The organism is Micromonospora coriariae, assembly GCF_900091455.1.
GTDB lineage: Bacteria > Actinomycetota > Actinomycetes > Mycobacteriales > Micromonosporaceae > Micromonospora > Micromonospora coriariae.
Map to the genome: position 1 here is coordinate 3,358,726 of NZ_LT607412.1, position 111,518 is coordinate 3,470,243.

Below are 111,518 nucleotides of genomic sequence, written 5' to 3' on the forward strand. Positions count from 1 at the left end.
CTTCGTCGCCAAGGCCGGCGTCTTCGCCGCCGCGTTCTGGATCTGGTTGCTGGTCCTGGTGCTCCGCACCGACACGGCGACCGGCGCGCACGTCCTCGCCGCCACCGGTGCGATCACCACCACGTTGGTGGGGGTGGTGCTCGGCGTTCGGATGGCGTTGCAGCGGAACGCCGCCGTCCGGCACGCGGAGATGAAGAAGCTGCTGGTCGACATCTCCTGGAACGCTTTCGCCGCGGCCGGCAACGCCGAGAGCGCGGGCACGGTGGTGCCGTTCCCGGTCGGCCCGGCCGACAGCGAGCGGGCCGCCCAGCGAGCGGGCAGCGACCGCGTGTCGGCCTTCGACCGTGGTCCTGGCGAGCGCAGAGGCGGGCGGGACCGCGGCAGCAACGGCGACCGCCGGCGCTAGGCGGCGGGCGGCTCGTCGGCGGCCAGCAGGGTCTCCAGCCGGGGCGTGACCCGCCACTGGTCCACCAGCTCGCGGTACTCCGCGCGCTGCGGCGCGGTGGCCCCGGTGTCGGTACGGCGGGCCCGGATCAGCAGGTTGCGCGGGGTGTGCTGCGAGTCCACGAACTCCACCACCTCGGCCCGGTACCCGTGCACCCGCAACAACCCGGCCCGCAGCGCGTCGGTGAGCACGTCGGCGAAACGCTCCCGCAGGATGCCCTGTCGGGTCAGCAGCTCGTACGGGGCCGGAGTGGGCTGGGCGCGTAGCTGTTTCGCCAGGTCGTGGTGGCAGCAGGGCGCGGCCAGCACCCAGCGGGCCTGCCAGCGCACCGCGCGGGCCAGCGCCTCGTCGGTGGCGGTGTCGCAGGCGTGCAGCGCCAGCACCAGATCCGGTGCGGGGTCGACGACAGCGTCCGCGATCGTGCCGGCCACGAAGCTGACCCGGTCGGCCCAGCCCAGTCGCTGTGCCAGCTCGGTGTTGCGCCGCCGCTGGTCCTCCCGGACGTCCACGCCGATCAGCTCGACGTCGAGCCCCCGGCCGGACAGGTAGCGGTACGCGGCGAAGGTCAGGTACGCGTTGCCGCAGCCCAGGTCGACCACCCGCAGCGGACCGGTCAGCTCGTCCGGCAGGGTCGCCGCCAGGGCCCGCAGGAACGCGTCCACCTGGCGGCGCTTGGCCGCCGAGCCGCCGATCTCGGTGAAGATCTCATCGCCCGGGTCCAGCAGGTACTCCTTGGCCCGGTCGTTCCCGCCGGGTGGCGCGACCGGCCGGGCTGGCGCGGCGGCCCGGTGCACCTGCGCCTCGCCGGACTTCGTCACCCGGAGCTGGAGCGTCGCGTCCGTCGTCTCCACGTGCCAGTTGCCGAACGGCTCGGCCAGCAGTTCGTCGACCGCCGCGGCGGTCTCCGGGCCGGGGGTGACGTTGCGGGTGTACGGGCGGGCGCCGTCGGAGGTGGCGATCTGGAGGCGGGGCCCGGCCTTGAGGGTCACCGGCCGCAACTCGGCCCGGACCACCGTCGGACGGCGGCCACGGCGGCGCCCGGCGGCGACCGCCCGGGTCAGCGCGGGATCGAGCAGCAGTGCCCTGACCTGGGCCAGGGCGGCGTCCAGTGGTTCCGGCATCGTTCCATCTTCTGACGGTGGGGTGGGAAGGGAACATCCCCCGTACCGCGCGGGGCGGTCCGGGGGATGTCGGGTGTCGCTGTGCGTCAGTCCGCGGTGGCCTCGGCCGGCGCACCCGCGCCGGAACCGCCACCACGGCGACGCCGACGGCGGCGCGGCTTCGACGGCTCACCGTCGGTCCCGGCCACCGGCTCGGCCGGGGTCGCGTCGGCGGAGATCACCGCGGTCGGCTCGCCCGCGATCGCCTCGCCGGCCCGGCGGCGACGCCGACGGCGGGGGGTACGCGTGCTCTCCTCGTCGGAGGCGGCGTTGTCCGCGGGTGCCTCGGCGGCCGGCGTGCCGGCGTCGGTGCGGTCCCGCCGGCCGTCGCCGCGACCGCGGCGCTCGCCCCGGCCGTCGCCGCGGCTCTCGCCACGTCGGGAGCCCCGACCGCCGCTGTCACCGCGTCGGGAGCGCGTGCCGCCCAGGTCTTCCTCGACCTCGGCGGACAGCCCGGCCCGGGTCCGTTCGGCGGTGGGCAGCGTGCCGGTGACCTCGGTGGGGATGTGCAGGTCGGTGTAGAGGTGCGGGGACGTGTGGTACGTCTCCGGCGGCTCCGGCATCTCCAGACCGAGGGTCTTGTCGATGATCCGCCAGCGGGGCATGTCGTCCCAGTCGACGAAGGTCACCGCGACACCGGTCGCCCCGGCCCGGCCGGTGCGGCCGATCCGGTGGGTGTAGGTGTCCTGGTCTTCCGGGCAGTCGTAGTTGATGACGTGGGTGACGCCGGTGACGTCGAGCCCGCGGGCCGCCACGTCGGTGGCGACCAGAATGTCGATCTTGCCCGCCCGGAACGCCCGCAGCGCCCGCTCGCGGGCACCCTGGCCGAGGTCACCGTGCACCGCGGCGACCGCGAACCCGCGGAAGTCGAGGTCCTCGGCGACCCGGTCGGCGGCCCGCTTGGTGCGCGTGAAGATCATGGTCAGCCCGCGACCCTCGGCCTGGAGGATGCGCGCCACCACCTCGACCTTGTTCATCGAGTGGGTGCGGTAGACAAGCTGCTCGGTCTGCGGCGATGGCCCGGTCTCGGCGGTGTGCCCGGCGTGGATCGTCATCGGCTGGCGCAGGAAGCGCCGGGACAGGGTGACGATCGGGTCGGGCATGGTGGCCGAGAAGAGCATCGTCTGCCGGTCTTCCGGCAGCATCGCGAGGATCTTCTCGACGTCGTCGAGGAAGCCCAGGTCGAGCATCCGGTCGGCCTCGTCGAGGACGAGGGCGTGCACCCGGTCCAGCCGCAGGTGCTTCTGCTTCTGCAGGTCCATCAGTCGGCCCGGCGTGCCGACCAGGATCTCGACGCCCTTGCGGAGCGCCTCGATCTGCGGCTCGTACGCCACGCCGCCGTAGATCGGCAGCACCCGGACGCCCCGCGTACGGCCGGCGGCGGCCAGGTCCTTGGCGACCTGGATGCCCAGCTCGCGGGTGGGGACGACGACCAGTGCCTGCGGCACGCCGTCGCTGCCCTCGCCCGGCGCGAAGACCCGGTCCAGCAGCGGTACGCCGAAGCCGAGGGTCTTGCCGGTGCCGGTGGGGGCCTGACCGATCAGGTCGACGCCGCGCAGCGCGATCGGGATCGCGTACTCCTGGATCGCGAAGGCGCGGGTGATGCCGGCCGCGGCCAGCGCCTCGACGGTCTCGTCGCGGGCGCCGAGTGCGGCGAAGGTGGGGGCCTCCGGTCGAACCGGGGCGGTGGGGGCCAGTTCCTGGCCGTCCATCAGATCTTGAGTCAATTCGCTCATGTGGATGTGGGGGTGCCCTCTCGTGGGTGCGCCCCGTCATGTCCTCAGGGCGCGTTCGGTATGACGCGGGCCACACGGTCGGGGGCAGACTGCCGAGCCGGACCGGGCCGCACGCGCGCCGCAGGCTGAGCTTCGATCAGATCGGCGCCCACGGCAACTGCTCTATGCTACCTGAACAGGCATACCCCCGTCCCGATTCCCGGCCGGGGTGCGCCCAGGCGGGGCCACCGAATGTGACCTGTGCCACATCGATCCGGCGCGGGGTCGTGCCACGCGCGGGGCACCCGCGCGGCGGCGACGGGCGGTAGCCTGCGCTCGTGTCCGCGCCGACCACCCCCGGTCCCGCCGTCGCCGACCTGCTGGGCCTGGTCGCCTTCGGTGAGTTGCTCGCCTTCGAGCGGATGGCCGGCGACGCCCGGCTCGCGCCCGATCTGCACCGCCGCGCCGCGCTGAGCGAGATGGCCGCCGCCGAGATCGCCAACTACCGCCGGCTCGCCGACCGGCTCACCGCGCTGGGCGTGCCGCCGGAAGACGCGATGGCGCCCTACCTGACCGCCCTGCAGGCGTACCACGACTCGACCGAGCCACGGGACTGGGCGGAGGTGGTGACCAAGGCGTACGTCGGTGACGCCATCACCGACGACTTCCTCCGCGAGATCGCCGACGCGTTGGACGAGCCCGACCGGGCCCTGGTGCTGGACGTGCTGCACGACTCCCGGTACGCGGAGTTCGCCGCCGCGGAGATCCGGGTGGCCGTCGCCGCCGACCCCCGGGTGGCCGGCCGGCTCTCCATGTGGGCCCGGCGGCTGGTCGGCGAGGCGCTCTCCCAGGCCGGCCGCGTCGCCGCCGAGCGGGCCGCGCTCACCGCGTTGATCGCGCAGGGCGACCGGGTCGACGTGCCGGGGCTGTTCCGGCGGCTCACCGCCGCGCACACCGCGCGGATGGCCGCCGTCGGGCTGAACAACTGATCACCCGGACCACCGGGTGCGGGGCCGGCCCGCGGCAGGTGGGCCGACGCCGACCTGCCGCGATGGCCGGACCGGTCAGCGGACGGTGAAACCGACCGCTCGGGGGGACGCCTCGGCGATCTCGACGTAGGCGACCTTCTCGATCGGAACGATGACCCGCCGGCCCTTCTCGTCGGTCAGGGAGAGCGTGCCGCCGTTGCCGGCGAAGGCGTCGGTCACGATCTGCTCGATCTCGGCCGGCGACTGCGCGCTGTCCAGAACCAGCTCGCGCGGCGCGTACTGCACGCCGATCTTGACCTCCACTATGCCTCCTCAACTGGGGCGAAAGAACCGCCCTGCGAAGGCTATCCGATCACGGGGGCGGTGGTCAGGCTGACTCACCTTGCAGCGGGAAGCTCGCGATGCCCCGCCAGGACAGCGCCGCCACCAACGCCTCGGCCTCGGCCTTCGGCACCTGGCGACCGCCGGCCAGCCAGAACTGCGCGGCCGTCTCCGCCGCGCCGACCAGCCCGGAGGCCAGCAGCTCGGCGTGCGCCCGGCTCACCCCGGTGTCCGAGATGATGGTGTCGGTGATCGCCGCGATGCAGCCCTGCTCGACCCGCTCGACCCGCTGCCGCACCGCCGGATCGTTGCGCAGGTCCGATTCGAAGACGAGGCGGAACGCCTCGCTCTCGTGGTCGACGAAGTCGAAGTACGCCCGAACCGACGCGCTGACCCGCTCCTTGTTGTCGCTGGTGCCGCGCATCGCGTCGTGCACCTTTGCGACGATGGCGTCGCAGTGCGTGTCCAGCAGGGCCAGGTAGAGATCCATCTTTCCCGGGAAGTGCTGATAGAGCACCGGCTTGGAGACCCCCGCCCGCTCGGCGATGTCGTCCATCGCCGCGGCGTGGTAGCCCTGCGCGACGAACACCTCCTGCGCCGCCGCGAGCAGCTGCTTACGGCGCGCCGAACGGGGCAGGCGGGTGGGCCGGCCGGCGGTCTGTGCACCGTTCCCCACAGCGGTCATGGGATCCTCCGAGTTCTCCGTACGAGCCGGCATTTTCCCCCCAGACCGGGCGTGGCCCGTGAACCCCGTTGTGGAAATGGCCCGCCGCTGTAACTTATCGCCACTGTCACCACACGGTAGCCTCAGCGGGGGCGACCAAGGAGCGCGCGGTGAGTGAAACAGGGCAACCCGGAGCCGCCACCCCGGGAGAGCACGGTGACGGAGCGGGTCAGCACGACGACCCGGGCCGCTCCGGCAGCGGGTGGGCGCCCCCGTCGGGCGGGTGGTCCCGGGCCGCGGAGCACGAGGATGCCCGGGAACAGACGGCGCGCTGGCAGCCCGAGGCCGCCTCCGGTTGGCGTACGTCCTCCACCCGGCACGGCGACCTGCCAGCACCCCTGGCCGGGCTGCCCGGCGCCACCGAGCCGCCCGCCCGGGTCAATGGCCACCACGCCAACGGCGTCCGCCACGCGGGTGCCGAGGCCAACGGCGTCCACCATCCGGGCGCCGAATCGCCGGCTGGTCGACCGGCGCCGGTGAGCGCTCCGCCTGGGTCGACCGCCGAGGACCGGCGCGACCCGGCCAGCGACCGCCTGGTGGTGCCCGCCCAGCGTCCGGCGCCGCCGCAGGAGCATGGGTCCGGCGAGCCGGACAGCGGCCCGGCCCGACACTCCACGGTCGACCCCGCCGCCGGCCACAGCGCCCGCTGGGCCGACCCCGGCCTGCCCACCTCCGCGCCACCCGGCGTCCAGGTGCCACCCGTCGGCACCGCCGCCTCGGGCTTCGAGGTCCCGCCCGGCTTCCGCGCACCCACCGCCGAGCGGCCGTCCGCCGACGAACCGCCAGCCGCGCCGCGCGGCTGGCGCGACCCGCTCGCGCCGCAGGCATCGAGTGAGCCGGGGCGCACCCCCGACCGGGCCGCCGGGCACGCCGACGATGCCGAGTCGGGGCGCGCCGCCCAGGGCCCCGGGGCCGGGGACGCACCCCGGGCGGGGGAGTCGCCGGCCATCGAACCGGACTGGTCCGGGCCGAGCTGGAACCGCCCGAGCTGGGGCAGCGGCTGGGCACCGCCCTGGTCCCGACAGGATGGCGAGCCTGCCTCCCGGTCGACCCCTGGCGATCCCGCGCCCGGCTGGGTCGCCGAGCCGAACGTGCCGTACGAGCCGGCACGCGTCGAGCCGACCCGCCCGTACGAGCCGGTGCGCGCCGATCCGCCCCGCGGGCACGACGTCGCCCGGGATGAACCTGAGCAGGTGGCATCCCCGGAGCCCGCCTCGGCGGCGGGCACGGCTGTGCCGGCCGAGGGTCCCTCGTGGGCCGGTGGACGACCGGCGATGTTCCCCACCGGCACCCCGCCGGAGTCGTCCCAGGTCGAGCCGGCGGATCGCCCATCCTGGGCCGGCGGTCGTCCCGCCCCGACCAGCGGCCCACCGGCCGACCGGCCCTCCTGGGCCAGTTCCGCGCCGACCAGTGCCCCCCGCGTCGAGCCAGCCAGCGCCTCGCGGGCCGACCGGCCCTCCCCGGCCGGTGGATCGGACCCGGCGCCCACCAGCGCCCCGCCGGCACGTCCGTCCTGGGCGGGTTCGGCCCCGACCAGCGCTCCACCGGCCGTCCGGCCCTCCTGGGCCGGTGGACCGGAGCCGGCGCCGACGAGCGCTCCGCCGGCCGTCCGACCCTCCTGGGCCGGCGAACCGGCGCCCACCAGCGCATCCCCGGGCGACCGGCCGTCCTGGTCCGGCCCGCCGCCGACCGACCCGCCGCCGCCGCCCGAGGCCCCTCCGGCGCCGACCGGACCACCTCCGGCGCCGCCCGTCGCGCCCCCGGCACCGGCCGGGCCGGCGCTGGCGGCGGAGCGACCCTCCTGGACCGGCCGGTCTCCGGCCACTCCGGCGAGCGAGCCGCGGACCGATCGGGCCGACTGGTCCGAGGGACGCCTCCCCGCGGCCCCGGTCGAGCGCCCGTCCTGGCCGGCCAGTCGGTCGGCGAGCCCGCCCCGGGCCAACGACGCGGGGGAGCCGTCCGGCCCGGCCCGGCCCGAAACCCGATCGGCCGCGCCGTTCCGGCTCCGGCCGGAGACCCCCGAGCCGTCCCGCGCGGCTCCGGCGGCCACCGGCCCGTCACCCGCCGCTACCGCACCGACCCCGACCGGTTCCGTCCCGGCCCCCGCGACGAGCGGGTCCGGGCGCAGCGACCGGCCCTCAGCCGCGCCCGCCCCGACGAGCGCCCCTCCCTACGCGGCTCGCCGATCCGCGCCCGATCCCGCGTCGCCGGCCGACCCGGCGGACGGCGCTCGGCTGCCGGACCAGACGTCGGCGGTGCTGCCGCAGCGCGTCCCTGCGGAACCGGACGTGCCCGTCGTGCCGGAGCCGCCAGCCGTGGAGCCACCCGCCGAAACCCCGGAACTCGCCCGCATCGCCACCCACCTACGCCGTGACGACGAGCCCGCGCCCCTGCGCGAGCGCCCGGAGGGGTTCGACGTCAACGCCATCCTGGACGCCGTCCGGGAGGTCGCCGGTGTGCGGGACGCCGCCCTGCGCCGTACCCCGGCGGGGGCGCACAGCCTCCGTCTCGACCTGGCCGACGGCGCCGACCCGGCCGAGGTGAGCCGGCAGGTGGCACGGCTGCTCCAGGACCGGATGGGGCTGGCAGCCGCCCCGCAGAACCTGCCCGGCCTGCCCACCACGCCGCCCCCGCCGGTCCGCCGCCGGGCGGCCGAGCCCCGGTCCGCCGAACCCCGGTCGGCCGAGCCCCGGTCCGCCGAGCCCCGGTCCGCCGAGCGGCGTGCTCCGGAGCCCCGGTCCGCCGAGCCGCGCGACGCCGGTGTGGAACCGCGTACCGGCGAGGTACGGGCCACCGGATCGGCTGCGGCCGGTCGAGGCGAGGCCACGCCAGCGGGCTCTGAACAGCAGGTGGGAGCGGACGGTTCGCGCCGCCGCCGGGCGAGCGCCCCGCACCGGGGTCGGGCCACCGTGGAGGAGCCGGGATCGGTCTCGGCCGCTCCCGCCGGTGCGGCAACCGGCAGTCCGGCGACGCTCGGCACGTCGTACTCCGGTGGTCAGGTGACCACCACGGAGTCCGCGCCGTCCCGGCCGCTGGACACCGGCGGCACGCCGGGGCCGCGGGTGGTGATCGACCACGTGCAGGTCAGCACCTTCGGTCTGGACGCCAACGTCGAGGTACGGCTGCTGGCCGGCGGTGAGAGCGCCGCCGGTCACGCCACCGGCCCGGCGGTGGACGGCTACGTCCTGCGGCTCTGCGCGGTGGCCGCGGCCGCCGCCGTGGACGAGTTGCTGCGCGGCGCGGAGAACGCCGAGCGGGGGCGCTGCTTCGTGGAGCACGCGGCGGTGGTGCCGTTCGGCAACTGCGAGGTGGCCACCGTGGTGGTGTTGCTGGTCTGCGAGGGCTGGGTCGAGCAGCTCGCCGGCTCGGCCCTGGTCGCCGGCGATCCGCGACAGGCGGTGGTCCGGGCGACGCTGGCAGCGGTGAACCGTCGGCTGGAGGCGCTGCTGTCCTGAGTGGTCCGGGGCAGACTGGAACGATGAAGCCCGCCACTCTCTGGCCGGACCATCTCCTACCCGAGGGCCGGGTCCCACCGCCGTGGCCGGGTCGGGAGGTCCGCCTCGACGGCTCGGTCACGTACGTGCGGGAGACCCCCGCCACCGCCACTGGCGCGCAGCCGGCGTTGTACGTGCACGGCCTGGGCGGCTCGTCGCAGAACTGGACGGACCTGGCCGGCCTGCTCGCCGATCGCCTGGAGGGCCAGGCCATCGACCTGCCCGGCTTCGGCCGCAGCGAGCCGGGCCTCCGCTACACAGTGCCGGCCTTCGCCGATCTGGTCGTCCGCTGGATCGAGCACTCCGGTCGGGGTCCGGTGCACCTGTTCGGCAACTCGCTGGGCGGGGCGGTCGTGGTCCAGGTGGCCGGGCTGCGCCCCGACCTGGTCCGCACCCTCACCCTGATCTCTCCGGCGCTGCCGTTCCTGAATTTCCGCCGCTCGTTGCAGGGGCGGCTGCTGCCGGTGCTGGCCATACCCGGTGGGGAACGGTTGGTCGCCCGGCGACTCACCCAGCTCGCTCCGGAGGTGATGGCCGAGCAGGTGCTGGAGGCGTGCGTCGCCGACCTCAGCCGGATCTGCGCCCAGCGCCGGGCCGAGGCGTTGGAGGAGATCCGGGTGCGCTACGAGGCGGAGCACTACGCCGCCGCGTACGTCCGGACGTTCCGCGGGCTGGTCTCCAGCTTCCTGCGGGCGTACCTGCCGGGGTCGGGCTCGCTGTGGCGGCTCGCCCGGGCGGTGCGCGCGCCGACCCTGGTGGTGGGCGGTCGGCGGGACCGGCTCGTCGACGTGCGGGTCGCGCCGCAGACCGCCCGGGCCATCCCGGACAGCCGGCTGCTGATGCTCGACGGCGTCGGCCACGTGGCGCAGCTGGAGGTGCCTCGGCTGGTCGCTCGGGCGGTGGTCGGCCTCCTCGCCGAAACGGAGGAGACCGCCACGCGGCCTGATCTGGCAGGCTGAGCCGGATGCGCACGTCCTCCCGCCGCCCCGGTCGCCGTCAGCGACGACTCGCACTGCTCGCCCAGCTGGTGGCGGTCCTGCTGGCCATCGGGGCGGTGGTGACGGTGATCGCCGAAGGGCCGGGCGGGCATCCTGGCGCCGACCGGCTGGCCGCGGACGAGATCACCGGGCCGCCACCACTGGTGGCCGCACCGTTGCCGCCGTCGGCCGACCCGTCGCCGTCCGGGTCGCCGGTCGCCCCGTCGAGTGCACCCCCGGTGCTGCGGCTGTCCGGGGCAGTGCCGACCGCCGGCACCGGTCGGTTCGGCTACGACGATCGCACCGGGCCGGTGCTGGGCCGCGCGGGTGAGTTGCGGCGCTACCGGGTGGCGGTCGAATCGGGCAGTGCTGAGGACCCGGTCGCGTTCGGGCAGGCGGTGCAGACGGCACTCGCCGGGCCGGGGAGCTGGGTCGACAGCGGCCGGCTGAGGTTGCAGCAGGTGCCGGGGGGTGCGGCCCGTGACTTCACCGTCTACCTGGCCACCGCTCGCACGGCGGGCCGGATGTGCGCTGACGGCGGTGTGGACATCCGGGTCGGCGGCCGGCCGTACACCTCCTGCCGCGCGCCCGGCAAGGTGATCATCAACCTGGATCGGTGGCGGCTGTCCGTGCCGCACTACGTCGCGGCCCGCGTGCCGCTGGCGGTCTACCGGACGTACGTGGTCAACCACGAGGTGGGCCATCAGCTCGGGCACCGGCACGAGCGCTGCCCGGGCGCCGGTCGGCCGGCCCCGGTGATGATGCAGCAGACCCTCTTCCTGAACGGGTGCCGGGTCAATCCGTGGCCGTACCTCGAGGGTCGCCGCTACACCGGCCCGGCGCTCTGACCGGCTGGTCCGACGCGGCCGAATGACCGCCGCCATCAGGCGTCTTGCGTCAATCGCCGCAAAGGGGGGGAAATGCCCGATTAATCTGGCAGGCTGGACGTCATGACGTCGTCGTCCCCTTACGGCCCGCCTCGGCCGCCCGGGCCGTCCGGCCGCTCGGCGTACCGGGCTTCGGACGCGCGACCCGCGCTGGCCCGGATGCGCCGACGACGTCGTCGCAGCCTGCTTTTCGGCCTGCTCCTGCTCGCCGTGGCCGCCGCCGGAGTGACGTTGACCCGGGGCGGCGAACCGCCGGCCGAGGCGCCACCCGTCACCCACGGCCGGATGGGTCATGGCGGCGGGGTGGGTGCCCACCCGGCGCCAACCAGCTACCCGTCCGTCGGCGCGGGACGGTTCACGGCGGCCGACGGCGAGACCGCGGTGCGCGGCGAGGACGGGCCGCTGCGCCGTTACCGGGTCGCTGTCGAACGGGGCACCGGCCAGGACGCCGACGCCTTCGCCGCCACTGTGGACGAGGTGCTGGCCGACCCGCGCAGCTGGATCGCCTCCGGGGAACTGCGGGTGCAGCGGGTGGCCGACGCCGGTGCCGCCGACTTCACCATCTACCTGGCCACCCCGGTCACGTCGGAGCGGATGTGCGCCGAGGGTGGGCTGACCACCGAGCGCTACACCTCCTGCCGGCTGCCCGGTCAGGTCATCATCAACCTGGCCCGCTGGCTGGAGGCGGTGCCCGATTACGGCGCCCCGCTGGAGACGTACCGGACCTACGTGATCAACCACGAGGTCGGCCACGAGTTCGGCGAGGAGCACGAGGCCTGTCCGGGCCACGGCGAGCCCGCGCCGGTGATGCAGCAGCAGACGTACGGCCTGGAGGGCTGCCTCGCCAACGCCTGGCCCTATCTCGACGGTCGTCGTTACGCGGGGGACATCGTCCCCTGATCGACCCGGTCGTCGGTTATTCCCGGTCCCGCATCGCGGGCCACGTGTCCTCCCTCATGGCCGAGCAGGCCGCCGGCGAGCAACAATGGCGCGGTTCACACCGCCGATCCCGGGGAGTCCACCGTGTCGTTGCCCCCGCTCGTCGAGCCCGCCGCCGAGCTGACAGTTGACGAGATCCGCCGCTACTCCCGCCACCTGATCATTCCGGACGTCGGCGTGACCGGGCAGAAGCGGTTGAAGAACGCCCGGGTGCTCTGTGTCGGCGCCGGTGGCCTCGGTTCGCCCGCCCTGCTGTACCTCGCCGCGGCCGGGGTCGGCACGCTCGGCATCATCGACTTCGACACCGTCGACGAGTCCAACCTCCAGCGCCAGGTCATCCACGGCGTCTCCGACGTCGGCCGGTCCAAGGCCGAGTCCGCCGCCGCGTCGATCCGCGAGATCAACCCGCTGGTCAACGTGGAGATCCACAACACCGCGCTGGACCGGGACAACGTCCGCGAGATCTTCGCCCGGTACGACCTGATCGTCGACGGCACCGACAACTTCGCCACCCGGTACATGGTCAACGACGCGGCGGTGCTGCTCGGCAAGCCGTACGTCTGGGGCTCGATCTACCGCTTCGACGGCCAGGCGTCGGTGTTCTGGGCCGAGCACGGCCCCTGCTACCGGTGCCTCTACCCGGAGCCGCCGCCGCCCGGCATGGTTCCGTCCTGCGCCGAGGGTGGCGTGCTCGGTGTTCTCTGCGCGTCGATCGGCTCCATCCAGGTGAACGAGGCGATCAAGCTGCTCACCGGCATCGGTGAGCCGCTGGTCGGCCGGCTGATGGTCTACGACGCGCTGGAGATGGAATACCGCAAGATCAAGGTTCGCAAGGACCCGAACTGCGCGCTCTGCGGCGAGAACCCCACGGTCACCGACCTGCTGGAGGACTACGAGGACTTCTGCGGCGCGGTCTCCGAGGAGGCCCAGGAGGCGACTGTCGACTCGACCATCACCGCGCTGGAGCTCAAGGAGTGGCAGGACGCCGGCAAGGACATCTTCCTGGTCGACGTCCGGGAACCGGCCGAGTACGAGATCGTCCGGATCCCCGGCGCCACCCTGATCCCCAAGGGCGACATCATCTCCGGTGAGGCGCTGGCCCAGCTCCCGCAGGACCGGCAGATCGTGCTGCACTGCAAGTCCGGCGTCCGCTCGGCGGAGGCGCTCGCCGCGCTCAAGGCGGCCGGGTTCCGCGACGCCGTGCACGTGCAGGGCGGCGTGCTCTCCTGGATCAAGCAGATCGACCCCGCGCTGCCCGCGTACTGACCGGCCGGGCCGGGGCGGCCGACACCGCCGCCCCGGCCTCCGCGCAGCGCGACCGGCCCCGTGGGCCGGGATGCGCCGGCGAACCGACACTGGCGGCTCCAAGCGGCCCTGGGTCCGCAGCGACGCAGCCATCCCCGGCTGGCCGATTCCCCGAGGCGGTGTCGCGTCTGCGCAGGTAGCGTCTCCGCCGTGGTCGACTTGGATGCCGCGATCGGGTTCGTCGTGGCGCACGGGGACGCGGTGGAGCGTGCCCGCCTCTCCTGGCTGCGCAACGGCACACCGGTGCCCGCCGAGCTGCTGGAGACGGCCGAGGTCGGCCAGGCACCCGACGGCGGCTGGCCGGCGACCTGGGGCGGCGAGATCGCCTCCATCGACGCCACCTGCTTCCGGCTCGCCGAGCTGGACGACCTGGGCGCGCTCGGTCGTCCCGCCGCCCGCCGGGCACTGGACTGGCTCGCCTCACGCCAGCAGGCCGACGGCGGGTGGGACGAGGACCCGACGCTGGCCGGTTCGGCTCCGGAGTGGGCCCGCCCCGGCGACCCGGAGGCAGGGCTGTTCCTCACCGCCAACGCCGGCTTCTGGCTCACCGTGGCCGGCCTGGACGCCCGTGCCGCGGGTCCGCTCGATCACCGGGTCGGAGGGGCGTACGCGGGGGTGGTGCAGGCGGCCGCACACTCGCTCGCCGTGCGGCTGCGTCCGGACGGGAGCTGGCCGTCCTTCCTCGCCGCCGGCTGGCTGAGCGCGGCCGTGCTGCACCGGCAGGACATGTTCCAGGAGTCCGCGCGGATCCAGGTGGTGCTCGCCGAGCGGATGCCCACGATGTCCCCGGGGGACGTGGCCTGGCTGGCGGCCACGCTGCGCCGGGTCGGCATCGATCCGCAGGACTGGATCATGGTCCGGGCCCTGCGCCGCCTGGCCGAGACCCAGCGCAGCGACGGCGGCTGGGAGAGCGACGACGGGCACCAGTTCGACGTGCACTCCACGTTGTCCGCCATCCGGGCCTGCCGGCCGGCGATCGGCTGAGGCTCCGGCCCTAACGCAGGTGCCCGTTCCCGGTGACCACGTACTTGGTGCTGGTCAGCTCGGGCAGGCCCATCGGGCCCCGGGCGTGCAGCTTCTGCGTCGAGATGCCGATCTCCGCGCCGAAGCCGAACTCGCCCCCGTCGGTGAACCGGGTCGAGGCGTTCACCATCACCGCCGCCGCGTCCACCCGGGCCACGAACTCGCGGGCCGCGCTCGCCGAGTCGGTGAGGATCGCCTCGGTGTGCCCGGTGCCGTACCGCCGGATGTGCGCGACCGCCGCGTCGAGCGAGTCGACGACCGCGACGGAGATGTCCGCCGAGAGGTACTCGGTGGCGTAGTCCTCCTCGGTGGCCGGAACCACGGCGGCGGAGTACGTGGCCACCTCGGGTGAGCCGTGCACGGTCACCCCCGCCTCGGCGAACGCGGCGAGCACCGGCGGCAGGAACGCGTCGGCGACGCCCGCGTGCACCAGCAGCGACTCGGCGGTGTTGCAGGTGGAGAGTCGCTGGGTCTTGGCGTTCAGCGTCACCGCGACGGCCTGCGCCACGTCGGCGGCGGCATCGACGTAGACGTGGCAGTTGCCCACCCCCGTCTCGATCACCGGCACAGTCGACTCCTCGACAACGGTGCGGATCAGCGACGCGCCGCCACGCGGGATCAGCACGTCGACCAGCCCACGGGCGCGCATCAGCTCCTTGACCGACTCGCGGGAGCTGGCGTCGAGCAACTGCACCGCGTCGGCCGGCAACCCGGCCCCGGCGACCGCGTCGCGCAGCACCGCGACGAGCGCGGCGTTGGAGTGCGCGGCCGACGACGACCCGCGCAGCAGCGCCGCGTTGCCGGACTTCAGGCAGATCCCGGCCGCGTCCACTGTCACGTTGGGGCGCGCCTCGTAGATGATGCCGACCACCCCGAACGGCACCCGGATCTGGCGCAGCTCCAGCCCGTTGGGCAGGGTCGAGCCGCGGACCACCTCGCCGACCGGGTCGGGCAGGGCGGACATCTGGCGCAGCGCGTCGGCGATGCCGGCCACCCGCCCCGCGTCGAGGGCGAGCCGGTCCAGCACGGCCGCGCTCAGCCCGGCCTCCCGGCCGGCCGCCAGGTCCGTCGCGTTCGCGGCCAGGATCTCCGGGGTACGCGCCACCAGCGCGTCGGCCATCGCGGCCAGCGCGGCGTCCTTGGCGGTACGCGTCGCCACGGCCAGCGTCTCCGCCGCCACCCGTGCCCGCCGGGCCTGCTCGCTCACGCTCATCGGTCACTCCTCGCGTTAGGAAGGGCCCCTTGTACAACGCCAGGCGTTAACAAGGTGCCCCTGCTTACAGCAGGACGAGGTCGTCGCGGTGGACGACCTCCCGCTCGTACGCCGGGCCGAGCGCCGCGGCGAGTTCGGAGGTGGAGCGACCGAGCAGCCCGGGCAGCTCCACCGCGTCGTAGTTGACCAGCCCGCGCGCGACCGGCGCGCCGCCGGCGTCCACCAGGTCGACCGGGTCCCCGGCGGTGAACGCCCCGTCCACCGCGGTGATGCCGGCCGGCAGCAGCGACTTGCGCCGCCCGACGACGGCGGCCACCGCGCCCGGGTCGAGGTGCAGCCGTCCCCGTGGCGAGGTGGCGTGGGCCAGCCAGAACAGTCGGGCCGCCGGGCGCTGCCGCTGCGGGTGGAACAGCGTGCCGACCGGTTCGCCGGCCAGCGCCGGGGCGGCCAGGTCGGCGCCGGTGAGGACCACCGGGATGCCGAAGCCGGTGGCGATCCGGGCCGCCTCGACCTTGGTCACCATGCCGCCGGTGCCGACCCCGGACCGCCCGGCCCCACCGATGGTGATCCCGGCGAGGTCCTTCTCGTCGCGGACCTCCGTGATCCGGGTGGAGTGCGGTCGGGCCGGGTCACCGGTCCAGAGCGCGTCCACGTCGGAGAGCAGCACCAGCAGGTCGGCGTGCACGAGCGCGGCCACCAGGGCGGCCAGCCGGTCGTTGTCGCCGAACCGGATCTCCTCGGTGGCCACCGTGTCGTTCTCGTTGACGATCGGCACCGCGTGCAGGTCGAGCAGCTTGCGCAGGGTGCGGTACGCGTTGCGGTAGTGCGCCCGGCGGGTCACGTCGTCGACGGTGAGCAGCACCTGCCCGACGGTCAGCCCGTGCCGGGCGAAGGCCGCCGCGTACCGGCCGATCAGCAGGCCCTGACCGACGCTGGCGGCGGCCTGCTGGGTGGCCAGGTCGCGCGGGCGTCGGGTCAGCCCGAGTGGGGCCAGGCCGGCGGCGATCGCGCCCGAGGAGACGAGCACCACCTCGCGCCCCTCGGTGGCGAGCCGACCGAGGGTGTCGACCAGCGCGTCGACCCGCTCGTCGGCCAGGCCGCCGGTGGCGGTGGTCAACGAGGAGGAACCAATCTTGACGACGACCCGCCGGGCCGCCGTGACTGCGTCGCGCACCCGCCCATTCTGCGTGGTCGGTGCGGCGCGGCCCGGTTGCGTTCCCATATCGTGGCCGACTGTGACACCTGACGAGTACGTCGAGGCGGTCCTCGACCTGGTCGAGCGGATTCCGGAGGGCCGGGTGATGTCGTACGGCGCGGTCGCCGACGCGCTCGCCGAACGCTCCGGCCGCGCCTCGGCCCGGCTGGTGGGCAGCATCATGGCCCGGCACGGCGGCTCGGTGCCCTGGCACCGGGTGGTCACCTCCGCGGGCCGGCTGCCCCCGGGGCACGAGCGGGAGGCGCGGGCCCGGCTGCGGGCCGAGGGGGCACCGCTGCGCGGTGCGGGAGTGGACATCCGGGTGGCGGGTTGGTCGCCGGAGGAGGGGATGTGACCCGCGCCATAACGTGAGTAACATTCGGCCCCATGAACCCGCCGCCGGGTGATGCCGGCTCACCAGCCGCCGGCCCGCTACCCCGGCCGGTGCACGCCGGGTACGCGCTCGGCTCCCTGGCCACCGGCGCGTTCGGCACAGTGCCCGGGCTGCTGCTGCTGCCGTACCTGACCGACACGCTGGGTGTGGCCGCCGGGGTGGCCGCCCTGCTGGTGCTGCTGCCCAAGGCATGGGACGTGCTGGTCAACCCCGTCGCCGGCCGGATCTCCGACCGCACCCGGTCACGCTGGGGTGCCCGCCGCCCGTACCTGCTCATCGCCGGTCTCGCGCTCGCCGTGCTCTTCGCGGCCATCTTCGCCGCGCCCTTCGACGGTGGTCCCGCGGCGGCGGCGTACGTGGCGTTCGCCTTCCTGGCCACCGCCACCGCGTTCGCCTTCTTCCAGGTGCCGTACGTGGCGATGCCGGCCGAGCTGACCGACGACTACACCGAGCGCACCCGGTTGATGACCTGGCGGATCGCCGTGCTGGCGCTGGCCATCCTGGTCTCCGGCGCGGTCGCCCCGCTGGTGGTGACCGCCGGCGGCGACGGGGTGCCCGGGCACCGGTGGATGGGGTTGTTCGTGGCGGTGCTGATCGCCCTCGGCGCCGTCGGCGCGTTCCTCGGCACCCGGTCCGCGCCGACCGGCACGGTGGGCGGCAGCGAGCCGACACTGCGCGCCCAGCTCGCCGTCGCCGGTGCCAACCGGCCGTTCCGGGCGCTGCTGATCTGCTTCGTGGTGCAGTCCGCCGGGGTGGCGACCATCCTGGCCGGGGTCAACTACTTCGCCGGGCAGATCCTGCGCGACGAGCAGAGCGGCCCGACGTTGCTCTTCGTCTGCTTCGTCGGACCGGCGCTGCTGGTGATGCCGGTCTGGACCCGGGTCGGCGCCTGGCTGGGCAAGCGGGCCGCCCTGGCCGCCGCCGCGCTGATCCTCGCCGCCGGTGCGCTCGCCCTGGTCGCCGCGCCGGTGCTGCCGGCGGTCGCGGTCTACCTGCTGGTCGCGGTGATCGGCGTCGGGTACGCCGGGCAGCAGGTGTTCGCACTGGCCATGCTGCCGGACTGCATCGCGTACGACACCGCGCGCACCGGCCGGCGGCAGGCGGGTGTGTTCACCGGCCTCTGGACCGCAGGGGAGACCTTCGGTCTGGCCCTCGGCCCGGGCATCTACGGTCTGGTGCTCCAGCTGTCCGGCTACGTCTCCTCCGACACCGGCACCGCCGCCGCGCAGTCCGACCTGGCCCGCCTGGGCGTCCTGCTCGGCTTCACCGTCCTACCGGCCCTCCTGGTGGGCCCGCCGATCCTCCTGCTGCGCCGCTACACCCTCACCCCCGCCGTCCTGGCCGCCGCCGCCCACCACCACCGCGTCGATCATGGCGTTGTGGTGGGGGACGAGAGCCGCTGACAACCACAAGAAGGGCACCACGAGTCCATGATCGACGAGAACGGGGTTGCGGCGGAGGCCGTGCTCGCGGAAATTCGCGCGCTTCGGGCGATGGACCGGCCTACGCACGGCGGGCGGCTGTTCGCGTACGTGTACGACCCGGCGGTGCCGGGGCTGGACGAGCTGGCGGCCGCCGCGCACCGCGAGAGCGCCCACGTCAACGGGTTGGACCCGACAGCGTTCCCGTCCCTGCTGGCCATGGAGAACGCGCTGGTCGCCGCAGCCGGCCGGGTGCTCGGCGGTGGGCCGGGCACGACCGCCCCGGACGTCGTCGGCAGCGTCACCAGCGGCGGTACCGAGTCGCTGATCCTCGCGGTCAAGGCGGCCCGGGACGCCCACCCGGAGCAGGCCGCACCCCGGATCGTGGTGCCGGCGAGCGCGCACGCGGCGTTCGCCAAGGCGGCGCACTACCTGCGGGTGGCGCTCGACGTTGTGCCGGTCTCCCCGGACACGCTGCGCCCCGACCCGGCCGCGATGGCCGCGGCGATCCGCCCGGAGACGGTGCTGGTGGCCTGCTCCGCGCCGTCGTACGCGCACGGCGTGGTGGACCCGGTCGAGGAGATCGCCGCCGCAGCGGCCCGCGCCGGGGTGCGCTGCCACGTGGACGCCTGCTTCGGCGGCTGGACCCTGCCGTACCTGCGCCGTCTCGGTGAGCCGGTGCCGCCGTTCGACTTCGCGGTACCCGGCGTCACCTCCATCTCGGTGGACCTGCACAAGTACGCGTACGCCCCGAAGGGGGTGTCGGTGCTGCTGCACCGCGATGCCTCACTGCGCGCCCCGCAGTACTTCGCGTACGCGGACTGGCCCGGCTACACGATGATCAATCCGGTGATCGCGTCCACCCGCTCGGGCGGGCCGATCGCCGCCGCGTACGCGACCCTGCGGCACCTCGGCGACGCCGGTTATCTGGCGTTGGCCGAGCGCACCCGGGACGCGGTGGCCGGGCTGGCCGCCGCCGTGCGTGGCGTCGACGGGCTGCGGCTGATGGCCGAGCCGGAGTCGACAGTGGTCTGCTTCACCGCCACCGAGGGCGGCCCGGACCTGTTCGTCCTGGTCGACGAGCTGACGGCGCGCGGCTGGCACACCCAGCCCCAGCTGTCGTACGCCGGTCTGCCGGCCAGCGTGCACCTCACGGTGACCGCCGCGGTCGCGCCCCGGGTGCCCGAGTTCGGGCCGGACCTGAGCGAGGCGGTGGCGGCGGCGCGGGCGGCCGGACCGGTCGCGCTGCCCGCGGAACTGGCCGCCCTGGCCGGCGCCCTCACCCCGGACGCGTTGACCCCGGAGCTGGTGGCGGGTCTGGCCGCCGGGCTGGGCCTGGGCGCCGGACCGGCCGCCGGTTCCGGCCCGGATGGCGCATCGAGCGCCGCGCCGCTGCCGGAGCGGATGGCGCTGGTGAACACGTTGCTCGACGCCGCGCCGCCCGCTCTGCGCGAGCGGCTGCTTGTGGAGTTCGTCGGCCTGCTGCAACGTCCGTCCTGGTGACCGGTGGGGTGGCGGCCATCCGCCACCCCGGATGGATCAGGCGCAGGCCGGTGAAGGCTCCGGCCGGTCCCGCGCCACCGGAGGACTTCCGGCGGCGGGGCCGCTCATCTGGCGGGCAGCTTGAAGTCGGTACGGGCCGTGTTGTCGTCGGACGAGCGGTCGGCCGGGAAGCTTCCGCTCACGTTGGCCCGCACGGTGAGCGCACAGCCGGTGAGGGTCCGTGCCGGCCCGCCCGGGGCGATGTTCACCGTGACGCCGATCCGGTACGACCGGGTACCGCCGGAGGGAATCGGCCCGTCGCCGGTGCAGAACATCGTCTTGAGGTCGTCAGTCTGGCCCTGATTGAAGCAGCCACCGATGTTCGTGCCATTCAGGTCGATCGTCGCCTCGACGGGCAGCACCACGATCAGATCGCCAGCGTCGTATGCCCTGGTGCCGGCGTTGCCCATCGTGATGGTGAGTGATCCGGTGTAGCCGGCGTCGGACGGCCGCAGGGTGAGGGTGCGGGGGGCGCTGATCGACAGGTCGATGTACCGAGTCGAGGTCGGCGCGCGGGTGGGGCGGGAGCTGGTCGAGCCGGTCGCCGTGGGGGTGGGGGACGGCGTCGCACTCGGCGTTGCCGAACGGCTCGGCGGGCGCGTCGACGATTCGCTGGGTGTGGCGCCCGACGGGCTGGTCGGCAGGACCGAAGGGAGATCGGTAGCTGGCGGGCTGGCGATGACACCGGTGGGGGGTGGAGCGGCCAAGGGCCGGACCAGGCTCACCCCGCCGATTGCGGCGGCGACCACCGCAGCGGCGACCCCCGGGATCACAGCCCGGTTCCGAAGCCGGCGGTACGCCCGTCGACGCGGCACGTCCGGATCGGGCTCGGCGACCTGCCGGAGGCTGACGGTGTTCAGCTCGCCGAAGGCGGCCGACAACCGATCCGCTCGCTCGTTGCGCTGTTCCATCTAGTCCGCCCTCCTTTCGGTCGGGTTGTCGACCGTCGCGCGTTCGCGGTCGATCGGCTCGGGTTCGTGCTCAGCCAGGCAGTCGGCCAGTGTTGCCCGGGCTCGGTGGAGCCAGGACTTGACCGTGCCGGGGGCCACCTCGCAGTCCTCGGCGATCTCACCGACGGTCAGCCCGGCCAGGTAGTGCAGGACCACCGCACGCCGATGGTTGACCGGCAGGGTGGCCAGGGCGGCGGCGAGCACCACCCGGTCCGGACCGGGCCCGTTCACCACCTCCACCCGCTGCCGAAGGCTGAACAGCCGGGCGGTGCGCAGGCGGTGCCATCGGTTGATCGCGATGTTCCAGGCGACCCGGCGGACCCAGGCCACCGGATCGTCGTACCGGGAGATCCGGTGCCAACGGGGCCAGGCCCGACTGAACGCCTCCTGCACCAGGTCCTGCGCTTCGCTCATGTCGCCGACGAACGCGAAAAGCTGGACCACCAGCGGCTGGAAGTGTCGTCGGTAGACCTCGTCGAAGGCGGGGCCGTCGTCGTGCGCGGCCATCCCGCTCACCTCGATGTGCAGACGGGCGGGGGGCGGCGCGCGGATCCGGTGAGGTGGGCGTACGCGGCCGCCGGTACTCCGGCGGCCGCGCCCCAACCGATGACATCTCCGTCAGCCGGCGGTGACGTCGAAGCTGGCGGTGTTGTCGGCCTCGTCGATGTCGGTCAGCACATCGCCCCAGCCGAAGGTGGCGTTCAGCAGCACCGAGCCAGTGCCGAGGGCTCCGGGGGACACCTCGGCGGGCGCCCGGATCAACAGGGAAACCTCTCGTTCCTCGCCCGGCATGAACACGCCGCCGGCCACCAGGCAACTCGCCGTGCAGGCCTCGATGGGCTCGATGCCGACGATCTCGACCCCGCTGGGTAGCGTCGGCGTGAGCCAGTACCCGTCGTGCGGCGCGTCACCGGCGACCCGGATGGTCACCGGCACCCGGCCGAGCCAGCTCCCGTCTTCCTGACGCGTCAGGGCGGCGGGGCCGGCGGCAACCGCCGCGTCGGTGCTCGTGTCCCGTACGTACGATCGAGGGGCGCGCAGCGAGCCGGTTGTCGCGCGGAACAGCGCGGCGAAGGTGGCCGTGTCGTTCTTCGGGTTCCGGTCCCCGGTCGTGACGCCGATCTGCCCACCAGGGGTGATCATCGGGTACGTCCGGGTGGTGGTGAACACCTGGAAGTCGACGGTGAACCTCCGCCGCTCGCCCCGTTGCAGCGGGCCACCAGGGACCTGGCAGTAGATCGTCCGGGCTGGCTGGGCCACGCCGTAGGAGCAGGGGTCTGCCGGGTCCAGTCCGGCGAAGGCGCCAGGGACCGGCTCGGTGATCGTCAGGTCGAGGTAGGACGCCTCGGGGCCGCGATAGGTGACGGTCACCGGAAGGCTGCCCGCGTACCCCCGGTCGGTCGGCTCGAGCACCAGCCGCCCGACGGAGATCGCCGTGTCGCGTGGGGCGGCGACGGCCGTCCCGGGCAGACCGGTCAGCGCAACCGCCGCGCCCAGGGCGCCGGCCACCAGTCTGCGGGTCATGGTTCTGGTCATCTTCGTTGCTCCGTTCCCCGTCGTGCCGCCCTCCGTTCACCCGGGTGGCGGTGATGCGAGCAAGACACCTGAAGCGACCCACGACGGTTGCGGGGGGAGCCAACCGCCGAGTTGTCAGAAGCGCGACAGTTCATCGCCACCAGCGTGCGTTCGTCGGCCTGCTGCGACGCCCGTCCTGGTGACCGGTGGGGTGGCGGCCACGCCGCCACCCCACCGACCCCTCACCGGTACGCGATCGTGTCCTCGTTGTTCCCGAGGTCAGGGTCGATCAGGTAGTGCCCACCGGGCCCGGAGGCCATGCCGCGCACCGTCGCCGTGCCCGGTGTCAGCTCGGCGCCCGGGGGCAGCCGCACGCCGAGGTCCACCGTCAGCTCGCCGTTCGCCTCGATCGGACCGAGTCGGCAGCGCAGCGGGGAGCGGTACTTCCCGACGTCCGGCCCGCAACCGGACCAGGCGGGGCCGTCCGGCGTGAGGGAGGCCGGCAGTTCCAGTTCGAGGGAGACCTCGTCGACGTGCCGGTCCCCGACGGCGCGGACCCGCACCTGGACCGCGCCGACCCGGGAACCGTCGGCGGGGTCGTCGGCCAGGACGAGATCCTTCGCGGTCACCGCCAGGTTCGTGGAGTACGGGTTCGGGCCGAACGAGGTGGGGCCCTCGACCTGCGAGAACCGCTCGCCCGTCCAGCGGTACCCGCGCCACTGCCGCTGCGACCACTCGCCGGGCCACCCGCCGCCCGGGGGCAGGTCGGCCACCTCCACCCGGACGATGCCGTCGGAGCGCCCGTCCAGCGCTGTCAACCACTGCGGCTTCTCGAGGGCGGTGGCCACCACCCGGCCGATTGTGACGATCCTGCCCGCCTCATCCCGGTCGAACGCGACGACCTGCTGCGGTCCACGGGTGCCGAACGAGCACTGCAGCATGGCCACCGTCTCGGTCGCGCCGTCGCCGTCGACGTCGGCGTAATCGATCGCCTCGAGGGCGTTCGTCCCCTCCTTGGCGGTGGCCGGGTCGCCGGACAACCGGGCGCCGCTGACCGGGCAGCCGGCTGGTCCCGGTCGCCAGGCCGGCAGGTCCACCCGTGCGGCGAGCAGTTGGGCGCGGCTGATCCGCCCATCCGGAGCGATGACCCGCGTGGGGCTGGCGGTGGTCACCGAGGGTGCCGCGGTGGGGCTCGGCGAGCCGTTCGGCGTGGGACTCGCGGTCAGGCCGGGGGTGGGATCCACCGGTCCCGGTGGCTGATCGGGGCGATCCAGGGCCGCGTACCCGACCGCCGGGCCGCCCAGCAGCGCGATCGCCACCGATGCGGCCGTGGCGCGGTGACGCCGCCGGCGGCGGCGAACCGTCCGCCGGACCTCCGCGGGCCCCGGCACCTCGATCTCGGCCAGCAGCACGTTGCGGTACCGGTTGAACTCCCCGGCGAGGTCGACGTTCTCCAGCTCAGGCATTTTCCGCCCCCTCCGTGGTGTCGCGCAGATACCCGGCGAGCGTCGTCCGGCTCCGGTGCAGCCAGGATTTGACGGTGCCCTCGGCGACCCGTTCCTGGGCCGCGATCTCGGCCACCGTCAGGTCGGCGAGATAGTGCAGCACCACGGCCCGGCGCTGGCGTGGCGGCAGCTTCGCCAGCGCGGCGTCGAGCGCCACCCGGTCCGGCGTCGGTCCCGCGACGTGCGTCTCCCGCTGCCGCAGCAGGTAGGCCTGCGCGGTACGCAGCCGTCGCCACCGGTTGTGGCCGAGGTTCCAGGCCACCCTGCGGACCCAGGCCAGCGGGTCGTCGTAGCCGGCCAACCGGTTCCACTGCGCGAACGCCTTGCAGAATGCCTCCTGAACCAGGTCCTGCGCGTGGCCGCGGTCCCCGGTGTAGGCGGTGAGCTGGACCACGAGGCCCCGATAGTGGGCGTGGTAGAAGTCGTCGAAGCTCATCTCGGCCCGACCGGGCGCGGTGTCCTGAAGGCGGTCCGGTGGAGGTTCACCCGCCCGAACGTCTCTCGTCACGCTCACTCGCTCTCCCCCGTCGTGTACCGGCATCGGGCATCCCGACAGATGTGACACACCGCGCCGCCGGGGAAGGTTGCGACTGCCGGAAAGCCGACTGTGCCACGGCTCGCATCGATTGGGGCGGATCCGCACCCCGACGTGTCGGGGCCGGACGCTGGCCTGCGCCGAGCGGCCACCCGGCCGCGTCCGGCCGCTGTGGTTGACTGTCTGACGGGGGACAGGAAGGGGACGCTCGTGCAGCTGCCGGCAGTGCTCGGCGAGCCGATCCGGTTCGTGCTGAACTGGGGCCGCCGCTACTCGCTCTGGGTCTTCAACTTCGGCCTGGCCTGCTGCGCGATCGAGTTCATCGCCACCAGCATGGGTCGGCACGACTTCATCCGGCTCGGCGTGATCCCGTTCGCCCACGGCCCCCGGCAGGCAGACCTGATGGTGGTCTCCGGCACGGTGACCGACAAGATGGCCCCGGCGATCAAGCGGCTCTACGACCAGATGCCGGAGCCGAAGTACGTCATCTCGTTCGGCGCCTGCTCCAACTGTGGTGGCCCGTACTGGGACTCGTACTCGGTGACCAAGGGCGTCGACCAGATCATCCCTGTCGACGTCTACGTGCCCGGCTGCCCGCCCCGGCCGGAGGCGCTGCTGCACGGCATCCTGCGCCTCCAGGAGAAGATCGCCGCCGAGCAGTCCGGCCTCGGTGGGGTGTCCCGGCCGGATCTGCTCGCCGCGCCGGTGGACGCTTCGCCCCGCGACGGCGCCGCCCCGCGCTCCGTCGACTCGCTCACCGCCCCGCCGGTCCGCCCACCCGCCGCCGGCTGACGTCCACGCCCGCATCGGCCCGTCGGCCGAGCGGACCAGTCGGTCGTCTGACGCCCCGGGTGGTCCGGGCGAGCTAGCCTGCGCACCATGAGCAACTCCGTGGACCAGCGGTCAGCCCACATCGTCGCCGTGCTGACCGAGGAGTTCGGCGCGTCCATGGCGATCGACCCGGCCGCCTTCCGCCGCAAGTTCCGCAAGATGGCCGCGTCACCCTTCGCCTTCTACCGGGGCAGCGCCGCCCTGTTCTACGCCGACCAGCGCGGCGACTTCGCCGACGACCGGTTCCTGGACGAGCGGACCAGCCGGGTGTGGATCCACGGCGACCTGCACGCGGAGAACTTCGGCACCTACATGAACGCGTCCGGGCAGTTGGTGTTCAACGTCAACGACTTCGACGAGGCGTACGTCGGGCCGTTCACCTGGGACCTGCGACGGTTCGCGGCCAGCGTCGCGCTGCTCGGCTACAGCAAGGCGCTCTCCGACACGGTGATCGGCGAGCTGGTGGCCGGCTTCGCCGGGTCGTACCTGACCGAGTTGCGGGCGATCGCCGCTGGCGGGGACGACGCCATCGGATCGATCACCCTGGACAACGCGGACGGGGTGCTGCGCCGGGTGCTCCAGCAGGCCCGGCTCAACACCCGGGTCGACCTGCTCGCCGAGCAGACCACCGTCGACAACTACGAGCGGCGCTTCTCGGTCGGCGACGGGGTCTTCGAGGTCGACGGGGACACCCGCGAGAAGGTGCTCGCCGCCTTCGAGGAGTACCTGGGCACGCTGCCCGCCGCCTCGGCCCGGCTGCGTCCGGTGGCGGCGCGGATCAAGGACGTGGTGCTGCGCAAGGGGGTGGGCATCGGCTCGGCCGGGCTGCCGTCGTACAACCTGCTGCTGGAGGGCCACACCCAGGCACTGGAGAACGACGTCGTCATCTACATGAAGCAGGCGCAGGTGCCGGCGGTGGCCCGGTACGTGTCCGACGAGTCGGTGCGCGGCTACTTCCAGCACCAGGGTCACCGGACCGCCGAGTCGCAGCGGGCGTTGCAGGCGCACGCCGACCCGTGGCTCGGCTTCACCGAGCTGGACGGGGCCGGCCAGTTGGTCGCCGAGGTCTCGCCGTACGCCGCCGACCTGGACTGGTCCGACGTCAACGAGCCGGAGGAGCTGACCGGGGTGCTCGCCGACCTCGGCCGGGCGGTGGCGCGGATGCACTCGGTCGCCGACGACGAGTCCAGCCACGACCTGGTGGACTACTCCACCGAGGAGGCGATCGTGGCCGCCGTGGAGACCGACGAGCGGGGCTTCGTCACCCACCTGGTGAAGTTCGCGCACGCGTACGGGCTGCGCGCCCGGCAGGACCACCAACTCTTCGTGGACCTGTTCCGCAACGGCCGGCTACCCGGCATCTGACCGGCCCGCCCACCGCTCAGACCCCGAACTCCAGCACCACCTTGATGTCGTCCGGCTCGGGCGTGTACGCCTCGGCGTACCGCTCGACCTGCACGCGCCGGGTGAGCAGCGACTCCAACCAGGGCTGCTCGGCGCGGCTGAGCGCCTGAGCGGCCATGCTCCAGTGCCGCCGGTTGGCGTTCACCGAGCCGAAGACCACGTTGTTCTCCAGCACCAGCGCCCGGTTGAGCGCGCCGGCGTCGAAGTCGATGGTCCGGCCGCCGCTGGACACCCCGGCCAGGCAGACGATCCCGGTCTGGCCCGCCTTGCACATCACGTCGATGACCACGCTCGGGGCGCCGGTGCACTCGACCACCACGTCCGGCTCGAAGGGCAGGTCGTTGACCGGCACCGTGTGGTACGTGGCGCCCAGCGCGGCGACCAGCTCCGGCTTCGGCCCCGAGGTCGCCCGGTCCAGCACGTGCACGGTGAGCCCGCGCTGGGTGGCGAGCAGCGCGGCCAGCAGCCCGATCGGCCCCGCCCCGGTCACCAGGACCGTCTGCGGCTCCCACTCGGCCCGGTGCCCGATCCGCTCGATGTGGTCCCACGCCTTGGCCACCACGCTGGTCGGCTCGAGCAGCACGCCGACCCGGGCCAGCGCCGGGTCGAGCCGGACCGCGAAGCGTGGCTCGATCCGCCAACGGTCGCGGGCGAACCCCGGCAGCGCCTTGATGCCGTGCTCGGTGAACTGTCCGTTGCGGCACATGTCCCACTCGCCGGCAGCGCAGTTGGGGCAGGGCACCGGATCGGGGTGTCGGACGATCCCGGCCACCAGGTCACCGGGTTGAAAGGCGCCACTCGGGTCTTCCAGCACCCGGCCCAACGACTCGTGCCCGATGATCAGGCGGTCCGAGCCGGGCGGCGCCTCGCCGTACTGCCCATCGAGGATCTCGTGGTCGGTGCCGCAGATCCCCACCGCCAGCGCCTGGACCAGGACGGCGCCCTCCCCGGGCGCCGGCTCGGGTTGATCCTCGACGAGGCTCAGCGAGTTGGCGACTCCGGGTTTCACAGTGACAGCGCGCACGCCCTCATCTTTCCCCGCCCGGCACCGGGTCGTCCCCCAAAGCCGGCAGATCGTCGGGCACCTCGGCTCCACCTCGGCCCGGACGGTGACTTCCACACAGGCCCTAGGATCAGCGGCATGACTCCCGAAGAGGTCGGCGCTCGGCTGGTCGCGCTGCTCGCGCCGGTCGAGGCGACCCCGTCGGTCTCCGGCGGGCAGCGGTACGCCCGGGCCACCGTCGACGTTCCGCCGGCGAACTGGCCGGACGCGCTGCGCGCCGCCCGCGACGACACCGAGCTGGCCTGCGACTTCTTCGACTGGCTTTCCGCCGTGGACGAGCTGGCCGAGGGCTTCGACGTGGTGGCGCACCTCTGGTCGACCCGGCTGCGGCACGGCGTGCTGCTGCGCACCCGGCTGCCGCGGGGCGAGGCCACGGTGGCTTCGGTGGTCGACGTCTATCCGGGCGCCGCGTGGCACGAGCGGGAGACGCACGAGATGTTCGGCATCGGCTTCGCCGGCCACGGGGAACTGCGACCGCTGCTGCTGCCGCCGGAGTTCGAGGGCCATCCGCTGCGCAAGGAATTCGTGCTCGCCTCCCGGGTGGCCAAGCCCTGGCCCGGTGCGAAGGAACCGGGCGAGTCCGAGGCCGGCGGTGGCCGCCGACCGATCCGGCCGCCGGGCGTGCCCGCTCCGGGCGAGTGGGGCACCACACCCACCCCGGCCGGAGCCGGCGGGGCGGGGGAGGGCCCGCGCGGCGGCACCCCGGCCAGACCGGCGGGTGAGCGGCCGGCGCGGCCCGCCCCGGGGGCCCGTCCGGCGCGTACTCCCCGGCCGGCCGGCACCGCCGACGGCCCGGCCGTGCCGGACCAGCCCGCGCCCGGCGCGAGCCCGGGCGGCCCGGTCGCGGACCCGCCGGCGCGCGGCGAACGGACCGACGACGACGGGGGTACGGCCTGATGCCGCTCTGGGTGGAGCTGGTGCTGCGGGTGGGCGGCGTGCTTGTCGCGTTCCTGACCCTGCCGTTGCTGGTGGGGCAGGCCGAACACAAGGTGATGGCGCACATGCAGGGCCGGCTCGGCCCGATGTACGCGGGCGGCTTCCACGGCTGGGCGCAGCTCGTGGCCGACGGGGTCAAGTTCGTGCAGAAGGAGGACATCACGCCGCGCGAGGCGGACCGGACCGTGTTCCGGCTGGCGCCGGCGGTGGCCCTGGTGCCCTACCTGCTGGTGCTGCTGGTCATCCCGCTCGGCCCGAACGACCTGGTCGGGCAACCGTTGGACATCGGCCTCTTCTTCGTGCTGGCAGTGGTCGGCGTCGGGGTGGTGGCGGTGCTGATGTCGGCGTGGGCGTCGGCCAACAAGTACAGCCTGCTGGGCGGATTGCGCGGGGCGGCCCAGCTGCTCGGTTACGAGCTGCCGCTGGTGCTGGCCGCCGCGTCGGTGGCGATGGCGGCCGGCACGCTCAGCCTGTCGGGCATCGTCGAGGCGTGGCAGCCGTGGTGGCTGATCTGGCAGGCGCCCGCGATGATCATCTTTTTCGTCGCCGGGCTGGCCGAGATCCGGCGGCCACCGTTCGACATGCCGGTGGCCGACTCGGAGCTGGTCTTCGGCTACATGACCGAATACACCGGCCTGCGGTTCGCGTTCTTCCTGCTTGCCGAGTACGTCGGCATCGTGGTGATCGCCGCGCTGACCACTGTGCTGTTCCTCGGCGGTTGGCAGGGCCCGTTCGCCGACGACCAGCTCGGCTGGCTCTGGACGCTACTCAAGATCTTCGCGGTGTCCTTCGTGATCATCTGGCTCCGGGTGTCCTACCCCCGCCTCCGCGAGGACCAGCTCCAGCGGCTCTGCTGGCTGGTGCTGGTGCCGGCCTCCCTCGCGCAGCTGGTCCTCACCGCGGCAGTCCGCATCGCCCTCTGACCCGTCCGCCGGTCAGCGCAGCGGAGTGTGTGCGGGGTTGACTGGCTCGGTCGGCGGTGGGGGCGGGGTGCCGTCGCCGAAGGGGCGGCCACCCAGCGCTTCCCGACCGTGTGGGGTGAGCCAGTTGGACAGGTCGGGGCCGAGGGGGACGATCCCGGTCGGGTTGATGTCGCGGTGCACCTCGTAGTAGTGCCGCTTGATGTGGTCGAAGTCGATGGTGTCGCCGAAACCGGGAGTCTGGAACAGGTCCCGGGCGTACGCCCAGAGCACCGGCATCTCGCTGAGCTTCTGCCGGTTGCACTTGAAGTGGCCGTGGTAGACCGGGTCGAAGCGGACCAGCGTGGTGAAGAGCCGCACGTCGGCCTCGGTGATGGTGTCGCCGACCAGGTAGCGCTGGTCGGCCAGCCGCCCGGACAACCAGTCCAGCCGGTCGAACAGCCGGTGGTACGCCTTGTCGTACGCCTCCTGGCTGCCGGCGAAGCCGCACCGGTAGACGCCGTTGTTGACGTCCCGGAACACCACGTCGTTGACCTCGTCGATCTGCGCCCGCAGGTGCTCGGGGTAGAGCTGCGGTGCGCCCTCGCGGTGGTACGCGCCCCACTGCGTGGACAGGTCGAGGCTCATCTGCGCGTAGTCGTTGGTCACCACCTGCCCGGTCGGCACGTCCACGATCGCCGGCACGGTGATGCCACGCTCGTAGCCGGGGAAGCGCTTGAAGTACGCCTCCTGGATGCGCTCGATGCCGAGCACCGGGTCCCGCCCACCGGGGTCCAGGTCGAAGGTCCAGCTGCGGGCGTCGTGGGTGGGGCCGGCCACCGCCATCGAGATGGCGTCCTCCAGCCCGAGCAGCCGCCGCACGATGATCAGGCGGTTGGCCCACGGGCAGGCACGGCTGACCGCGAGCCGGTACCGGCCGGGCTCCACCGGGTACCCGTCCCGCCCGTTCGCCGTGATCCGGGTGGCGATGTACCGCTGGTCCCGGGTGAACTCACCGCCCGGCTCGACGTACTTCCCGCCTGCTGCCTCGCCCACGTCGCCCTCCCGATGCGGTCAGTGTCTCTTCCCTCATCCTTACCGATCTCCGGCTCACCCATGCGCCCTGGGCGCGGATACCCTGCCGGGATGACGGATGTGGAGGCGGCGGCCCGACGTTTCATCGCCGACGTGTGGAACGCGCGCCGCGAGGAGTCCGCGTACGAGTTGATCGCCCAGGAGTGCCCGGGGCTGGGCGGCACCGGACCGGAGGCGACGCTGGCCTGGCACCGGGAGCGGCGGGCGGCCTTCCCGGATCTGCGCTACAAGATCGTGGACGTGGTGGCCGGAGGCGAGCGGGTGGCGGTGCACTGGCGGGCGGCCGGCACGCACGTCGGACAGTTCGGGCCGGTGCCGCCGACCGGGCAGGTGGTCAGCTACTCCGGGGCCACCTTCCTGCGTTTCGACGCGGAGGGTCGGATCGTCGAGGTGTGGAGCTGCAACGAGCTGTTCCAGCTGCTTCAGCAACTCGGCGTCGAGATGCTCCCACCGACCGTCGTCAGCGGGCCCGGGGCGTGATCCGCTCCAGCGGGATGTCCATCTCCCACGGCTCCGGCACGAGAATGCCGTCAGTGAGTCGAGCCTGCTCGACGTAGACCTGCTTCGTCGCGTCGAGCTTGTGGGTGTGTACGACGATGCCGGCCTCGGTCTCTATCCGCCAGAGGTAGGGGATGTCCGCCTCGGCGTAGAGGGCTGGCTTGAGTACCCGATCGATGCTGCGGGACCCTTCCGAGACGATCTCAACCACCAGAAGAACCTGGTCCGGTAGATAGTGCGACGGATTCCGCTCTGCGGCGTCGAGGTAGGTGACCAGCAGATCAGGGATGAAGGAACGCTTCCGCGAGATGCGTACCTCGACACCCTGGGTGACGTCGAGGTCGCGTGGGCAGCTCTCCAGCAGGGCCGAGCCCAGCAGGAGCGCGATGGACTGATGGAGTCGCGTGGGGGAGGGCGACATGAGCAGGTTTCCGTCCAGGATCTCGGGGCGAGGACGGCCGTCGTTGGGCAGGGCGTCCAAGGCGTCGGTCGTCCACTCGCCCGGCGACGGAACGTCGTCGTGCAGCGCGGCGGTCATCGACGGGTCCTTTCCGGTGCGTTCGTTCTCCCCGCGACCACGGTACCGCCGCAGACCCACGGGTGGTGGTCGCGCGCGCCGGGGCCACAGGGCAGGATGGTCGACATGAGCGACCCCAGCGAGCACGGCGGCGCGGCCGGCGGCACCGAGAGCGGCCTCCCGGGCGCGGGTCTGGTGAAGGGGCTGGCGGTCACCCTCAAGACGATGACCAGCCGCTCGACCACCCAGCAGTACCCGGACGTCGCCCCCGAGCTGCCGCCCCGCTCGCGCGGCGTGATCGCGCTGTCCGAGGAGAACTGCACGGTCTGCATGCTGTGCGCCCGCGAGTGTCCGGACTGGTGCATCTACATCGACTCGCACAAGGAGGAGGTGGCGGTGCCCGGCGCCGCCCGCCCCCGCCAGCGCAACGTGCTCGACAAGTTCGACATCGACTTCTCGCTCTGCATGTACTGCGGCATCTGCATCGAGGTCTGCCCGTTCGACGCGCTCTACTGGTCGCCCGAGTTCGAGTACGCCGAGTACGACATCAAGGACCTGCTGCACGACAAGGACCACCTGGGCCAGTGGATGGCCACAGTTCCGCCGCCGCCGGCGCACGACCCGAACGGCGAGCCGGCCAAGGAGGAGACCGCGGCCGCGCGCAAGGCGGCCGCCGCACGTCCGGCCCCGCCGGCGGTACGCCCCGAGCCCGGCGCCGACCCGGGTGCCGCGTCGTGACCGCGCGACAGTCGGCGCTCCCGGCCGGGAGGGCGGCCCGGTGACCGGCGCGGACCTGCTGCTGCTCGCCCTCGGCGCGGTGGCTGTCGGTGCTGGCGTGCTGGTGGTGACCACGAAGCACCTGGTCCGGGCGGGGCTCTACCTGGTGGTCTGCCTGGGCGCGCTGGCCGGCGACTATCTCGTGCTCAGCGCCGAGCTGGTGGCCTGGGTGCAGGTGCTGATCTACGTGGGCGCGGTGGTGGTGCTGCTGCTGTTCGCGGTGATGCTGACCCGGGCGCCGATCGGCGCCTCCGACGACCTGGACCGGCCCGGCTGGCCGGCCGCGCTGATCGGCGGCGGCGCCGGGCTGGGGCTGACCGTCCTGCTGGTCGACGCCTACCGCTGGAGCACGGTGGCGCTGCCCGACGCGGGCACCGCCGAGCGGTTGGGGGAGCAGATCTTCGCCTCGTGGGTGCTGCCGTTCGAGGTGCTCTCCGTACTGCTGCTGTCGGCGCTGGTGGGCGCGGTGGTGCTGTCCCGGCCGGACATCGGCCGGTCCGGTGCGGGAGTGGACGGCACAGCGGCGCCGGACGGGGTGGACGTGACTTCCGGGGGGCGCCGGTGAGACCTGTCATCCCGTACGTCACCGCCGCGTTGCTGTTCGGCCTCGGCGTCTACGGCGTGCTGCGCCGGCGTAACGCGGTGCTGGTGCTGATGGCTGTGGAGTTGATGCTCAACGCGGTGAACCTGATCCTGGTCACCGCGGACACCACCGCCCGATCCGCGCTGCCGCACTCCGGTCAGGTCTTCGCGCTCTTCGTCATCGTCCTCGCCGCCGCCGAGATCGGCGTGGGGTTGGCGATCGTCCTTCAGCTCTACCGGCTGCGCGCCAGCGTGGCGGTGGACGAGGTGCCGTTGACCGAACCCACCGAGTCGCCGCGGACCGCCGGTACGCCGGAGCCAGCCGCCGCCGGCACCGCCGGCCGGGACACGGAGGCGGGCCGGTGACCGGGATGCTGGGCGCTCTGCTGCCCGCCGTACCGCTGGTCGCCGGGCTCCTCGGCCTGCTGCTGCCGCCGGCCCCGCGTCACCCGAGCACAGGTGTGGGCGGCGACGACCGGGCCCGGCGGGTGGCCGTCGCGCTCGGGGTGACCGGCGCGGCCGGCGCGCTCGCGCTGGCCGTCGCACTCCTGGTCACGGTCGACCGGCCCCGGGAGACGTCGACCACCTGGGTCGACCTCGGTGGGCTGACGGTGACCCTCGGCGTGCGGCTGGACGGCGCCGCCGCGCTGGTCGCTGTGGCGGTCGCCGCGGTCGCCCTGGCCGTGCAGGTCTACTCGATCGGCTACCTGCGGCGGGGCCCACACGACGACGTCGACGTCGACCACCGCTACCCGCCGTACGCCGCGCAGATCAGTCTCTTCACCGCCGCGATGCTGCTGGTGGTGGTCGCCGGCGACCTGATCATGCTGCTGGTCGGCTGGGAGGTGATGGGCCTCTGCTCGTACCTGCTCATCGCCCATGACCGCCGGCTGCCCGGTGCGCCCGCCGCCGCGATGAAGGCGTTCCTGGTGACCCGGGTCGGCGACGTCGGGTTCCTGCTCGGCATCGCGCTACTGGGCGTGTCGACGGGCAGTTTCCGGATCGCCGACGTGCTCGCCCACGACCACTCCACCGCGACCCTGACCGCGGCCGGTCTGCTGCTGCTGGCCGGGGTGGCCGGCAAGAGCGCGCAGTTCCCGCTGCACACCTGGCTGCCGGATGCGATGGCCGGCCCGACGCCGATCTCGGCGCTGATCCACGCCGCGACGATGGTGGCCGCCGGGGTGTACGCGGTGACCCGCCTCTATCCGCTGTTCACGGCCGCGCCGGTGACGCTGACCGTGCTCGGGGTGATCGGGTCGATCACCCTGCTGCTCGGCGCGCTCGCCGCCACCGCGCAGGACGACATCAAGCGTGTGCTGGCCTGGTCGACGGTGTCCCAACTGGGCTACATGACCGGCGCGCTGGCGGTCGGCTCACCGTCGGCGGCGCTGTTCCACCTGTTGACCCATGCCGCGTTCAAGGCGCTGCTGTTCCTCGCCGCCGGCGCGGTGATCCACGCGGTGGGCACCACGCTGATGTCGGAGATGGGCGGGCTGCGCCGCAGCATGCCTGTGACCTTCTGGTGCACGGTGGTGGGCCTGGGCGCGCTGGCCGGGGTGCCGCCGTTGGCCGGCTTCTGGAGCAAGGACGGCGTGCTGACGGTCGCCGAGGCTGCTGCCCGTGAGGGCACCGGCCCGGCGCCGTCCTGGGTGGGTTGGCTGGTCTGGCTGGCCGGGCTGGCCGGCGTCGCGATCACCGCCTGGTACGCCGGCCGGCTGCTGCTGCGGACCTTCTTCGGGGCTCCCCGGCTGCCGCTGCTCCGGCCGCACGATCCGCCGGCGGTGCTGCGCTGGCCGGTGCTGCTCCTGGCTGTGCCGGCCGCGCTGCTCGGCCTGGCCGGGTTCGTCGGGGCGTTCGCCGACCGGCTGCGGTTCGCGACCGTGCCGGTGGCGGGCGCGGAGGACGGCCTGGTCCACCTCGGGCCGGGGCTGCTGCTGCCGCTCGCGCTGCTGCTGGTCGGCGCGGGGCTGGTGCTGCTGGGCTGGCGCCGGGATCCGGCCGCCGACCCGGCGGCCGCGCTGGGTCCGCTGCGCCCGGTCTTCGCCCGCGCGTTCCGGCTCGACGACGTCCAGCACGCCCTGGTGGTACGCCCCGTCCGCGCGCTGGCTCGGGCCGCGCGCACCGGCGACGAGGTGGTCGTGGACGGCGCGGTCGAGGGCAGCGGCCGCGCGGCGTCCGGCCTGGGCGCCGGGCTCGCCGCCCTGCACCGGGCGGCACTGCCGCGGGCCGCCGCCGGAGTGCTGGCCGGCGCGCTGTTGATCGGGCTGGCCGCCGCGCTGATCGGAGGGTATCGGTGAGCGCGAGGAGTGAGCCGGTGTTGCGAGCCCCGCAGTCGCGAACAGAGGCGGTCCGGTGAGCGCGAGGAGTGAGCCGGTGTTGCGAGCCCCGCAGTCGCGAACAGAGGCGGTCCGGTGAGCGCGAGGAGTGAGCCGGTGTTGCGGGCCCCGCAGTCGCGAACAGAGGTCATTCGATGAGTTTCGGGCAGGTGCTGCTGGTCGCCGTCCTGGCGCTGCCGGCGCTCGGCGCGGTCGCGGTGGCGGCGACACCGCGGGACCGGGCGGCCCGGCTGGTCGGTACGGTCGCGGCGGCGTTGACCCTGCTGGCCGCGGTGCCACTGGTGCTCGGCGGCCGGAGCTGGTTCGCCTGGTCGGCCGGGGCACCGGCGGTGCGGCCCTGGCACCAGCTGGACCTGCCCTGGGTGCCCGGCCTGGATCTGCGTTTCCACCTCGGCGTCGACGGCATCTCCTGGCCGCTGGTCGTGCTGACCGCGCTGCTCACGCTGCTGTGCTGCGGGTACACGCTGTGGCGGGCGCCGGCCGGCGGCAGTGGCCGGGCGCTGGTCGCGTTGCTGCTGGTGGTCGAGGTGGGCATCCTGGGCACCTTCCTCGCCCTGGACCTGGTGCTGTTCTTCCTCTTCTTCGAGGTCGTCCTGCTGCCGATGTACGCGATCATCGCCGGCTGGGGCGGCGCGGACCGGCGTCGGGCGGCCCGCAAGTTCGCGCTCTACACCCTGCTCGGCTCGGTGCTGCTGCTGGTCGGCGTGTACGTCGTGGTCGCCGCCGCGGGCACCGCCGACGTGGTGGCGCTGACCGGTGGCGGCGGGTTGTCCCGGGGCACCCAACTCGCCGCGTTCACCCTGCTCGCGCTCGCCTTCGCGGTGAAGAGCCCACTCTGGCCGCTGCACTCCTGGTTGCCCGACGCGCACACCCAGGCACCCACGGTGGGCAGTGTCGTGCTGGCCGGGGTGCTGCTCAAGATGGGCACCTACGGCCTGATCCGGGTGGCGGTGGGGGTGGCGCCGGAGGGTGCCCGTTGGGCGGCGCCGGTGCTCGGCGTGCTGGCCGTCGCCGCGATCCTGATCGGCTCGCTGGTCTGCCTGGCCCAGGACGAGGTCAAGCGGCTGATCGCGTACTCCAGCGTCGGCCACATGGGCTTCGTGCTGCTGGGCGTCGCCACGCTGACCACCACCGGCATCCAGGCGGCGCTGATCGGCAACGTCGCGCACGGCGTGATCACCGGCCTGCTGTTCTTCCTGGCCGGCGCGTTGAAGGACCGTACCGGCACGGGCAGCCTGTCCGAGCTGTCCGGGCTGCGGGAGACCGCGCCGCGGCTGGCCGGTCTGCTCGCGTTCGCGGCTGTCGCGTCGCTCGGCCTGCCCGGTCTGGCCGGCTTCTGGGGGGAGGCGTTCGCGGTGATCGCGGCGATCCAGGTGGGCGGCCCGCTCTGGACCACCCTCGGTGTGCTGGCCGCGCTCGGCGGCGCGCTCACCGCCGCGTACTTCCTGCGGCTGCTGCGCCGCGTCACCCATGGCCGGCCGACGACCGCCGTCGGCGGGGTCGGTCCCGCCCTGGCCGGGGCCGAGCTGACCGCGTGGGCGCCGCTGGTGCTGCTCGCCCTGGCCATCGGACTGGCCCCGGCGCTGGTCCTCGGGGTCGCCGAGGCCCCGGTCGACGCCCTGGTGGGGGTGGTCTTCCCATGAACACGGTGCAGAGCGTGGACAGCACGGCGTTGCTGCCGGCCTACCTGGCGGCCGGTACGGCCGTGCTCGTGCTGGTCACCGACCTGCTGCTGGCCCGGCCGCGGGCCACGGTCGTGGTGGCCGCGCTCGGCGCGCTCGGCACCGCCGTCGGTGCCGCCCTGGTCGGGGCGGGTGGGGAGCGGCGGACGTTCTGCGTCGGCGTCGACTGCTCCTGGATCTTCGGCGGCCGGGCCGCCCTGGTCGGCGCTGTGGTGGCGCTGCTCACCCTGGGCGTGCTCGGCTTGTCCGTGCCGGCGCTGCGGGCCGGGCGGTCACCGGTGGGGGAGTACTGCTTCCTGCTCGCCTGCTCGATGACCGGCGGCGTGGTGCTCGGCGCGGCCGGTGACCTGATCACCCTGATCGTCGCCCTGGAGACGCTGACCCTGCCGCTGTACGTGCTGGTCGGCCTGCGCCGGGGGAGTCTGGCCAGCGCCGAAGCGGCGGTCACCTTCTTCGTGGTCAGTGTGGTGGCCACCACGGTCGCCCTGCTCGGCGCCGCGCTGCTGTACGCGGTGACCGGCTCGCTGCACCTGGACCGGCTGGGCACGCTGCTCGCCGAGCGGCCGGAGCTGCGGGACCTGCCGCTGACCACCGCCGCGGTGGCGCTGCTGCTGCTCGGGCTGGCCTTCAAGGTGGCGGCGGTGCCATTCCACGCCTGGGCGCCGGCAACCTACGACGGCGCACCGCTGCCGGTGGCCGCGTACCTGTCCACGGCGTCGAAGGTCGGCGGGGTGGTCGCGTTGCTCGCAGTTGTGCAGCGGGCGCTGCCGGCCGACCAGACCGGTCCGGTGCTGGCCCTGCTCGCGGTGCTCACCATGACCGTCGGCAACCTCGTCGCCCTGCGCCAGCGGCGTACCGTCCGGCTGCTCGCCTGGTCCTCGGTCGCGCAGGCCGGGTACATTCTCGCCCCGCTGGGCGCGTTGGCGCTGGCCGCCGGCCGTACGGGCGAGGCACGGGATGCCGCGTACGCGGCCGCGGTCGCGTACACCGTCTTCTTCGTGGTCCTGGAACTGGCCGCGTTCGCCGGGGTGATCGCGCTGCGCCCGACGGGTGCGGACGGCGGCACCCTGGACGACCTGCGCGGTGCGGCCCGCCGGCACCCGTGGCGGGGTGCGGCGCTCGGTCTCGCACTGGTCGGCCTGGCCGGTCTGCCGCCCGGGTTGGCCGGGTTGTTCGCGAAGGTGACCGTGGTCCGGGCGCTGCTGGACGGTGGCGCCGGGTGGCTGGCGCTGGTGGTGGCGGTGAACGCGGTGATCGGGCTGGCCTACTACCTGCGCATGACCGCCGCCCTGTGGGCGCCGACGGCGACGCCGGGCGTGGCGGTTTCCGGCGGCGCGGTGGCCGTACCTCTGGTGGGTGTGGTGGCGGCGGTGCTCGCGGTGGCCACGGTGGCCGCGGTGGTGCTGGGGGTCGCGCCGCAGTTGGTGCTCGACCTCGCCGGCCGCTGATCGCACCGGGGCAGGTCTCAGTGAACTCTCAGCGTTGAGACGGATGGTTGGCGGGTACCGGGTTGTTGCACCGGTCAGCGGATCCCGGCGATCCGTGCACCGAAGGAGAGATCGTGCACCACAACCGTCTGAAGACCGCCGCGCTGCTCGGCCTGCTCACCGCCCTGATCCTGGCGGTCGGCTACGGGTTCGGCGGCAGTGGCGGCCTGGTCATCGCCGTCCTCGTGTCTCTGGTCATGAACGGCATTTCCTACTTCTACTCCGACAAGCTCGCACTGCGCTCGATGCGGGCACAACCGGTCAGTGAGGCGGAGTTTCCCGAGCTGTACCGGATGGTGCGGGAACTGGCGGCCGAGGCCCGGCAGCCGATGCCGCGGCTCTACGTCAGCCCGACCGCGCAGCCCAACGCGTTCGCCACGGGTCGTAACCCGCAGCACGCGGCGGTCTGTGTGACCCAGGGCATCACCGAGATCCTCGACTACCGCGAGCTGCGCGGTGTGATCGGGCACGAACTGTCGCACGTCTACAACCGCGACATCCTGATCTCCAGCGTGGCGGCCGGTCTGGCCGGCATCATCACCTTCCTGGCGAACATCGCGTTCTTCATCCCGCTGGGCGGTGGCGACGACGAGGACCGGCCGAACCCGGCCGTGCTGCTGCTGACTCTGATCCTGGGGCCGATCGCGGCCACCGTGATCCAGTTGGCGATCAGCCGGAGCCGCGAGTTCCAGGCGGACTCCTCGGGCGCGGAGCTGAGTCGTGACCCGCTGGCCCTGGCCAGCGCACTTCGCAAGATCGATGCGGTGGCCCGGCGCCGGCCGTTGCCGGCACAGGGCCAGCTCACCAGCACCGCGCACCTCATGATCGCGAACCCGTTCCGGGGCGGTGGCGTGGCCGCGCTGTTCTCCACCCACCCGAAGATGGAGGACCGGGTCGCCCGGCTGGAGCAGATGGCCGCCAACTCGGGGCCTGTGCAGTTCCAGCGCTGACCCGCTGATCTCAGCCTCCGCCCGCACCCGTACCGGGTGCGGGCGGAGTGCTGTGTCGGCCGCGATATCCGATACCTCTCACCGACCGGCCGGCGTTAGGGTCGTAACGGTTTACGCTCATTACATTCTCGGGAGGTTCACGGTGGCCGCACTGCGCCAGTACCTGGGTGTCTGGCGGATCCCCGGCGCGCCCATGCTGCTGGTCACCGGCATCATCGGGCGGCTCGGGATCGGCATGACCCCGCTGGCGCTGCTGCTGGTGGTCGAGCAGGTGACCGGGCGGTACGCGCTGGCCGCGGTGGCCGGCGGGATCTACGCCGTCGCCGGTGCCGCGCTCAGCCCGGTGGCCGGGCGCATCGCCGACCGTATCGGCCCGAGCCCCGTCCTGCTGGTCACCGCCGTGGCCCACCCGCTGGCGCTCGTCGGGCTGCTGCTGGCCAGCCGGTCGGGCGCCAACGCACTGGCCACCATCTACGTGGCCGCCGGCATCGCCGGCGCGACCTACCCACCGCTCTCGGCCGCCATCCGCGGCGCGTGGAACGACCTGACCGGTCCCGGTTCCGGCCGGTACCCCCTGCGCAACACGGCGCTGGCCGCGGAGACCACGCTGTTCGAGATCGTGTTCGTGCTGGGCCCGCTGCTCGTCGCCGGATTCGTGCTCGTCGCCGACGCGGCGGCCGCGCTGATCGGAGCGGCCGTCGTCACCCTGGTCGGCACCACCGCCGTGGCCCTCGGCCGGGTGATGCGCGGCTGGCGCCCGCATCCGCGCGAGCACCACGCCCGGGGGCTCGGCCCGCTGCGCGTCGCCGGTTTCCCGGCCCTGCTGGTCTGCGTCGCCGGCATCGGCATCGCGTTCGGTGCCGCCGGCGTGATCGTCCCGGCGTACGCCAGCGGCCACACCACAAACGACCCGGAGAGCCTGGCCGGGATCCTGCTGGCGGTCTGGGGGATCGGCAGCGCCGCCGGCGGGCTCTGGTTCGGTGTCCGTCGGCCGTCGCCGAACATGACCCGCCAGTTCGCCATGCTGCTCGCCGCGCTCGCCGGCACCTTCGTGGTGTTCGCGGTCATGCCCACGCCGCTGGCGCTGGGCGTCGCGTTGGTCGTCGGCGGGGCCACCATCGCCCCCGCGCTGACCCTGGAGAACACCCTGGTCGGCCGGATCGCCCCGGTGAGCATGCTGAACGAGGCGTACACCTGGGTGGTCACCGTCGCGGTGGCGGCGAACGCCGCCGGCGGCGCGGTCGCCGGCCTGATCGTGGATCAAGCCGGCGGCGTGCCGTGGGCGTTCATCTTCGCCGGGGCTGCGGTCGCCGTCGCGGCCGCGGTCGCCGCATGGCCCGCCGGGCCCATCGCCCGCGCGGAAACCTCGACGGTACGCACCGAAGAGCCGGTCGCCGCCTGACCCAACGCCCGCGTCGCGCGTGATCAACTCGGCTTCGGTGATGTCGTGGTTTCCCGCTGCCCGGGATGCCCCCACACCCAGGAACCCGAGTCGATCTCCAGTCCAGCAGCCGCTCAGTCCAGGGGTTGGGAGGCGGTCGTGGGGACCGGTGACGGGAACGGGAGCGGGCAGCAGGGGGAGCCGGCGCAGGCCACCAGGTCGTCGCAGCCGGCGGAGATCGCCGCTCGCAGGGAGTCCCGGACGGCCGTCAGGTCGGCCAGCCTCCGCTCCACCTCGGCCAGCTTGGCCGTGGCCCGGGCCGGTAGGGCGGCGCCCGAGTCGTGGCGGCGCCGCCCGCCGTCGAGCAGGTCGGCGACCTCGCCGAGCGTGAAACCGAGACGCTGCGCGGTCTTGATGACGCGCAGCCGCGTGACCGACTCCACCGGATACAGCCGGTGCCCGCCGGGCGAACGCCGTGGCGCCGCCAGCAGGCCGCGACGTTCGTAGTAGCGCAATGTCTGCGGGTTCACCCCGGCCACACCGGCCAGTTGACCGCTGCGCAACCACGACCCGGCCGACCCGGGTACGCCGGCGGGCCGCGCCCGCTCGGCGAGGGCGTCGAGGACGCCGACGTGCGAGGACGGCACCCGTACGTCGAGCGTCACCGCGTCCGGGCCCGTCCGCGTCACGTCGAAGGTGAAGAACGAGCAGCACGCCGACTCGCGGGCGGTCAGGTCCCGGGCGGTGCGCTCAGCGTCCGCCGTGCCGACCAGGTGCAGCCGCAGGAGCTGCGCGGACGGCCGTTCCAGCCGTCGGACGACGTCGGCGAAGAAGCGGTCGAACTCGGCGAGGCGGACGGGCTGCTCGGCGGTGGGCAGGCGGCAGGAGTCAGGAACCCACGTATCGTCCGTCCCGGGGTGTCGGTCGCTCACCACTCGACGGTAAGCCCGTACCCGGGTACCGGATGCAAGCCCGCACTCCCGCGGCTCCAAGCGGTCTTGCGGACCGACCGGTGGAAGGAGACCCATGGCAAAGCTGCTGTACTCCGCGACAGCGTCGCTCGACGGCTACATCGCCGGCCCGGGCGGTGACATGTCCTGGCTGACCGAGCACCTCGTCGGCGACAACCCGACGGCGGACAACCTGTTGGCCAACATCGGCGCGATCCTGGCCGGCAACGGCACCTTCGGCGGCGACGACCCGAACCGCGGCACCGACAGCGAAGGGGCCTTCGGCGGTCGGTACCACGGACCGGTGGTCGTGCTCACCCACCGACCGCCGGCCGAGCCAACCCCCGGCGTCACGTTCGCCGGCGACCTGCACAGCGCCGTCGCGCAGGCGAAGGAGGCCGCCGGGGACAAGTACGTGAACGTGCTCGGCGCGAACGTGGCCAAACAGTGCATCCAGGCCGGGCTGCTCGACGAGATCCTGATGCTCTTCGCCCCGGTGCTGCTCGGCGACGGCGTACGCATGTTCGACCAGCCGGGCGGAACCCGGGTGCGACTGGCGCCGGTATCCGGCGAGACCGCCCACTGGTACAGCGTTCTCTACTGAGCGAGAGCCCGGGCGCTCGTCGCGGGCGCCAGTTGGCCCCTACCGGTAGTTGGTGAACTGGAGCGCGACGCCGAAGTCCTCGCCCTTGAGCAGCGAGATGACCGCCTGGAGGTCGTCCCTCTTCTTGCCGGTGACGCGCAGCTGGTCGCCCTGGATCTGGGCCTGGACGCCCTTGGGGCCCTCGTCGCGGATCTTCTTGCTGATCGCCTTGGCCTTGTCCGTCTCGATGCCCTGGATCACCTTGCAGTCAATCTTGAACACCTTGCCGGACGGGCGAGCCTCGCCGGCGTCCAGCGACTTGAGCGAGATGTTCCGCTTGACCAGCTTCTCCTTGAACACGTCCAGCGCGGCGCGCACCCGCTCCTCGGTCTCCGCCTGCAGGCCGATCGCCTCCTCGCCCGACCAGGAGATCTCCGCGCCGGTGCCACGGAAGTCGAACCGCGTCGAGAGCTCCTTCTCCGCCTGGCGGAGGGCGTTGTCGACCTCCTGGCGGTCGACCTTGCTCACGATGTCGAACGACGGGTTCGCTGCCATGCTTCTGCTCCTGCTGTCCGGCGGTCTGGGCCTGCCGTCGGCCGCCGACCGGCGGCACGACCCCCTGACCGTACCCGGTTGCGCCGGTGCCGGGGGGAGCCGCTATCCTTGCTTCCGCCGCCGCGTTGCGACGCGGTGGGGTGCCCTGGCGGGTTGCCCGAGCGGCCAATGGGAGCGGACTGTAAATCCGTCGCGAAAGCTACAGAGGTTCGAATCCTCTACCCGCCACCAGGCAACGGCGAGGCCCCTGACCTGCGGGAACGTAGATCAGGGGCCTTTGTCGTCTGCTGCCGCTGTTGACCGCCGTTGCGCCTGATCGGTACCTCGAACTCGACTGGCAGTACGTCGAGCGTGTCGAGGGGTGGATACCGGCCAGTGGACGGCCCGGCCGGCCGCCCTCACGTACTTTTCAGGTGACGTGCGATGGCGGCGCGAAGCTCGTCGTGTTGGGGGCCAAGGGCGGTTGCTGGGTCACGCCACGTGTCTGGCGGATAGAGCCAGACGGGCATCCCGACGAGGCGGGGCGGTTCCCACTCGTACCGAGGCCATATGTGGGCATGCAGGTAAGGGTCGGTGTTGCCGAGGATCTCCAGGTTGATGCGGCGGAAGGCCGGATCTAGTTCGGCGCAGGCCCGCTCGACTGCCTCACCGAGCCGTTCCATGCTTTCCAAGTAGGCCAACCGGTCCGGTCGCCGTAGATCAGTCAGTCGTCCCACGCTCGGATCGTCGGTGAGCAGCACGCAGTAGCCGGGCAGCCATTGCACGTCACCGATGACCGCGAAGCCTCCGGGCAGACGGGCTAGAACTGTGGGATTTTCTCCCCGTAGGGCTGAGCCGATGCGGTCGTTCCGCCACTGCGTCATAACGCCATGCTGCCTGCCTGGCCTCTCATAGATCAACTCCGCAAGGGCTCACCGGGGACAGCATCGTCGACAACATCACGCTGTACTGGCTGACGGGTACGGCGTCTCGTCCGCCCGGTGGTACTGGGGATTTGGTCGGACCATCGCCGCGGCCATGGCGGCCGGCCAGGCGCCTCCGCCGGTCACGGTTCTGGTCGGCTTCACGACGTTCCCCGACGAGATCTGGGCTGCCCCGCGCAGCTGGGCCGAGACGGTCTACCTCGACCTCGCGTACTTCAACGAGGTCGACCGCGGCGGTCACTTCGCCGCCTGGGGGGAGCCGGAGCTCTTCGCCACCGAGGTGCAGGCCTCGTTCCGGCCGCTGCGGTAACGCTGAGCCCTCCCAGTTCGCGTGACCCTGGCCACTGATCCGCCGTGCGCGTAGGGGAGCGGTTCCGGGATTGGGATGGCCGGCGGCACGCCTACCCCGGACAAGGGGTTGATCCAGCCGGCTTCCGTTCACGCCACTTCTGGAGGGTGGCGTGGGGACGAATGTTGGGCACCGGAGCGGCTGGCGGGATGAGCGACTCAGCGCGTGGGCGGGCGATGACTGTTGTCGCCGTGTTGATCCGTCCCGACAGCTGTGGAGGTGAAGCCATCCAGCGGCGGTCATCGATGTGTTGACTCTGTTGAGCTGTGCCGAGATCTTTCGGGTGCGGCTACGGCGCCGACAGTCGCACGCCGGAACCGTGCCCGTGGAGAGGCTGGCGCGATCGCGATGAACCGGTATGGTGGTCGATGGCCGGGCGGCACCCGGGCGCGCCGGTGCCAGCACAAGCGTTACGCACAGTGGTCGCCGCACCGAATTGGATGACTGCCTCACACCTGGACCGAATTGCCTTGAAGGTCGTAATCCACACTGTACGAAGCGATGAGGGGCCCGCAAGCCCATCATCTGGAGCGGCGCGATGACGGGGTGGGCCGAACGGCGGGAAGTCACGGACGGTGGGGCCAGTCGGGGCCTCCGCCACTTCTCTCGCTGCCCGCACTGTGGCACGATCGTGGAATCTTCACCATCCCCACGACACTTTCCGACAGGAGCAATCATGTCTGGTCGTAGGTTGGGCCGGCTGTTTGGCTCACTCTTCATCCTCGCTGCCGTCGCCAGCGTCGTCGTCGCCAACCACGGTGGCGTCCCGGCGGAACTGCACATGGCGGACGTCATCTGGGTCTGACAACTCCGCCCGACGGGCTGTCGATCCTCTTACGACATACGCCTGACGAACAGGGAGCGGGATGATCGCGCGCGACCAGTTGAGGCGTAGGTCGTCGGAGGACGCCTGGATCATCACGGCTCCGCTGATCCTTCTCGCGGTCGCCTGCGCGACTCTCACCGGTCTGGTCGCTGACCGGCCGTTCGGCGAGTGGCGCTGGGCCGCGTTATTGCTAGCGGCGTTGATCGCCGCCGGTCTTCCGCTGCTGGTGCTGGTCGTTCGCCGGCAGTCGGTGGCAATGACGCTCACCGAGTTGCCGCTCGTACTGGCGCTGTTCTTCCTGCCGCCGCTGACGGTCGTGGTCATCTACACGCTCGCGTCCCTGGTCACGCAACTGCGACATCGGATAACGGCGCCCAAGGTCTGGTTCAACGTCGCGCGGGCCGCCGCCGGGACGTCGCTCGCCACCCTGCTTCTCCAAGCGCTGCCGCCGAGGTTAGGTGTCGGCCCGGCAACCTGGGTGAGTCTCTGTTGTGCGATCAGTGTGGTGATCGTGGTCAGCCTCACCGCTGTCGCATCCGTGCACATCCTCCTCCAAGGCTGGCAGGCCGGCCGGGAGACGCTCCACGCGGTGCCGTCCGTGTTCCTGACCGCGGGCATCAACGTCTCGGCGGGGCTGATCGTTCTGATCCTGATCCGGGTGTCCTGGTGGTCGCTGCTACCGCTGGCCGCGCTGGCGGCCGGGCTCGCGCTGGTCTACCGCTCGTACACCCAGTTCTTCCGCCAGCACCGCACGCTGACCGACATGTACGAGCTGAGCCGGGCGGTCGCGGCCAGCGGTCAGGACGGCACCCTGGTCGACGCCCTGCTCGGGCGGGTACGCGCGCTGATGCAGGCCGAGTACGCCACCCTCTGGTTGCCGGCGCAGGGGCGACACCCGGAAATCCTGCTCACCGCGCGGTTCGAGGATTCCGGCCTGTTGGACCTGTCCCTGACTCCGCCCGCACTGCGGGAAAGAGTGCTGGAGACTGCTCGCCCGGTCACGGTCGGCCGTGGACTCACCAGTGATCCCGAGTTCCGAGCCAGCCTCGCTGAGCGGGGGGTCAAGGACACGGTCGTCGTTCCACTCCGGTCCGGCGGTGTCGTGATCGGGACGTTGGAGGTCACCAACCGGCTCGCTGACCCCCTGTACTTCACCCAGCGCGACATCTCGGTCTTCGAGACGGTGGCCGCGCACGCGGCGGTGGCGCTGGAGAATTCCCGGCTGGTCGACCGGCTGCGGCACGACGCGTACCACGACGCGCTGACCCGGCTGCCGAACCGGCGGCGGATCAATGGAGCGCTGGAGGAGTCGGTCAAGATCCGCGCGCCGGGCGAGGTGGTGGCCCTGCTGCTCTTCGACGTCGACGGGCTGCGTCAGGTCAACGAGTCCCTCGGTCACGCGGCCGGGGACAAGGTCCTCGCCGAGGTTGCCAACCGGTTGCGGGCCAGCGCGCCGTCGTCGGCCCTGGTCGGCCGGGCCGGCGGGGACGAGTTCCTGGTGACGCTGCGGTTGGAGAGCGCCGACGCGGCACTGGAGCTGGCCGGCCAGTTGCGTGACCAGATCCGCGACGAGATGGTCTTCGACGCGCTCACCCTCGACGTGGACACCGCCGTAGGGGTGGCCGTACACCCGGATCACGGCAGCGACGCGGCGACCCTGCTGCTCCGGGTCGACCTCGCCGCCACTGCCGCCAAGTCGGTGCCGGGCAGTGTGCAGCTGTTCAACCCGGCCCTGGAGTCCCGATCGCTGCGCCGGCTGGGCCTCGCCGGCGACCTGCGCCGGGCCCTGGACAACGACGAGCTGGAGGTCTACTTCCAGCCGAAGGTGACACTGCGGGACCGCTACCTGGTCGGTGTCGAGTGCCTGGCCCGGTGGGAGCACCCCACGCACGGCTTTGTCGCGCCCGAGGACTTCGTGGCGGTGGCCGAACACACCGGTCAGTTGAGCCGGCTCACCGAGGTGGTGCTCCGCGAGGGGCTGCGGCGCAGCCGGGACTGGGCCCAGGCCGACCAGCCGCTGTCCATCGCGGTCAACCTCGCCGCCCGTACGCTCACCGACCAGCATTTCCCTGACCGCGTGCAGGAACTGCTGACGGAGTACGGGGTGCCGGCGCAGCGCCTCACCCTGGAGATCACCGAGGCGGGGGTGCTGGACGGCACCGACCGGCCCATCCCGACCCTGCGCCGGCTGCGCGACCTCGGCGTCCGGCTGTCGGTGGACGACTTCGGCACCGGCGACTCGTCCCTGGCCCACCTCCGCCGGCTGCCTGTGCACGAGGTGAAGGTGGACCGCTCCTTCGTGCAGGGCATGGCGACCGACCCGGGTGACCTGGCGATCGTCAACGCGGTGGTGACGCTGTCCCAGCAGTTCGGCCTGGCGGTGGTCGCCGAGGGCGTGGAGAGCGAGCTGACCCTGGAGCTCCTGCAGGACATCGGCTGCGAGATCGGCCAGGGCTTCCTGTTCAGCCGACCGCTGCCGTACGAGCGTCTGGCCGCCTGGTTCGGCGCCCAGGCCGACCCGGAAACGATCTCCGGCGGGGAGCTCCCACGCCTTCGTGTCGTGCCCTGAGCTGGGCGCGGACGATCACCGGGGATCCGATTTCACCTGTCGAGGCGGGCCGTGTACTCTTACTTCTGCGCGCCTCCCGGGGAGATCGCGCAGGCCCCCTTAGCTCAGTCGGCAGAGCGTCTCCATGGTAAGGAGAAGGTCTACGGTTCGATTCCGTAAGGGGGCTCGAGGGTTCAGCTGGACCCACCGCGGCGGTGTAGCTCAGATGGCAGAGCAAGCGGCTCATAATCGCTGTGTCGCCGGTTCAAGTCCGGCCACCGCTACTCTCGTCTTCCGGGCACGGTCCCGGTGGTCGTGGGGATGGGCGCCACTGGCGCCCACTTTGCATGTCCGCGCAGTCAGCGACTAGGCTGACGCGTCGTAGTTGTTTCCGTTAGCGAGGAAGGCACTCCGCCGTGGCGAAGGCTACCGATGTCCGGCCGAAGATCACTTTGGCGTGTGTGGAGTGCAAGGAGCGCAACTACATCACGCGCAAGAACCGTCGTAACGACCCCGACCGCATCGAGCTGAAGAAGTTCTGCCCGCGCGACGGTCGGCACACGGTTCACCGCGAGACCCGCTGACCTGCGGCCGGCCCCACGCCGGCCATTGTTGAAGCTTTCCCGATCGCCGATCTGACCGGGCTGGTGCGGTTCCACCGCCGCCGCCCGAGCAGATCGGCGATTGTGTTTTCCGTGTAGGTTCGCGGCATGTCTCTGGACCCTTCCTTCGTCGGCCGGACCTATCCGCCGACCGCCCCCTACCAGGTGGGCCGAGAAAAGATCCGTGAGTTCGCCACCGCCATCGGCGCCACCGACCCGGTCCACCACGACCCGGAGGCGGCCCGGACGCTGGGCCACCCGGACGTGGTCGCCCCGCCGACCTTCCCGGTGGTCGTCACGATGGCCGCGAGCCGCCAGATCGTCGAGGATCCGGCGCTCGGCGTCGACTACAGCCGCGTGGTGCACGGCGACCAGCGGTTCGCGTACACCCGGCCGGTGGTCGCGGGCGACGAGCTGGTCTGCGCGAGCACCATCGAGGACGTCAGCACCCGGGGCGGGCACGGCTTCCTGACCACCCGCACCGACGTGCGCACGGTCGCCGGCGAGCCGGTGGTCGCCGTCTGGTCCAAGATCGTCGTACGTGGGGAGGCGTGAGATGGAGCTGCCAGCCAAGACGTTCCAGGTGACCCGCGCGGACCTGGTCCGCTACGCCGGCGCCTCGGGTGACTTCAACCCGATCCACTGGAGCGACCGGTTCGCCACCAAGGTGGGTCTGCCCGGCGTGATCGCGCACGGCATGTTCACGATGGCTCTGGTCGGCCGGGCCATCACCGAGTGGGCCGGGACGCCCGATGCGGTGGTCGACTACGGCGTCCGGTTCACCCGGCCGGTCGTGGTCCCGGACGACGACCAGGGGACCGAGATCGAGGTCACCGCGGTGGTCCGTGAGGTGACCGAGGACGGCCTGACCCGGCTCGACGTGACAGCCACCTGCCTGGGAGAAAAGGTGCTCTCGCAGGCGCGGGCCACCATCCGGACGGCACGCTGAATCTTCCCGCCACGCGAGGCGGGGAGACCGGTTGGGAAAGTCGGGCGGCTACCCGTACACTGGTCCGCCGTGGGGCAAGTGACCCCTGCTCGGCCGTCTGTGGCCGCGTGGGGCGAGAGTTGCCGCACAGGGGTGTAGCTCAATTGGCAGAGCAGCGGTCTCCAAAACCGCAGGCTGCAGGTTCAAGTCCTGTCACCCCTGCGCCTCAGGCCTGACCGTTCCCGTGGGTCGCGCCGCCGACATGGCGGCGTCCGGCCCGTGGTGGTGGCATTGGCGGGGTGGCTCCGAGGCAATCGGGCCCCCCGGTTGATCCACCGGCCGCGGCCCGTCGCGGGACGGTTGGTCCGGCCGGCGTGACCAGCGCCGCGCACGCCGCCCGGCGTGCGACCCGAGATTCCGCGACGGAGGGCGAAGTGGCCGACAACAAGCGGCGCGGCGAGGACGCCGGCGACGATCGTCTGGACGACGAGGTCGTCGACGACGTAGCCGACGACGACGCCACCAGCGCGGACGAGCCGGTCTCCCGGGGAGGCACCGCGACGCGGTCCCGCGCCCGGGCGGAGTCGGCGGACAGCCGGCCGACCACCCGGTCGGAAACCGGTCGGGTGGGCGTGTTCGGCCGCATCGCCCGGTTTTTCCGCGAGGTAGTGGCCGAGCTGCGTAAGGTCATCTGGCCGACGCGCAAGGAGTTGCTGACATACACCGCCGTGGTGGTGGCGTTCGTCGCGGTGATGCTGACGATCGTGGGTGTGCTGGACTACGGCTTCGCCAAGGTCGTGCTGTTTGTCTTCGGCAACTCGAGCTGACCGGCTGCCTCCAGAGCCGATAGTGACGGAAGTGAGCGAGCGTGCCTGAGTACGACGAGACCGCCGGACCGGTGGACGAGCAGTCCACGGTCGCGACGGCGGCTGGTGACGAGTCGGTTGAGGCCGCCAGCGAGCCGGAGTTCCCAACCACCGAGCCCGCCCCGGACGAGGAGTACGACCCGGTCGCCGAGCTGCGTCAGAAGCTGCGTTACGCGCCGGGCGACTGGTACGTGGTGCACTCCTACGCCGGCTACGAGAACAAGGTCAAGACCAACCTCGAGACCCGGATCACGAGCCTCGACATGGAGGAATTCATCTACCAGGTCGAGGTGCCGACCCGGGAAGAGGTCGAGGTCAAGAACGGTAAGCGTTCGCAGATCCAGGCCAAGGTCTTCCCGGGCTACATCCTGGTTCGGATGGAGCTGACGGCCGAGTCCTACTCCTGCGTCCGTAACACCCCGGGCGTGACCGGCTTCGTCGGCGCGACCGACCGGGCCGACCGGCCCGCGCCGCTCTCCCTCGACGAGGTGCTGAAGTGGCTGGCGCCGGCGATCGAGACCGAGCAGAAGAAGGCGAAGCCCGAGATCAAGGTCCTCGACTTCGAGGTGGGTGACTCGGTCACCGTCACCGACGGCGCGTTCGCGTCGCTGCCGGCCACGATCAGCGAGATCAACGCCGACCAGCAGAAGCTCAAGGTGCTGGTGTCGATCTTCGGCCGGGAGACCCCGGTGGAGCTCAACTTCAACCAGGTCGCCAAGATCTGACCGGTCGTCAGCGGCGGGCCCGGCCCGCCGCTGACGTCGGCGTACGCCCTCCCGCTCGACCTCGGCGGACGAGTGGGCTGCGGCCTGCGCTACTCTTGAACGTCGCCGCTGTCGCATCGCGTTGACCGTGCGCGCCCCGAGAGCGGTGTCAGCCGCATTTTCCCAGCTCCAAGCCCCAGGAAGTGACATGCCTCCGAAGAAGAAGCTCGTCAAGACGTTCACGCTTCAGCTGCCGGCGGGCCAGGCCACGCCGGCGCCGCCGGTCGGCCCCGCGCTCGGCCAGCACGGCGTGAACATCATGGAGTTCTGCAAGTCCTACAACGCGCAGACCGAGTCCCAGCGGGGCGACATCGTCCCCGCCGAGATCAGCGTGTACGAGGACCGGTCCTTCACCTTCGTGCTGAAGACCCCGCCCGCCGCCCGACTGCTGATCAAGGCTGCCGGTGTGCAGAAGGGCTCGGGTGTTCCGCAGAGCGAGAAGGTCGGCTCGGTCAGCCGCGCCCAGCTGCGTGAGATCGCCGAGAAGAAGATGGCCGACCTCAACGCCAACGACCTGGACCAGGCCGAGAAGATCATCGCCGGCACCGCCCGGTCGATGGGCATCACCGTCAACGACTGACCTCGGCCCCGGCCGACCACCGTGGGAGGGCCCGCGCCGAGCGGCCCGCCAGAGACCACAGGAGTAATCAGCAATGCAGCGCAGCAAGAGCTACCGCAAGGCCGCCGACGTCATCGACCGGTCGAAGCTCTACACCCCCTCCGAGGCCGTGAAGCTGGCCAAGGAGACCACGAACGTCAAGTTCGACGCCACGGTCGAGGTCGCCATGCGCCTCGGCGTCGACCCCCGCAAGGCGGACCAGATGGTCCGCGGCACGGTCAACCTGCCGCACGGCACCGGTAAGACCGCCCGCGTGATCGTCTTCGCCGCCGGCGCGAAGGCCGATGAGGCCACCGCGGCGGGTGCGGACGAGGTGGGCACCGACGAGCTGGTCGCCCGGATCCAGGGCGGTTGGCTCGACTTCGACGCGGCGATCGCCACGCCGGACCAGATGGCCAAGATCGGCCGGATCGCGCGGATCCTGGGCCCGCGCGGTCTCATGCCGAACCCGAAGACCGGCACGGTGACCATGGACGTCACCAAGGCGGTGCAGGACATCAAGGGCGGCAAGATCACCTTCCGGGTGGACAAGCACTCCAACCTGCACCTGATCATCGGCAAGGCCTCCTTCTCAGAGAGCCAGCTGGTGGACAACTACGCCGCGGTGCTCGACGAGGTGCTGCGTGCCAAGCCGTCCGCGGCGAAGGGCAAGTACCTCCGCAAGGTCATCCTGACCACCACGATGGGCCCGGGCGTCCCGGTCGACCCCAACCTGGTGAAGAACCTGCGTGAGGACTCGACCGAGGCCTGAGCCGAGCCGACACTTCAGCTCCACCGGGGCGCCGCCACCACCGTGGCGGCGCCCCGGCGCGTCTGAGGTGTGGCAGGCTCGACCGCATGCGGCTGGAGAACGTCTGGTTCCGGTACCGCCGGCGTGGTCCGTGGGTGCTGCGGGGCGTGGATGTGCGGATCGGTCCGGGTGAGGTGGCGGTCGTGCTGGGCCGTAACGGGGTGGGCAAGTCGACCCTGCTCCAGGTGGCCGCCGGGGTGCTCCGGCCGGCTCGGGGCCGGGTCGCCGACCGGCCCGGGCGAGTGGGCTGGGTGCCGGAGCGCTTCCCGGCCGACCAGCCCTTCACTGTGGCGCGCTACCTGACCGGGATGGCCCGGGCGGCCGGGTTGGACCGCACGGCGGCCGACGAGGCCGTGACGGCCTGGACGGACCGGCTGGGGCTTGTCGCGTTCCGCGCGGTCCGGCTGCCGGAGCTGTCGAAGGGCACCGCGCAGAAGGTCGGCCTCGCCCAGGCGATGCTGCGCCCGCCGGGCCTGCTGGTGCTCGACGAGCCGTGGGAGGGGCTGGACGCCGCCACCCGGGAGCTGGTGCCGCAGCTGATCGACGAGGTCCTGGCCGTCGGCGGGGCGGTCCTGGTCAGCGACCACCGTGGCGAGACGGTCCGGCTGCCGGGTGCGCGCCACTGGACGGTGGCCGACGGCACGGTGGTCGAGGAGACCTCGGTGCCGGACGGGACGGTCGCGGTCATCGAGGTCGCGGTGCCGACCGCGCGGGTCGCCGGCACCGTCGCCCGGTTGCGCGCTGAGGGCAACCAGGTGCTGCGGGTACGCACCGACGCCCGTCCCGCCCCGGCACCGGCCCGACCGGGCGGTGACGACCCGGCACCGGACGAGCCGGTGGCGATGGACGGCGTCGGCGTGGCGGTCGATGGCGCTGCTGGGGACGCCCGATGACCGCCCTGGTCCGGCTGCGACTGGCCGGTTTCCTGCGGACCGGGCGGGCGGTCGCGCCGCTGCTCGCCGGCCTCGTCGCGCTCGGCATCCTGTACGGCGGCGGCCGGGCCCAGCCGGCGGAGGCGTACGGCGTCTCCGCCGTGGTGCTGTTCCCGGTACTCGCCTGGCAGACCAAGATCCTGCTGGACGTCGAACCGGACGTGCAGCGCCGGCTCGCCCAGGTGACGGTGGGAGTGGCCCGGGAGCGGCTGGCCGGGCTGCTCGCCGCCGGCGTGGCGGCGCTGGTGGCGGTGGCCGTCGCGCTGGCCTTCCCGTGGTTGGTCGGCGGGGTCACCGGCCCGGTCGACCCGACGGACCGGTCGGTGCCGGTCGGTGTCGCGCTGGGTCTGTGGGCGCATCTGCTGGTCGTACCCGCTGCGGTGGCCCTCGGGGCGCTGGCCAGCCGCGCGTCGGTGGGCGGTGCCGCGTACGGCGTCGCGGTGCTGGCCCTCGGCGGCGTCGGCGCGGTGGTGCTCGGCCTGACCGGGTCGGTTGCCCCCTGGCTGGCACCGCCGATCATGGCCGCCGCCCGGACCACCGCGGGCGACGCCGCCGCCCTCACCCTGCTCGGGCTCACCGCCTGGGCGCTGGCGTGGAGCGCCGCGGCGGTCGGCGGCTACCTGTGGCGACGGCGGGCCCGGGCGTGACCGGCTCGGGCCGCCCATCCGCGGTGACCCGGCACACAGGGGGCGATTTGGTGCTGGTCACAACGGTCGCGTACTCTTCAACCGTCATCCGTGCCTGTCATGGATGAGGAACCACCCAGAGACCGCTGGTCACCGTGCTTCGGCACGGTCGAAGGTCCCGCGACAACGGGCGACCCGCGTAGGGCGGCAAGCGTAACTCGGCAGTGAGCATGGTCCGCCGACCGTGACGATCCGCCGGCCCTCGCCCCGTGCGCCCTGCGCCGGGGCTTTTTCGTTGTCGTGCTGCCTCCGCCCCCGTTCAGGCTCCGGCCGTGACGGGGACCAGCCTCGAGTAACGAGAGAGGAGGGACATGGCGGACAAGCCGATCCGGGCCGACAAGGCCACGGCCGTCGCAGAGCTGACCGAGAGCTTCCGCAACGCGGGCGCCACCGTGCTGACCGAGTACCGCGGTCTGACGGTCTCCCAGCTCACCCAGCTGCGGCGCTCGCTCGGCGCCGAGACCAGCTACACGGTCGCGAAGAACACGCTGGCGAAGCGTGCTGCGACGGACGCGGGCATCAACGGCCTCGACGAGCTGTTCACCGGTCCTACCGCGCTGACTTTCGTTTCGGGCGACGTCGTCGAGGCGGCGAAGGGGCTTCGCGACTTCGCGAAGGCCAACCCGAAGCTCGTCATCAAGGGCGGTGTCTTCGAGGGCAAGGCCATTTCCGCGGCCGAGGTCACGAAGCTCGCCGACCTGGAGTCCCGCGAGGTGCTGCTGGCCAAGCTGGCCGGCGCGATGAAGGGCAACCTGAGCAAGGCCGCGGCCCTGTTCCAGGCCCCGCTGTCGAAGACCGCCCGTCTGGCGGTTGCCCTGCAGGACAAGCGCGAGAAGGAGAGCGCCGAGGCGGCCTGACGGTCTCCCGGCGCACCAGTTCTTACTTAACAGATTCAGGAAAGGACGCCAGACATGGCGAAGCTCAGCACCGACGAGCTGCTCGACGCGTTCAAGGAGATGACGCTGATCGAGCTCTCCGAGTTCGTGAAGCAGTTCGAGGAGACCTTCGAGGTCACCGCCGCGGCCCCGGTCGCCGTGGCCGCCGCGGGTGGGGCTCCGGCCGCCGCCGAGGCCGAGCCGGAGAAGGACGAGTTCGACGTCGTCCTCGAGGCTGACGGTGGCAAGAAGATCCAGGTCATCAAGGTCGTGCGTGAGCTGACCGGCCTGGGCCTCAAGGAGGCCAAGGACGCGGTCGAGTCCGCGCCGAAGGCCATCCTGGAGAAGGTCAACAAGGAGACCGCCGAGAAGGCGAAGGCCAAGCTCGAGGGCGAGGGCGCCAAGGTCACCCTCAAGTGACCTGACGTTCCACCAGCGCGTGCCCGGCTCGGCGAGCTGGGACACGATCGCGTCGCGACGGGCGGCGATCCGACACGGATCGCCGCCCGCCGTGTTGCCGAACCCGGCGACAGCCGTCCTGAGCTGGGCGCCGACCCCCTGTCCCGATGACCCGAACGAGCGCGACGGGTCGCCCTTCGGTGGGAAAGACGGCCCGACCCGGATACCGGCCCTTGACGCGGCCCCGGCCTGGCAGGCACGCTGACACCAGCAAGACACCGCGCTTGCGACGGCCACGACGTGGGTAATGACAGCGGCGGCACCATCGGCCGCAGCAACCCGAGCGGCCCAGCGGGAACGTTGCGTTCCGAGCGGCCCGGCAGACCCCGGTTCACGGGGGCCGAGGCACGTTCCGCAACAACCTGCGGGGTGGGCTGGACAGCGGTTAGCCTCTCGGCTACACTGCTAGTTTGCGCTGCCTTCCGACTTGACCCCTGCTCGGAAATGTCCGTTTACGGATATTTCTGGTGGGGTCATTGGAGTGCACGCGTACCAGCCGTTCTGCAGCACCGGTCCTCGGAAGGACGCATCTTGGCAGCTTCCCGCCCTGCGAAGACCAGTCGTACGTCGAGCGCATTCGCGCCCCGCCGAGTTTCATTCGGCAGGATCACCGAACACCTCGAGGTCCCCAACCTCCTCGCCATCCAGAACGAGTCCTTCGACTGGCTCGTCGGCAACGAGGGTTGGCAGGGCCGGTCGGCGGACGACCCGCACGCACGCTCGGGTCTCGCGGAGATCCTCGAAGAGATCAGTCCCATTGAGGACTTCTCCGGCACCATGTCGCTCTCCTTCTCGGCGCCGCGCTTCGACGAGGTCAAGGCCTCGATCGAGGAGTGCAAGGAGAAGGACCTGACCTACTGCGCTCCGCTCTTCGTGACCGCGGAGTTCACCAACAACACCACTGGCGAGATCAAGAGCCAGACGGTGTTCATGGGTGACTTCCCGATGATGACGCCCAAGGGCACCTTCGTCATCAACGGCACCGAGCGCGTCGTGGTCAGCCAGCTCGTCCGGTCTCCGGGCGTGTACTTCGACAAGCAGCCGGACAAGACCTCCGACCGCGACCTCTCCAGCGTCAAGGTCATCCCGAGTCGGGGTGCCTGGCTGGAGTTTGACATCGACAAGCGCGACACGGTCGGCGTACGCATCGACCGCAAGCGTCGGCAGGCCGTCACCGTCCTGCTCAAGGCCATCGGATGGTCGGCCGAGCGGATCCGTGAGCGGTTCGGCTGGTCCGAGCTGATGATGACCACGCTCGAGAAGGACCACATCGGCGGCCAGGACGAGGCCCTGCTCGACATCTACCGCAAGCTCCGCCCTGGCGAGCCGCCGACGCGCGAGAACGCCCAGACCCTGCTCGACAACCTCTTCTTCAACCCGAAGAGGTACGACGTCGCCAAGGTCGGGCGCTACAAGTTCAACAAGAAGCTCGAAGTCGACGTGCCGATCACCACCGGCACGCTGACCGAGGACGACATCGTCGCCACAGTGGAGTACCTCTGCCGGCTGCACGCCGGTGAGGAGGGCTACGAGGCCGACGACATCGACCACTTCGGCAACCGGCGCCTGCGCACAGTGGGTGAGCTGATCCAGAACCAGGTTCGGGTCGGCCTGTCCCGGATGGAGCGGGTCGTCCGCGAGCGGATGACCACGCAGGACGTCGAGGCGATCACCCCGCAGACCCTGATCAACATCCGCCCGGTGGTGGCGGCGATCAAGGAGTTCTTCGGGACGTCGCAGCTGTCCCAGTTCATGGACCAGACCAACCCGCTGGCGGGCCTGACCCACCGGCGCCGGCTGAGCGCGCTCGGCCCGGGTGGTCTGTCCCGGGAGCGGGCCGGCTTCGAGGTCCGCGACGTGCACCCGTCCCACTACGGCCGGATGTGCCCGATCGAGACGCCGGAAGGCCCGAACATCGGCCTCATCGGCGCGCTGTCCACCTTCGCCCGGGTCAACCCGTTCGGCTTCATCGAGACGCCGTACCGGAAGGTCGTCGAGGGTCGGGTCACCGACCAGATCGACTACCTGACCGCGGACGAGGAGGACCGGTTCGTCAAGGCCCAGGCCAACGCGCCGCTGAAGGCTGACGGCACGTTCGCCGAGGACCGGGTCCTGTGCCGCCGTAAGGGTGGCGAGACCGAGGACGTCGTCCCCGGTGCCGTCGACTACATGGACGTGTCGCCGCGGCAGATGGTCTCGGTCGCGACCGCCATGATCCCGTTCCTCGAGCACGACGACGCCAACCGGGCACTGATGGGCGCGAACATGCAGCGCCAGGCGGTGCCGCTGGTCAAGGCCGAGGCGCCGCTGGTGGGTACGGGCATGGAGTACCGGGCCGCGGTCGACGCTGGCGACGTGGTGGTCGCCGAGGTCGGCGGTGTGATCGAGGATCTCTGCGCCGACTACGTCACCATCCACCAGGACGACGGCCACCGCCGGACGTACCTGCTGCACAAGTTCCGCCGCTCCAACGCCGGCTCCTGCGTCAACCAGAAGCCGGTCGTCTTCGAGGGCGACCGCGTCGAGGCCGGTCAGGTCATCGCCGACGGTCCCTGCACCGACGAGGGCGAGATGGCGCTCGGGCGCAACCTGCTCGTGGCGTTCATGTGCTGGGAGGGCCACAACTACGAGGACGCGATCATCCTGTCGCAGCGCCTCGTGCAGCAGGACGTGCTCACCTCGATCCACATCGAGGAGCACGAGGTCGACGCCCGGGACACCAAGCTCGGCCCGGAGGAGATCACCCGCGACATCCCGAACGTCAGCGAGGAAATGCTCGCCGACCTCGACGAGCGCGGCATCATCCGGATCGGTGCCGAGGTCGTCCCCGGCGACATCCTGGTCGGCAAGGTCACGCCGAAGGGCGAGACCGAGCTGACCCCGGAGGAGCGGCTGCTCCGCGCGATCTTCGGTGAGAAGGCGCGTGAGGTCCGGGACACCTCGCTGAAGGTGCCGCACGGCGAGACCGGCACGGTCATCGGTGTGCGTACCTTCTCCCGTGAGGACGGCGACGAGCTGCCTCCGGGTGTCAACGAGCTGGTCCGGGTCTACGTCGCCCAGAAGCGGAAGATCCAGGACGGCGACAAGCTCGCCGGCCGGCACGGCAACAAGGGCGTCATCTCCAAGATCCTGCCGATCGAGGACATGCCGTTCCTTGAGGACGGCACCCCCGTCGACATCGTGCTCAACCCGCTGGGTGTGCCGAGCCGGATGAACATCGGCCAGGTGCTCGAGACCCACCTCGGCTGGGTCGCCAAGACCGGCTGGAAGGTCGAGGGCGACGACGCGTCCTGGAAGAAGCAGCTGCGCTCGATCGGCGCCGACGAGTCGGAGGGGGACACCAACGTGGCCACCCCGGTCTTCGACGGTGCCCGCGAGGAGGAGATCGCCGGTCTGCTCTCGTCGACCCTGCCCAACCGGGACGGCAACCAGCTGATCGGCGCCAGCGGCAAGGCGCAGCTGTTCGACGGTCGTTCCGGCGAGCCGCTGCCGGACCCGATCGCGGTCGGCTACATCTACATCCTGAAGCTCAACCACCTGGTCGACGACAAGATCCACGCACGGTCGACCGGCCCGTACTCGATGATCACGCAGCAGCCGCTGGGTGGTAAGGCGCAGTTCGGTGGTCAGCGCTTCGGTGAGATGGAGTGCTGGGCGATGCAGGCGTACGGTGCCGCGTACGCCCTGCAGGAGCTGCTCACGATCAAGTCCGACGACGTTCTCGGCCGGGTGAAGGTCTACGAGGCCATCGTCAAGGGCGAGAACATCCCGGAGCCGGGCATCCCGGAGTCGTTCAAGGTGCTGCTCAAGGAGCTGCAGTCGCTGTGCCTCAACGTTGAGGTGCTGTCCAGCGACGGCGTGGCCCTGGAGATGCGCGAGACCGACGACGAGGTGTTCCGGGCCGCCGAGGAGCTGGGCATCGACCTGTCCCGGCGCGAGCCGAGCTCGGTCGAAGAGGTCTGAGGTGAGCGGTCGGGGGCCGGTAAGCCGGCCCCCGACCTCGCCCGAGTAGTAGCAGTACAGACGACGACATAGGGGACATAGTGCTCGACGTCAACTTCTTCGACGAGCTGCGCATTGGTCTCGCCACCGCCGACGACATCCGTCAGTGGTCGCACGGCGAGGTCAAGAAGCCTGAGACGATCAACTACCGCACCCTGAAGCCGGAGAAGGACGGGCTCTTCTGCGAGAAGATCTTCGGTCCGCAGCGGGACTGGGAGTGCTACTGCGGTAAGTACAAGCGCGTCCGGTTCAAGGGCATCATCTGTGAGCGCTGCGGCGTCGAGGTGACCCGCTCCAAGGTCCGTCGTGAGCGGATGGGGCACATCGAGCTCGCTGCTCCGGTGACCCACATCTGGTACTTCAAGGGCGTGCCGAGCCGGCTGGGCTACCTGCTGGACCTCGCCCCCAAGGACCTCGAGAAGATCATCTACTTCGCCTCGTACGTCGTGACGAGCGTGGACGCGGAGTCGCGTCACCGTGACCTCTCGACGATCGAGAACGAGATCCTGGCCGAGAAGCGGCAGTCCGAGAACAGCCGCGACTCGGAGATCGAGAAGCGGGCCGCCAAGCTCGAGGCCGACCTGGCCGAGCTGGAGGCCGAGGGTGCCAAGGCGGACGTCCGGCGCAAGGTCAAGGAGGGCGGAGAGCGCGAGATGCGCCAGATCCGCGACCGGGCCCAGCGCGAGATCGACCGCCTGGACGAGGTGCTGGACACCTTCCGCAAGCTGGAGCCGAAGCAGCTGGTCACCGACGAGCTGCTCTACCGCGAGCTGCGCGACCGGTTCGGTGAGTACTTCACCGGTTCCATGGGCGCCGAGGCGATCAAGGCGCTGGTCCAGAACATGGACCTCGACGCCGAGGCCGAGAGCCTGCGGGAGACCATCCGGTCCGGCAAGGGCCAGCGGAAGATCCGGGCGCTCAAGCGGCTCAAGGTCGTGGCGGCGTTCCTGAACACCCGCAACTCGCCGCTCGGCATGGTGCTGGACTGCGTCCCGGTCATCCCGCCGGACCTGCGCCCGATGGTGCAGCTCGACGGTGGCCGTTTCGCGACCTCGGACCTGAACGACCTGTACCGCCGCGTGATCAACCGGAACAACCGCCTCAAGCGGCTGATCGACCTCGGCGCGCCCGAGATCATCGTCAACAACGAGAAGCGGATGCTCCAGGAGGCCGTCGACGCGCTGTTCGACAACGGCCGCCGCGGCCGGCCGGTCACCGGTCCGGGTAACCGCCCGCTCAAGTCGCTGTCCGACATGCTCAAGGGCAAGCAGGGCCGGTTCCGGCAGAACCTGCTGGGCAAGCGCGTCGACTACTCCGGCCGTTCGGTCATCGTGGTCGGCCCGAAGCTCAAGCTGCACCAGTGCGGCCTGCCCAAGCAGATGGCGCTGGAGCTGTTCAAGCCGTTCGTGATGAAGCGGCTGGTCGACCTCAACCACGCGCAGAACATCAAGTCCGCCAAGCGGATGGTCGAGCGTCAGCGCCCGGTCGTGTGGGACGTGCTGGAAGAGGTCATCGGGGAGCACCCGGTGCTGCTCAACCGGGCACCGACCCTGCACCGCCTGGGCATCCAGGCCTTCGAGCCGCAGCTGGTCGAGGGCAAGGCGATCCAGATCCACCCGCTGGTCTGCACCGCGTTCAACGCCGACTTCGACGGTGACCAGATGGCGGTACACGTGCCGCTGTCCGCCGAGGCCCAGGCCGAGGCGCGGATCCTGATGCTGTCGTCGAACAACATCCTCAAGCCGGCCGACGGCAAGCCGGTCACCATGCCCACCCAGGACATGGTCATCGGTCTCTACCACCTCACCCACCTCACCCCCGGTGAGAAGGGCGAGGGCCGGGCGTTCGGCTCGGACGCCGAGACGCGGATGGCCTTCGACAACGGCGAGCTGCACCTGCAGGCGCCGGTGCGGATCCGGCTGCGCGGCGTGATCGGGGTCGACAACGGCGCCGGTGCCGAGCCGTGGACCGCCCCGGAGGGCTGGGTCGAGGGTGACCCGCTGACCGTGGAGACCACCCTGGGCCGGGTGCTGTTCAACGAGACGCTGCCGCAGGGCTACCGCTTCGTGAACTACGAGATCCGCAAGGGTCAGCTCTCCGCGATCGTCAACGACCTCGCCGAGCGCTTCCCCAAGGTGGCGTTGGCCGCCACCCTGGACGGGCTCAAGGAGGCCGGTTTCCACTGGGCCACCTGGTCCGGCGTGACGATCGGCATGGAGGACGTCATCGCTCCTCCGCGCAAGGCGGAGATCCTGGCGAAGTACGAGAAGGAAGCCGACCGGATCGACAAGCAGTACCAGCGTGGTCTGATGACCGCCGAGGAGCGTCGCGGCGAGCTCATCGAGATCTGGACCAAGGCGACCAACGAGGTCGCCAAGGAGATGGACACCGCGCTTCCGCAGGAGAACCCACTGTGGAAGATGATCAACTCGGGTGCCCGCGGTAACCTGCTCCAGCTCCGGCAGATCGCGGCGATCCGTGGTCTGGTGGCCAACCCGAAGGGCGAGATCATCCCGCGGCCGATCAAGGCCAGCTACCGGGAGGGTCTGTCCGTGCTGGAGTACTTCATCTCCACGCACGGTGCCCGTAAGGGTCTCGCCGACACCGCGCTGCGGACCGCCGACTCGGGTTACCTGACCCGTCGTCTGGTGGACGTCTCGCAGGACGTGATCATCCGCGAGGAGGACTGCGGCACCGACCGGGCGATCCCGATGCAGATCGGCGAGCGCCTGGAGGACGGCAGGCTGGTCGTGCACGAGCACGCCGAGACCAGCGTGCACGCCCGTACCCTGGCCGACGACATCAAGGGGCCGGACGGCACCGTCGTCGCCGAGCGGGGTCAGGACATCAACTCCATCGGGGTCGACAAGATCGTCGCCGCCGGCGTGGAGACGGTCCGGGTGCGCAGTGTGCTCACCTGCGAGTCGAAGCTGGGTGTCTGCGGTGCCTGCTACGGGCGCTCGCTGCCGACCGGCAAGACCGTGGACGTCGGCGAGGCGGTCGGCATCATCGCCGCCCAGTCGATCGGTGAGCCGGGTACGCAGCTGACGATGCGTACCTTCCACACCGGTGGCGTCGCGGGTGAGGACATCACCCAGGGTCTGCCGCGTGTCCAGGAGATCTTCGAGGCCCGGGTCCCGAAGGGTAAGGCGCCCATCGCCGACACCCCGGGTCGGATCCGGATCGAGGACGGCGAGCGCTCGCGGAAGATCATCGTGGTGCCGGACGACGGCAGCGACGAGATCGTCTACGACAAGATCTCCAAGCGGGTCCGGCTGCGGACCCACGACGGCGGTCACGTCGCGGTCGGCGAGAAGCTGACCGAGGGCACCATCGACCCGCACGAGCTTCTGCGGATCATGGGTCCACGGGCGGTCCAGGTCCACCTGACCCAGGAGGTCCAGGAGGTCTACCGCTCGCAGGGCGTGCTCATCCACGACAAGCACATCGAGATCATCATCCGCCAGATGCTCAAGCGGGTGACGGTCATCGACTCCGGCTCGACCGAGTTCCTGCCGGGTGTGCTTGTCGACCGGGCGCTGTTCGAGTCGGAGAACCGCCGGCTCGTCTCGGAGGGCGGCGAGCCCGCCGCCGGTCGTCCGGTGCTGATGGGTATCACCAAGGCCTCGCTGGCCACGGACTCCTGGCTCTCGGCGGCCTCCTTCCAGGAGACCACCCGGGTGCTGACCGACGCTGCGATCAACTCGCGCAGCGACTCGCTGGTCGGCCTCAAGGAGAACGTGATCATCGGCAAGCTCATCCCGGCGGGTACCGGCATCAGCAAGTACCGCAACGTCCGGGTGGAGCCGACCGAGGAGGCCAAGGCCAAGGTCTACTCGATGACCGGGTACCCGGAGACCGACTACGGCTTCGGGCCGGCCAGCGGGCAGGCTGTGCCGCTGGACGACTTCGACTTCGGGTCGTACCGCTAAGCACCAACCGCACGACGAGGCCCCCGGCATCCGCCGGGGGCCTCGTCGCGTCCGGAGCAGCCCACCCGCGGACCGGGTTCGGCATGATGGAGGCATGACGACCGCGCCCGAGCAGGTGTCCGTCGCGCAGCAGGGCCTGCGCCACCCGCTCGATCCCGACCCGGTCCGCTCCACCAAGGCGCGGGCGGTCTTCGCGCTGGGGCTGCTCGGCATGCTGACCGGCCTGTTCATCGGCGGGGTGGTGCCCGCGACGGTGGCACTCCACCTGGCGCGGCAGGCGCGCCGTGAGGCGTACGCCTCGGGGGGTTTCCTGACCGGTGGCACCTGGCTGCGGCGGGGGGAGCGGCTCGCCTGGGCCGGTCTGGTGCTGGTCGCGGTAAGCGTGGTGGCCGCGGTGGTGATCGGGGTGGTCCGGTTGGCCGGCGCGCCGTTCGGCCACGACTACCCCTCGAACATGGACTGAGCCGCCCGCGGCCGTGCCCGTCGGGGCGGCGGCGCCCCGGCGGTAGCCTGACGGGTGTCCGCCGCGCGGCGGTGGCGGCCCTGTGACAGGAGGACCTCGTGACGGAACCGGCGCGGCCCCCGGCGGACGATCCGGCCGGGCACCCTGGCGCGTCGGCTCCCGCCCCGGGCGGGTCCGAGTCGAGCGGCTGGGCGCGACCCGATCCGAGCGGGCAGCCGGGCTGGCCCGCCGCCTCACCCGACCCGGGTGCTCCGCCCGACCGGGGCAACCCGCCCGCCGTCGGGCCCGGTTGGGGTACGCCGCCCCATCCCACGTCAGCCCCCGGTTGGGGGGCGCCACCGCCCGGATGGGGCGCGACCCCGCCTGGTTCCGGTCACACGTACCCGGCCGCGCACGGTTGGGTGCAGCCGTCGTCCGCCCCGGCGGGCGGGCCTGGTGCGGCGGCGGGATGGGGTCAGCCGATGCCGGGTCACGGCCCGGGCTGGGGGCTCGCGCCGGGTCGGCCGGTGCCGCCGCCGCCCACCGACGACCAGCGGCGGCCGCCGAAGCGGGTGGAGCCGGTGCCAGGCACCCCGTTCGGTGTCGTCTACCTGGATGTGCCCCCGGTCACCTCGGGGCTGGCCGTCGGGGCGCTGGTGGCCGGGATCGCGTCGATCCTGGTCTCGCTGCTGGTGATCTGTTTCGGGGTGGTCGGCGCGAACGCCGGCGGGGTCTGGGCGTCCGGGGCGTTCACCGTGCTCGGCGTGCTGGCCGGGGTGGCCGCGATCGGCGCCGGCCTGCTCGGTCAGCGGCAGATCCGCCGGCCGGCCCAACCACCGGCGGTCCGCTTCACCGGCCGGGGCCTGGCGGTCGCGGCGATCAGCTGCGGGGCGGCGGGGGCACTGCTGAGCCTGCTGGGTCTGGGCCTGGCGCTGGCGATCTCCCTGGCGTGAGGCCGGTCACCCTCCGATCGGGCGCCCGGACTGGTCGACGTGGGTCGGGCGTCGGGTCGTCGGTGCCCGCCCCGGGGGCGACGGGTGGTTCTCCGGAGAAGCCGGTACACTTGTATCTGTAGGTGCCCATCGCGGGCGACGGGGCAGGACGAGATCCGGCCGGCGGGTGTGAGACGGTCGCAGGGCCATTCCGTTTTGACCTGGGCGGCTGTGGTAGGTACTCTTTCCCCTTGTGCCCGGGCATGCCCGGGCAACTCGTGCGTGCGCTGGATCCGGAGTACGGACGGCGGCACGACAAGCCAAAGATCCGGGGCGGGGCGACTCGCGTGCCGGTGACAGAACCCGGTACGTCCGCGCAAGCGTCCGCACCGGGACCGTGAGTTGGGCGACACGCCCGACCGCGGGTGCCGGGACCTCCGCGAGGTGGCCCTGGTCGGAATGTAGGAGAGCCGGTCATCAGGCCGGCTAACGAGCAGACGGCGCGGCCGCAGGACTGCGGCCGAAGGGAGCGGAGAAACCCGGTGCCCACGATCCAGCAGCTGGTCCGAAAGGGCCGCCAGGCGAAGACGAGCAAGACCAAGACCCCGGCGCTGAAGGGTTCCCCTCAGCGGCGCGGCGTGTGCACCCGCGTGTACACCACCACCCCGAAGAAGCCGAACTCGGCGCTGCGCAAGGTCGCTCGTGTGAAGCTCAGCAGCCAGATCGAGGTGACCGCCTACATCCCGGGCGTCGGTCACAACCTGCAGGAGCACTCGATCGTGCTCGTTCGCGGCGGCCGGGTGAAGGACCTCCCCGGCGTGCGTTACAAGATCGTTCGCGGCTCGCTGGACACCCAGGGTGTCCGCAACCGCAAGCAGGCGCGCAGCCGTTACGGCGCGAAGAAGGAGAAGAGCTGACATGCCGCGTAAGGGACCCGCTCCGCGGCGGCCGCTGGTCGCTGACCCGGTGTACAACTCGCCGCTGGTCACCCAGCTGGTGAACAAGATCCTGCTGCGCGGCAAGCGTCAGCTCGCCGAGTCGATCGTGTACGCGGCCCTCGAGGGCTGCCGCGAGAAGTCCGGCACCGACCCGGTCGTCACCCTCAAGCGGGCGATGGACAACGTGAAGCCGACCCTCGAGGTGCGTAGCCGTCGTGTCGGTGGCGCCACCTACCAGGTTCCGGTCGAGGTTCGCCCCACCCGGGCGACCACGCTGGGCCTGCGCTGGCTGGTCACGTACTCCCGCGCCCGGCGTGAGAAGACCATGGTCGAGCGGCTGATGAACGAGCTGCTGGACGCGAGCAACGGCCTCGGTGCCGCCGTCAAGCGGCGCGAGGACACGCACAAGATGGCCGAGTCCAACAAGGCCTTCGCGCACTACCGCTGGTAACACCCTGGTTCCGGCGCCCTCGGGCGCCGGAACCGCCACCAGTTGAGTCGAGACGACGATAAGTAGGGATTGAAGTGGCCGCCGCAGACGCGCTCGCCAACGTACGCAACATCGGCATCATGGCGCACATCGATGCCGGTAAGACCACGACCACCGAGCGGATCCTGTTCTACACCGGCATCACGTACAAGATCGGTGAGGTCCACGAGGGCGCTGCCGTCATGGACTGGATGGAGCAGGAGCAGGAGCGTGGTATCACCATCACCTCCGCTGCTACCAAGTGTGAGTGGAAGGGCCACACGATCCAGATCATCGACACGCCCGGCCACGTCGACTTCACGGTCGAGGTCGAGCGGTCGCTGCGGGTGCTGGATGGTGCGGTCGCTGTCTACGACGGTGTCGCCGGCGTGGAGCCGCAGACGGAGAACGTCTGGCGGCAGGCCGACAAGTACAACGTCCCGCGGATGTGCTTCGTCAACAAGCTCGACCGGACCGGCGCCGACTTCTTCCGCTGCGTGCAGATGATGATCGACCGGCTCAACGCCACCCCGCTGGTGCTCCAGATCCCGATCGGGCTCGAGGGCGACCACATCGGCGTCGTCGACCTGATCGGCATGCGCGCGCTCACCTGGCGTGGGGAGACCCAGAAGGGTGACGACTACGCGGTCGAGGAGATTCCGGCCGAGCTGGCCGACTCCGCGGCCGAGTGGCGCGAGAAGCTGATGGAGACCCTCGCCGACGTCGACGACGCGGTGATGGAGAAGTACCTGGAAGGCGATGAGGTCTCCGTCGAGGAGATTAAGGCCGCCATCCGGCGCGCCACCATCGCCGGCAAGGCCAACCCGGTGCTCTGCGGCTCGGCGTTCAAGAACAAGGGCGTCCAGCCGATGCTCGACGCCGTGATCGACTTCCTGCCGTCGCCGCTGGACGTTCCGGCGATCGAGGGTACGGCCACCGACGGCGAGACCCCGCTGATTCGGAAGCCGTCCAAGTCGGAGCCGTTCTCCGGACTGGCTTTCAAGATCCAGACGGACAAGCACCTGGGCAAGCTCACCTACGTCCGGGTCTACTCCGGCCTGCTCGAATCCGGCTCCCAGGTGGTCAACTCCACCAAGGACCGCAAGGAGCGGATCGGCAAGATCTACCAGATGCACGCCAACAAGCGGGAAGAGCGTGCGTCGGCGCAGGCCGGCGACATCATCGCGGTGCAGGGCCTCAAGCAGACCACCACCGGCGACACGCTCTCCGACCCGGCGAACCCGGTGATCCTGGAGTCGATGACCTTCCCGGAGCCGGTCATCTCGGTGGCGATCGAGCCGAAGACCAAGTCCGACCAGGAGAAGCTGGGCACCGCCATCCAGCGGCTGGCCGAGGAGGACCCGACCTTCCGCGTCCGGCTGGACGAGGAGACCGGTCAGACGGTCATCTCCGGCATGGGCGAGCTGCACCTGGACATCCTGGTCGACCGGATGCGGCGCGAGTTCAACGTCGAGGCCAACGTCGGCAAGCCGCAGGTGGCGTACCGCGAGACCATCCGCCGCAAGGTGGACAAGGTCGAGTACACCCACAAGAAGCAGACCGGTGGTTCCGGCCAGTACGCGCGGGTCATCGTGAGCATCGAGCCGCTGCCGCTGGACAACGACTCGCCGACCTACGAGTTCGCGAACGCCGTCAGCGGTGGCCGCATCCCCCGGGAGTTCATCCCGTCGGTGGACGCGGGCGCGCAGGACGCGATGCAGTACGGCATTCTCGCCGGCTTCCCGCTGGTCGGTGTCAAACTGACCCTGCTGGACGGCCAGTACCACGAGGTCGACTCGTCGGAAATGGCATTCAAGATCGCCGGCTCGATGGTGATGAAGGACGCGGCCCGCAAGGCCGACCCGGCGTTGCTCGAGCCGATGATGGCCGTTGAGGTCACCACTCCTGAGGAGAACATGGGTGACGTCATCGGCGACCTCAACTCCCGCCGCGGCCTGATCCAGGCGATGGAGGAGCGCAGTGGCGCCCGCATCGTGAGGGCTCTGGTGCCGTTGTCGGAGATGTTCGGCTACGTCGGCGACCTGCGGTCGAAGACCCAGGGCCGGGCTAGCTACAGCATGCAGTTCGACTCCTACGCCGAGGTTCCGCAGAACGTCGCGAAGGAAATCATCGCCAAGGCAACGGGCGAGTAATGTCCCCGAGCAGGTGATTCGTGGTCGGTCGCGGGAGGATTCACCCGCCCGCGGCCACCACGATCGGGTTGCGTGAGACCGGGCCTGTAGGCTTCATCGCCGCAGAACCCACAAAAGCTCTCCGGCCGTCAGGCCGGAAAGGCTGTCGACAGAGTCCTAAGCGCCGACCGGCGCGCCGGGCGTACGAACCAAGAAGTCCACAGGAGGACACCAGTGGCGAAGGCGAAGTTCGAGCGGACTAAGCCGCACGTCAACATCGGCACCATTGGTCACATCGACCACGGTAAGACGACGCTGACGGCGGCCATCACCAAGGTCCTGCACGACCAGTACCCCGACCTGAACCCTTACACGCCGTTCGACGAGATCGACAAGGCGCCGGAGGAGAAGGCCCGCGGCATCACGATCTCGATCGCGCACGTCGAGTACCAGACCGAGGCGCGGCACTACGCGCACGTCGACTGCCCCGGCCACGCGGACTACATCAAGAACATGATCACCGGTGCCGCGCAGATGGACGGCGCGATCCTGGTGGTCGCGGCGACCGACGGCCCGATGCCGCAGACCCGCGAGCACGTGCTGCTGGCCCGTCAGGTCGGCGTGCCGTACATCGTCGTGGCGCTCAACAAGAGCGACATGGTCGACGACGAGGAGCTCCTGGAGCTCGTCGAGCTCGAGGTCCGCGAGCTGCTCTCGGCGCAGGAGTACCCGGGTGACGACCTGCCGGTCGTGCGGGTCTCGGCGCTGAAGGCCCTCGAGGGTGACCCCGAGTGGACCGGCAAGCTCCTGGACCTGATGACCGCGGTCGACACCGCGATCCCGCAGCCGGAGCGCGAGACCGAGAAGCCGTTCCTCATGCCGATCGAGGACGTCTTCACGATCACCGGTCGTGGCACCGTCGTCACCGGTCGCGCGGAGCGCGGCATCCTCAAGCCGAACGAGGAGGTGGAGCTCGTCGGTATCCGCGAGAAGTCGCAGAAGACGGTCTGCACCGGCATCGAGATGTTCCGCAAGCTGCTCGACGAGGCCCGCGCGGGCGAGAACGTCGGTCTGCTGCTGCGTGGCATCAAGCGCGAGGACGTCGAGCGCGGCATGGTGGTCGTCAAGCCGGGCACCACGACCCCGCACACGGAGTTCGAGGCGACGGTCTACATCCTCTCCAAGGAGGAGGGCGGCCGGCACACCCCGTTCTTCCAGAACTACCGTCCGCAGTTCTACTTCCGGACCACGGACGTCACCGGTGTCGTCACGCTCCCCGAGGGCACCGAGATGGTCATGCCGGGTGACAACACCACCATGGCGGTGAAGCTGATCCAGCCCATCGCCATGGAGGAGAACCTCAAGTTCGCGATCCGCGAGGGTGGCCGCACCGTCGGCGCCGGGTTCGTCACCAAGATCATCAAGTGAGCTAGGTAACCCCGATTAGACCCGCCGCCGGTCGTGCGGCATACTAGTCAGGTTGCGTAACGACAGTTCGTCGCCTGTGTTCGGCTTTCGCTGAACCTCCGGGTGACGGGACAGTCGAGCGTAGGGTGGTTGGCGGCCTCGCCGCCAACCACCCTCGCACGGCGTTCAGGTCGCGGTAATTGCGATCGGCGCCTTGACCCACCGCGCGGTCAGGACCGCTCTGGAGTCCCAGGGCGGAGCCCGGCCCGAGGGCGCGACACGCCCGACCGCGGGGGTCGGCGAAGTGGGCCTGTGCCAGCCGGTACAGGCGCCCGCAACACAGCGGCATCGAGAGAAGGAACAGAAGCCACCATGGCGGGACAGAAGATCCGCATCCGGCTCAAGGCCTATGACCACGAGGTCGTCGACTCCTCGGCTCGGAAGATCGTCGAGACGGTGACGCGCACCGGGGCGCAGGTCGCGGGCCCGGTGCCGCTGCCCACGGAGATCAACCGTTTCTGCGTTATCCGCTCGCCGCACAAGTACAAGGACTCGCGCGAGCACTTCGAGATGCGCACGCACAAGCGGCTGATCGACATCATCGACCCGACTCCGAAGACGGTCGACTCGCTCATGCGCCTCGACCTGCCGGCTGGCGTCGACATCGAGATCAAGCTGTAGGGACCGGACAAATGGACAGGCAAGTCAAGGGGATCCTGGGCGCCAAGCTCGGCATGACCCAGGTCTGGGACAACAACCGTGTTGTTCCCGTGACCGTGGTCGAGGCCGGCCCGTGCGTCATCAGTCAGGTTCGTAGCGCCGAGAAGGACGGTTACTCCGCGGTCCAGCTGGCGTACGGCATCATCGACCCGCGCAAGGTCAAGAAGCCGATCAGCGGGCACTACGCGAAGGCGGACGTGGCGCCGCGCCGGCACATCGTCGAGCTGCGCACCACGGACGCGGGGGAGTACTCGCTCGGCCAGGAGGTCACGGTCGAGGAGTTCCCGCCCGGCGTCTCGATCGACGTCACTGGCAAGACCAAGGGCAAGGGCTACGCCGGCCCGATGAAGCGGCACGGCTTCCACGGTCTGCGCGCCAGCCACGGTGTCGAGCGCAAGCACCGCTCGCCCGGCTCCATCGGCGCCTGCGCCACTCCGGGTCGTGTCTTCAAGGGCACCCGGATGGCCGGCCGGATGGGTGGCGTGCGGTACACCGTGCAGAACCTCACCGTCCAGGCGGTCGACACCGAGAACAACCTGCTGCTCGTCCGGGGTGCCATTCCTGGTCCCAAGGGCGCGCTGGTTCTGGTCCGTACCGCGGCCAAGAGCAAGGTGAAGAAGGGCGGTGCGGCCAAGTGACCACCGTTGACGTGCGCACCGTCGAAGGCAGCACCAGCGGCTCCGTCGAGCTGCCGGCTGACATCTTCGACGTGCAGGCCAACGTCGCGCTGATGCACCAGGTCGTGGTGGCCCAGCTCGCGGCGGCCCGACAGGGCACGCACAAGACCAAGACCCGCGGCGAGGTCGCCGGCGGCGGCAAGAAGCCGTACAAGCAGAAGGGCACCGGTCGCGCCCGGCAGGGCTCGATCCGCGCGCCGCAGTTCGCCGGCGGTGGCGTGGTGCACGGTCCCGTGCCGCGCGACTACAGCCAGCGGACCCCGAAGAAGATGAAGGCCGCCGCGCTGCGGGGTGCCCTCTCCGACCGGGCCCGCGCCGGGCAGGTGCACGTCGTCGAGGCGTTCGTCTCGGGCGAGAAGCCGTCGACCAAGGCGGCCCTGGCCACGCTGACCAAGCTCACCGAGGCCCGTCGGGTCCTGGTCGTGCTGAGCAGCACCGACGAGCTGAACTGGGTGTCGCTGCGCAACGAGCCGCGGGTGCACCTGATCGAGTCCGGCCAGCTGAACACGTATGACGTGCTGGTGGCCGACGACGTGGTCTTCACCAAGGACGCCCTGGACGAGTTCCTGGGCGTGCCCGCCGAGACCACCGAGGAGGGTGGCAAGTGAGCACGATCGCCGACCCGCGCGACATCATCGTGGCGCCGGTCGTCTCGGAGAAGAGCTACAGCGAGCTGAACCGGAACTGGTACACCTTCCTGGTGCACCCGGACGCGAACAAGACCGAGATCAAGATCGCTATCCAGCAGATCTTCAACGTCCGCGTCCTGACGGTCAACACGCTCAACCGCCAGGGTAAGCGCAAGCGCACCAAGACCGGCTTCGGTCAGCGCAAGGCGACCAAGCGGGCGATCGTGAAGCTGGCTGACGGTGACCGCATCGAGGCCTTCGGCGGCCCGGTCAGCTGAGGGGTGTAGACAATGGCTATCCGTAAGTACAAGCCGACGACGCCGGGCCGACGTGGCTCCAGCGTTGCCGACTTCGCCGAGATCACCCGGTCCACGCCGGAGAAGTCGCTGCTGGCTCCGCTGCCGAAGAAGGGCGGGCGTAACGCCCACGGCCGGATCACCACGCGGCACCACGGTGGCGGTCACAAGCGCCAGTACCGTCTGATCGACTTCAAGCGGGTCGACAAGGACGGCGTGCCGGCGAAGGTCGCTCACATCGAGTACGACCCGAACCGCACGGCGCGCATCGCGCTGCTGCACTACGCCGACGGCGAGAAGCGGTACATCATCGCGCCGAAGGACATGAAGCAGGGCGACCGCGTCGAGTCCGGCCCGGGCGCCGACATCAAGCCGGGTAACAACCTGCCGCTGCGCAACATCCCGGTCGGTACCACCATCCACAACGTGGAGCTGCGTCCGGGTGGCGGGGCCAAGCTGGCCCGTTCCGCCGGCGTCGGCATCCAGCTGCTCGGCCGTGAGGGCGCGTACGCGACCCTGCGTATGCCGTCCGGCGAGATCCGGCGGGTGGACGTGCGCTGCCGCGCCAGCGTCGGCGAGATCGGCAACGCCGATCAGTCGAACATCAACTGGGGTAAGGCCGGCCGTATGCGGTGGAAGGGCAAGCGCCCGACCGTCCGTGGTGTCGCCATGAACCCGGTCGACCACCCGCACGGTGGTGGTGAGGGTAAGACCTCCGGTGGTCGCCACCCGGTCAACCCGCAGGGTAAGCCCGAGGGCCGCACCCGCCGTAAGGGCCAGCCGAGTGACCGGCTGATCGTCCGCCGTCGCTACGCCACGCGTAAGCGCGGCTGAGGGAGATAAGACATGCCTCGCAGCCTGAAGAAGGGCCCGTTCGTAGACGACCACCTGCTCAAGAAGGTGGAAGTCCAGAACGACAAGGGCTCGAAGAACGTGATCAAGACCTGGTCGCGGCGCTCGACGATCATCCCGGAGATGCTCGGGCACACGATCGCGGTGCACGACGGACGCAAGCACGTCCCGGTGTTCGTGACCGAGGCGATGGTCGGGCACAAGCTCGGCGAGTTCGCGCTGACCCGCACGTTCAAGGGTCACGAGAAGGACGACCGGAAGAGCCGTCGGCGCTGACGCCGCGGGCATACGGATAGAGGGAACAAGGGGTTACAGCGATGCCAGGAAAGGGCGACGCTCCGGTGCTTCCGGGCGCGCGGGCGGTTGCGCGGCACGTGCGCATCTCGCCGATGAAGGCGCGCCGGGTGGTCAACCTCGTCCGCGGCCTGCCCGCGAAGGAGGCGCTCACGGTGCTGCAGTTCGCGCCGCAGGCTGCGAGCGAGCAGGTGTACAAGGTGCTCGCTAGCGCGATCGCCAACGCGGAGAACAACGAGCGGCTGGACCCCGACGCGCTGCTCGTCAGCGAGGCGTTCGTGGACGAGGGCCCGACGATGAAGCGGTTCCAGCCGCGGGCGCAGGGCCGGGCGTACCGGATCCGCAAGCGCACCTGCCACATCACCGTGGCGGTCGAGGCGGTCGCGCCGGCAGCGCCGAGGAAGGCCGCGGCGAAGAAGGCCGCCCCGGCCACGCAGGCCGCACCGGCCGAAGCGCAGAGCAAGACGGAGGACGCCGAGTAATGGGTCAGAAGGTTCACCCCACTGGGTTCCGGCTCGGCATCTCGACCGACTGGAAGTCCCGCTGGTTCGCGGACAAGCTCTACAAGGACTACGTCGGCGAGGATGTCAAGATCCGCCGCATGATGTCCAAGGGCCTCGAGCGCGCCGGCATCTCCAAGGTCGACATCGAGCGCACCCGCGACCGGGTCCGGGTCGACATCCACACCGCCCGGCCGGGCATCGTCATCGGCCGTAAGGGTGCGGAGGCCGACCGGATCCGCGGCGAGCTCGAGAAGCTCACCGGCAAGCAGGTGCAGCTGAACATCATCGAGGTGAAGAACCCCGAGTCGGACGCGCAGCTCGTCGCGCAGGGCGTGGCCGAGCAGCTGTCCAGCCGGGTCAGCTTCCGTCGGGCGATGCGCAAGGCCATGCAGTCCGCGATGAAGAACCCGGTCGTCAAGGGCATCCGTGTGCAGGTCTCGGGTCGTCTCGGCGGCGCCGAGATGAGCCGGACCGAGTTCTACCGCGAGGGCCGGGTTCCGCTGCACACGCTGCGGGCCAACATCGAGTACGGCTTCTTCGAGGCCCGTACCACGTTCGGCCGGATCGGCGTGAAGGTCTGGATCTACAAGGGCGACGCCGTCCCGGGCCGGGAGGCTCCGGCCGAGGCCGGTCCGTCCCGCCCGCGTCGTGGTGAGCGCGGCGACCGTCCCGAGCGTCCGCGCCGTGGCCGGTCGGGTTCGTCCGGCACGACGGCTGGTGGCACCGAGGCTGGCCGGGCTGCCGCGACCACCATCGCGCAGCAGGCCGAGACGCCGAGTGGCGAGCCGGTGGACAGCGCAGCTGTCGCCGCCGCGGCTGCTCCGGCAGAAACGCAGCAGGAGGGCTGACAGATGCTGATGCCGCGCAAGCCCCCGAAGGGCTTCCGCAAGCCGCACCACCCGGACCGCAGTGGCGCGTCCAAGGGTGGTAACCGGGTGGTGTTCGGCGAGTTCGGGATCCAGGCTCTCGAGCCGGCGTACGTGACCAACCGCCAGATCGAGTCGGCGCGTATCGCGATGACCCGTCACATCAAGCGTGGCGGCAAGGTCTGGATCACGATCTTCCCGGACCAGGCCCTCACCAAGAAGCCGGCCGAAACCCGGATGGGTTCCGGCAAGGGCTCGCCCGAGTGGTGGGTCGCCAACGTCAAGCCGGGGCGGGTTCTCTTCGAGATGTCCTTCCCCAACGAGCAGATCGCGCGAGAGGCCATGCGTCGCGCGATCCACAAGCTCCCGATGAAGTGCCGCATTGTTACGCGCGAAGTGGGTGAATCCTGATGGCAGCGGGCGTTAAGGCGACCGAGCTGCGTGAGCTCTCCGAAGAGGAGCTGGTCACGAAGCTGCGGGAGGCCAAGGCGGAGCTGTTCAACCTCCGCGTGCAGGCCGCAACCGGGCAGCTGGACAACAACCGGCGGCTGCAGGTCATCCGTCGGGAGATCGCCCGGATCTACACGATCATGCGTGAGCGTGAGCTGGGGCTCTCGGCCGCGCCGACTGAGGTGACTGCATCATGACCGACGAGAACACGACCGCCACCGTGCGGGCTCGCCGCAAGGTCCGTGAGGGCCTCGTGGTGAGCGACAAGATGGACAAGACCGTCGTGGTCGAGGTCGAGGACCGGGTCAGGCACGCGCTGTACGGCAAGATTATGCGCCGGACCAGCAAGCTGAAGGTCCACGACGAGCAGAACGCCGCCGGCACCGGCGACCGGGTCCTGATCATGGAGACCCGGCCGCTGAGCGCCACCAAGCGTTGGCGGATCGTGGAGATCCTGGAAAAGGCCAAGTAGCGAAGGCTCGAGCTCGCCCGGCGTTGCGTCGGGCGTAGGTTCCGCCAGGCTCCGGCCGGCCGCTACGGCGGCCGGAGAACCGGCAGACATAGGAGATAGACGTGATTCAGCAGGAGTCGCGACTGCGCGTCGCCGACAACACGGGTGCTCGGGAGATCCTGTGCATCCGGGTTCTCGGTGGCTCCGGTCGGCGCTACGCGAGCATCGGCGACGTCATCGTGGCCACCGTCAAGGACGCGATCCCGGGTGCCGGTGTGAAGAAGGGCGACGTCGTCAAGGCGGTCATCGTCCGCACGGCCAAGGAGAAGCGGCGGCCGGACGGCTCGTACATCCGCTTCGACGAGAACGCCGCCGTCATCATCAAGGACGGCGGGGACCCGCGCGGTACCCGCATCTTCGGCCCGGTGGGCCGGGAGCTGCGGGACAAGCGGTTCATGAAGATTATTTCCCTCGCGCCGGAGGTGTTGTGACCGTGAAGGTCAAGAAGGGCGACACGGTCGTCGTCATCGCCGGCAAGGACAAGGGTGCCAAGGGCAAGGTCATTCAGGCCTACCCGCGGCAGGACAAGGTCCTGGTCGAGGGCGTGAACCGGGTCAAGAAGCACACCCGCATCAGCACCACCCAGCGTGGCGCCAAGACCGGCGGCATCGTCACCCAGGAGGCCCCGATCCACGTCTCGAACGTGCAGGTCCTGGACTCCGACGGCAAGCCGACCCGCGTCGGTTACCGGATCGACGACAACGGCCAGAAGGTCCGCATCGCGCGTAGCACCGGTAAGGACCTGTGATGACCACGGCTACCGAAAAGACCATGCCGCGCCTCAAGGAGCGGTACCGCAACGAGATCGTGGCCCAGCTGCGTGAGCAGCACAGCTACGGCAACCCCATGCAGGTGCCGCGGCTGGTCAAGATCGTCGTCAACATGGGTGTCGGCGAGGCTGCTCGCGACGCCAAGCTGATCGACGGCGCGGTCCGCGACCTCGCCACGATCACCGGCCAGAAGCCGCAGGTGCGGCGGGCGACCAAGTCCATCGCGCAGTTCAAGCTCCGCGAGGGCATGCCGATCGGCGCGAAGGTGACCCTTCGCGGTGACCGGATGTGGGAGTTCCTGGACCGGCTGCTGTCCATCGCGCTGCCGCGTATCCGCGACTTCCGCGGTCTGGACGGGCGCAAGCTCGACGGGCACGGCAACTACACGTTCGGTCTGACCGAGCAGTCGGTGTTCCACGAGATCGACCAGGACCGGATCGATCGCCAGCGGGGCATGGACATCACGGTGGTCACCACCGCCACGACCGACGACGAGGGCCGGGCGCTGCTCAAGCTCCTGGGCTTCCCGTTCAAGGAGAACTGAGATGGCCAAGAAGGCGCTGATCATCAAGGCGGCCGCGAAGCCGAAGTTCTCGGTTCGCGCGTACACCCGCTGCCAGCGGTGCGGGCGTCCGAAGGCGGTCTACCGCAAGTTCGGTCTCTGCCGGGTGTGCGTCCGGGAGATGGCCCACCGCGGTGAGCTGCCGGGCGTGTCCAAGGCTTCCTGGTAAGGGCGACCGCGTCCCGGCTGTCGGCCGGGAACTCCTGCACCGATTAGGTATTGCTCTTCGCCGTAGGCCCGGGGCCGATGCCCCGGGAACCCCGGCGAGAAAGGCTGACGAAATCCATGACGATGACCGACCCGATCGCAGACATGCTCACGCGTCTGCGTAACGCCAACCAGGCGTACCACGATCAGGTGAAGATGCCCTACTCCAAGATCAAGGCGAACATCGCCGAGGTCCTGAAGGCCGAGGGTTACATCGCCACCTGGTCGGTCGAGGAGCCCGAGGAGGGCGCCGTCGGCAAGCGACTGGTCGTCGAGCTGAAGTACGGCCAGAACCGGGAGCGGAGCCTGGCCGGCATCAAGCGCGTGTCCAAGCCCGGTCTCCGGGTGTACGCCAAGTCGGACGGGCTCCCCCGGGTGCTCGGTGGGCTGGGCGTGGCGATCATTTCGACGTCCCAGGGGCTGCTCACCGACCGGCAGGCCCGCAAGCGGAGTGTTGGCGGGGAAGTCCTCGCCTTCGTCTGGTAACGGGAGACAGGTAGAAATGTCGCGAATTGGACGTAAGTCGATCCCGGTACCAGCCGGCGTCGACATCACGATCGACGGGCAGACCGTCAAGGTCAAGGGCCCGAAGGGCCAGCTCCAGCACACCCTCGCCGAGCCGATCACCATCGAGCGGGCCGAGGACGGGCAGCTGAGCGTCAACCGCCCGAACGACGAGCGCAAGGCCAAGGAACTGCACGGCCTGAGCCGTACGCTGGTAGCAAACATGATCGTCGGCGTGACCGAGGGCTATCGCAAGAGCCTGGAGATCGCCGGCACCGGTTACCGGGTCACCGCCAAGGGCGCGGACCTCGAGTTCGCGCTCGGGTTCTCGCACCCGGTGCTGGTTCCCGCACCGGCGGGCATCACCTTCACGGTGGAGCGGCCGACCCTGTTCCACGTGGCCGGCATCGACAAGCAGCAGGTCGGTGAGGTCGCCGCCAACATCCGGAAGATCCGCCCGCCGGAGCCCTACAAGGGCAAGGGCGTCAAGTACCAGGGCGAGGTCATCCGCCGCAAGGCTGGAAAGGCAGGTAAGAAGTGACCGCCACGCTGCTCAAGCGCCGCCGCGGCGTCGCCGCCAAGCGCGCCGTCGGGCGGGCGCGTCGGCACTTCCGGGTCCGCAAGAACGTCAGCGGTACGGCCGAGCGTCCGCGTCTGGTCGTCACCCGTTCCCTGCGGCACATGGTCGCCCAGATCGTCGACGACACCAAGGGTCACACCCTGGCGTCGGCGTCGTCCCTGGACGCCTCGCTGCGCGGTGCGGAGGGCGACAAGAGCGCCCTCGCCGGCAAGGTGGGCGCGCTGCTCGCCGAGCGGGCCAAGGCCGCCGGCGTCTCCAAGGTCGTCTTCGACCGCGGCGGCAACCGGTACGCGGGGCGAGTCGCCGCGCTTGCCGACGCCGCCCGCGAAGCCGGGCTCGAGTTCTAACAACCCCGTCACGAGAGATAAGGAAGGCTGCTGATGCCAGGTCAACAGCGCCGTGGCGGCGGGTCCGGTGGCAACGAGGGTGGTCGCCGCGACAACCGCCGTGAGGGCGGCCGCGGAAACGCGCCCGTCGAGAAGACCCCGCACCTCGAGCGGGTCGTCGCGATCAACCGCGTCGCCAAGGTCGTGAAGGGTGGTCGTCGCTTCAGCTTCACCGCCCTGGTGATCGTTGGTGACGGCGACGGCACGGTCGGCGTGGGCTACGGAAAGGCCAAGGAGGTGCCCGCGGCGATCGCCAAGGGTGTCGAGGAGGCCAAGAAGCACTTCTTCAAGGTCCCGCGGATCGGTCAGTCGATCCCGCACCCGGTGACGGGTGAGGACGCCGCTGGTGTGGTGCTGCTCAAGCCGGCCTCCGCCGGTACGGGTGTCATCGCCGGTGGTCCGGTGCGCGCCGTGCTGGAGTGCGCCGGTATCCACGACGTGCTCTCCAAGAGCCTCGGCTCGTCGAACCCGATCAACATCGTGCACGCCACCGTGGCGGCCCTGAAGGGGCTTGAGTCCCCCGAGCAGGTCGCGGCGCGTCGTGGTCTGCCGGTGGAGGACGTCGCGCCGGCCGCCATGCTGGCGTCGCGTGCGGGGGTGGCGCACTGATGGCACGTCTGAAGGTCACCCAGCTCCGGTCCGGTATCGGGACCAAGCACAACCAGCGTGAGTCGCTGCGTTCGCTCGGTCTCAAGCGGATCAATGACGTGGTGGTCAAGGAGGACCGGCCCGAGATCCGCGGCATGATCTTCACTGTGAGCCACCTCGTGAAGGTCGAGGAGGTCGAGTAATGACGATCAAGGTGCATCACCTGCGCCCGGCGCCCGGTTCCAAGACCGCGAAGACCCGTGTGGGTCGCGGTGAGGGTTCCAAGGGCAAGACCGCTGGTCGCGGTACCAAGGGTTCCAAGGCCCGCAAGAACATCTCGGCGGCGTTCGAGGGTGGGCAGATGCCCATCCACATGCGCCTGCCGAAGCTGAAGGGCTTCAAGAACAAGTTCAAGGTGGTCTTCCAGGTGGTCAACCTGGACCGGCTCGCCGAGCTGTTCCCGAACGGCGGCCAGGTTGGCCCGCTGGAGCTGGTCGAGTCCGGCGCGGTCCGCAAGGGTCACCCGGTCAAGGTTCTCGGCACCGGGGACCTCGGTGGGGTGGCGCTCCAGGTGTCGGCGCACGCGTTCAGTGCGTCGGCCAAGGAGAAGATCGCCGCCGCCGGTGGCTCCGTCACCGAGCTGTAAGGCGTACGACCCATGGCGCCCGTCCAGTTGTGACCAACTGGCGGGCGCCATGGTCTGCCTGGGGCGTATGCGCCCGGTAATATCGGAATCGGTTTATGTAGCCGGGCGCATCTGCCCGGACCGGGATGGGGCTGTTAGAGTCCCATCCCAGCCATGGATTCCGGGCGCTCGCCCGGGATCCACCCCGACCCGCCAGGGATCACCGGCGGCCCGCCTCGCGCAGGAGGAAGAAGTTGCTGTCCGCCTTTCTCAGTGCGTTCCGTACGCCTGACCTGCGCAAGAAGCTGCTGTTCACAGTAGGCATCATCGCGGTCTACCGGCTGGGTGCCACGCTGCCCAGTCCGGGCGTCTCGTACGGCAACGTCCAGAAGTGCCTCGACACCCTCCAGGGTGAGTCGACGGGTGTGCTGAGTCTGCTCAACCTCTTCTCCGGCGGAGCGCTGCTGCAGCTCTCGGTCTTCGCGCTGGGCATCATGCCCTACATCACCGCGTCGATCATTCTGCAGCTGCTGACCGTCGTGATTCCGCGTCTGGAGCAACTCCGCAAGGAGGGCCAGGCCGGCCAGGCGAAGATCACCCAGTACACCCGCTACCTGACCCTGGGTCTCGGTGTGCTGCAGGCCTCGGCGTTCGTGGCGCTGGCCCGCTCCGGGCAGCTGTTCCAGAACCGCTGCGACCAGTTCCCGATCATCCCCACCGGCACCGGCATCCCGGACTGGCTGACCCTGTCCATCCTGGTGATGACCATGACCGCCGGCACCGGCATGGTCATGTGGCTCGGTGAGCTGATCACCGACCGCGGCGTCGGCAACGGCATGTCCGTCCTGATCTTCACCTCGATCGCCGCGCGGCTGCCCAGCGAGGGCTGGCAGATCAAGACCAGCAAGGGCTGGGACATGTTCGCCCTGGTCATCGCGCTGGTCCTGGTGGTCATCACCGCTGTCACCTTCATCGAGCAGGCGCAGCGCCGCATCCCGGTGCAGTACGCCAAGCGGATGATCGGCCGGCGGATGTACGGCGGCACCTCGACCTACATCCCGCTCAAGGTCAACCAGGCCGGTGTGATCCCGGTCATCTTCGGCTCGTCGCTGCTCTACCTGCCGCAGTTGGCCTTGCAGTTCTTCGACACGACCGACCCGGGCAAGACCCAGGCCTGGATCCAGAACAACCTGGTCAACCCGAGCAGCCCGATCTACATCGCGGTCTACTTCCTGCTGATCATCTTCTTCACGTACTTCTACGTCTCGATCACGTTCAACCCGACCGAGGTCGCGGACAACATGAAGAAGTACGGCGGGTTCGTGCCGGGCATCCGCCCGGGCAAGCCGACGGCCGACTACCTGGACTTCATCCTCAGCCGGATCACCCTGCCGGGCGCGCTCTACCTCGGCGTGATCTCGATCCTGCCGAACTTCTTCTTCATCTGGCTGGACAACCAGCAGTACCAGAACTTCCCGTTCGGCGGCACCGCTGTGCTCATCATGGTCGGCGTCGGTCTGGAGACCGTGAAGCAGATCGAGAGCCAACTCATGCAGCGGAACTACGAAGGGTTCCTGCGGTAGATGAGACTCGTTCTGGTTGGCCCGCCGGGCGCGGGCAAGGGCACGCAGGCCGAGTTCGTGGCCGCGCACCTGTCGGTGCCCAAGATCTCGACCGGGGACATCTTCCGGTCGAACGTCACCCAGGGCACGCCGCTCGGTGTCGAGGCGAAGCGTTACATGGACGCGGGCGAGCTGGTCCCGGACGAGGTCACCATCAACATGGTCCGGGACCGGCTGGCCGAGCCCGACGCCAGCGAGGGGTTCCTGCTCGACGGCTTCCCGCGGACCACTCCGCAGGCCGCCGCGCTGGACAAGCTCCTCGCTGACCTGGGCACCGCACTGGACCTGGTCCTGGAGCTGGTGGTCGACGACGACGAGGTGATCCGGCGGCTCTCCGGCCGGCGTACCTGCCGGGGCTGCGGCAAGATCTGGCACGTCGAGTTCGACGCCACCACCCGGCCCGGCATCTGCGACCGGTGCGGCGCCGAGCTGTTCCAGCGCGACGACGACAAGCCGGAGACCATCGCCACGCGGCTGCGGGAATACAGCGAGAAGACCGCGCCACTGGTCGACTACTACGGCGCCCAGGGCAAGCTGGTCGGGATCGACGCCACCGGCCCGGTGGAGGACGTCACCACCCGGGCCATAGACGCGCTGCGGTCGTACGGCGGCTGAGGTCCGGCCGGGCCACGGCGGATAGAGTGCGATCAGCGGGGTACGTGCGACGTGCCCCGCTGATCGGCAACGAAAGGTGATCGGTCCATGCGTCGTCCCCAGCTGGACATCCAGCTGAAGACCCCTGACCAGATCGAGAAGATGCGCGCCGCCGGGCTGGTGGTGGCCGAGGCGCTGCGCCGGATGCGCGAGGCGGTGGCCCCCGGCGTCAGCACCGCCGATTTGGATTCCATCGCCGAGTCGACGATCCGCGAGGCGGGTGGCGTCCCGTCGTTCAAGGGCTACCACGGCTTCCCCGCGTCGATCTGCTCCTCGGTCAACGAGCAGATCGTGCACGCCATCCCCTCGCCGAAGCAGGTGCTGCGGGACGGCGATCTGATCTCCATCGACTGCGGCGCGGTGCTGAACGGGTGGCATGGCGACTCCGCGATCACCGTCGCGATCGGTGACGTCGACCCGGCGCTGCTCAAGATGGCCGAAGTGGCCGAGGATGCGATGTGGGCCGGCATCGCCGCCGCGGCGCGCGGCGCGGCCAGCGGCAAGGGGCGGCTCACCGACATCTCGCACGCGGTCGAGAGCGCCGTCCGCAAGGGCGGCAGGTACGGCATCGTCGACGGCTACGGCGGGCACGGTATCGGCACGGAGATGCACCAGGACCCGCACGTGCTCAACCACGGCCGGCCGGGCAAGGGTCCGCGGCTGGTCCCCGGCATGGCGCTGGCCATCGAACCGATGATCACCATGGCGTCACCGCGCACGGTCGAGCTGGCCGACGGTTGGACGGTGGTCACCCGCGACGGGTCGGTGGCGGCGCACGTCGAGCACTCGATGGCGCTGCTGCCGGACGGCGTGTGGGTGCTCACCGCGTTCGACGGCGGCCGTGCCCGACTGGGCGACCTGGTCACCGCTCGGCAGCCGGCCGCCTCGACCGCGTCCTGACCTCTGGGGGCCCGCAGCCCATCCACTGTCGACCCTGGTGGATCAAGGGGGCCGGCCGGGTATGACGCCGCTGGCGTGACGGTGGCATGCTTGCCGGCATGGACGGGCGGGACGGGATGCGAGCGGCGGACGCGGACCGTGAGGCGGTGGCCGAACGGTTGCGGGTGGCTCTCGGTGAAGGCCGACTGGACCTGCACGAGTACGACGAGCGGCTGCAGCGGGCCTACGCCGCCCGCACCTACGCCGAACTGGACGCCCTGCTCACCGATCTGCCACCGGTGGCGCCCCCGGAGCGCTCGACGCTGGCGCCGGTCACCGCACCGACCGCCGGGCCGCTGGACGGCGGTGCGCAGGGCCAGCCCGTCCCGGCCGGGGGCGTCGCCGCCCGCTGGCTGGCCGAGATGTGGTTTCCGTACCTGAAGGTGATCGCCATCGTGGTGACCATCTGGGCGGTGACCTCGGTGCTCAGCCGGGACCTGCTCTACTTCTGGCCGGCCTGGGTGGCCGGGCCGTGGGGCGCGGTGCTGGTGGTCCACACGGTCACCGGGATCGCCGGGGGAGAGCCCCGGCGCCAGGCCATCGAGCGGGAGCGCCGGCGCGCGAAGCGGCAGCGGCGCCGGGAGTTGCGCGCCGGCGAACCGGACGAACGGGACGAACCGCGACCGGCCAGCTGACCCGCGGGCAGGGGGCGGAGCCGATCCGGCCGGACCGGCCGACGGTGCCCGGACGGATATCATCGGGGTCCCGGACGGGGGAGCGGCGCCCGACACGGCGGTGCGGTGGGTGGCCGGTTTGGCGACCGCCCGCAGGCCGGCGTACACTTTCTGATCGGCGCACAGCGTCCACTCCGGCATGCCCACCCTGCGCTTCGGTGGGTGCTGGAGCCGCGGCTGGCGCGGGCTTTCTGATCTTGGTCAGTTACCCGTGTAAGACGTTGTGGGCCGCCCGGAGCAATCGACGTCAGGACAGCGGAGGACATGCCGAAAAAAGACGGAGCCATTGAGATCGAGGGTCGGGTCATCGAGCCCCTGCCGAACGCCATGTTCCGGGTGGAGCTCGCGAACGGCCACAAGGTGCTGGCTCACATCAGCGGCAAGATGCGGCAGCACTACATCCGCATCCTGCCGGAGGACCGGGTCGTCGTCGAACTCTCGCCGTACGACCTGACCCGCGGGCGCATCGTCTACCGCTACAAGTAGTCCTGACGGCGGCCGGGAAGTCCCGTGTCCGTCTTCGACGTCCGGTCTCGCGCTGCGCGCGTCCCCGGGCCAGATGGGAAGTAAGGCAACCGTGAAGGTCAAGCCGAGCGTCAAGAGGATCTGCCAGAAGTGCCGGGTTATCCGCCGGCACGGCCGGGTCATGGTCATCTGCAGCGACCCGCGCCACAAGCAGCGCCAGGGCTGACTCAGCCCGTCCGGCCGTAACACCGCCGGGTGGCGTTGGTCCAGGCAGATCCCCAGCGACACACACATCACACATGCTCGTCCCAGCCACGAGTGGTACGCGAGACGTACTCCTGCGTGGCTGACCCCCGGTCGGAGGCCGGGGCCCGCTCGGGCAGCGACCGATCCCGGTCGCCGGCGCTCACCGCGTCGGAAAGACGGGACGGCCGGTAGCGGGATGGGACGGGTCCACACCTCCGCCACACATCACGAGGAGTACGCCCGCACATGGCACGTCTAGTCGGCGTGGATCTCCCCCGCGAGAAGCGGATGGAAATCGCGCTCACCTACATCTTCGGGCTCGGTCGCACCCGCGCCCAGGAGACACTCGCCGCTACCGGCATCTCGCCGGACAAGCGCGCTCGGGACCTCACGGACGAGGAGCTCGTGCAGCTCCGCGACCACATCGAGGGCAACTACAAGGTTGAAGGCGACCTGCGCCGCGAGGTCGCCGCTGACATCCGCCGCAAGGTTGAGATCGGCTGCTACGCCGGCATCCGGCACCGCCGGGGCCTGCCCGTGCGTGGCCAGCGGACCAAGACCAACGCGCGGACCCGCAAGGGCCCGAAGCGGACCGTCGCCGGCAAGAAGAAGCCCGGCAAGAAGTAGTTCTTAACCGGATGACGGGGGCGGCCGCCGCCGAGGTAGGGCAGGCCGCAACCCAATCCGGAAAGTCAACTAGGAGCGCACAGACTTATGCCACCGAAGGCTCGTGCCGGAGCCGCTGTAAAGAAGGTCCGGCGCAAGGAACGCAAGAACGTCGCCCACGGGCAGGCGCACATCAAGAGCACCTTCAACAACACCATCGTGTCCATCACGGACCCGACCGGTGCGGTCATCTCCTGGGCCTCCGCGGGCCAGGTTGGCTTCAAGGGCTCCCGCAAGTCGACTCCGTTCGCCGCGCAGCTGGCCGCCGAGGCCGCCGCGCGTCGGGCCATGGAGCACGGCATGCGCAAGGTCGACGTGTTCGTCAAGGGCCCCGGCTCCGGCCGGGAGACCGCCATCCGTTCGCTGCAGGCCGTGGGCCTCGAGGTCGGGCAGATCTCCGACGTCACCCCGCAGCCGCACAACGGATGCCGTCCGCCGAAGCGTCGCCGGGTCTGAGAGGTAGAGAGAGATGGCTCGTTACACCGGTGCTGACTGCCGCCGTTGCCGGCGGGAGAAGATGAAGCTGTTCCTCAAGGGCAGCAAGTGTGATGGTCCGAAGTGCCCGTTCGAGTCCCGGCCGTTCCCGCCCGGGCAGCACGGCCGCGGCCGCACCAAGGAGACGGAGTACCTGCTCCAGCTCCGTGAGAAGCAGAAGGCCCGCCGTGTCTACGGCGTGCTGGAGAAGCAGTTCCGCGGTTACTACGAGGAAGCCGTTGGCAAGCAGGCCAAGACCGGTGAGGTCCTCCTGCAGATCCTCGAGTCGCGGCTGGACAACGTCGTTTACCGGGCCGGCTACGCCCACTCGCGGGACATGGCCCGCCAGCTGGTCAAGCACGGTCACTTCACGGTGAACGGCAAGAAGGTCGACATCCCGTCGTACCGCGTCAAGGAGCACGACATCATCGAGGTTCGGGGCAAGAGCAAGGAGCTCACCCCGTTCATCGTGGCGCAGGCTCAGGCCGGTTCGCGGGCGGTGCCGGCCTGGCTCGAGGCAATCCCGAGCCAGATGAAGATCCTGGTGCACTCGCTCCCGGCCCGGCAGGTCATCGACACGCAGGTCCAGGAGCAGCTGATCGTCGAGCTCTACTCCAAGTAGTCGGAGCTCGTTGCGGTGGCCCGCCCTCCGGGGCGGGCCACCGGAACAGTTTGTGTCGTGGGCGTCAAATAGCGGGCGTCCCGGAAGAGAAGAGAAAACATGCTCATCAGCCAGCGACCCTCCCTCTCCGAGGAGTCGATCAACGAGACCCGGTCGCGGTTCGCCATCGAGCCGCTGGAGCCGGGCTTCGGCTACACCCTGGGCAACTCGCTGCGGCGCACGCTGCTGTCGTCGATCCCGGGTGCGGCGGTCACCTCGATCAAGATCGACGGCGTGCTGCACGAGTTCACCACCATCCCCGGTGTCAAGGAGGATGTGGTCGAGCTCGTCATGAACATCAAGGAGCTGTGCGTCAGCTCCGAGCACGACGAGCCGGTCAGCATGTACCTGCGTAAGCAGGGCCCGGGCGACGTGACCGCGGGTGACATCCAGCCCCCGGCCGGCGTCTCCGTGCACAACCCGGATCTGAAGCTCGCCACCCTCAACGGCAAGGGCCGGCTCGACATGGAGCTGACCGTCGAGCGGGGCCGGGGCTACGTGACGGCGGCGCAGAACAAGCAGTCCGGCGCCGAGATCGGCCGGATCCCGGTCGACTCGATCTACTCGCCGGTGCTGAAGGTGACCTACCGCGTCGAGGCGACCCGCGTCGAGCAGCGCACCGACTTCGACCGGCTGATCATCGACGTCGAGACCAAGCCGTCGATGGGCCCGCGTACCGCGCTTGCCTCCGCCGGTTCGACGCTGGTGGAGCTGTTCGGTCTGGCCCGGGAGCTGGACGAGACCGCCGAGGGTATCGACATCGGGCCGTCCCCGCAGGACGCCCAGCTGGCGGCGGACCTCGCCCTGCCAATCGAGGAGCTGGACCTCACCGTCCGCTCCTACAACTGCCTCAAGCGCGAGGGCATCAACACCGTTGGTGAGCTCATCGGGCGTACCGAGGCCGACCTCCTCGACATCCGCAACTTCGGTCAGAAGTCGATCGACGAGGTCAAGATGAAGCTCGCCGGGATGGGTCTGGGGCTGAAGGACTCGGCCCCGAACTTCGACCCGGCGCACGTCGTGGACACCTTCGGCGAGGCCGACTACGACACCGACGACTACCGCGAGACCGAGCAGCTCTAGTCCGCGCTGCCGCCACAACTGAGGAGCACCAAGCATGCCCACGCCCACCAAGGGCCCCCGCCTCGGCGGCAGCCCCGCGCACGAGCGGCTGATGCTGGCCAACCTGGCCACCGCGCTGTTCCAGCACGGCAAGATCAAGACCACCGAGACGAAGGCCCGGCGGCTGCGTCCGCTGGCCGAGCAGCTCATCACCAAGGCCAAGCGCGGTGACCTGGCCGCCCGGCGGCGGGTGCTGGGCGTCGTCAAGGACAAGGACGTGGTCTACGCCCTGTTCGACCAGATCGCGCCCCGGTACGCCAACCGCCCCGGCGGTTACACCCGGATCGTGAAGACCGGTCCGCGCAAGGGTGACAACGCGCCGATGGTCGTCATCGAGCTGGTGGAGGAGCTTCAGGTCGCCGAGCCGAAGGCGAACAAGAAGACCGCCGCCCGCAAGGCCGCGCAGCAGGACAAGGTCGAGGCGCTCGCCCCGGCGGACGAGACCCCGCGGTCGGAGAACTCCGACCAGGACGCGGAGGCGCCGGTCTCGGCGTCCGGCGACACCGCCGAGGCGCGCGAGGACAGCGACCTCGCCACCGAGGAGAACAAGGCCTGATCTCGGGCATCGTTCGGGCCCGGCACCCCCTCGGGGTGCCGGGCCCGACCCGTAACAGGAGGTACGAGGTGGACGAGCGGATCCGGCTGCGGCTGGATGTCTCGTACGACGGCACCGGCTTCTCCGGCTGGGCCGCCCAACCGACCCGGCGCACCGTCGCCGGGGTGCTCGTCGAGACCCTTGACCTGGTACTCGGCGCCGGCACGGCCACCGGTTTGACCGTGGCCGGGCGGACCGACGCGGGGGTCCACGCCACCGGGCAGGTCTGCCACCTCGACCTGCCCGTCGAGGTGTGGCGGCAGCACGAGGGCCGGCTGCTGCGCCGGCTGGCCCGGCTGCTCCCCACCGACGTCCGGGTGCGGGAGATGACCGAGGTGCCGGCCGACTTCGACGCCCGGTTCTCGGCCACCTTCCGACGCTACGAGTACCGGGTCACCGACGCCCGGTACGGCGCGGAGCCGCTGCGCCGGCACGAGGTGCTGGCCTGGCCGCGGCCCCTGGACCTGGCGGCGCTGAACGCCGCGGCGGCCGGCCTGGTCGGGGAGCACGACTTCGCCGCGTACTGCCGGCGCAAGGAGAACGCGACGACGCTGCGCGAGGTGACCCGGCTGGACTGGCGCCGCGACCCGGACGGCATCCTGGTCGCGACGGTGCAGGCGGACGCGTTCTGCCAGGCGATGGTGCGCAGCCTGGTGGGGGCGATGCTGGTGGCCGGGGACGGCCGCCGCCCGGTGGAGTGGCCGGGCACCCTGCTGACCCGCCGGGAGCGGTCCAGCGAGGTGACCGTGGCCCCGGCGCACGGGCTGACCCTGGTCGAGGTGGGGTACCCGGCCGATCCGACCGAGTACGCCCGCCGCGCCGACCTCACCCGCCGGCTGCGGGTGCCCGTCGAGGGCTGACCGCGCCGAGCGCGGACTGTCCTTTCACGGTGACCGCCGACGGCGGGGTGCGGTCAGTCGCCAGGTAGTTCGCCGTCGCCTGTGGTGCCGCTCTGGGTGCCGCCGCTCTCGGTCGGCCCCGCCGTCGGTTGCCCAGCCGTGCCGCCATCGGCCCGCCGCTGCAGCACGCCCCGGCTGAGGTGCAGCTCGATCATGTCGAACAGGATCTCCCGGATCGTGGTGTCGCCGGACTTGACCGCCACCCCGTCCGTGCGGACCACCAGCGCGTACGCCAGGTAGTGGCCGCGGACCTGCCAGCCGACCCGGGCCGGGGCCGTGGACACCACCTCGGTGCCGTCGCCTTCCTTGCCGACCAGGCCCCGGAACCGGCCCTGCCGCTCGTCGAGCAGCTGCCGGATCCGGTCCCGGGCCCGTTCCGCGCTCACCTTGTCGGTGAGGTTGAACAGCCCGGTGGTGACCAGGTGGTCGCCGCCGGGGGCCCGCAGCGTGGCCCGTACCACCTGGTTGCAGCCGAGCCGGACCAGCAGGTCGGCCACCTCGCCGGTGGCGGCGACGGCGCAACTGCCGCTCGAGTGTGTCCTGACCACCTGGTAGCTCGGCTGGCCGTCGGTGACCTTCAGCTCCTTGCCGGGGAAGAGCTCCTTGGCGGTGAGCGGGGCCTGATCGGTGTCCCGGGAGTCGAGGTCCTGGCGTTCTTCCACGGGGGCGGACGCGGCGACGTTCGGCTGGTACGTAGGGGTGGCGTCCGGCTGTGGGTCGCGATCCACCAGCAGCGCGGCGGCGCCCAGGCCGCAGAGCGCGAGGAGGACCAGGACGGCCGCGCCGCCGATCAGCACCTGCCAGAGCCGGCCGCCACCGCGCCGGGAGGTCGGCTCGATCGGCTCCGCCGAGGTGTAGACCTGCTCGCGGGGCGGGGCAGGCGGGATGTCGGCACGGGTCGGTGGCGGAGCGGACGACGGCAGCGCGATCTGGTTCGTCCGGCGCAGCGACGGGGTGGGGAAACGCGACGGAGAGGGCCCGGCCGGCGGCGGCGGACCCGCGCCGGGCACGGACAGGTCGGACCCGTCATCCGGGTACTCCACGAAAGCGTCCTCATCGGACTCGTACCGATACACCATGTCGCCCAGACTAGGAGTCATTGTCCCTTTAGGGGGTAATAATGGGAAATGTGGGTGTGGGCCGCGTCGGGGCGTGCCGGGACCGATGCGAGAATTGCCGGCGTGACCGGCGACCACTACTTCACCGCTCAGCCCGCCAGCGACGCCCCGCCGCGCGAGGTCGAGTTCTCCGTCGCCGACCGCGACTACCGGCTCGCCTCGGCCGGCGGGGTCTTCTCCGCCAGCCGTCTCGACCCGGGCACCGCGGTGCTCCTGCGCAAGGCCGAGCTGCCCACCACCGCCACCACCGGCGACCTGCTCGACCTCGGCTGCGGATTCGGGCCGATCACGTGCGTGCTGGCCGACCTGGCGCCGGCGAGCACCGTCTGGGCCGTCGACGTCAACGCCCGGGCCCGCGAGCTGACCACGGCCAACGCGGCGCGGGTCGGCGCCGGCGACCGGGTCCGGGTCAGCGCTCCGGACGACGTGCCGGCGGAGATCCGCTTCGCCCAGCTCTGGTCCAACCCGCCGATCCGGATCGGCAAGGAGGGGTTGCACGACCTGCTGTTGCGCTGGCTGCCCCGGCTCGCCCCGGACGGCGTCGGTTGGCTGGTGGTCGCCCGGCACCTCGGTGGTGACTCGCTGCACGGCTGGCTCACCGACCAGGGCTGGCAGGTTGAGCGGCACGCCAGCCAGAAGGGCTTCCGGGTGCTGCGGGTCACCCGGTAATTGGATGTACCTTCCGACCCTCGCTGGGGCAGGATCCCGGCGTGGGATACGTGGACGTGGCAGCGGTCGGGCACATCCTGCCCGACGGTCGGGAACTCTTCGCCGACGTGTCGTTCCGGGTCGGGGAGGGCGGCAAGGTCGCTCTGGTCGGGCCGAACGGCGCGGGTAAGACGACACTGCTGCGGATGGTCGCCGGTGACCTGCCGGTGCGTACCGGCGCCGTCGCGCGGGCCGGCGGACTGGGCGTCATGCGCCAGTTCATCGGCATGATCGGCGACGAGTCGACACTCGCCGACCTGGCGCTGTCACTCGCCCCACCGCCGCTGCGCGAGGCCGGCCGCCGGCTCGGCGAGACCGAGACGGCCATGCGGGCGGCCGAGGTCCGCGGCAAGTACAGCACCGCCGCCGGCAAGGCACAGCTGGCGTACGCCGACGCGCTGGGCGCCTGGGGCGAGGCCGGCGGGTACGACGCCGAGGTGCTCTTCGACACCGTCGCCACCATCGTGCTCGACCAGCCCTGGGACGCCGTCCGGGACCGACCCGTGCGCACCCTCTCCGGTGGACAGCAGAAGCGGTTCGCGCTGGAGCTGCTGCTGCGCGGCCCGGACGAGGTGCTGCTGCTCGACGAGCCGGACAACTTCCTCGACGTGCCCGGCAAGCGCTGGCTGGAGGCGCGGCTGCGCGAGTCGGCCAAGTCCGTGCTCTACGTCTCGCACGACCGAGAGCTGCTGGCCCAGACCGCCGACCGGGTGGTCGCCGTGGAGGGCGGCAGCGCATGGGTGCACCCGGGCGGCTTCGCCAGCTGGCACGAGGCGCGGGTCGCGCGGCACGCCCGCCTCGACGAGCTGCGCCGGCGCTGGGACGAGGAGCACCAGAAGCTCCGCGAGCTGATGCTGATGTACAAGCAGAAGGCGGCGTACAACGACGGGCTCGCCTCGCGGTACCAGGCCGCGCAGACCCGGCTGCGCAAGTTCGAGGAGGCCGGGCCGCCGCCCGTACCGCCGAAGGACCAGGACATCCGGATGCGGCTGACCGGCGGGCGGACCGGCAAGCGCGCGGTGGTGTGCGAGCAGCTGGAGTTGGACGGCCTGACCTACCCCTTCGACCTGGAGATCTGGTACGGCGACCGGGTGGCGGTGCTCGGTGCCAACGGCACAGGCAAGTCGCACTTCCTGCGGCTGCTGGCCCGGGGCGGCACCGACCCCGACCCGGCGAACGGGCCGGTCGACGGCGCGGGGGCGCTCGCCCCGGTGACACATGACGGCAAGGCTCGGCTCGGTGCCCGGGTGCGCCCGGGGCACTTTTCCCAGACCCACGACCGGCCCGAGCTGATGTCGAAGACGCTGGTCGAGATCCTCTGGCGGGGCGACGAGCACCGGACCGGCATGGACCGGCACGCGGCGATGGGGGTGCTCAGCCGCTACGAGCTGGCCGGGCAGGGTGACCAGCGGTTCGGCACCCTCTCCGGCGGGCAGCAGGCCCGGTTCCTGGTGCTGCTGCTGGAGCTGTCCGGGGCGACCCTGCTGCTGCTCGACGAGCCCACCGACAACCTCGACCTGGCCAGCGCGGAGGCCCTCGAAGCGGGCCTGAACGCGTTCGAGGGGACGGTGATCGCGGTCACCCACGACCGCTGGTTCACGCGATCCTTCGACCGGTTCGTGCTTTTCCGGGGCGACAGCGAGGTGGTGGAGACCCCGGAGCCGGTCTGGGACGTCGCCTGAGCCGAAAGGAAGGGTCCCTTGTTAACGCCAGGCGTTAACAAGGGACCCTTCCTTCGCTGGGCATAGAGTGGATCTCGTGACTGAGATGACCTATCGCCGGCTGGGCGACTCCGGGCTCGTGGTGTCCGTGGTCGGCATCGGCTGCAACAACTTCGGCCGGAAGCTCGACCTCGACGGCACCCGCGCTGTGGTGGACGCCGCCCTGGACGCCGGTATCACCCTGTTCGACACCGCTGACATCTACGGCGAGCCGCAGGGCAGCTCCGAGGAGCTGCTCGGGCAGGCGCTCAAGGGGCGCCGGGACGACGTCGTGGTGGCCACCAAGTTCGGCATGGACATGAACGGCCTCAACGGGCCGGACTTCGGCGCCCGGGGATCGCGGCGCTACATCGCCCGCGCGGTGGAGGCGTCGCTGCGCCGGCTCGGCGCCGACCACATCGACCTGTACCAGATGCACGAGCCCGACCCGGGCACGCCGATCGACGAGACCCTCGCCGCCCTGGACGACCTGGTCCGTGACGGCAAGGTGCGCTACCTGGGCAACTCCAACTTCGCCGGCTGGCAGATCGCCGACGCGGACTGGGTCGCCTCGTCCAACGGCCGGGCCCGCTTCATCAGCGCGCAGAACCACTACAGCCTGGTGGAGCGCTCGGTGGAGGCCGAGGTGATCCCGGCCTGCGAGCGGTTCGGTCTCGGCATGCTGCCGTTCTTCCCGCTCGCCAACGGCCTGCTCACCGGCAAGTACAAGCGTGAGGCGCAGCCGCCGGCCGGCAGCCGGCTCTCCGGCGGTGGCCGGTACGCGGAGCGACTCGCCGCCGCCGACTGGGACACCATCGAGGCGATCGAGGCGTACGCGGCCGAGCGGGGGTTGACCATGCTCCAGGTGGCGATCGGCGGGCTGGCCGCCCAGCCGGCGGTGACCTCGGTGATCGCCGGAGCCACCACGCCCGAGCAGGTGCTCGCCAACGCCGCCGCCGGCACCTGGGAACCCACCGACGAGGACCTGGCCGCGCTGCGCGCCATCCTCTGAGCCGGAGGGCGGGCTGCTCCTGATCCACTCGTGTTCCCTGACGTCGGGGTGACCTGTCACCCGGGACACCGCGACTTCAGGGACGCCGAGTGGATCAGTCGTTCGGCGTACCGGTGCGGCGGCGACCGAGCAGGATCTCCGCACCACGGATATGAGGGAGGTCCCTCCCCGACGCCGGAGCGCCGGGGAGGGACCTCGTCGGATCAGAGCTGGCGACCGGGTGCCAACCGGGTGGCGTCGCCACCGAGCCGCCCGGCGCCCTTGACCGGCTCGCCGTCGTTCGCCCGTACCCCGGCCTTGCTGGCCGTGCCGCCGAGCCGGACGATCATGGCGTCGGCGTCCCGGATCAGGACGTCCCGGATCTCCGCCTCGGCCACCAGGCTGGCGTTCGCGGCGAGCGTCCGGAACTCGGTCAGCTGCTTGATCGCCTTCTGGTCGTTGCCGGCCGCCTCGGCCTTACGGGCCGCGTCGAGCTTCGCCGTCAACTGCTTGTGCGCCTTGGCCGAGAGCCGCCCCGTCGCCTTGAACCGGTCCAGCAGGTTCTGCATGTCCCGGAACGAGGTGGTGACGAAGAACCGGACCGTCGAGGTCGTCTTGTTGCCCGCCTTGTCGGTCGCTGTCACGGTCAGCTCGTGCAGGCCGAGCGGCAGCTCGTACATGGCCTGCAGGGTGCCGCTGGCGTACGCCCGGCCGTTCAACTGGCCCACCACTGTCGCGATGCCCGAGGTGGGGTCGACGGCCTGCCAGGACACCCGGACGTCCTGGCTGTCCCCGTAGAGCTGGCCGTCGGCGATCCCGGAGACCAGCAGTGTCGGCTTGGTGCCGTCGATCCGCAGCACCGCCGACTTGAGCGTCTCGGCGTTGCCCGCCTTGTCGGTGGAGCGGAACAGCAGTTCGTGCTGCCCGTCGCCGGTCACCTCGACAGGCGTCGAGTACGGCGTCCACGCGCCGCCGTCCAGTGACCACTCGACCGTCTTGACTCCGGAACCGGCGTCGGTCGAGGTCAGCACGACCGGGATCGTCCCGTCGTGCCAGCCGGCGTCGTTCGCCGGAGCGAACGTCGCCGAGGTGACCGGCGCGGTGGCGTCGATCTTGACCGCGATGGTCTTCGTCGACTCCACGTTGCCCGCCTCGTCGGTCGAGCGGAACCGCAGTTCGTGCTCGCCGTCCCCGCTGACCGCCACCGGAGCGGTGTAGTCCGTCCAGGTGGTGGCCCCGTCCAGCTGGTACGCCGTGCCGGCCAACTCGCTGCCGCCGGCCTCGTCGGCCGCGGTGAGGGTGACAGTCACCGGCCCGGTGTACCACCCGTCGGTCGGGGTGCCGGAGACCGCCGCCGTGGTGACCGGCGCTGTCTCGTCGGCCGTCCCGGTGCTCAACCGGAAGTAGTCGAACGCGGCGGTCTTCGAGGCGGTCTGGTTGGCGCCGAGGGTGAACAGCCCGACCTTCGGGGTGGCCCCGACCGCGCTGTTGGTGAGCGTGGTCAACGCGGTCCAGGTCGTCCCGTCCGCCGAGTACGACGCGGTGAAGGTGTCGCCGCTGCGGGCGAGCCGCAGATGCCACACCGCACTTGTCAGGTTGGCCGCCTCCGGTTGCGGGTTCTGGACCGTGCCACCGATCTCGCTGCGGAACTCGATCCGCCGCGTCACCGGCTGGCCGGCCTGGTTGTCCGCGATGTAGTCGAACTTGAGGTAGTTGTCGTCGTCCGCCTGCACGATCAGGCCGGCCTGCTGGTACTGCTCGTTCAGCAGGCTGCCGTCGACCTTCGTCTCCAGGGTCCAGTCGCCCGACGGCGCGGTCTGGAGGATGAAGTTCTTCGGCCCGGTGTTGTCGGTGCCGTAGATGTCACCGTTGGGCACGTCGACCCGCAGCGCGCCACCGGTGACCCGGTAACCGTTCGGGTCCTCCCGCAGGATCGCGTTCCACCGGCACTTGTCGAGCGCGTCGCCGGTGAACTCGTCCGACGGCACGACCGGCCCGGCCGGGGCGTCCGGCGTGATCTGGAACCAGTCGAAGCTGGCGTCCACCACCGGTGCCTCGGTGCCGCCGTTGACCGCGAAGAGGCCGATCCGCGGGTTGGTGATGCCGTCGAGCGCGGCCGACCGTCCGACCGGGGTGAAGGTCTGCCCGTCGGCCGAGACGGCCGCTGTCAGGTCCGTCCCGTCGCTGGTGATCCGCAGGTGCACGGTGTCGCCCGCCGGTGCGGCGGTGCTGTCGGCGGCCTCGTTGCGCGGCGTGCCGGCCGTCTCCCGGATGAACTCCACCCGCCGGCTGCCGTTGTACAGCAGGTCCAGCTTGGCGTAGTTGTCGTCGTCGCCGTACACCAGCAGGCCGGCCTGCTGGTAGTTGGCAGTCACCGGCAGGGTGACCCGGGTGGTCGCCTGCCAGGCGCCGGTCGGAGCCGCCTGGAGCACCAGGTTTGTGGCGTCGTTGCGGGCACCGTAGAGGTCGCCCACCGCGGTGGGCAGCCGCAGCGCGCCGCCGGAGACCGAGTAGAGCTGGTTCTCCCGGACCACGCTGCTCCACCGGCTCTTGTCGAGGCTGGTGCCGTCGAAGTCGTCCGAACGCGCCCCGAAGCAGGACGTGTTCGGCGCGTCGACCCGCACCGGCACGGTGGCGTACGACTTCGCGCCCTTGCTGTCCGTCACCGTCAGGGTGGCGGTGAAGGCGCCCGGGCTGGTGTAGGTGTGGCTGGCGTCCAGGGTGGTCGCCGCGCCGCCGTCACCGAAGTCCCAGGCGTACGTCAGCGGGGTGTCTCCCTCGGCGTCGGTGGCCGTGCCGTCGAAGGCGACGGTGACCGGCGCGGTGCCGGTGGCCGGGGTGGCGGTGGCGGTGACCACCGGCGGCGCGTTCTCGGTGACGCCGCGGCCGAGGAAGTCCATCCAGTTGACGTTGAACAGCGACCCCGCGCCGCCGTTCGGGTCCTCGGCAACGAAGTACAGCGTGCCGCTCGCGGCACCGGTCACCGGCGCGGTCACGTCCGTGTACGTCTGCCACCCGCCGGTGCCCGGCACGGTGGCCGTGGCGACCACCGGTCCGTCGACGGCGCCGGCGCGGACCTCGACCCGGCCTCCGGAGCCGGCCGAGGCGGCCCGGAACCGGATGTCTGTGACGTTTGTCAGGTTCGCCGGGGAGAGCGACCACCAGTCGCCGTCCTCGATGAACCCGATGTTCTGGCCGCCGCCGGCGGTGTCGCCGCCGGTCTCCCGCTGCACGCCGGCGTCGCCGCCGCCGGTGCTCCCCGGTGCCCGCCCGGTGGCCGTGAAGTACTCCGCCTGCTTGCGCTTGGGCTGCAACTGCTCGATCGCCCGGCCGGTCAGCGGACCGGCGCCACCAGCGCCGCCCTCGTCGGTGTAGGTGGCCTCGAAGACCGCGAAGACGTTCGCCTCGGCGCCGTGGCCGGAGGCGAGCGACGTCTGGACGGTGCCGGTGCAGCCGGTGTGCTGCTCCAGCGGGTGGGCGTGCTCGTCGTGACCGAGCAGCACCTGCAGCCGCACCTGGTTGCAGTCGATCTGCCCGTCCTCCGGGTCGGTCACCTTGATGGTGTAGCGGACCTGGTCACCCCAGTCGAAGAACCCGCCGTCGGGTGGGAACTCGATGGTCACCGTCGGCGCGGTGTTGCCCACGGTGACCGGCACGTTGGCCACCGCGGTACGGCCCTCCGGGTTGGTGACGGTGAGCTGGGCGGTGAAGCTGCCCGCCGTGGCGTAGGTGTGCGTCGGGTTCGCCTCGGTGGAGGTCTGGCCGTCGCCGAAGGCCCAGGCGTAGGTGAGCGTGCCGCCGTCCGGGTCGCGCGAGCCGTCGCTGGAGAAGGCGACAGTCAACGGCGCGGCCCCCGACGTCGGGGTGGCCGCCGCCACCGCGATCGGCGCCCGCTCACCGGCGATGTAGTCGATCCGGTATACGCCGGAGTTGTCGTTGTTGCCGCCGAAGCCGCTGCCCCACTCGATCAGGTAGAGCGCGCCGTCCGGGCCGAACTCGAAGTCCATCGGCCGGATCATGCTCATCCCGGTGAGCAGCTGGTTGATGTCCACCAACGACTTGCCGTCGGCGGTGACCTGCATGGTGTACATCTTGTTCTGGTTCCACTCGCCGAGCAGCGCCTTGCCGTCGTAGTACGCCGGCCACTTCCGGGTGGAATTGAGGTCGGCGTCGTACCGGTAGACCGGGCCGCCCATCGGGGCACCGCCGCCGCCGATCTCCGGGTACCGCGCGTCACCGGCGTACCCGTAGTCGACGGTGGCCGGGACGACCGGCGGGAGGTTGGTCAGGCCTGTGTTGTTGGGCGAGTTGTTCACCGGCGCCGCGCAGTCGAACTTCGGGCCGCTCGGGCCGGACGGGAAGGTGTAGTCGTTGTACGCCTCGTTCGTCCCGGTGCAGTACGGCCAGCCGTAGTTGCCGGGGGTGACGATGTTCCACTCGACCAGCCCACGCGGGCCCCGGTTCGGGTTGTCCGCGTTGGCGTCCGGCCCGTAGTCCGCGACGTAGAGCGTGTTGGTCTTCGGGTCGGTGCCGATCCGGAACGGGTTGCGGAAGCCCATCGCGTAGATCTCGGGTCGGGTCTTCTCGGTGCCCGGCGCGAAGAGGTTGCCCGCCGGGACGGTGTAGGTCCCATCGTCCTCAGGGTGGATCCGGATCACCTTGCCGCGCAGGTCGTTGGTGTTGCCGGAGGTGCGCTGCGCGTCGAAGTCCTGGCGCCCCGGCCGCTCGTCGATCGGCGAGTACGCGCTCGACTCGAACGGGTTGGTGTTGTCACCGGTGGCCAGGTAGAGGTTGCCGGCGCCGTCGAAGGCCATGCTGCCGCCGGCGTGGCAGCAGGTGTTGCGCTGGGTGTCGACCCGCAGCACCTGCTTCTCGCTCGCCGGGTCGATGGCGTCACCGTTCACCGTGAACCGGGACAGCAGGTTGCGCGTGACGCCGTCGTTCGGGGCGTAGTACAGGTACACCCACCTGTTGGTGGCGAAGTCCGGGTCGAGCCGGATGCCGATCAGGCCGTCCTCGTTGCCGGTGAAGACGTCCAGGTCGAGGGCGGTGACGGTGTTGCCGGTGTCCGGCTTCACGATCTGCACGCGACCGTCGCGCTCGACGTAGAAGACCCGCCCGTCCGGGGCGATGTCCAGCTCCATCGGGTTGCTGGTGTTGCTGTCCAGGGCGACCTTCTCGAAGCTCGCGGTCTTCGAGGCGCCGCAGTCGGCGTCCGCCGCCCCGGCGGCGGTCCGGATGCCGCCGAGCAGGTGGGAGAGGAACTCCGGCTCCGCGTACGACTCCCTGGTGTGCCCGCCGCCGGTGTACCAGGAACGACCACCGTCGAAGTCCTGGCACCAGGCGATCGGGTGGTCGGCGCCCATCGCGCCGGCGCCCGGGGTGTAGCTCTTCTCGTCCAGGCTGGCCAGCACGTGCACGTCCGGCCGGGGGTTGGTCTGGTAGTTGTACCACTCGTCGAAGCGGGACCAGCGGTCCGGCAGCTCGGCGGTGGACGGGTGGGCGTGGTCCTCCACCTTGACCGTGGCCTGCTGGTTCGCCGGGTGGTTGGCGAAGTACGCGCCGACGAGGTCGCCGTACCAGGCCCAGCTGTACTCGGTGTCGGAGGCGGCGTGGATGCCCACGTAACCGCCGCCGGCCCGCACGTAACGCTCGAACGCGGCCTGCTGCTCGGCGTCCAGGACGTCGCCGGTGGTGGAGAGCCAGATCACCGCCTGGTATTTCGCCAGATTGGCGTCGGTGAACGCGCCACCGTCCTCGGAACTGTCCACGGTGAATCCGTTGGCCGCGCCGAGTTGTTGGATCGCGGCGAGACCTGTGGGAATGGAGTCGTGGCGGAAGCCGGCCGTCTTGGAGAACACCAGAACGGAGAAGGGATCGGCCTCAGCCTTTGGCGCCTTCGGCGCCACCTGGCTGACCGGGGCCGCGGCTTGCGCATCCCTCACGGGGACCTGCGCGGCGGCGGGTGCCGCCTGTGCCGGCAGGCCGAAGAGGGTCGTCGAGGCGAGGGCCAGGGAGATCAGGGTCGCGGTGATGGGTACGCGGGCACGACGAGAATGGGACACGCCGCCTCCTATGTCGCGGTGGACAGGGATCGCGGGGGCCGGCTCGCCGAAGACCGTCCCGGATGGAGCCGGTGCGGGTGCCGTGCCAGGGCATCCACGCCAGCATTTTGTCGAATCGCTGAACAAATTAATTCGGTTCGATCAATGTCCGGCAAGATGCCGGCGGGTAACGGTTCTGCAACGGTGGGCGACATTCCGAACAGGACCGTATGAAGCGCCCAACGGATCTCGCGGAGCGGGGTGATTCTCGCCCGCCCGGTCGCCCGCCGACCCCGCCTTGGCAGGCGGCCGGATCTGTCGTACGGTGACACGCAAGTAACCCACGGGAGCCCGGTGTACCGGGCTGAGAGGGGGGCTGACAGCCCCCGACCGTCGAACCTGATCCGGGTAATGCCGGCGCAGGGAGGAGCGTTGCCGTGCCGTCCCTTGGGCGACTGCATCTGATCACCGACACCCGACCCGGACGGGATCCACTCACCGTGGTCCGGGCCGCCCTCACCGCGGCCCGCGCCGACCTGGTGGTGCAGGTCCGGGTCGAGGACTCCGCCACCGACCGTGAGGCGTACGACCTGGCCCGGCGGGTGCTCGCGCTCTGCATGCCGTACGGGTCGACCTGCCTGGTCAACGACCGGTTGCACGTGGCGCTGGCGGTGGGCGCCGCCGGTGGACACGTCGGTGCCGACGACCTGCCGGTCGCCGCCGGCCGCCGGGTGCTCGGCCCCGACGGCGTGCTCGGGGCCACCGCCCGGGCACCGGAGACGGCGATCGAGGCCGTCGCCGCGGGGGCCAGCTACCTGGGCGTCGGGCCGTGCCACACCACCAGCACCAAATCCGGGCTGCCGGACCCGATCGGCCCGGCGGGGGTACGCGCGGTCAGCGACGCCGTCGACGTACCGGTCGTCGCGATCGGTGGGGTGACCGCCGCCCGGGTGCCGGCGCTGCGGGCCGCCGGGGCGTACGGGGTGGCGGTGGTGGGCGCGGTATCGGGCGCCGCCGACCCGGCCCGGGCCACCGCCGAGCTGCTCGGGGCGCTGACGTGTTAACAGGGGGCCCTTCCTCTACAGAATCCGTTAACAAGGGGCCCTTCCTTGCGGACGTGGCGGTGGTGGGGGCGGGGCCGATCGGGTTGGCGATCGCCTGGCGGTGCGCCGCCCGGGGGCTTCGGGTGGTGGTGCACGACCCGGCCCCCGGTTCGGGGGCGTCGGCGGTGGCCGCCGGAATGCTCTCTCCGGTGGCCGAGGCGTACTTCGGTGAGCGGCAGCTGACCGGGTTGCTGCTGGCGTCCGCCGCCCGCTGGCCGGCGTTCGCGGACGAGCTGACCGAGGCGAGCGGCGTCGAGCTGGGCTACCGGACCGAGGGCACCCTGCTGGTGGGGCTGACCGCGGACGACCTGGCCGAGGCGCGCCGGCTCTGGGCGTACCAGCAGGGGCTAGGTTTGCCGGTCACCCCGCTGCGCCCCACCGAGCTGCGCGACCGCGAGCCGGCGCTCGCGCCGCGGGTGCGCGGCGGGGCACTCGCGTCCACCGACCACCAGGTCGACCCGCGGTTGCTGGTGCCGGCGCTGCGCACGGCCGCGCAGCGGGCCGGCGCGGTGCTCGCGCCGCAGGCGGTCCGTTCTCTCTCCGACGTGGACGCCCGGGTCACCGTGGTCGCCGCCGGCTGCGGCGCCGCCGCCCTCACCGGCCTGCCCGTCCGGCCGGTGAAGGGCCAGATCCTCCGGCTGCGCGCGCCCGGCGGCGCGGCGCCGGGCTTCCGGCACGTGATCCGGGGGTACGCCGACGGCGAGCAGGTCTATCTGGTGCCCCGCGCCGACGGCGAGGTGGTGCTCGGCGCGACGGTCGAGGAGCGGTCGGACACCACGGTCACCGCCGGTGCGGTGCTGCGCCTGCTCCGTGCCGGCGTCGACCTGCTCCCGGAGCTGGCCGAGTACGACCTGGTCGAGACGGTCGCCGGGCTGCGCCCGGGCACCCCGGACAACGCACCGATCCTCGGGCCGCTGCCCGCCCGGCCGGACGTGCTGGCCGCCACCGGGCACCACCGGCACGGCATCGTGCTCACCCCGATCACCGCCGACCTGATCGCCGACCTGGTCACCACCGGTGTGGCCGACCCGCTGCTCACGCCCTTTCATCCGGGCCGGTTCGCCGCCGCCGGCCCGGATCCCACCAACGCGGCCGGTCGGTTGGCCGGGCCCGGTGCGGCCGATGTCGGTGCACCTGATCGGACGACGGAGGAGGACCTGTGGAGTTGACTGTGAACGGGAGCGGGCGCAGCGTCCCCGGTGGCGCCTCGGTGGCCGATCTGGTCAGCGATATCGTGCCGCAGCAGCGCGGGGTGGCGGTCGCGGTCAACGGCGAGGTGGTGCCCCGGGCCGGCTGGCCGACCACTGCGCTGCGCGACGGTGATCGCGTCGAGTTGCTCACCGCCGCGCAGGGCGGGTGACGGCCGTGCCGTTCGAGCTGGGCGGGGCGACGTTCACCTCGCGGCTGATCCTCGGCACCGGCGGCGCCGCGAACCTGCACGTGCTGGAGCGGGCGATCCGGGCGTCCGGCACCGAGCTGGTCACTCTGGCGCTGCGCCGGGTGGACACCGCGCCGGGCTCGGCCGGTGGGCTGCTGGAGCTGCTGGACCGGTGCGGGGTAAGGCTGCTGCCGAACACCGCCGGCTGCCACACCGCGACCGAGGCCGTGAAGGTGGCCCGGCTGGCCAGGGACGCGTTCGACACCGACTGGATCAAGCTGGAGGTGATCGGTGACGAGCGGACCCTGCTGCCCGACGGGGTCGAGCTGCTCCGTGCCGCCGAGGAACTGGTCGCCGACGGCTTCACCGTGCTGCCGTACACCAGCGACGACCCGGTGCTCGCCCGCCGGCTGGCCGACGTGGGCTGCGCCGCGGTGATGCCGGCCGGCGCGCCGATCGGCTCGGGACTCGGCATCGGCAACCCGCACCACATCCGGCTGATCCGGCAGGGCGTGGACGTGCCGGTGATCCTGGACGCCGGCATCGGCACCGCGTCCGACGCGGTCCTGGCGATGGAGCTGGGCTGCGACGCTGTGCTGCTGGCCAGCGCGGTCACCCGGGCCGCGGACCCGGTCGCGATGGCGACCGCGATGCGGTACGCGGTCGAGGCGGGCCGGCTGGCCGCCGGCGCCGGCCGGATCGCCCGCCGCTTCCACGCCCTCCCGTCCACCCCCGACGAGGGAAGACCCGACCTGTGACCCCCGAACGCGTCCCGCCCGGGGCCGTGCCGTCGGGCGTCGTGGTGTTGACGGATCGGCGGGTGGCGCGGGGGGCGCTCGATCAGGTGGTGGCGGGGGCGGTCGCCGGGGGAGCGCGCTGGGTGGTGCTGCGGGAGAAGGACCTGCCCCGCGCCGAGCGCGCCGCCCTCGCCGCCGACCTGCGTTCGATCCTCGCCGACGTCGCCGGAACCCTGATCGTGGCTGGCCCCGACCCACTCGACGGCGACGCCGTCCACCTGCCCGCCGCCGGCCCCTACCCGCCCCCGACCCACCGCCTGGTCGGCCGCTCCTGCCACAACGGAACCGAGCTGAACCGCCTGACCACCGAGCACTACGCCACCGTCTCCCCGGTCCACCCGACCGGGACAAAACCCGGCTACGGCCCACCCCTGGGAACCAAAGGGCTGCACGAGCTGATCCAGGTCAGCCCAACACCGGTGCTGGCGCTGGGAGGTGTGGAAACCCCAGAACAGGTGACCGCCTGCATCCAAGCAGGAGCAGCCGGAGTAGCCGTACTGGGCGCACTCATGCGAGCAAAAGATCCCACCCGGACAGCAGCGAGTCTGACCAGAGCCTTCCAAGAGGCGGTCACCCCCAAGCCCCTGAAACCCGGCGCGGAGTCAGCCAGATCCCCAACCGCAACCAAGGAGGGGCCGTGACACCCCACACCATCCTCACCATCGCCGGCTCCGACTCCGGCGGCGGCGCCGGCATCCAGGCCGACCTCAAGGTCTTCGCGGCGCTCGGCGCGTACGGCACCAGCGTCCTCACGGCGATCACCGCACAGAACACCCGGGGCGTCGACGCCGTCCTGCCGCTGCCCCCGCGCACGGTCACCGAGCAGTTGGACAGCGTGCTCGCCGACTTCACGGTCTGCGCGGTCAAGACCGGGATGCTGGGCAGTCCCGCTGTCGCCGACGCCGTGGCCGAGGCCGCCCGGGACGGCCGGCTGCCCCAGCTCGTCGTCGACCCGGTGCTGGTGGCCACCAGCGGTCACCGGCTCGGCGTGGTGGGTGCAGTCGAACGGATCCTTCCGTACGCCAGGGTGGCGACGCCGAACTGCGCGGAGGCCGCAGCCATCACCGGGCGCCCGGTGGACGACGTGGCCGGGATGGTCGCGGCCGCCGAGGCCCTCGCGGCCGGCGGCCCGGAGTACGTCGTGGTCACCGGCGGCGACCTGGACGGGGGCGAGGCGGTCGACGTGCTGCACGGCGGCGGCCACACCACCCTGTTGCGCGCACCTCGGGTGGACACCCGGCACACGCACGGCACCGGGTGCTCGTTCTCGGCGGCGATCGCCGTGCGGCTCGCGCTGGGCGATCCGGTGCCGGCGGCGGTGGGGGTCGCCAAGGAGTACGTGCTTCGCGCACTGACCGGAGCGCGGGGTTGGGAGCTGGGTGCGGGCCGCGGGCCGCTGGATCACTTCGGCTGGTCCGCTTGATCACCAGGGAGGCTGTCATGCAGGCACGAGGCAAGGTGTACGTCGAGGGGGCACGGCCGGATGTGCGAGTGCCGTTCGCCGAGGTGGCGCTGACCGGCGACCATCCGCCGGTGCGGCTCTACGACACGTCCGGTCCGGGCTCGGACCCGGAGGTCGGGCTGCCTCCGCTGCGCGGGCCGTGGATCGCCGAACGGGGTGATGTCGCCCCGGCACGGGGCGCGGGTACGCCGCTGACCGGAATGGCCGGGCGGCGGCCGACCCAGCTCGCCTACGCGCGGGCCGGCGTGGTGACGCCGGAGATGGAGTTCGTGGCGATCCGGGAGAACGTCGACCCGCAGCTCGTCCGGGCCGAGATCGCCGCCGGCCGGGCGGTGCTGCCGCTCAACGTGAACCACCCGGAGTGCGAGCCGGCGATCATCGGCAAGGCGTTCCTGGTCAAGGTGAACGCCAACATCGGCACCTCGGCGGTCAGCTCGTCGGTCGCCGAGGAGGTGGAGAAGCTGACCTGGGCCACCCGCTGGGGTGCCGACACGGTGATGGACCTGTCCACCGGCAAACGGATCCACGAGACCCGCGAGGCGATCGTGCGCAACTCGCCGGTGCCGATCGGGACGGTGCCGATCTACCAGGCGCTGGAGAAGGTCGGCGGCGACCCGGTGAAGCTGAGCTGGGAGGTGTTCCGGGACACAATGGTCGAGCAGGCCGAGCAGGGCGTGGACTACATGACTGTGCACGCCGGGGTGCTGCTGCCGTACGTGCCGCTGGCGGTGGACCGGGTGACCGGGATCGTCTCCCGAGGCGGTTCGATCATGGCAGCCTGGTGCCTGGCGCACCACGAGGAGAACTTCCTCTACACCAACTTCGCCGAGCTGTGCGAGCTGCTGGCCCGCTACGACGTGACCTTCTCCCTCGGTGACGGGCTGCGGCCCGGCTCCATCGCCGACGCCAACGACGAGGCGCAGTTCGCCGAGCTGCGCACCCTCGGCGAGTTGACCACTGTGGCCTGGGAGCACGACGTGCAGGTGATGATCGAGGGGCCGGGGCACGTGCCCATGCACAAGATCAAGGAGAACGTGGACCTCCAGCAGGAGTGGTGCCACGAGGCGCCGTTCTACACGCTCGGCCCGCTGACCACCGACATCGCGCCGGCGTACGACCACATCACCTCGGCGATCGGCGCCGCGATGATCGGCATGTTCGGCACTGCGATGCTCTGCTACGTCACCCCGAAGGAGCACCTGGGCCTGCCGGACCGCGACGACGTCAAGGCGGGCGTCATCGCGTACAAGATCGCGGCGCACGCCGCGGACCTGGCCAAGGGGCACCCCGGCGCGCAGGCGTGGGACGACGCGCTGTCCAAGGCGCGGTTCGAGTTCCGCTGGGAGGACCAGTTCAACCTGTCGCTGGACCCGGAGACGGCGCGCTCGTACCACGACGCCACGCTGCCCGCCGAGCCGGCGAAGACGGCACACTTCTGCTCGATGTGCGGCCCGAAGTTCTGCTCCATGAAAATCACCCAGGAGCTCAAGGAGTACGCGGCCCGCGGCATGAAGGACAAGTCGGCGGAGTTCGTCTCCGGTGGTGGCCGGGTCTACCTGCCGCTGGCCTGATCCGCCGGCCCTGCGCTGGGCACCCCTACAGGGGTGGCCAGCGCGGGGTTTCGGGGTCAGTCGCGGTGGTGTCGCCCGGTGGAGCGCAGCGAGCGGCGGCCGTTCTCCTGCTCCGGCTCGTTGTCCGCCACCGGCTTGCTCAGGCCGGAGACCCAGTCGACGAACTCCTCGTCCTGTGCCGGCAGTGGCTCGGTCGCATCCGGTGCGGCCTGGCTCTCCTCTTCGGCGCGGGTCCGGTTGCGGCGGAACAGGCTGCCGAGCCGTCCCCGGCGGGATGGCTGCTCCGCGTCGTTGCCGGCACCCGGTGCGGCGTCGGCGCTCGCCGGACCGTCGGTACCGGTGCCGTTCTGTTCCGGCACCAGCGGAGAGGCCGAGGTCGGGGAGGCTTGTCCCGCCGCGGAGGCCGGAACAGCCTCGGCGGCCGGGGCCGGCGTGCCGGCGGCCCGTCGCCATCGACTGGCCGCCCGGTCCGATGCGCTGCGCTGGACGGAGGGTGTGGCGGGGCGGGTCGGTGTGGCGGTGCCGGTCGGACCCGATGTTCCGGTGGGAGGTGCCGGGTCGCCGGCCGCGGGCGAGTCGGTCGACGCCGGCCCGGTGGCGCCCGCCGAACTCCGCAGCGGGTCTGCCGCCCCCTCGCTGCGTGCGGTGGTGAACGCGTCCCAGGTGTTGGCCCTGCTCAGGTCCGGCAGGGGTGCCCGGTGCCGGGGCCGCGGCGTCCACTCGGTCGGCTCCTCCCGGCTGGTCGGGGCGTCCGATGCGGTCGGTTCCGGGGTGCCGGCCTGTTGAGGTGCCGTCCACGCCGGGCTGACCGGCCAGGCTGGCGCGGCCGGGGTCCACCGATCCGCCTCCGGGGTTGCGGTTGCCGCCGCCCCGAACAGAGGTCCGGCGGAACCACTCGCGGTCGCGGGCCGTTCGGTGTCGGTGGGCCGTTCGGTGCCGGTGGTCCGCTCGGTCCGGGGCGCGACGGCGGCTGCGGAATCGCCGGCAGGGTCGGCCGCCGCCGGGTCGGTAGGGGCGGCGGGGCTCGCCGCAGGGGCGGTGGTGGCGGCGGGGGCCGTCGCGGGCGTCCCGGCGCCCTGACCGGGCTCGGTGCCCGGGGCGTCCTCTCCGGGCTGCGAGCCGTCGGTGGCCGTGCCGGACCCGGTGCCGTCGGTGGCCTTGGCGGGCCGGGGGGTTCTTCTGGCGCGGCCGGCGGTCGTGGACCTGGCCGGGTCGGCGGCGGTCTCCGGATTGGACGGTGTCGTACCGTCGGCCAGGTCTGAGGTCGGGGCGGCCTTCGGCTTGCGGGTCCGGCGCGGCTTGGGCGCCGGCGCGCCGGCCGTGCCGTTACCCGCAGTGCCCGCGCTCTCGCTGGTCGCCCCGTTGCTCTTGCTGGTCGTGCCCGTGCTGGTCGTGCCCGTGCTGGTCGTGCCCGTGCTGGTCGTGCCCGTGCTGGTCGTGCCCGTGCTGGTCGTGGTCGTCCGCGGGCTCGCTGTGGTCGTTTCCGCGCTCGCCGTGGTCGCGGCGGTCGCGCCGTCACCTGGCGAGTGGTGGTTCGTCGCGTCCTCGCCGGTCGGCCGGGCCGCGCCGGTCGTGGCCATGGCCGCGGTGCTGGTCGAGCCGTCGTCGCCCGGACCGCCCTCCGGAGCGGCGGGGTCGCCGCCGACCGAACCGTCCTGGGTCGGCTCGTCGGTGCGCGGCCCGCCCCTGCCTGGTGTGGTAGCGCTCGGCTCGCCCGTGGTGGCCGTCGTCGCGGGGTCACCGGCGTCGTCGCTGTGGTGGCGGGGACCGCCGGCCGGTCGGGGCAGGGGGGTGCCGGTCGGGTGGGCCGGCACCGAGCCGTGCTGACCGATCCCCGAGGTCGCCGGCCAGTCCCAGTGGGCTGGGACGGTGCGGACGGCACCGGTGCTGTCGGCGGCGCCCGGCTCACGTCCGACGCCGGCACTGTCGGCGGCGCGCGGGTCGTGCCCGGCGCTCGCGCTGGCCAGGTCCGCCCCGGTGGGTTCGGTGGCGTCCCGATCGGCCGCCGAGTCGGCGCCGGGTAGGGCCGGGCCGGCGGGCAACGGGCGCAGGATGTCGGTCGGCTCGATCGCCCGCCGATCGGCCGTGCGGGCACGCGCCGGCCAGCGCAGCAGGGCGGCCGCAGCCGCGCCGAGCGCGCCGGCGAGGACCGCGATCAGCGCGCCGTAGTAGGGGGTGGTCTGGTAACGATCCACCGCGTCGCCCGGACCGGCGGTCAGGTAGGCGAACGCCACCAGCACCGGGCCGGCCACCCCGGTGGCACCGCTGACCAGGGGGACCTGACCACGCCAGCGGGCCAGCCCGGCGGTCGCCGCGCCGGCCAGCAGCGCCGTGAGGGGCAGCACGACGAGCGCCAGCCGTTGTGCAGCGTCGTCGTCCAACCAGCTCGGCTCGAGGACCCCGAGCCGGACCGTGGGCAGCGGGCCGACGGTGCCGAGCGACGGCAGGACGGAGACCAGCGCCAGCACCCAGACCGCACCGGCCACCGCGGCCATGTTCCAGCCCAGCTCGGGCCGGAGCAGGACGGCGATCGCCGCGCCGGCCCCGATCACCGCGCCGAGCACGGCGCAGATGCCGACCGCCCAGACCGGGTCGATGGAGATCAGTTCGGCTGCCCGGGCGGGCTGCATGCAGAGCGGAGCGACGACGGTGGCGCCGAGCGCGGCCGCAGCACCGATGGCCAACTGCCGGCCGGTGCTGGTCGGCACGGCGTCCCGGCGGGCCAGGCGTCCGGTGAGGACGGCACCGGCAACGGCGGCGTTCGCGGCGAACCAGCCCACCCAGACGAGCTGGGCCGGCCACTGATTGACGGTCGTGCCGGTGAAGGCGCCGGTGAGTCGGACGATGCCGAATCCGTACGCGACGCCGAGCTGACCGGCTCCGGCCAGCACGCTCACCCCGAGCGCCGTGAGCAGCAGTCTGCCCCAGGTCCGAAAGGCCATGTCCGGCACGTTACGCACCTGGTACACCCGATCGCCACCGGCGCGCCGCGCGGCGCGCCGGCCCGCTCCCGGCGGGTCTACTTGAGTTCGACCAGCCGAGCCAGGTACGTCGTATCCCCGACATTGGTGAGCATGTGCACCGCGCCCGGGTCCCGGTAGACCACTCCGCCGGTGGGTTCGTCGGCGTCGATCAGGGTGCCGTCGACCGTCTGCACGACGTTCTTCGCGCCCTCGATCGCCACCACGAGGTAGGGGTGGTCGTGCCGGTGCAGCGGCTGCCGCTCGCCCGGTTCGAGCCGGATGTGCCAGACCCGGACCCGGTCGTTCTCGTACACGATCTCCTGGCCCACCGGCCCGAGTTCGGTCCCGTCGAACACGTCGGTCATCGTTCTCCGTCCAGTTGCGGGAGCACCTCGGCGGCGATCAGCTCGAGGTGGTCCAGGTCAGCGAAATCGATCAGGCGCAGGTGCACCCGGGTTGCGCCGATCGCGGCGAACTCGCCGATCCGCTGCACGAGCTGCGCGGGCGAGCCGACCACCGGGTCCTCCGGAGGCAGCGCGCTCTTCTCGTGCAGTGGCGCGGCCCGTCGCTGCGCCTCGGCGTCGGTTCGCCCGATGGCCACCACGATTCCGGCGGAGAGCACCAGCGGCGCCCGCCCGGACTCCGTCCGGCCACTGCGGTCGCACGCCTCGCGCACGCGGTCGTACGCCTTGGCGGTCTCCGCCACGGACTTGAACGGCATGTTGAACTCGTCGGCGTACCGGGCGGCCAGCTCGGGGGTGCGCTTGGGGCCGCGCCCGCCCACGATGATCGGCGGCCCGGGCACCTGCACCGGCTTGGGCAGGGCCGGCGCGTCCACCAGCCGGTAGTGGTCGCCGGCGTAGCTGTACGTCGCGCCCGGCGGCGTCCGCCACAGCCCGGTGATCACCTCAAGCTGCTCGGCCAGCCGGTCGAAGCGTTCGCCGACCTTCGGAAAGGGGATGCCGTACGAGATGTGCTCGCGCTCGTACCAGCCGGCGCCGATGCCGAGGTCGACGCGACCGCCGCTCATCTGGTCGACCTGCGCGACCATCACCGCCAGCGGGCCGGGAAGCCGGAAGGTAGCCGACGTGACGAGCGTGCCGAGCCGGATCCGCTCGGTCTCCCTGGCCAGGGCGGCGAGGGTCAGCCAGGCGTCCGTCGGGCCGGGCAGGCCCGGGTCGGCACCCATCGACTGGTAGTGGTCGGCGCGGAGGAAGCCCTCGAAGCCGCCCGCCTCGACCATCCGCGCGAACCGGAGCTGGTCGTCGTAGCTGGCGCCACGGTGCGGCTCGGTGAAGACCGACACCCGCATGTTCATCGTCCCTCCGCGCCGGCCGCGGCCGGCTGGTCGCGTTCCATCAACAGCTCGTGCAGATCGGCGCTGACGCGGGCGACGTCCGCGAGGTGGGCGTTGCGGCCCAGGGTGCGGGGCCGGGGGATGGTCACCTCGACGACCTTGCGGATACGGCCGGGGCGGGGGCTCAGCACGACCACCCGGTCGGCGAGCAGCACCGCCTCGTCGATCGAGTGGGTGACGAAGACGATTGTCGGCTTGTTCTCCATGTGCACCCGCTGGAGTTCGCCGGAGAGTTCCTCGCGGGTGAGCGCGTCCAGCGCGGAGAACGGCTCGTCCATGAGCATCACCCGGGGCTCGCCGATCAGCGACCGGCACAGCGACACGCGCTGCTGCATGCCACCGGAGAGCTCGTGCGGCAGTCGCTTCTCGAAGCCGGCAAGGCCGGCCACGTCGAGCAGCTGTCGGGCCCGCTCGCGGTGCTTGGCGCGGCTCCAGCCGAAGATCTCCACGGGCAGGAGAACGTTGTCCAGGACGGTGCGCCACGGCAGCAGCGCCGGCTTCTGGAACAGCATGGCGATATCCCGGCGGGGCTGGGTGATCGGCGTCCCGGCCACGGTGATCTCACCGGCGCTCAGCGGGAGCAGCCCGGCCACCAGCCGCAGCAGTGTGGACTTGCCGCAGCCGGAGCGGCCGAGCACGGCGACGAACTCGCCCTCGGCGACGTCGAGGTCGATGCCCCGTAGCGCCTCCACCCGGCCGGATCGGCCTTCGAAGGTGCGGGACACCCCGGACAGTCGGATCATCTCCGGCGGACCTCCGCTGAGTGGACGGTCAGGAATCCGGCAAAGGCTAACCGGCTCGTCTCCTAAACGCACCGTCCGGGGTGGTCGTCAGGTTGTTTCCGTTCCGCAACCCGATACGCCTGGCGTCGCAACTGTGGGTTTCTCGTACGCTGTGCCCGCGATAAGTCCCCTCACGATGGCGGTGCCCGGCTTCCACCCCTCCCGCCGGTTCCGCCGCGACAACCCCCTCCGGTGGCCTGCCGGCCCCGGTCGGAAAGGACATGGTGCACTGATGAGAAGGCTGACCCGTACGGTCGCAACGGCCGCGCTGGCCACCGCCCTCGCCCTTGTTTCCGCCTGCAGCAGCGGGTCGGACTCGTCCGACGACGCCAAGGGTGGCAACGGCGCGGCGCTGGAGCAGGTGACCTACCTCACCTCCTTCGGCAACTTCGGCCGTGACTCCTACGCCTGGGTGGCGAAGGAGAAGGGCTTCTTCAAGGAAGCTGGCTTCGACGTCGACATCAAGGCCGGGCAGGGCACCGGTGGTGTGATCCAGACCGTCGTCGGCGGCCAGGCCGACTTCGGGCCGATCGACCTCACCGGCGGTCTGCTCCAGCTCGGCAACGGCCAGGCGAAGGACTTCGTCGCGGTGGCCGCGATCCAGCAGCGCACGATGGCCGCCATCGCCACCGTCGAGGGCAAGAACATCGCCTCCCCGAAGGACCTGGAGGGCAAGAAGCTCGCCGACACCCCCGGGTCCGTGGTCCGCAACCTCTTCCCGACGTACGCCCGGCTGGCCGGCGTGGACGTCAACAAGGTGACCTGGGTCAACGGTGAGGCGCAGGCCCTGATCGGCACCCTGGCCTCCGGGTCGGTGGACGGCATCGGCCAGTTCGTCGTCGGCCAGCCGACGATCGAGGCGGTGGCCAGGAAGAAGGCCGTCATGCTGCCGTACAGCAACGTGATGCAGGACCTCTACGGCAACGTGCTGATCACCTCCTCGAAGATCGCCAAGGAGAAGCCCGAGATGGTGAAGCGGTTCACCGCGGCGCTGCTCAAGGGCCTGGAGTACAGCCTGGCGAACTCCAAGGAGGCCGCCGAGATCCTGAAGAAGAACGTGGACGCCACCAACACGGCGTCCGCCGCCGCCGAGCTGGAGCTGATGGCCGCGTACGTGCGCTCCGGCAACTCCGGTACCGCCATCGGCACGCTGGACAGCGGCCGGGTCGCCAAGAGCATCGCGATCCTGCAGGGCGCCGGCGCGCTGAAGCAGAACATCACCCCCGAGCAGATCATCGACTTCAGCCTCGCGCCGAAGGCCTGATCGTCCGGTCGTCACCTGGGGGTACGTCCCGCCGATTCCGGTGG

113 protein-coding genes, 4 tRNA genes, 1 pseudogene and 1 riboswitch (1 of these 119 running past the window's edge) are annotated in these 111,518 nt (G+C 71.4%); of the genes and pseudogenes, 95 read left to right on the forward strand and 23 right to left on the reverse strand.

The genetic code is table 11. From position 1 onward, the window contains the following. Positions 1 to 406, forward strand: the 3' portion of a protein-coding gene (locus GA0070607_RS15730) for a hypothetical protein (protein ID WP_089018892.1). Its footprint begins 53 nt before the window's first position; 406 of the gene's 459 nt are visible here — the last part of the coding sequence; the start codon falls outside the window, past its left edge; it ends in the stop codon at positions 404 to 406. Here GA0070607_RS15730 and GA0070607_RS15735 read toward each other — a convergent pair. Continuing rightward, entirely contained in the window at positions 403 to 1,566 is a 1,164-nt protein-coding gene (locus GA0070607_RS15735) for a class I SAM-dependent methyltransferase (protein ID WP_089018893.1), read from the reverse strand. The genes GA0070607_RS15730 and GA0070607_RS15735 overlap by 4 nt on opposite strands. Positions 1,567 to 1,652: 86 nt before the next feature. Continuing rightward, a complete protein-coding gene (locus tag GA0070607_RS15740) occupies positions 1,653 to 3,341 on the reverse strand; it encodes a DEAD/DEAH box helicase (RefSeq protein ID WP_089018894.1) in 1,689 nt (562 codons plus the stop codon). Between the two features lie 317 nt (positions 3,342 to 3,658). Between GA0070607_RS15740 and GA0070607_RS15745 the strand changes: the two genes are divergently transcribed. Further along, the gene (locus GA0070607_RS15745) at positions 3,659 to 4,309 is read left to right on the forward strand and encodes a ferritin-like fold-containing protein (RefSeq protein ID WP_089018895.1); all 651 of its coding nucleotides are present in this window, start codon (positions 3,659 to 3,661) and stop codon (positions 4,307 to 4,309) included. Between the two features lie 75 nt (positions 4,310 to 4,384). Here the strand turns inward: GA0070607_RS15745 and GA0070607_RS15750 are convergent, their stop codons facing one another. Further along, positions 4,385 to 4,612, reverse strand: a complete 228-nt coding sequence (locus GA0070607_RS15750) for a DUF3107 domain-containing protein (RefSeq protein ID WP_089018896.1) — start codon at positions 4,610 to 4,612, stop codon at positions 4,385 to 4,387. Between the two features lie 64 nt (positions 4,613 to 4,676). After that, positions 4,677 to 5,315, reverse strand: a complete 639-nt coding sequence (locus GA0070607_RS15755) for a TetR/AcrR family transcriptional regulator (RefSeq protein WP_074314694.1) — start codon at positions 5,313 to 5,315, stop codon at positions 4,677 to 4,679. A gap of 1,757 nt (positions 5,316 to 7,072) precedes the next feature. On the opposite strand from GA0070607_RS15755, the pseudogene GA0070607_RS34135 reads away from it, so the two are divergent. From GA0070607_RS34135 to GA0070607_RS15785, 6 genes and pseudogenes are all read left to right on the forward strand, one after another. Then, positions 7,073 to 8,809: pseudogene (locus GA0070607_RS34135) on the forward strand (hypothetical protein); the annotation flags it as partial. Positions 8,810 to 8,832: 23 nt separating this feature from the next. After that, the gene (locus GA0070607_RS15765; protein ID WP_089018897.1) at positions 8,833 to 9,807 is read left to right on the forward strand and encodes an alpha/beta fold hydrolase; all 975 of its coding nucleotides are present in this window, start codon (positions 8,833 to 8,835) and stop codon (positions 9,805 to 9,807) included. Positions 9,808 to 9,812: 5 nt separating this feature from the next. After that, positions 9,813 to 10,673 carry a DUF3152 domain-containing protein gene (locus GA0070607_RS15770; RefSeq protein WP_089018898.1) on the forward strand — a complete coding sequence of 287 codons (861 nt, stop codon included), beginning with the start codon at positions 9,813 to 9,815 and terminating at the stop codon, positions 10,671 to 10,673. 102 nt (positions 10,674 to 10,775) lie between these two features. Further along, positions 10,776 to 11,612, forward strand: a complete 837-nt coding sequence (locus GA0070607_RS15775) for a DUF3152 domain-containing protein (protein WP_089018899.1) — start codon at positions 10,776 to 10,778, stop codon at positions 11,610 to 11,612. Positions 11,613 to 11,735: 123 nt separating this feature from the next. After that, entirely contained in the window at positions 11,736 to 12,917 is a 1,182-nt protein-coding gene (moeZ, locus tag GA0070607_RS15780) for an adenylyltransferase/sulfurtransferase MoeZ (protein WP_089018900.1), read from the forward strand. Positions 12,918 to 13,055: 138 nt separating this feature from the next. Continuing rightward, positions 13,056 to 13,940 (forward strand): prenyltransferase/squalene oxidase repeat-containing protein, encoded by an 885-nt coding sequence (locus tag GA0070607_RS15785; RefSeq protein WP_089021880.1) that lies wholly within the window; start codon positions 13,056 to 13,058, stop codon positions 13,938 to 13,940. A 10-nt stretch (positions 13,941 to 13,950) separates the two neighbouring features. Here GA0070607_RS15785 and GA0070607_RS15790 read toward each other — a convergent pair whose 3' ends face one another. Next, positions 13,951 to 15,192, reverse strand: a complete 1,242-nt coding sequence (locus GA0070607_RS15790; RefSeq protein ID WP_089018901.1) for a glutamate-5-semialdehyde dehydrogenase — start codon at positions 15,190 to 15,192, stop codon at positions 13,951 to 13,953. 64 nt (positions 15,193 to 15,256) lie between these two features. Then, the gene (gene proB, locus GA0070607_RS15795) at positions 15,257 to 16,414 is read right to left on the reverse strand and encodes a glutamate 5-kinase (protein ID WP_089018902.1); all 1,158 of its coding nucleotides are present in this window, start codon (positions 16,412 to 16,414) and stop codon (positions 15,257 to 15,259) included. A gap of 13 nt (positions 16,415 to 16,427) precedes the next feature. Here proB and GA0070607_RS15800 point away from each other — a divergent pair, with 13 nt between their 5' ends. The 3 genes from GA0070607_RS15800 to GA0070607_RS15810 are packed head-to-tail and all read left to right on the forward strand — an operon-like array spanning position 16,428 to position 19,705. Further along, entirely contained in the window at positions 16,428 to 16,742 is a 315-nt protein-coding gene (locus GA0070607_RS15800; RefSeq protein WP_089018903.1) for an MGMT family protein, read from the forward strand. 32 nt (positions 16,743 to 16,774) lie between these two features. Beyond that, positions 16,775 to 18,184, forward strand: a complete 1,410-nt coding sequence (locus GA0070607_RS15805; RefSeq protein ID WP_089018904.1) for an MFS transporter — start codon at positions 16,775 to 16,777, stop codon at positions 18,182 to 18,184. A gap of 27 nt (positions 18,185 to 18,211) precedes the next feature. Continuing rightward, on the forward strand, positions 18,212 to 19,705 hold the full coding sequence (locus GA0070607_RS15810) for a pyridoxal phosphate-dependent decarboxylase family protein (RefSeq protein ID WP_089018905.1): 1,494 nt from the start codon (positions 18,212 to 18,214) through the stop codon (positions 19,703 to 19,705). Between the two features lie 104 nt (positions 19,706 to 19,809). On the opposite strand, the gene GA0070607_RS15815 is transcribed toward GA0070607_RS15810, so the two are convergent. The 5 genes from GA0070607_RS15815 to GA0070607_RS15835 all read right to left on the reverse strand — a co-directional run bounded on the left by GA0070607_RS15815 (position 19,810) and on the right by GA0070607_RS15835 (position 24,228). Next, on the reverse strand, positions 19,810 to 20,655 hold the full coding sequence (locus GA0070607_RS15815) for a hypothetical protein (protein ID WP_089018906.1): 846 nt from the start codon (positions 20,653 to 20,655) through the stop codon (positions 19,810 to 19,812). Next, the gene (locus GA0070607_RS15820) at positions 20,656 to 21,201 is read right to left on the reverse strand and encodes an RNA polymerase sigma factor (RefSeq protein ID WP_089018907.1); all 546 of its coding nucleotides are present in this window, start codon (positions 21,199 to 21,201) and stop codon (positions 20,656 to 20,658) included. Between the two features lie 111 nt (positions 21,202 to 21,312). Next, positions 21,313 to 22,230, reverse strand: coding sequence for a hypothetical protein (locus GA0070607_RS15825; protein ID WP_157743169.1), 918 nt, complete (start codon positions 22,228 to 22,230; stop codon positions 21,313 to 21,315). Positions 22,231 to 22,451: 221 nt separating this feature from the next. Continuing rightward, on the reverse strand, positions 22,452 to 23,675 hold the full coding sequence (locus GA0070607_RS15830) for a hypothetical protein (protein ID WP_089018909.1): 1,224 nt from the start codon (positions 23,673 to 23,675) through the stop codon (positions 22,452 to 22,454). Beyond that, the gene (locus tag GA0070607_RS15835) at positions 23,668 to 24,228 is read right to left on the reverse strand and encodes an RNA polymerase sigma factor (protein WP_331716452.1); all 561 of its coding nucleotides are present in this window, start codon (positions 24,226 to 24,228) and stop codon (positions 23,668 to 23,670) included. Before GA0070607_RS15835 ends, GA0070607_RS15830 begins: the two co-directional genes overlap by 8 nt. A gap of 231 nt (positions 24,229 to 24,459) precedes the next feature. Between GA0070607_RS15835 and GA0070607_RS15840 the strand changes: the two genes are divergently transcribed. Together GA0070607_RS15840 and GA0070607_RS15845 are read left to right on the forward strand one after the other, a co-directional pair. Beyond that, positions 24,460 to 25,041, forward strand: coding sequence for an NADH-quinone oxidoreductase subunit B (locus tag GA0070607_RS15840; RefSeq protein ID WP_089018911.1), 582 nt, complete (start codon positions 24,460 to 24,462; stop codon positions 25,039 to 25,041). A gap of 87 nt (positions 25,042 to 25,128) precedes the next feature. Further along, a complete protein-coding gene (locus GA0070607_RS15845; RefSeq protein ID WP_089018912.1) occupies positions 25,129 to 26,445 on the forward strand; it encodes a DUF2252 domain-containing protein in 1,317 nt (438 codons plus the stop codon). Positions 26,446 to 26,461: 16 nt separating this feature from the next. Here GA0070607_RS15845 and GA0070607_RS15850 read toward each other — a convergent pair whose 3' ends face one another. After that, on the reverse strand, positions 26,462 to 27,508 hold the full coding sequence (locus GA0070607_RS15850; protein ID WP_089018913.1) for a glucose 1-dehydrogenase: 1,047 nt from the start codon (positions 27,506 to 27,508) through the stop codon (positions 26,462 to 26,464). Between the two features lie 117 nt (positions 27,509 to 27,625). Here GA0070607_RS15850 and GA0070607_RS15855 point away from each other — a divergent pair, with 117 nt between their 5' ends. Both GA0070607_RS15855 and GA0070607_RS15860 read left to right on the forward strand, forming a co-directional pair. Continuing rightward, positions 27,626 to 28,444: an NADH-quinone oxidoreductase subunit C gene (locus GA0070607_RS15855; RefSeq protein ID WP_089018914.1), complete on the forward strand. Its 819-nt coding sequence runs from the start codon at positions 27,626 to 27,628 to the stop codon at positions 28,442 to 28,444. Then, entirely contained in the window at positions 28,444 to 29,406 is a 963-nt protein-coding gene (locus tag GA0070607_RS15860) for a complex I subunit 1/NuoH family protein (protein WP_089018915.1), read from the forward strand. The genes GA0070607_RS15855 and GA0070607_RS15860 overlap by 1 nt, the downstream gene beginning before the upstream one ends. Before the next feature lie 12 nt (positions 29,407 to 29,418). Here the strand turns inward: GA0070607_RS15860 and GA0070607_RS15865 are convergent, their stop codons facing one another. Further along, positions 29,419 to 30,438, reverse strand: coding sequence for a glutathione S-transferase family protein (locus tag GA0070607_RS15865; protein WP_089018916.1), 1,020 nt, complete (start codon positions 30,436 to 30,438; stop codon positions 29,419 to 29,421). Between the two features lie 90 nt (positions 30,439 to 30,528). On the opposite strand from GA0070607_RS15865, the gene GA0070607_RS15870 reads away from it, so the two are divergent. Then, positions 30,529 to 30,957, forward strand: a complete 429-nt coding sequence (locus tag GA0070607_RS15870) for an ester cyclase (protein WP_089018917.1) — start codon at positions 30,529 to 30,531, stop codon at positions 30,955 to 30,957. Here the strand turns inward: GA0070607_RS15870 and GA0070607_RS15875 are convergent. Next, positions 30,938 to 31,513 carry a Uma2 family endonuclease gene (locus tag GA0070607_RS15875; RefSeq protein ID WP_089018918.1) on the reverse strand — a complete coding sequence of 192 codons (576 nt, stop codon included), beginning with the start codon at positions 31,511 to 31,513 and terminating at the stop codon, positions 30,938 to 30,940. The two genes, GA0070607_RS15870 and GA0070607_RS15875, sit on opposite strands and share 20 nt — an antisense overlap. Positions 31,514 to 31,609: 96 nt before the next feature. Between GA0070607_RS15875 and GA0070607_RS15880 the strand changes: the two genes are divergently transcribed. The 8 genes from GA0070607_RS15880 to GA0070607_RS15915 all read left to right on the forward strand — a co-directional run bounded on the left by GA0070607_RS15880 (position 31,610) and on the right by GA0070607_RS15915 (position 40,711). Then, complete coding sequence (locus tag GA0070607_RS15880; protein WP_089018919.1) at positions 31,610 to 32,230, forward strand: NuoI/complex I 23 kDa subunit family protein; 621 nt, start codon at positions 31,610 to 31,612, stop codon at positions 32,228 to 32,230. A 40-nt stretch (positions 32,231 to 32,270) separates the two neighbouring features. Beyond that, the gene (locus tag GA0070607_RS15885) at positions 32,271 to 32,834 is read left to right on the forward strand and encodes an NADH-quinone oxidoreductase subunit J family protein (protein ID WP_089021881.1); all 564 of its coding nucleotides are present in this window, start codon (positions 32,271 to 32,273) and stop codon (positions 32,832 to 32,834) included. Then, entirely contained in the window at positions 32,831 to 33,217 is a 387-nt protein-coding gene (gene nuoK / locus GA0070607_RS15890; RefSeq protein WP_089018920.1) for an NADH-quinone oxidoreductase subunit NuoK, read from the forward strand. Before GA0070607_RS15885 ends, nuoK begins: the two co-directional genes overlap by 4 nt. A 5-nt stretch (positions 33,218 to 33,222) precedes the next feature. Continuing rightward, positions 33,223 to 35,151 (forward strand): NADH-quinone oxidoreductase subunit 5 family protein, encoded by a 1,929-nt coding sequence (locus GA0070607_RS15895; RefSeq protein ID WP_089021882.1) that lies wholly within the window; start codon positions 33,223 to 33,225, stop codon positions 35,149 to 35,151. A gap of 173 nt (positions 35,152 to 35,324) precedes the next feature. Continuing rightward, a complete protein-coding gene (locus GA0070607_RS15900) occupies positions 35,325 to 36,833 on the forward strand; it encodes a complex I subunit 4 family protein (protein WP_089018921.1) in 1,509 nt (502 codons plus the stop codon). Continuing rightward, positions 36,830 to 38,320 carry an NADH-quinone oxidoreductase subunit N gene (locus GA0070607_RS15905; RefSeq protein WP_089018922.1) on the forward strand — a complete coding sequence of 497 codons (1,491 nt, stop codon included), beginning with the start codon at positions 36,830 to 36,832 and terminating at the stop codon, positions 38,318 to 38,320. The genes GA0070607_RS15900 and GA0070607_RS15905 overlap by 4 nt, the downstream gene beginning before the upstream one ends. 113 nt (positions 38,321 to 38,433) lie before the next feature. Next, positions 38,434 to 39,309, forward strand: a complete 876-nt coding sequence (htpX, locus tag GA0070607_RS15910; RefSeq protein WP_089018923.1) for a zinc metalloprotease HtpX — start codon at positions 38,434 to 38,436, stop codon at positions 39,307 to 39,309. Positions 39,310 to 39,451: 142 nt separating this feature from the next. Continuing rightward, a complete protein-coding gene (locus GA0070607_RS15915; RefSeq protein WP_089018924.1) occupies positions 39,452 to 40,711 on the forward strand; it encodes an MFS transporter in 1,260 nt (419 codons plus the stop codon). A gap of 113 nt (positions 40,712 to 40,824) precedes the next feature. Here GA0070607_RS15915 and GA0070607_RS33400 read toward each other — a convergent pair whose 3' ends face one another. After that, positions 40,825 to 41,622 (reverse strand): MerR family transcriptional regulator, encoded by a 798-nt coding sequence (locus GA0070607_RS33400; protein WP_231931066.1) that lies wholly within the window; start codon positions 41,620 to 41,622, stop codon positions 40,825 to 40,827. A 94-nt stretch (positions 41,623 to 41,716) separates the two neighbouring features. Here GA0070607_RS33400 and GA0070607_RS15930 point away from each other — a divergent pair, with 94 nt between their 5' ends. Continuing rightward, positions 41,717 to 42,244, forward strand: a complete 528-nt coding sequence (locus GA0070607_RS15930; protein WP_089018925.1) for a dihydrofolate reductase family protein — start codon at positions 41,717 to 41,719, stop codon at positions 42,242 to 42,244. A 39-nt stretch (positions 42,245 to 42,283) separates the two neighbouring features. Here the strand turns inward: GA0070607_RS15930 and GA0070607_RS15935 are convergent, their stop codons facing one another. After that, positions 42,284 to 42,778, reverse strand: a complete 495-nt coding sequence (locus GA0070607_RS15935; RefSeq protein ID WP_089018926.1) for a YajQ family cyclic di-GMP-binding protein — start codon at positions 42,776 to 42,778, stop codon at positions 42,284 to 42,286. A 147-nt stretch (positions 42,779 to 42,925) separates the two neighbouring features. Here GA0070607_RS15935 and GA0070607_RS15940 point away from each other — a divergent pair. Next, positions 42,926 to 43,009: transfer RNA gene (locus GA0070607_RS15940), tRNA-Tyr, on the forward strand. A 167-nt stretch (positions 43,010 to 43,176) separates the two neighbouring features. On the opposite strand, the gene GA0070607_RS15945 is transcribed toward GA0070607_RS15940, so the two are convergent. Further along, positions 43,177 to 43,641, reverse strand: a complete 465-nt coding sequence (locus GA0070607_RS15945; protein ID WP_089018927.1) for an HIT family protein — start codon at positions 43,639 to 43,641, stop codon at positions 43,177 to 43,179. A 154-nt stretch (positions 43,642 to 43,795) separates the two neighbouring features. Between GA0070607_RS15945 and GA0070607_RS33405 the strand changes: the two genes are divergently transcribed. The 58 genes from GA0070607_RS33405 (at position 43,796) to truA (ending at position 88,197) form a co-directional block, all read left to right on the forward strand. Continuing rightward, complete coding sequence (locus GA0070607_RS33405) at positions 43,796 to 44,011, forward strand: hypothetical protein (RefSeq protein ID WP_231931067.1); 216 nt, start codon at positions 43,796 to 43,798, stop codon at positions 44,009 to 44,011. A gap of 715 nt (positions 44,012 to 44,726) precedes the next feature. After that, positions 44,727 to 44,855 (forward strand): hypothetical protein, encoded by a 129-nt coding sequence (locus GA0070607_RS33805; RefSeq protein ID WP_269458428.1) that lies wholly within the window; start codon positions 44,727 to 44,729, stop codon positions 44,853 to 44,855. Between the two features lie 61 nt (positions 44,856 to 44,916). Beyond that, positions 44,917 to 47,445, forward strand: a complete 2,529-nt coding sequence (locus GA0070607_RS15955; RefSeq protein ID WP_089018928.1) for a putative bifunctional diguanylate cyclase/phosphodiesterase — start codon at positions 44,917 to 44,919, stop codon at positions 47,443 to 47,445. A 93-nt stretch (positions 47,446 to 47,538) separates the two neighbouring features. Beyond that, positions 47,539 to 47,611 (forward strand) — tRNA-Thr (locus GA0070607_RS15960). Positions 47,612 to 47,635: 24 nt separating this feature from the next. Further along, positions 47,636 to 47,708: transfer RNA gene (locus GA0070607_RS15965), tRNA-Met, on the forward strand. Between the two features lie 132 nt (positions 47,709 to 47,840). Next, complete coding sequence (gene rpmG / locus GA0070607_RS15970; RefSeq protein WP_007073056.1) at positions 47,841 to 48,008, forward strand: 50S ribosomal protein L33; 168 nt, start codon at positions 47,841 to 47,843, stop codon at positions 48,006 to 48,008. Between the two features lie 126 nt (positions 48,009 to 48,134). Continuing rightward, a complete protein-coding gene (locus tag GA0070607_RS15975; protein WP_089018929.1) occupies positions 48,135 to 48,581 on the forward strand; it encodes a MaoC family dehydratase N-terminal domain-containing protein in 447 nt (148 codons plus the stop codon). Between the two features lies 1 nt (position 48,582). Further along, positions 48,583 to 48,975, forward strand: coding sequence for a MaoC family dehydratase (locus tag GA0070607_RS15980; protein WP_089018930.1), 393 nt, complete (start codon positions 48,583 to 48,585; stop codon positions 48,973 to 48,975). 128 nt (positions 48,976 to 49,103) lie between these two features. After that, positions 49,104 to 49,176, forward strand: a tRNA-Trp gene (locus GA0070607_RS15985). 212 nt (positions 49,177 to 49,388) lie between these two features. Then, entirely contained in the window at positions 49,389 to 49,781 is a 393-nt protein-coding gene (gene secE, locus GA0070607_RS15990; RefSeq protein WP_089018931.1) for a preprotein translocase subunit SecE, read from the forward strand. A gap of 41 nt (positions 49,782 to 49,822) precedes the next feature. Further along, positions 49,823 to 50,545 carry a transcription termination/antitermination protein NusG gene (gene nusG / locus GA0070607_RS15995; RefSeq protein ID WP_089018932.1) on the forward strand — a complete coding sequence of 241 codons (723 nt, stop codon included), beginning with the start codon at positions 49,823 to 49,825 and terminating at the stop codon, positions 50,543 to 50,545. A gap of 187 nt (positions 50,546 to 50,732) precedes the next feature. Next, entirely contained in the window at positions 50,733 to 51,164 is a 432-nt protein-coding gene (gene rplK / locus GA0070607_RS16000; protein WP_053653970.1) for a 50S ribosomal protein L11, read from the forward strand. Between the two features lie 73 nt (positions 51,165 to 51,237). Next, positions 51,238 to 51,954, forward strand: a complete 717-nt coding sequence (gene rplA, locus GA0070607_RS16005; RefSeq protein ID WP_089018933.1) for a 50S ribosomal protein L1 — start codon at positions 51,238 to 51,240, stop codon at positions 51,952 to 51,954. Positions 51,955 to 52,040: 86 nt separating this feature from the next. Continuing rightward, the gene (locus GA0070607_RS16010; RefSeq protein WP_089018934.1) at positions 52,041 to 52,886 is read left to right on the forward strand and encodes an ABC transporter ATP-binding protein; all 846 of its coding nucleotides are present in this window, start codon (positions 52,041 to 52,043) and stop codon (positions 52,884 to 52,886) included. Then, positions 52,883 to 53,572, forward strand: coding sequence for a hypothetical protein (locus tag GA0070607_RS16015; protein WP_089018935.1), 690 nt, complete (start codon positions 52,883 to 52,885; stop codon positions 53,570 to 53,572). Before GA0070607_RS16010 ends, GA0070607_RS16015 begins: the two co-directional genes overlap by 4 nt. A 350-nt stretch (positions 53,573 to 53,922) precedes the next feature. After that, a complete protein-coding gene (rplJ, locus tag GA0070607_RS16020; protein ID WP_089018936.1) occupies positions 53,923 to 54,468 on the forward strand; it encodes a 50S ribosomal protein L10 in 546 nt (181 codons plus the stop codon). A 54-nt stretch (positions 54,469 to 54,522) separates the two neighbouring features. After that, a complete protein-coding gene (gene rplL, locus GA0070607_RS16025) occupies positions 54,523 to 54,906 on the forward strand; it encodes a 50S ribosomal protein L7/L12 (RefSeq protein ID WP_089018937.1) in 384 nt (127 codons plus the stop codon). 570 nt (positions 54,907 to 55,476) lie between these two features. Continuing rightward, positions 55,477 to 58,908 carry a DNA-directed RNA polymerase subunit beta gene (gene rpoB, locus GA0070607_RS16030; protein WP_089018938.1) on the forward strand — a complete coding sequence of 1,144 codons (3,432 nt, stop codon included), beginning with the start codon at positions 55,477 to 55,479 and terminating at the stop codon, positions 58,906 to 58,908. Between the two features lie 80 nt (positions 58,909 to 58,988). Beyond that, positions 58,989 to 62,879, forward strand: coding sequence for a DNA-directed RNA polymerase subunit beta' (locus GA0070607_RS16035; protein WP_089018939.1), 3,891 nt, complete (start codon positions 58,989 to 58,991; stop codon positions 62,877 to 62,879). Positions 62,880 to 62,973: 94 nt separating this feature from the next. Then, on the forward strand, positions 62,974 to 63,342 hold the full coding sequence (locus GA0070607_RS16040) for a hypothetical protein (protein ID WP_089018940.1): 369 nt from the start codon (positions 62,974 to 62,976) through the stop codon (positions 63,340 to 63,342). A 551-nt stretch (positions 63,343 to 63,893) separates the two neighbouring features. Further along, a complete protein-coding gene (locus GA0070607_RS16045) occupies positions 63,894 to 64,274 on the forward strand; it encodes a hypothetical protein (protein WP_089021884.1) in 381 nt (126 codons plus the stop codon). Positions 64,275 to 64,795: 521 nt separating this feature from the next. Further along, complete coding sequence (gene rpsL / locus GA0070607_RS16050) at positions 64,796 to 65,170, forward strand: 30S ribosomal protein S12 (protein WP_014440718.1); 375 nt, start codon at positions 64,796 to 64,798, stop codon at positions 65,168 to 65,170. Between the two features lies 1 nt (position 65,171). Continuing rightward, positions 65,172 to 65,642, forward strand: coding sequence for a 30S ribosomal protein S7 (gene rpsG / locus GA0070607_RS16055; RefSeq protein WP_007465317.1), 471 nt, complete (start codon positions 65,172 to 65,174; stop codon positions 65,640 to 65,642). Between the two features lie 74 nt (positions 65,643 to 65,716). Next, the gene (gene fusA / locus GA0070607_RS16060) at positions 65,717 to 67,813 is read left to right on the forward strand and encodes an elongation factor G (RefSeq protein ID WP_089018941.1); all 2,097 of its coding nucleotides are present in this window, start codon (positions 65,717 to 65,719) and stop codon (positions 67,811 to 67,813) included. Positions 67,814 to 68,026: 213 nt separating this feature from the next. Continuing rightward, positions 68,027 to 69,220: an elongation factor Tu gene (gene tuf / locus GA0070607_RS16065; RefSeq protein ID WP_089018942.1), complete on the forward strand. Its 1,194-nt coding sequence runs from the start codon at positions 68,027 to 68,029 to the stop codon at positions 69,218 to 69,220. Between the two features lie 351 nt (positions 69,221 to 69,571). Then, positions 69,572 to 69,880, forward strand: coding sequence for a 30S ribosomal protein S10 (gene rpsJ, locus GA0070607_RS16070; RefSeq protein WP_007073037.1), 309 nt, complete (start codon positions 69,572 to 69,574; stop codon positions 69,878 to 69,880). 11 nt (positions 69,881 to 69,891) lie between these two features. After that, complete coding sequence (rplC, locus tag GA0070607_RS16075) at positions 69,892 to 70,557, forward strand: 50S ribosomal protein L3 (RefSeq protein WP_074314607.1); 666 nt, start codon at positions 69,892 to 69,894, stop codon at positions 70,555 to 70,557. Then, a complete protein-coding gene (gene rplD, locus GA0070607_RS16080) occupies positions 70,554 to 71,204 on the forward strand; it encodes a 50S ribosomal protein L4 (RefSeq protein WP_053653946.1) in 651 nt (216 codons plus the stop codon). Before rplC ends, rplD begins: the two co-directional genes overlap by 4 nt. Then, on the forward strand, positions 71,201 to 71,503 hold the full coding sequence (rplW, locus tag GA0070607_RS16085; protein WP_007465304.1) for a 50S ribosomal protein L23: 303 nt from the start codon (positions 71,201 to 71,203) through the stop codon (positions 71,501 to 71,503). Before rplD ends, rplW begins: the two co-directional genes overlap by 4 nt. 12 nt (positions 71,504 to 71,515) lie before the next feature. After that, positions 71,516 to 72,355: a 50S ribosomal protein L2 gene (rplB, locus tag GA0070607_RS16090; protein WP_088950237.1), complete on the forward strand. Its 840-nt coding sequence runs from the start codon at positions 71,516 to 71,518 to the stop codon at positions 72,353 to 72,355. Between the two features lie 12 nt (positions 72,356 to 72,367). Beyond that, positions 72,368 to 72,649, forward strand: coding sequence for a 30S ribosomal protein S19 (gene rpsS / locus GA0070607_RS16095; RefSeq protein ID WP_007465299.1), 282 nt, complete (start codon positions 72,368 to 72,370; stop codon positions 72,647 to 72,649). A 41-nt stretch (positions 72,650 to 72,690) separates the two neighbouring features. Continuing rightward, a complete protein-coding gene (gene rplV / locus GA0070607_RS16100) occupies positions 72,691 to 73,149 on the forward strand; it encodes a 50S ribosomal protein L22 (protein ID WP_089018943.1) in 459 nt (152 codons plus the stop codon). Continuing rightward, positions 73,149 to 74,018 (forward strand): 30S ribosomal protein S3, encoded by an 870-nt coding sequence (gene rpsC, locus GA0070607_RS16105; protein WP_089018944.1) that lies wholly within the window; start codon positions 73,149 to 73,151, stop codon positions 74,016 to 74,018. Before rplV ends, rpsC begins: the two co-directional genes overlap by 1 nt. Before the next feature lie 3 nt (positions 74,019 to 74,021). After that, complete coding sequence (gene rplP, locus GA0070607_RS16110; RefSeq protein ID WP_007465292.1) at positions 74,022 to 74,447, forward strand: 50S ribosomal protein L16; 426 nt, start codon at positions 74,022 to 74,024, stop codon at positions 74,445 to 74,447. Then, a complete protein-coding gene (gene rpmC, locus GA0070607_RS16115; protein WP_007465283.1) occupies positions 74,447 to 74,683 on the forward strand; it encodes a 50S ribosomal protein L29 in 237 nt (78 codons plus the stop codon). Before rplP ends, rpmC begins: the two co-directional genes overlap by 1 nt. Next, on the forward strand, positions 74,680 to 74,958 hold the full coding sequence (gene rpsQ, locus GA0070607_RS16120) for a 30S ribosomal protein S17 (RefSeq protein WP_089018945.1): 279 nt from the start codon (positions 74,680 to 74,682) through the stop codon (positions 74,956 to 74,958). Before rpmC ends, rpsQ begins: the two co-directional genes overlap by 4 nt. A 101-nt stretch (positions 74,959 to 75,059) precedes the next feature. Next, positions 75,060 to 75,428, forward strand: coding sequence for a 50S ribosomal protein L14 (rplN, locus tag GA0070607_RS16125; protein WP_015619002.1), 369 nt, complete (start codon positions 75,060 to 75,062; stop codon positions 75,426 to 75,428). Beyond that, a complete protein-coding gene (gene rplX, locus GA0070607_RS16130) occupies positions 75,425 to 75,745 on the forward strand; it encodes a 50S ribosomal protein L24 (protein ID WP_172899047.1) in 321 nt (106 codons plus the stop codon). Before rplN ends, rplX begins: the two co-directional genes overlap by 4 nt. Continuing rightward, the gene (gene rplE, locus GA0070607_RS16135) at positions 75,745 to 76,311 is read left to right on the forward strand and encodes a 50S ribosomal protein L5 (RefSeq protein ID WP_074314595.1); all 567 of its coding nucleotides are present in this window, start codon (positions 75,745 to 75,747) and stop codon (positions 76,309 to 76,311) included. Before rplX ends, rplE begins: the two co-directional genes overlap by 1 nt. 1 nt (position 76,312) lies before the next feature. Then, positions 76,313 to 76,498 (forward strand): type Z 30S ribosomal protein S14, encoded by a 186-nt coding sequence (locus tag GA0070607_RS16140; protein WP_089018946.1) that lies wholly within the window; start codon positions 76,313 to 76,315, stop codon positions 76,496 to 76,498. A gap of 116 nt (positions 76,499 to 76,614) precedes the next feature. After that, positions 76,615 to 77,022, forward strand: coding sequence for a 30S ribosomal protein S8 (gene rpsH, locus GA0070607_RS16145; protein ID WP_007465270.1), 408 nt, complete (start codon positions 76,615 to 76,617; stop codon positions 77,020 to 77,022). A 16-nt stretch (positions 77,023 to 77,038) separates the two neighbouring features. Beyond that, a complete protein-coding gene (rplF, locus tag GA0070607_RS16150; RefSeq protein ID WP_089018947.1) occupies positions 77,039 to 77,581 on the forward strand; it encodes a 50S ribosomal protein L6 in 543 nt (180 codons plus the stop codon). Next, positions 77,578 to 77,967 carry a 50S ribosomal protein L18 gene (gene rplR / locus GA0070607_RS16155; protein WP_089018948.1) on the forward strand — a complete coding sequence of 130 codons (390 nt, stop codon included), beginning with the start codon at positions 77,578 to 77,580 and terminating at the stop codon, positions 77,965 to 77,967. Before rplF ends, rplR begins: the two co-directional genes overlap by 4 nt. Before the next feature lie 33 nt (positions 77,968 to 78,000). Continuing rightward, positions 78,001 to 78,615, forward strand: coding sequence for a 30S ribosomal protein S5 (gene rpsE / locus GA0070607_RS16160; RefSeq protein WP_074314587.1), 615 nt, complete (start codon positions 78,001 to 78,003; stop codon positions 78,613 to 78,615). Beyond that, positions 78,615 to 78,797, forward strand: coding sequence for a 50S ribosomal protein L30 (gene rpmD, locus GA0070607_RS16165; protein WP_007465262.1), 183 nt, complete (start codon positions 78,615 to 78,617; stop codon positions 78,795 to 78,797). Before rpsE ends, rpmD begins: the two co-directional genes overlap by 1 nt. Further along, positions 78,797 to 79,240 carry a 50S ribosomal protein L15 gene (gene rplO, locus GA0070607_RS16170; RefSeq protein WP_074314582.1) on the forward strand — a complete coding sequence of 148 codons (444 nt, stop codon included), beginning with the start codon at positions 78,797 to 78,799 and terminating at the stop codon, positions 79,238 to 79,240. The genes rpmD and rplO overlap by 1 nt, the downstream gene beginning before the upstream one ends. Positions 79,241 to 79,473: 233 nt before the next feature. Beyond that, on the forward strand, positions 79,474 to 80,802 hold the full coding sequence (gene secY, locus GA0070607_RS16175) for a preprotein translocase subunit SecY (RefSeq protein WP_089018949.1): 1,329 nt from the start codon (positions 79,474 to 79,476) through the stop codon (positions 80,800 to 80,802). After that, complete coding sequence (locus GA0070607_RS16180; protein ID WP_007465256.1) at positions 80,803 to 81,456, forward strand: adenylate kinase; 654 nt, start codon at positions 80,803 to 80,805, stop codon at positions 81,454 to 81,456. It abuts the gene before it with no gap. Between the two features lie 87 nt (positions 81,457 to 81,543). After that, on the forward strand, positions 81,544 to 82,395 hold the full coding sequence (gene map, locus GA0070607_RS16185; RefSeq protein WP_089018950.1) for a type I methionyl aminopeptidase: 852 nt from the start codon (positions 81,544 to 81,546) through the stop codon (positions 82,393 to 82,395). A gap of 98 nt (positions 82,396 to 82,493) precedes the next feature. Beyond that, positions 82,494 to 83,069, forward strand: coding sequence for a DUF1707 SHOCT-like domain-containing protein (locus GA0070607_RS16190; RefSeq protein WP_089018951.1), 576 nt, complete (start codon positions 82,494 to 82,496; stop codon positions 83,067 to 83,069). A gap of 303 nt (positions 83,070 to 83,372) precedes the next feature. Next, positions 83,373 to 83,594, forward strand: a complete 222-nt coding sequence (gene infA, locus GA0070607_RS16195) for a translation initiation factor IF-1 (protein WP_007073013.1) — start codon at positions 83,373 to 83,375, stop codon at positions 83,592 to 83,594. Positions 83,595 to 83,685: 91 nt separating this feature from the next. After that, positions 83,686 to 83,799 carry a 50S ribosomal protein L36 gene (gene rpmJ, locus GA0070607_RS16200; protein WP_088952025.1) on the forward strand — a complete coding sequence of 38 codons (114 nt, stop codon included), beginning with the start codon at positions 83,686 to 83,688 and terminating at the stop codon, positions 83,797 to 83,799. A gap of 266 nt (positions 83,800 to 84,065) precedes the next feature. After that, entirely contained in the window at positions 84,066 to 84,446 is a 381-nt protein-coding gene (gene rpsM / locus GA0070607_RS16205) for a 30S ribosomal protein S13 (RefSeq protein WP_088950226.1), read from the forward strand. An 87-nt stretch (positions 84,447 to 84,533) separates the two neighbouring features. Continuing rightward, the gene (gene rpsK, locus GA0070607_RS16210) at positions 84,534 to 84,941 is read left to right on the forward strand and encodes a 30S ribosomal protein S11 (RefSeq protein WP_007073011.1); all 408 of its coding nucleotides are present in this window, start codon (positions 84,534 to 84,536) and stop codon (positions 84,939 to 84,941) included. A 13-nt stretch (positions 84,942 to 84,954) separates the two neighbouring features. Further along, positions 84,955 to 85,581, forward strand: coding sequence for a 30S ribosomal protein S4 (rpsD, locus tag GA0070607_RS16215; RefSeq protein WP_089018952.1), 627 nt, complete (start codon positions 84,955 to 84,957; stop codon positions 85,579 to 85,581). 99 nt (positions 85,582 to 85,680) lie between these two features. Continuing rightward, entirely contained in the window at positions 85,681 to 86,703 is a 1,023-nt protein-coding gene (locus GA0070607_RS16220) for a DNA-directed RNA polymerase subunit alpha (protein WP_089018953.1), read from the forward strand. 34 nt (positions 86,704 to 86,737) lie between these two features. Then, positions 86,738 to 87,298, forward strand: a complete 561-nt coding sequence (gene rplQ / locus GA0070607_RS16225) for a 50S ribosomal protein L17 (RefSeq protein WP_089018954.1) — start codon at positions 86,738 to 86,740, stop codon at positions 87,296 to 87,298. A 68-nt stretch (positions 87,299 to 87,366) separates the two neighbouring features. Continuing rightward, entirely contained in the window at positions 87,367 to 88,197 is an 831-nt protein-coding gene (gene truA, locus GA0070607_RS16230; protein WP_089018955.1) for a tRNA pseudouridine(38-40) synthase TruA, read from the forward strand. Between the two features lie 53 nt (positions 88,198 to 88,250). Here the strand turns inward: truA and GA0070607_RS16235 are convergent, their stop codons facing one another. Further along, positions 88,251 to 89,315: a hypothetical protein gene (locus GA0070607_RS16235; RefSeq protein ID WP_231931073.1), complete on the reverse strand. Its 1,065-nt coding sequence runs from the start codon at positions 89,313 to 89,315 to the stop codon at positions 88,251 to 88,253. 102 nt (positions 89,316 to 89,417) lie between these two features. Between GA0070607_RS16235 and GA0070607_RS16240 the strand changes: the two genes are divergently transcribed. From GA0070607_RS16240 to GA0070607_RS16250, 3 genes are all read left to right on the forward strand, one after another. Then, positions 89,418 to 90,023, forward strand: coding sequence for a class I SAM-dependent methyltransferase (locus GA0070607_RS16240; RefSeq protein WP_089018957.1), 606 nt, complete (start codon positions 89,418 to 89,420; stop codon positions 90,021 to 90,023). 41 nt (positions 90,024 to 90,064) lie between these two features. After that, positions 90,065 to 91,744 (forward strand): ABC-F family ATP-binding cassette domain-containing protein, encoded by a 1,680-nt coding sequence (locus GA0070607_RS16245; RefSeq protein WP_089018958.1) that lies wholly within the window; start codon positions 90,065 to 90,067, stop codon positions 91,742 to 91,744. A 67-nt stretch (positions 91,745 to 91,811) separates the two neighbouring features. Next, the gene (locus GA0070607_RS16250; RefSeq protein ID WP_172899048.1) at positions 91,812 to 92,774 is read left to right on the forward strand and encodes an aldo/keto reductase; all 963 of its coding nucleotides are present in this window, start codon (positions 91,812 to 91,814) and stop codon (positions 92,772 to 92,774) included. Positions 92,775 to 92,977: 203 nt separating this feature from the next. On the opposite strand, the gene GA0070607_RS16255 is transcribed toward GA0070607_RS16250, so the two are convergent. Continuing rightward, positions 92,978 to 98,818 (reverse strand): ThuA domain-containing protein, encoded by a 5,841-nt coding sequence (locus GA0070607_RS16255; protein ID WP_089018960.1) that lies wholly within the window; start codon positions 98,816 to 98,818, stop codon positions 92,978 to 92,980. 312 nt (positions 98,819 to 99,130) lie between these two features. Next, positions 99,131 to 99,240, forward strand: a riboswitch (TPP riboswitch). Between GA0070607_RS16255 and thiE the strand changes: the two genes are divergently transcribed. The 7 genes from thiE (at position 99,235) to thiC (ending at position 105,108) form a co-directional block, all read left to right on the forward strand. Next, positions 99,235 to 99,861 (forward strand): thiamine phosphate synthase, encoded by a 627-nt coding sequence (gene thiE, locus GA0070607_RS16260; protein ID WP_089018961.1) that lies wholly within the window; start codon positions 99,235 to 99,237, stop codon positions 99,859 to 99,861. Its footprint overlaps the riboswitch before it by 6 nt. Beyond that, positions 99,855 to 101,069 carry a glycine oxidase ThiO gene (gene thiO, locus GA0070607_RS16265; protein WP_172899049.1) on the forward strand — a complete coding sequence of 405 codons (1,215 nt, stop codon included), beginning with the start codon at positions 99,855 to 99,857 and terminating at the stop codon, positions 101,067 to 101,069. Before thiE ends, thiO begins: the two co-directional genes overlap by 7 nt. Next, positions 101,060 to 101,260 (forward strand): sulfur carrier protein ThiS, encoded by a 201-nt coding sequence (thiS, locus tag GA0070607_RS16270; protein WP_089018963.1) that lies wholly within the window; start codon positions 101,060 to 101,062, stop codon positions 101,258 to 101,260. The genes thiO and thiS overlap by 10 nt, the downstream gene beginning before the upstream one ends. Beyond that, a complete protein-coding gene (locus tag GA0070607_RS16275; RefSeq protein WP_089018964.1) occupies positions 101,257 to 102,036 on the forward strand; it encodes a thiazole synthase in 780 nt (259 codons plus the stop codon). Before thiS ends, GA0070607_RS16275 begins: the two co-directional genes overlap by 4 nt. A gap of 26 nt (positions 102,037 to 102,062) precedes the next feature. Then, positions 102,063 to 102,716 (forward strand): thiamine phosphate synthase, encoded by a 654-nt coding sequence (locus tag GA0070607_RS16280; protein WP_089021885.1) that lies wholly within the window; start codon positions 102,063 to 102,065, stop codon positions 102,714 to 102,716. Then, a complete protein-coding gene (gene thiD / locus GA0070607_RS16285; protein WP_089018965.1) occupies positions 102,713 to 103,498 on the forward strand; it encodes a bifunctional hydroxymethylpyrimidine kinase/phosphomethylpyrimidine kinase in 786 nt (261 codons plus the stop codon). Before GA0070607_RS16280 ends, thiD begins: the two co-directional genes overlap by 4 nt. 17 nt (positions 103,499 to 103,515) lie before the next feature. Continuing rightward, entirely contained in the window at positions 103,516 to 105,108 is a 1,593-nt protein-coding gene (gene thiC, locus GA0070607_RS16290) for a phosphomethylpyrimidine synthase ThiC (protein WP_089018966.1), read from the forward strand. A 56-nt stretch (positions 105,109 to 105,164) separates the two neighbouring features. Here thiC and GA0070607_RS33000 read toward each other — a convergent pair whose 3' ends face one another. The 4 genes from GA0070607_RS33000 to GA0070607_RS16310 form a co-directional block, all read right to left on the reverse strand. Beyond that, positions 105,165 to 108,050 (reverse strand): hypothetical protein, encoded by a 2,886-nt coding sequence (locus GA0070607_RS33000; RefSeq protein WP_197701268.1) that lies wholly within the window; start codon positions 108,048 to 108,050, stop codon positions 105,165 to 105,167. Between the two features lie 77 nt (positions 108,051 to 108,127). Then, positions 108,128 to 108,436 (reverse strand): cupin domain-containing protein, encoded by a 309-nt coding sequence (locus tag GA0070607_RS16300; RefSeq protein ID WP_089018967.1) that lies wholly within the window; start codon positions 108,434 to 108,436, stop codon positions 108,128 to 108,130. Then, positions 108,433 to 109,383 (reverse strand): LLM class F420-dependent oxidoreductase, encoded by a 951-nt coding sequence (locus GA0070607_RS16305; RefSeq protein ID WP_089018968.1) that lies wholly within the window; start codon positions 109,381 to 109,383, stop codon positions 108,433 to 108,435. Before GA0070607_RS16305 ends, GA0070607_RS16300 begins: the two co-directional genes overlap by 4 nt. Before the next feature lie 2 nt (positions 109,384 to 109,385). Continuing rightward, positions 109,386 to 110,171: an ABC transporter ATP-binding protein gene (locus tag GA0070607_RS16310; RefSeq protein ID WP_089018969.1), complete on the reverse strand. Its 786-nt coding sequence runs from the start codon at positions 110,169 to 110,171 to the stop codon at positions 109,386 to 109,388. A 271-nt stretch (positions 110,172 to 110,442) separates the two neighbouring features. On the opposite strand from GA0070607_RS16310, the gene GA0070607_RS16315 reads away from it, so the two are divergent. Beyond that, the gene (locus GA0070607_RS16315) at positions 110,443 to 111,474 is read left to right on the forward strand and encodes an ABC transporter substrate-binding protein (RefSeq protein WP_089018970.1); all 1,032 of its coding nucleotides are present in this window, start codon (positions 110,443 to 110,445) and stop codon (positions 111,472 to 111,474) included. The last annotated feature ends 44 nt before the right edge of the window (positions 111,475 to 111,518 follow it).

Excerpts from the sequence above, each read along its gene's own strand:
- GA0070607_RS15735 (WP_089018893.1), bottom strand. The coding sequence starts at position 1,566 with ATGCCGGAACCACTGGACGCCGCCCTGGCCCAGGTCAGGGCACTGCTG.
- GA0070607_RS15740 (WP_089018894.1), bottom strand. The coding sequence starts at position 3,341 with ATGAGCGAATTGACTCAAGATCTGATGGACGGCCAGGAACTGGCCCCC.
- GA0070607_RS15755 (WP_074314694.1), bottom strand. The coding sequence starts at position 5,315 with ATGACCGCTGTGGGGAACGGTGCACAGACCGCCGGCCGGCCCACCCGC.
- GA0070607_RS15765 (WP_089018897.1), top strand. The coding sequence starts at position 8,833 with ATGAAGCCCGCCACTCTCTGGCCGGACCATCTCCTACCCGAGGGCCGG.
- GA0070607_RS15770 (WP_089018898.1), top strand. The coding sequence starts at position 9,813 with ATGCGCACGTCCTCCCGCCGCCCCGGTCGCCGTCAGCGACGACTCGCA.
- GA0070607_RS15775 (WP_089018899.1), top strand. The coding sequence starts at position 10,776 with ATGACGTCGTCGTCCCCTTACGGCCCGCCTCGGCCGCCCGGGCCGTCC.
- GA0070607_RS15790 (WP_089018901.1), bottom strand. The coding sequence starts at position 15,192 with ATGAGCGTGAGCGAGCAGGCCCGGCGGGCACGGGTGGCGGCGGAGACG.
- proB (WP_089018902.1), bottom strand. The coding sequence starts at position 16,414 with ATGGGAACGCAACCGGGCCGCGCCGCACCGACCACGCAGAATGGGCGG.
- GA0070607_RS15805 (WP_089018904.1), top strand. The coding sequence starts at position 16,775 with ATGAACCCGCCGCCGGGTGATGCCGGCTCACCAGCCGCCGGCCCGCTA.
- GA0070607_RS15810 (WP_089018905.1), top strand. The coding sequence starts at position 18,212 with ATGATCGACGAGAACGGGGTTGCGGCGGAGGCCGTGCTCGCGGAAATT.
- GA0070607_RS15815 (WP_089018906.1), bottom strand. The coding sequence starts at position 20,655 with ATGGAACAGCGCAACGAGCGAGCGGATCGGTTGTCGGCCGCCTTCGGC.
- GA0070607_RS15820 (WP_089018907.1), bottom strand. The coding sequence starts at position 21,201 with ATGGCCGCGCACGACGACGGCCCCGCCTTCGACGAGGTCTACCGACGA.
- GA0070607_RS15825 (WP_157743169.1), bottom strand. The coding sequence starts at position 22,230 with ATGACCAGAACCATGACCCGCAGACTGGTGGCCGGCGCCCTGGGCGCG.
- GA0070607_RS15830 (WP_089018909.1), bottom strand. The coding sequence starts at position 23,675 with ATGCCTGAGCTGGAGAACGTCGACCTCGCCGGGGAGTTCAACCGGTAC.
- GA0070607_RS15845 (WP_089018912.1), top strand. The coding sequence starts at position 25,129 with ATGAGCAACTCCGTGGACCAGCGGTCAGCCCACATCGTCGCCGTGCTG.
- GA0070607_RS15855 (WP_089018914.1), top strand. The coding sequence starts at position 27,626 with ATGACTCCCGAAGAGGTCGGCGCTCGGCTGGTCGCGCTGCTCGCGCCG.
- GA0070607_RS15860 (WP_089018915.1), top strand. The coding sequence starts at position 28,444 with ATGCCGCTCTGGGTGGAGCTGGTGCTGCGGGTGGGCGGCGTGCTTGTC.
- GA0070607_RS15870 (WP_089018917.1), top strand. The coding sequence starts at position 30,529 with ATGACGGATGTGGAGGCGGCGGCCCGACGTTTCATCGCCGACGTGTGG.
- GA0070607_RS15875 (WP_089018918.1), bottom strand. The coding sequence starts at position 31,513 with ATGACCGCCGCGCTGCACGACGACGTTCCGTCGCCGGGCGAGTGGACG.
- GA0070607_RS15880 (WP_089018919.1), top strand. The coding sequence starts at position 31,610 with ATGGTCGACATGAGCGACCCCAGCGAGCACGGCGGCGCGGCCGGCGGC.
- GA0070607_RS15895 (WP_089021882.1), top strand. The coding sequence starts at position 33,223 with ATGCTGGGCGCTCTGCTGCCCGCCGTACCGCTGGTCGCCGGGCTCCTC.
- GA0070607_RS15900 (WP_089018921.1), top strand. The coding sequence starts at position 35,325 with ATGAGTTTCGGGCAGGTGCTGCTGGTCGCCGTCCTGGCGCTGCCGGCG.
- GA0070607_RS15905 (WP_089018922.1), top strand. The coding sequence starts at position 36,830 with ATGAACACGGTGCAGAGCGTGGACAGCACGGCGTTGCTGCCGGCCTAC.
- GA0070607_RS15930 (WP_089018925.1), top strand. The coding sequence starts at position 41,717 with ATGGCAAAGCTGCTGTACTCCGCGACAGCGTCGCTCGACGGCTACATC.
- GA0070607_RS15935 (WP_089018926.1), bottom strand. The coding sequence starts at position 42,778 with ATGGCAGCGAACCCGTCGTTCGACATCGTGAGCAAGGTCGACCGCCAG.
- GA0070607_RS15945 (WP_089018927.1), bottom strand. The coding sequence starts at position 43,641 with ATGACGCAGTGGCGGAACGACCGCATCGGCTCAGCCCTACGGGGAGAA.
- GA0070607_RS33405 (WP_231931067.1), top strand. The coding sequence starts at position 43,796 with ATGGCGGCCGGCCAGGCGCCTCCGCCGGTCACGGTTCTGGTCGGCTTC.
- GA0070607_RS33805 (WP_269458428.1), top strand. The coding sequence starts at position 44,727 with ATGTCTGGTCGTAGGTTGGGCCGGCTGTTTGGCTCACTCTTCATCCTC.
- GA0070607_RS15955 (WP_089018928.1), top strand. The coding sequence starts at position 44,917 with ATGATCGCGCGCGACCAGTTGAGGCGTAGGTCGTCGGAGGACGCCTGG.
- GA0070607_RS15975 (WP_089018929.1), top strand. The coding sequence starts at position 48,135 with ATGTCTCTGGACCCTTCCTTCGTCGGCCGGACCTATCCGCCGACCGCC.
- GA0070607_RS15980 (WP_089018930.1), top strand. The coding sequence starts at position 48,583 with ATGGAGCTGCCAGCCAAGACGTTCCAGGTGACCCGCGCGGACCTGGTC.
- rplK (WP_053653970.1), top strand. The coding sequence starts at position 50,733 with ATGCCTCCGAAGAAGAAGCTCGTCAAGACGTTCACGCTTCAGCTGCCG.
- rplA (WP_089018933.1), top strand. The coding sequence starts at position 51,238 with ATGCAGCGCAGCAAGAGCTACCGCAAGGCCGCCGACGTCATCGACCGG.
- GA0070607_RS16010 (WP_089018934.1), top strand. The coding sequence starts at position 52,041 with ATGCGGCTGGAGAACGTCTGGTTCCGGTACCGCCGGCGTGGTCCGTGG.
- GA0070607_RS16015 (WP_089018935.1), top strand. The coding sequence starts at position 52,883 with ATGACCGCCCTGGTCCGGCTGCGACTGGCCGGTTTCCTGCGGACCGGG.
- rplJ (WP_089018936.1), top strand. The coding sequence starts at position 53,923 with ATGGCGGACAAGCCGATCCGGGCCGACAAGGCCACGGCCGTCGCAGAG.
- rplL (WP_089018937.1), top strand. The coding sequence starts at position 54,523 with ATGGCGAAGCTCAGCACCGACGAGCTGCTCGACGCGTTCAAGGAGATG.
- GA0070607_RS16040 (WP_089018940.1), top strand. The coding sequence starts at position 62,974 with ATGACGACCGCGCCCGAGCAGGTGTCCGTCGCGCAGCAGGGCCTGCGC.
- rpsG (WP_007465317.1), top strand. The coding sequence starts at position 65,172 with ATGCCGCGTAAGGGACCCGCTCCGCGGCGGCCGCTGGTCGCTGACCCG.
- rpsJ (WP_007073037.1), top strand. The coding sequence starts at position 69,572 with ATGGCGGGACAGAAGATCCGCATCCGGCTCAAGGCCTATGACCACGAG.
- rplC (WP_074314607.1), top strand. The coding sequence starts at position 69,892 with ATGGACAGGCAAGTCAAGGGGATCCTGGGCGCCAAGCTCGGCATGACC.
- rplB (WP_088950237.1), top strand. The coding sequence starts at position 71,516 with ATGGCTATCCGTAAGTACAAGCCGACGACGCCGGGCCGACGTGGCTCC.
- rpsS (WP_007465299.1), top strand. The coding sequence starts at position 72,368 with ATGCCTCGCAGCCTGAAGAAGGGCCCGTTCGTAGACGACCACCTGCTC.
- rplV (WP_089018943.1), top strand. The coding sequence starts at position 72,691 with ATGCCAGGAAAGGGCGACGCTCCGGTGCTTCCGGGCGCGCGGGCGGTT.
- rpsC (WP_089018944.1), top strand. The coding sequence starts at position 73,149 with ATGGGTCAGAAGGTTCACCCCACTGGGTTCCGGCTCGGCATCTCGACC.
- rplP (WP_007465292.1), top strand. The coding sequence starts at position 74,022 with ATGCTGATGCCGCGCAAGCCCCCGAAGGGCTTCCGCAAGCCGCACCAC.
- rpmC (WP_007465283.1), top strand. The coding sequence starts at position 74,447 with ATGGCAGCGGGCGTTAAGGCGACCGAGCTGCGTGAGCTCTCCGAAGAG.
- rpsQ (WP_089018945.1), top strand. The coding sequence starts at position 74,680 with ATGACCGACGAGAACACGACCGCCACCGTGCGGGCTCGCCGCAAGGTC.
- rplE (WP_074314595.1), top strand. The coding sequence starts at position 75,745 with ATGACCACGGCTACCGAAAAGACCATGCCGCGCCTCAAGGAGCGGTAC.
- GA0070607_RS16140 (WP_089018946.1), top strand. The coding sequence starts at position 76,313 with ATGGCCAAGAAGGCGCTGATCATCAAGGCGGCCGCGAAGCCGAAGTTC.
- rpsH (WP_007465270.1), top strand. The coding sequence starts at position 76,615 with ATGACGATGACCGACCCGATCGCAGACATGCTCACGCGTCTGCGTAAC.
- rplF (WP_089018947.1), top strand. The coding sequence starts at position 77,039 with ATGTCGCGAATTGGACGTAAGTCGATCCCGGTACCAGCCGGCGTCGAC.
- rpsE (WP_074314587.1), top strand. The coding sequence starts at position 78,001 with ATGCCAGGTCAACAGCGCCGTGGCGGCGGGTCCGGTGGCAACGAGGGT.
- rpmD (WP_007465262.1), top strand. The coding sequence starts at position 78,615 with ATGGCACGTCTGAAGGTCACCCAGCTCCGGTCCGGTATCGGGACCAAG.
- rplO (WP_074314582.1), top strand. The coding sequence starts at position 78,797 with ATGACGATCAAGGTGCATCACCTGCGCCCGGCGCCCGGTTCCAAGACC.
- GA0070607_RS16180 (WP_007465256.1), top strand. The coding sequence starts at position 80,803 with ATGAGACTCGTTCTGGTTGGCCCGCCGGGCGCGGGCAAGGGCACGCAG.
- map (WP_089018950.1), top strand. The coding sequence starts at position 81,544 with ATGCGTCGTCCCCAGCTGGACATCCAGCTGAAGACCCCTGACCAGATC.
- GA0070607_RS16190 (WP_089018951.1), top strand. The coding sequence starts at position 82,494 with ATGGACGGGCGGGACGGGATGCGAGCGGCGGACGCGGACCGTGAGGCG.
- infA (WP_007073013.1), top strand. The coding sequence starts at position 83,373 with ATGCCGAAAAAAGACGGAGCCATTGAGATCGAGGGTCGGGTCATCGAG.
- rpsM (WP_088950226.1), top strand. The coding sequence starts at position 84,066 with ATGGCACGTCTAGTCGGCGTGGATCTCCCCCGCGAGAAGCGGATGGAA.
- rpsK (WP_007073011.1), top strand. The coding sequence starts at position 84,534 with ATGCCACCGAAGGCTCGTGCCGGAGCCGCTGTAAAGAAGGTCCGGCGC.
- rpsD (WP_089018952.1), top strand. The coding sequence starts at position 84,955 with ATGGCTCGTTACACCGGTGCTGACTGCCGCCGTTGCCGGCGGGAGAAG.
- GA0070607_RS16220 (WP_089018953.1), top strand. The coding sequence starts at position 85,681 with ATGCTCATCAGCCAGCGACCCTCCCTCTCCGAGGAGTCGATCAACGAG.
- rplQ (WP_089018954.1), top strand. The coding sequence starts at position 86,738 with ATGCCCACGCCCACCAAGGGCCCCCGCCTCGGCGGCAGCCCCGCGCAC.
- GA0070607_RS16235 (WP_231931073.1), bottom strand. The coding sequence starts at position 89,315 with ATGGTGTATCGGTACGAGTCCGATGAGGACGCTTTCGTGGAGTACCCG.
- thiC (WP_089018966.1), top strand. The coding sequence starts at position 103,516 with ATGCAGGCACGAGGCAAGGTGTACGTCGAGGGGGCACGGCCGGATGTG.
- GA0070607_RS33000 (WP_197701268.1), bottom strand. The coding sequence starts at position 108,050 with ATGGCCTTTCGGACCTGGGGCAGACTGCTGCTCACGGCGCTCGGGGTG.
- GA0070607_RS16300 (WP_089018967.1), bottom strand. The coding sequence starts at position 108,436 with ATGACCGACGTGTTCGACGGGACCGAACTCGGGCCGGTGGGCCAGGAG.
- GA0070607_RS16305 (WP_089018968.1), bottom strand. The coding sequence starts at position 109,383 with ATGCGGGTGTCGGTCTTCACCGAGCCGCACCGTGGCGCCAGCTACGAC.
- GA0070607_RS16310 (WP_089018969.1), bottom strand. The coding sequence starts at position 110,171 with ATGATCCGACTGTCCGGGGTGTCCCGCACCTTCGAAGGCCGATCCGGC.
- GA0070607_RS16315 (WP_089018970.1), top strand. The coding sequence starts at position 110,443 with ATGAGAAGGCTGACCCGTACGGTCGCAACGGCCGCGCTGGCCACCGCC.